Below are 115343 nucleotides of genomic sequence, written 5' to 3' on the forward strand. Positions count from 1 at the left end.
CGTAGGAGTCTGGGCCGTGTCTCAGTCCCAGTGTGGCTGATCATCCTCTCAGAACAGCTAGGGATCGTCGCCTTGGTGAGCCATTACCTCACCAACTAGCTAATCCCACCTAGGTTCATCCAATCGCGAAAGGCCCGAAGGTCCCCTCCTTTCCCCCGTAGGGCGTATGCGGTATTAGCAGTCGTTTCCAACTGTTATCCCCCTCGACTGGGCAGATCCCTAGGCATTACTCACCCGTCCGCCGCTCGCCGGCAAAGATAGTAAACTATCTTCCCGCTGCCGCTCGACTTGCATGTGTTAGGCCTGCCGCCAGCGTTCAATCTGAGCCATGATCAAACTCTTCAATTAAAGTTTTTTGAAACCCGAAGGTTTCGGCTCAATGAATTCTGATTGCTTTATCAACCGAAGTTAACAAAGTCTTTTTGTACATATTGCTATGAACATTCATCGTTGCATTGAGTTTAAATTTTTTGATTGCTCTTCCTAAGAAGAAGCAATTTCGAATAACTCAATACCTGTGAATGTCCACACAGATTACTTGATAAATTGTTAAAGAGCGTTGATGTTGATTTTTCAAACATCGCCGTAAGACGCTAGGTCGTTGGCTTGGGCTGCGTATTCTACAGACCCTGTTGTCAGCGTCAAGTGTTTTTTCAAACTTTCTTTTCGCTGTTGATTTGATGATGAAACCGAAGTTTTTATCCTTTCAAATCAACCTGACTTCCTAAGTGATTAACTTCAGATGCCACTTTGCTTTCGCGCTGTGCCGTGTCAGTGGTTGCGCATTATAGGGAGATTCTGAGGCAGTGCAAGGGCTTTTGTGTAAAAAGATCTGTTTTTTACGATCTTTTTGATAGTTACCCACTTACATACATGTTTTGCACCATTTACCCCCAAAGTTATCCACAACAGGTGCTTTATAACCTTAGACTCTTGCCAATCAGATATAAAAAAAGCAGCTATATAAGCTGCTTTTTATAATCACTATGCTGGTTTAGCTAAGCTAACTGGCTTATTAACTTAATTTGCCATGGCATTGTTTAAATTTCTGACCTGATCCGCAGGGACATGGATCATTACGTCCCACTTTCTCACCATCGCGTATAACCGTCTTAGGTTTTTCCGCTGTAGCTGTCGCTTCACCTTCGTCCAATGCTTGTGCCGTTGCATGTTGGTAATCACGTTTAATCTTAGCTTCTTCATCGCGACGGCGTTGTTCCATGTCATCTACATCAGATTGTGCTTGTACTTGCACTTTCGATAATACACTGATGACATCGTGCTTTAATGTTTCAAGCATCTGTTGAAACAACTCAAATGATTCACGCTTATATTCTTGCTTAGGATTTTTTTGTGCATACCCACGTAAATGGATACCTTGACGTAGATGATCCATCGCAGCCAAATGCTCTTTCCATAAACCATCTAAGGTTTGTAGCATTACAGCTTTTTCAAATTGACGTAATACTTGCGGGCCAACCATCTGCTCTTTAGCTTTAAAGGCTTCAGTCCATGATGTCACAATACGCTCACGTAATGTCTCTTCATGTAGATCGTCTTCTTTATCTAACCATTCTTGTATCGGAAGCTTTAAGGCAAACTCATTATGTAAACGTTGCTCTAAGCCTGGTACGTCCCATAACTCTTCTAAAGAATTCTGTGGGATATAAGTATCAATAACGCCAGAAATAACATCTTGTTCGATATTTTTGATGGTGTCTTCAATGCTTTCAGCATCCATTAACTCATTACGTTGCGAATAAACAACTTGGCGCTGATCATTTGCCACGTCATCATATTCAAGCAATTGCTTACGAATATCGAAGTTACGCGCTTCTACTTTGCGCTGTGCGTTTTCGATGGCACGAGATACCCATGGATGTTCGATAGCTTCGCCTTCTTCCATACCCAGCTTTTTCATCATGCCTGAAACACGATCTGAAGCGAAGATACGCATTAAGCTATCTTCCATCGATAGGTAGAAACGTGAAGAACCCGCATCACCTTGACGACCAGCACGACCACGTAGCTGATTATCGATACGACGCGATTCATGACGCTCGGTACCAAGAATGTGTAAACCGCCAGCCGCAAGCACTTCATCATGGCGTATTTGCCAATCTGCTTTAATTTTAGCTTTCTGTTCTGCTGTTGGATTATCTAACGCTTCTATCTCCATGTTCCAGTTGCCGCCTAATACGATATCCGTACCACGGCCAGCCATATTTGTTGCAATAGTTACTGCGCCTAAACTACCGGCTTGGGCAACAATTTCAGCTTCTTTTTCATGGAACTTAGCATTTAGCACACTGTGTGGAATTTTGGCTTTTTTCAATAATGTATTAAGCAGCTCTGATTGCTCAATAGAAACGGTACCCACTAGCACTGGCTGTCCGCGTTCACGACAACCTTTAATATCAGCAACAATAGCATCATACTTTTCTGCAGCTGTTAGATAAACTAAATCGGCCATGTCGTTACGAACCATTGGACGGTTAGTCGGTACTACAACGGTATCTAGGCCATAGATATGCTGAAACTCGAATGCTTCAGTGTCGGCAGTACCCGTCATACCGGCTAATTTATCATACTGACGGAAGTAGTTTTGAAAGGTAATTGACGCCAATGTTTGGTTTTCATTTTGAATATGAACCCCTTCTTTAGCTTCAACCGCTTGATGCAAACCTTCAGACCAACGACGTCCTGGCATTGTACGGCCAGTATGTTCATCTACAATAACAACATCATCGTCTTGGATAATATAATCAACATCGCGTTCAAATAAAGTATGTGCACGAAGTGCTGCATACACGTGATGCAGTAATGAAATATTTGCGGCTGAATAAAGTGAATCACCTTCAGCTAACATGCCTTGTTCAGTTAACAGTAGTTCAACTTTCTCTTGACCACGTTCTGTTAAATGAACTTGTTTACCTTTTTCATCGATTGTGAAGTCACCTTCACCGATATAGTCTTCGGTATCTTCTTTATCTTGACGTACAAGACTAGGAATTAACTTATTCACTTTAATGTACAGATCTGAGCTGTTTTCGGCTGCACCTGAAATGATCAGTGGCGTACGCGCTTCATCAATTAAGATTGAATCGACTTCATCGATCAATGCGTAGTTTAGTGGGCGTTGTACACGCTCTTGTGGAGAAAAGGCCATATTGTCGCGCAGATAATCGAAACCAAATTCGTTATTGGTGCCATAAGTTATATCTGCGTTATACGCCTGTTTCTTTTCTATTTGACCAATACCAGCAACGTTAACGCCAACCGTTAAGCCTAAAAACTCAAATAACGGACGATTGAATTCAGCATCACGACGGGCTAAGTAATCATTCACAGTAATAACGTGAACACCTTTGCCACTGAGACCATTCAAATATGCAGGTAATGTTGCAGTTAATGTTTTACCTTCACCGGTACGCATTTCAGCAATACGATTGCTGTCTAAAACCATACCGCCAAGTAATTGGACATCAAAAGGACGCATGTTAAACACACGTTTTGACGCTTCACGCACAACGGCAAATGCTTCTGCCATCAGACTTTCTAAGCTTTCACCTGAATCTAGACGCTGGCGAAACTCTGCGGTTTTTGCTTTTAGTTCTTCATCGGAGAGTTTTTCATAATCTGCTTCCAATGCGTTAATTTTAGTGACCACTTTACCCAAGTTCTTTAGGGTACGATCGTTTTTGCTTCCAAATACTTTTGTCAGTAATTTACCTAACATCTTAGTCACTTATCTCTTGTAGGTTTGGCTCTTCAGAGCGGATTAACCGTTAATATGATCAACTTGCTTTGCGATAGACATACTTTTGTGGATCTATTTGTTGTCCACCGCGAAGCACTTCGTAATGCACATGAGGGCCGGTTGAACGGCCTGTGCTTCCCATACTGGCGATTGTATCGCCTTTGGCAACGACGTCACCTACGTTTACTGACAGAGATTTATTGTGTCCATAGCGAGTTCGAAGACCATTACCATGATCTATTTCGATAAGCTCACCATATCCAAACATACTTCCTGACCACGTTATTACACCTGCGGCAGTTGCAACAACATCGGCCCCTTCTCGCCCAGCAAAATCAATACCTTTATGCATTGTTCTACGGCCATTAAAAGGGTCATTGCGTAAACCATAGGGCGAAGATAACCAACCTTTATCGATTGGCCGCCCTGATATATAACGCTCTTCATCTATATGGAGATTTGTTGACACTGTTTCAAGTAGTGACAACTGAAGATTATTACTATCAATTCTTGATGCCAGCGTATTCATATCATTAATAAGCTGACTTAATTCGATTCCTGTCCCTAATTCACTGTAACCGCCGATACCAACTTCTACATGGAAATCGAATTGATCGTCGAGTAAATTATTTTGGGCGACTTGCTGGCCTAATGCCTCAAGTCGGGTAATTTTGGCCTGCATTTTAGCAACATGAGTTACTAACGTAGACAGTTGAATTTCGGTTGCGTGTTTGAGCTCAATAACTTGCTGTTTTTGTTGCTCACGCAATTGTTGGTTTTCGTCCACTTTAGCTTGTTGATTAGCAAAGCGATCGGTACTGTATTGATAAATAGCAGTTCCGGTGACCATTATCATGATAGGTAGAAGAAACCATCGCTTACTGGGTTGCCAGCGCGTGACCCCATTTCGACCTTGAACAAATACTGTTACACTCATAGCCTAACTCAGCCATCTTATTATCATATGAAAAAGCCCCCTCAAGACCTCAGCAATTTATTACATTTATCAGGAAAACTTCCTGAACTCGCTGAGAAAGCAGAACTATTAAATAATCTGAATAATTATTTAAAACAGATTATCGATGGTCCTGCGGCAGAGCAGCTAAAAGTAGCCAATCTCCGCCAGGGTGTTCTTGTTGTTGAAACGTCATCCGCTGCCTGGGCCGCGAGAATTAATTTTCAAAAGCCTAAACTACTACGACAACTTCAGGCTGAAACATTACCCATGCTCACTGCTATTGAGGTTAAAGTCAACCCAGGATTAGCAATAGGAAATGTAAACTCCCAGGTGAATCACACTTATATCAGTAATGAAGCTGCGCAACACATCACTGCATTGGCTGATCATGTTGAAGGATCACTGGGTGAAAAACTAAAACGGCTGGCTGCATTGGCCAGCCGTAATAGGCGATAAAACGATTAAGCTAGTGCCGCTGAACCTGGCACAATGAAGCTGACAGGCACATCGGCTTCTTTGTCAAAGCTGACTAATTCCCATGCATCCTGCTGGGCAAGTAGCGCTCTAACGAGTTGATTATTTAATGCATGACCTGTTTTGTATGCTTTAAATTCACCGACAATGGCATGACCTGCTACATACAAATCACCAAAAGCGTCGAGAATTTTATGCTTAACGAACTCGTCTTCATAACGCAGACCATCAGGGTTGAGGACGCGGTATTCGTCAAGCACTACAGCGTTTTCCATGCTGCCACCTAAAGCTAGGTTATTCGCACGCAAATATTCAATGTCACGCATAAAGCCGAAGGTTCTAGCACGGCTGATATCTTTTACAAAAGCGGATGTAGAAAAGTCCATTACCATATGTTGTTGGCTTCGAGCAATTTCTGGATGAGTAAAGTCAATTTTAAAATCAACTCTAAACCCTTTAAAAGGTCTTAACTCAGCCCATTTATCACCGTCTTCCACTCGAATAGGTTTGGTAATTTTTAGGTATTTTTTCGGTGCCGCTTGTTCTTTAATGCCTGCGCTTTGAAGCAAAAATACAAACGGACTGGCACTGCCATCCATAATTGGGATTTCAGGGGCATCAACTTCGATAATCGCATTATCAATGCCTAAACCAGCAAGTGCTGCAAACAGATGTTCAATTGTAGATATACGAACACCAGTATCATTTACAAGCGCTGTACACATTGTCGTTTCACGCACTAATTCAGCCTTAGCAGGTATAGACACTGGAGGCGTAAGATCGGTACGTGTTAGTACAATCCCTGTATTTACTGGTGCGGGCATAATGCACAGAGTGACCTTGTTGCCAGAATGTAATCCGACACCAGTACTCTTCACCATTTTTTGAACAGTTCTTTGAAAAATCATTCATTTACCCGTAAATAACAATAAAAACAAAAGCTTAAAATAAATACCTAAAGCTATCATGTATAGCTGGTACGACATGCTACCATATCTTGCGCAATTCACAAAAAAAATGCAAATGACCCCAGAACAACCTCATTTCGTTATCAACTACGTAATCATCACACCTTTATTAATATTAATATTGTAAACAATATTAATATTAGCCTATCAAAACCGCTTTTAAACGGGTTGATAGTTATGCTAGTTAATCAGCTTGCTTACGTAAAAATGCTGGAATATCTAAATAATCTGCATCTGCACGTGGAGCTGGAACTGATTGTGGTACAGCATTACTCTTCGGCGAAGAATATGTTTGCGCAACAATAGGTTCGTCAACTGGCTCTGGGCGTGGCTCAATAACTACTGGCTCTGGGCGTGGTGCTGTTTTTTGCACTAACTGAATATCAGGCTTCTTTTCAATGCCAATACCCGTAGCAACTACCGTTACACGTAGCTCATCACTCATTTCAGGATCAATCACCGCACCGACTACTACTGTAGCATTTTCAGATGCATAAGCTTTAACATGGTTACCCACTGTTTCTAGCTCTTCAATTGTGATGTCCATACCAGCAGTAATGTTAACTAATACGCCACGGGCGCCAGCTAGATCAATATCTTCTAATAATGGACTTGCAACCGCTGCTTCTGCTGCTTCTTCTGCGCGGTCATCACCAGTAGCGACACCCGTACCCATCATGGCATTACCCATTTCAGACATAACGGTTTTCACGTCGGCGAAATCCACGTTAATTAAACCTGGACGAGTAATTAGTTCAGCAATACCCTGCACCGCACCAAGTAGCACGTTATTAGCTGCTGCGAATGCATCGAGTAATGATGTACCACGACCAAGCACTTTAAGTAGCTTTTCATTTGGAATGGTAATTAATGAATCCACATGTTTAGCTAACTCAGCGATCCCTATCTCAGCGTATGCCATACGCTTTTTGCCTTCAAATGGGAACGGCTTAGTCACAACGGCAACCGTTAAGATGCCTTCTTCGCGTGCGATTTCAGCAACGACTGGTGCAGCACCGGTACCGGTACCTCCGCCCATGCCCGCTGCGATAAAGATCATGTCAGATCCTTTAATTGCCGCACGAATATTTTCACGATCTTCTTCTGCCGCTTGACGGCCTACGTCTGGGTTTGCCCCAGCACCTAGACCTTTTGTAACATCACGTCCAAGTTGGATAGTTGAACCCGCACTTGATTTACGTAATGCCTGTGCATCTGTGTTTGTTACGATAAACTCAACACCTTCGATGCTGTGTTTTACCATATGTTCGACAGCGTTTCCGCCACCACCACCGACACCGATGACTTTAATCACCGCTTCGTCTGAATGTGAATCCATGATCTCAAACATTGTCTGATCCCGTTTGTCTGCGTTATTTAAAATTCACCCTTAAACCAGCTTTTTACCCGATTTAAAAAGCTAGTTACCCCTTGGCGTTCAGGACGTTCGAACTGACGTTCGATAAGCCTTCTTGCCCCATAGTGAAGCAACCCTATCCCTGTTGAGTAAATTGGTTGGTCCACGTATTCATATAATCCTTTAACAGGCAGTGGCGATGCGACTCGCACTGGCATACCGAATGTCGCTTCGGCAATGTCTACCACGCCTGTTATGGAGGATGTTCCGCCAGTTAGCACTATACCTGCGGCAATTTGATCTTCTAAGCCGCTATCTTGTAATTGCTTAAGTACTAACTCGAATAATTCTTGGTACCTTGGCTCAACAACTTCTGCCAGAGTATGACGTGACATGCTGCGCGAAGGTCTCCCACCGACAGATGGCACTTCAATACTGTCTTCACGGCTTACCATTGAGCTTCTTGCGCTGGCAAACTGCACTTTAATTTGTTCGGCATGGGTTAACGGTGTGCGAAATATTTTAGCAATATCACTGGTTACTTGATTACCTGCTACTGGCACAACCGCGCAATGGCGTAATGCGCCGTTGGTATAAACCGCAATATCGGTTGTTCCGCCACCGATATCGACAATACACACACCTAAATCTTTTTCATCATTGGTCAATACAGAGTCTGCCGATGCAATACCTGAGAAAACCAAGTCATCCACTTTTAAACCGCAACGTTCAACACTTTTTGTGATGTTTTTAGCCATGTCATTTGCACATGTCACAATATGAGCTTTCGCTTCCATCCGCATGCCAGACATACCTATTGGGCTTTTTATACCGTCTTGCACGTCAATTGAATATTCTTGTGGCAACACATGCAAAATTCGACGCTCGGTAGGTATTTTAACCGAACGCGCGGTATGAATGACGTTGTCGACATCTTCTTGAGTCACTTCTTCGTCGTTAATCGACACCATGCCGTTTTCATTCTGACACGCGATATGTTTACCTGAAATACTTAAATAAACAGAAGACACCTGGCAGTCAGCCATTAATTCAGCTTGATCTAATGCCCTTTGAACACTGCGTACGATTGAGTCGAGATCATTCACACCGCCTTTGTCCATGCCACGAGAAGGATGATTACCTAAACCAATAACACTAATTTCGCCATCCGGCAGTACTTCACCTATTATGACAGCGACCTTTGATGTTCCGATATCTAACCCTACGATAAGGTTTCTTTCCTGATTTTTGGTCATTTATTCTCAGTTCTCTTATTGGTCTCATCCCAGCCCACAGCAAAACCTGTGTCATAACGTAAATCAACTCTGGCGACGGGTCTTTCACTTTGCACTAGTGTCGGGTAGACATTAATAAAACGCTGTATTCGAGACATTTTATCCTCACGCCCTAGCTCTATTTGTATGCCGTTAGCCAATTCAGCTTGCCATGCATGGCGTGGGCTTAATCGCAGACTGGCTAATTTAAATCCATTAATCTGAAGTAAGTCATCTAATTGCCTAAAGCTTATAAGTACTTCTTCAGCCATATCATCAGGACCTGACAACTTAGGTAAATCAACTAGGTCCAATTCCGCCAAAGCATTAAACACTTCACCGTTAACATTTAGCCAAGCATCACCGTTCCAGTGCGCCACGGCTTGTTGCTCTTGCAAATTAACCTTAAATTTTGCAGGCCACTCGCGCCTAACAGACGCATGATAAACCCACGGTAGGCTTTCTAATGCCCGCTGTATATCTAATACGTCTGCGTTAAAAAAACTACTTTTCATCATTGATTGCAACGCCACCTGGATTTCTTCGTCCGAGGTATAATGGCGCTCGCCTTTAATGGCAATTGCTTCTATCGGAAGGGCATCAGCATCATTAAGTAACTCATGAAGCTTCATGCCACTCCATGTAATTGTTGCCAACACACTGAGCAAAAACATCAAACCAAAATACAAATACCAATTAACGTGTTTTAGTTTTTGTTTTAACTGGCGTCCTTTCTTGCTCCATGACACCGATAATCACTCCCGAAAACTGCTGATACGATCCTGCAACAAACCGGCCATTATATAGTGCTTAATGGCTGTATAAAAGCACGATTTTTCAACTGCATAGCTGTACAAAAACCGTTCAGTTTTATTTTAACATCATGCTGGCTTAAAACCCAGTTCACTGCTTGCTAACTCACGTGATAACGCACCAATATTACCCGCACCTTGAGTTAGTAATAAGTCTCCGTCTTGTAATACATCAGGTAATACACTTGCGAGTTGATCAGGCCCAGAGATAAATATCGGGTCAACCTGACCGCGCACGCGAATTGAACGACACAATGCTCGGCCATCAGCACCCGGTATCGGATTTTCGCCAGCAGCATAAACATCAAGTAACAGCAAACAATCGACTTGCGATAGAACCTCGACAAAGTCTTCGTATAGATCGCGAGTACGGCTATAACGATGTGGCTGGTAAGCCATCACTAATCGTTTATCAGGCCAACCTGCACGTGCCGCTTTAATGGTTGCAAGTACTTCGCTTGGGTGATGCCCATAATCATCCACTAACATGACCTTGCCATTTGGGGTCTCAAACTCACCTAAATGCTGGAATCTACGGCCAATACCTTCAAACTCTGCTAATGCTTTTACAATAGAAGCATCATCAATCTCATCTTCACTGGCCACTGCAATAGCAGCTAAAGAGTTAAGCACGTTGTGTGCTCCGGGTAAGTTCAACACGATATCTAAATCGGGTCTGTCTTTTCTGTGCGCAGTAAAACGAGATTGATGCCCTTGCTGAACAAAGTTACTCGCCCTGACATCGGCATCTTCACTAAAGCCATAAGTGACTATTTGACGTCCAACTCGCGGTAAAATCTCTTGAATAACCGGGTCATCAATACACATTACGGCAACACCGTAAAATGGTAAATTATGTAAAAAATCCACAAATGTGGTTTTAAGTACTTCAAAGTCGCCGCCATAAGTGTCCATATGATCAGCTTCAATATTGGTTACGACACTGACCATTGGCTGTAAATGTAAGAAGCTGGCATCACTTTCATCTGCTTCAGCAATCAAATATCGGCTTGTACCTAAACGTGCATTGGTACCTGCACTGTTTAATAGTCCGCCAATAACAAAAGTGGGATCGCGCTTAGCTTCACCATAAACACTGGCAATTAAACTGGTTGTGGTGGTTTTACCATGTGTACCAGCAATGGCTACACCATGACGATAACGCATCAGTTCAGCTAACATTTCTGCACGACGCACGATTGGCGTACGATTTTCCTGTGCGGCTAGAATTTCAGGATTCTGCTTATCAATAGCCGTTGAGACGACCACAACATCCACATCAACAACGTTGTTAGCCTGATGGCCAATAATAATTTTTGCTCCTAAACGCGCTAAGCGTTCGGTGACATTATTTACCGCAATGTCCGAGCCACTGATTTGATAGCCTTCATTGACTAACACTTCCGCAATACCACCCATGCCAGCACCACCTATGCCAACAAAATGAATTCGCTTGATCCGTCTCATTTCTGGGATCATGCTACGAAGCTGTGCGTACTTTTCTGTCTTTGTCATTTCAACCCTTTTTCGCTACCGCGGCGCATATAGCTGCAACTCTTTGAGTGGCATCTAACACGGCTACGCCCCGTGCTTTTAGCCCCATTTGGAGCAATACTTGTCTATTACTGGCAAATAGCTGCAATTTTTCAGCAAGCAATTTTGCATTCAATTCTGTTTGCGGTAATAAAAAACCCGCCTTTGCATCCACTAACACTGCTGCGTTTTTAGTTTGATGGTCATCTACAGCATGTGGATAGGGCACTAATATACTTGGTAATCCTACAGCGGCTAATTCAGATACCGTTAATGCACCTGAGCGGCACACTACCACATCAGCCCAGCGATATGCGGCTTCCATATCATCAATAAACTCGGCTACATTCACTTTATCAAGCTGGTTTAGTTGCTGATAAGCGGCTTTAACAGAATCTAGGTTATTTTTACCCACTTGGTGCCAAACAGTTATCGAATGCTGTGTCGCTAACTGAGCAACCGCATCAGGTAAGGTTTCATTAAGCGCCTTAGCACCTAGGCTTCCCCCAACAACAAGCACTTTTAATGCGTCTTCGCTAAGGGGTTTCTCTAGCCCACCGAGTAACACCAACTCTTGTCTGATGGGGTTACCCACCACTTCAACATTTTTAACATCGCTCGAAAACGTGTTGTTAAAAGCGCACAATACTTTGGTGGCAATTTTTGACAGTAATTTGTTCGTCAAACCTGGAATGGCATTTTGCTCATGCAGCACTACCGGAACGCCAGCCAACTTAGCTGCTATGCCACCAGGTCCACTGGCAAAACCGCCCATACCTAACACCACATTGGGCTTAAAATCGTCTATCACTGCTTTGGCTTGAATAATAGAGCGTATCACTTTAAACGGTGCAGCTAATTTACGCAGCAAGCCATTACCGCGCACGCCTTTAATATCGATAAACTCAATATCAAAACCATGTTGTGGCACTAAGCGTGCTTCCATACGGTCTGCAGTGCCTAACCATCGTACCTGCCAGCCGCTGGCGGCTAAATGCTTAGCCACGGCTAATGCAGGAAAAACATGACCGCCGGTACCACCTGCCATCACTAATAATCTTGGAGAGTGGCTATAAGCAACTGCACTATTATTGTTATTTGTATCTGTCACTATTTAGCCCTCCCTTGTACTGCTTGAATCAAACTGACACGCCTTTCATGATCAATCCTGACTAACAACATTACCGCAGCGGTCATTACCCACAAGCTACTACCACCATAACTAATAAAGGGTAATGTCAGCCCTTTTGTTGGCAACATGCCAATACTTGCGCCGACATTAACAACAGTTTGAAAGCAAATCCAAATACCCACGCCATATGCTACATAGCTTTCAAACGGTCGTTGCATTTGCAAACAAAGGTTACCCAATCTAATAGCGCGCAGTGCAATAAAAAACATTACTATTAGCACTGCAATAATGCCCATAAAGCCCAGTTCTTCACCAATGACCGCAAAAATAAAGTCGGTGTGCGCCTCAGGTAAGTAAGCTAACTTTTGAATACTATTACCTAAGCCTTGGCCAAACCAATCCCCCCGACCATAAGCCATTAACGATTGAGTTAACTGATAACCGCTGCCAAATGGGTCTTCCCACGGGTCCATAAACGAAGTCACCCGTCGCATTCGGTATGGCTCAAATAACACCAGTAACACAAAGGTGGCGATTCCGAGTAATATCAACACCATAAAGTCAGTTATTCGGGCTCCAGCCAAAAATAATAAACTGACGGTACAAACGAATAATACCACTACTGTGCCTAGGTCGGGTTGCAGTAGAATTAACACCGCAAACAACACATAAACACCAATAGGCTTATAAAAGCCTTTGCGGTTTTCCCTTAACTCACCATGTCGACGAACTAGGTAACCCGCCATATAAACAATAAAAACAAACTTTGCCAGTTCAGCGACTTGAATTCGCACAGGTCCAATGGCTAACCAACGCCTTGCACCATTAACCGATGTTCCCACCACCAATACGGCAAATAGCATAACTAACACGCCTATCATTAGCATGCCGCTATTTTTTTCCCAGTGACTCACCTCAACTTTCAACACCGCAAACGCAATGACAATGCAGCCAACAAGATAAAAAATATGCCGATATATAAAGTGAAACGGATTCCCCGTTAACTTCTCTGCCTCTGGCATAGAAGCTGACATTACCATGACAAAACCAAAACACATCAGGCCAATAATAGCCGCTAAAAATGTGCGATCGTAAAGCTCCACGCCAGCGCTATTATCATCAAGCAATGAAGGCCAAATTCCTTTCAGCCCTTGTTTGAACAAGCTTAATCGCTGCTCATTACTGGCCATCTAGTTGTTCCACACATTGCTTAAAATCGTCGCCACGCGCCATAAAGTTGCGATACATATCTAAACTGGCGCACGCAGGTGACAGCAATACAATATCACCTGAGAAAGCTATTTTTGCAGCGGTATCAACCGCTTCTTTCATGGTGTTTACGCTAATACTATTACTTTTGAGCTTAGCGATTTTCGCGCCGTCTTTACCAAGAGTAATGACCTTTGCCACATGCTCTAATGCTGGAATTAAGGGATTAAAATCAGCCCCTTTACCGTCACCACCTGCAATTAAAAACACCTCACCTAAATGGGTATTTAATCCTTGCAACGCTGCAACCGTTGCACCAACATTGGTGGCTTTAGAATCATTGATATATGTCACACCGTCTACAACCGCCACAAGCTCACAACGATGGCTTAGGCCCTTAAAGCTACTAGCAACTTGAATAGAAAAAGCTTTATCGACTGAGCAGGCATCAACCAATGCCATTGCTGCCAGTAAATTTGCGTGGTTATGCGACCCAATTAAGGTAACATCATTCAAATTCATGATCTCACTGTCACCGTGGAAGATTTTACCGTCGCTTAATCCCCATTCGTCCCCTTCAGGCACCCCTAAACCGAATGTATTTTGGTTCATGGGTTCAAAGGGAAAAGTCAGCTCATCATCACGGTTGTACATCACAAACTTACTTTGTGGGTACAGATTCAACTTAGCTTCCCGGTAGCTGGCAATGCTGCAATAACGATCCATATGATCTTCGCTAATATTTAAGCAAGTCGCTGCAATACAGTTTAACGAAAAGGTTGTTTCAAGCTGAAAGCTAGATAACTCCAATACATAGTATTCAACATCCAGAGCCAATAAATCTAATGCTGGAATACCAATATTACCGCCCATGGCGACTTTTTTTCCTGCTGCAACCAAGATGTCGTTCACCAGGGTTGTCACGGTAGACTTACCATTGGATCCTGTAATACCGATCACGCAAGGTTTTCTATCGGCAATGGCTCGGGCAAATAGCTCTACATCACCAATAACCTCAATACCCATGTCACGCGCAGCTCTAATCTCAGGTGTATCAATTGAGATACCAGGACTGATAATTAATTGACTTGCTTGAACTAAATATCGGCAATCAAAACCACCTGCCATCAATTCAACATCAGTAAACTCTTTTGCTAGCACATCTTCGCCTGGGGGGTGACGACGGCTATCCATTACCAAAGGTTTAATTCCCTGCGAAACTAAATAACGCACGACCGACAGCCCTGTGGCTCCAAGCCCTAACACTATGTGCGTATAATTGGATTGCATAATAATTTACCTTAACTTCAAGGTCGCAAGACCCAGTAACACAAGGAACAGTGAAATAATCCAAAAACGGACAATTACGCGCGGCTCTGGCCAGCCCTTTAATTCATAGTGGTGGTGTATAGGCGCCATACGGAAAATACGCTGCCCGCGAAGCTTGTAAGAGCCAACCTGTAAAATAACTGAAACGGTTTCCATCACAAATACGCCACCCATAATGACCAATAAAATCTCTTGGCGAACCAATACTGCAATAGTGCCTAAAGCAGCACCGAGTGCGAGTGAGCCTACATCGCCCATGAAAACTTGCGCAGGATAGGTGTTAAACCACAAAAAACCTAAACCAGCGCCAACAATTGCGGTACATACAATCACTAACTCACCAGCCTCTGGCAAATGAGGGATATGCAAATAGCTAGCAAACTGGGCATGACCTGACAGATAAGCAACCAGCGCAAATGCGCCTGCTACCATTACCGTAGGCATAATCGCTAAACCATCTAAACCATCGGTTAAATTAACCGCATTACTTGCACCAACAATGGTGAAGTAAGTTAAAAAGATAAACAGGATGCCAAGCTGTGGCATGACATCTTTAAAAAAGGGCACGACTAACTGAGTCTCTCCGGGTATTGTCGCTGAACTATATAAGTAAAAAGCGACAATTAACGCCGCTATAGACTGGGAAGCATATTTCCAGCGAGCGATAAGTCCTTTAGAGTTTTTCTTAACCACTTTTAAGTAGTCATCAAGAAAGCCTATCGCGCCAAAAGCACCTAACACAAACAACATCACCAACACGTATCGACTGGATAAGTCTCCCCAAAGTAATACGCTGATAAAAATACCCGCTAGGATCAGTAATCCGCCCATGGTTGGGGTGCCGCGTTTACTAAAGTGTGATTCAGGGCCGTCATTACGCACAACTTGGCCAATTTGCAATAACTGCAAACGCTCAATCAATTTTGGTCCCCACCACAAACTAAACACTAATGCGGTTAACAGCCCTAATATAGCTCTAAAAGTCACATAAGAAAAAACGTTAAACCCACTGTAAAACTGGGTTAAATACTCGGCCAGATAAACCAGCATCTACACTAACTCCCCGCGCCCAAAGGCATCTACTAATATATCGACCACACGTTCCATCGCTGCGCTTCGAGAACCTTTAACTAATATTGTCGCCTCACCTGGCAACTGATTTAATTGTGCTATTAACATCTGACCTAATTCACTGACATCTTGAAAATGTTGACTACCAAAAGCACGACTTGCGTGTGCAGATAAACTGCCACAACAATACATCGCGTCAATATTAGCCATTTTAGCCTGCTTGCCGAGCTGTTCGTGCAAAGGGGCAGCATTGTCGCCTAATTCGCCCAAATCTCCCAGCACTAAACAACGGTGATGTTGACGTTGTTGCAACCAGTTAATCGCAGCACTGACTGAACTAGGGTTGGCATTATAACTATCATCTACCACTAAAAAACGCCCCAATGCTTTTGGCATCATGCGCCCTTTTACTGGTTGCAATAAACTCAACCCTGAGGCCACCATCGATAAATCTAGCCCTAGAGCTAAACATATAGATGCAGAAGCCAGTGCATTGCTGACTTGATGGATACCCGCCAACGGCAATTGCACCTCAACCGCTTGCGAGGCATATTCGAGTGAAAAATGATAACAACCTTGGGCACTGGCAACTAATTTAGTAGCTCGCACATCAGCGGTAACATCTAACTCCCGAGAAAAGCGCAGCTGCTTAAACGCCGCAGTTTTAATTGCCATAAAATCAGCAAACTGATCATCGGCATTAATCACGGCAGTACCGTCTGGTAACAAATGATTAAATATTTCAGATTTAGCCTGTGCAATGCCTTCTATCGAGCCAAACCCCTCAAGGTGTGCACTGCCGATATTGTTGACTAAGGCAACTTGCGGCTCAACTAGGCTACTGGTGTAGTTAATCTCACCTTTATGGTTCGCACCTAATTCAAATACACCATACTGATCACCTGGTGATAATCGCAACAGGGTAAGTGGGACACCAATATCGTTGTTAAAATTACCTGCGGTGAATAACACCTGAAATTGCTGAGATAAAATGGTTGCGACCATTTCTTTAACGCTGGTTTTACCGTTTGAGCCGGTTAACGCCACGGCTATCGGTGCCACTTGCTGTCGCACTAACTGACCTAATTGGCCTAAAGCTTTGTGAGTATTACTGACGACAACTTGAGGGATATTCAGCGGCAACTCTCGTTCAACTAATAACGCTGTAGCGCCATTTTCTAAAGCCTTAGCTGCAAATTCATGGGCATCAAATCGTTCACCTTTGAGCGCGATAAATAGACTGTCATGATCAAATTTACGGCTATCAGTACTGACGGCCTTGATAGTGATATTCTCACCAATCAACTGACCATTTAAAGTCTGTGCTATTTGACTTAATGAAAGCGAAATCATATTGAAGCCTCCATTAACTGCATGGCCAATGCGCGTTCATCATAATTCAATCGTTTTCCTGCCACTTCTTGATAAGTTTCATGACCTTTGCCCGCCAATAAAATAATGTCATCCGGCTTCGCTTGCGCCACAACTTGCTTGATTGCGCTGATCCGGTCGATATTAGACAGTGCTTGTGCGGGTGAAGCTAACCCCGCTAATACATCGTCAATAATATTTTGAGGATTTTCACTACGCGCATTGTCGCTGGTAACCATAACGCGATCAGCAAATTGTTCTGCGGCCTGCGCCATTAAAGGACGCTTGCCTTTATCACGATCGCCACCACAGCCAAAAATACACCACAATTGGCCTGCACAATGAACGCGCAGTGCTTTTAAAGCTTGCTCGATAGCGTCTGGAGTATGGGCATAATCAACCACTAATGTTGCTTTACCATCACACGCAAAACGCTCCATTCGGCCTGCAACCGGTTTTATTTGCGGTAACACATTAAGTATGTCGGCCATTTCAATACCCTGTAACGATAAAGCTGAAATAGCGGCTAATACATTAGCAAGATTAAAATGCCCAAGTAGCGGTGAGATTAATTTTGCGCTCAATTTATCCTTGCCATTGGCTGAAGGATAAATCAATGTTGCATTAACACCCTGATCATTAAATACCGTGTCTTGGCAGTAAAAGTCTGCTTTGCTACTCGTTAAGCTAAAGGAGTAAAACTGCACTTTGCTAGCATTGCCGTTAAGTAAGTCAGCTGTGGATAATCCATCTTTTTGTAATTCACTTAACCATTGTTTACCCACGGCATCATCTAAATTAATCACCCCATTGGATAATGATGCAAATTGAAATAAGCGTTTTTTTGCTGCGGCATAGGCATCCATATCACCATGATAATCAAGATGATCGCGACTTAAATTGGTAAATACTGCGGTATTGAATGGCACCGCTTCAATCCGCCCTTGCACTAAACCGTGGCTTGATACTTCCATGGCACAAACGTTCGCGCCCTGCTGTTCAAATTGAGCTAATTGCTGCATCACGGTAATCGCATCAGCTGTGGTATTGCCACTGTCAACGAGCTCGCCCCATAATCCATTGCCAAGAGTCCCCATTACAGCCGCTTTTTGACCTAATAAAGTCACTATTTGCGCAATAATCTGGCTGACTGAGGTTTTACCATTCGTGCCAGTAATGCCTATTACTTTAAGCTTATTTGAGACACTGTAGTATTGAGCTGCTACAGCTGACAGCTGTCTTGTCAATTGGCAGAAATGAATAATAGGCACGCTATTAATCAACTCGACGTGTTCATGTCGAGCGGGATCGTCTGTGTGCGCAAGTACCGCTATTGCGCCGTTTTCAATCGCAGCGTTAATATACTTTCGCCCATCAACTTGATAACCAGGCAAGGCAACAAACACTTTACCCTCATCTATCTGACGACTATCTAGGGTTAAGCTATAAAAAGTTTCAGCCCCGGCATAATGAAACCAGGGCGCGAGTAAATCTTTGAGTAACATCATCCCGCGCTCCTTGGCGCAGCCGCAAGCTTTATCGCATCGCGTTCAGAAATAGGTTCGACATTGAGCATTTGCAGGGCACCGGACATTATCTTGGCAAAAGCAGGGCCGGCGACATCGCCGCCATAATACTTATCACCTTTAGGTTCATTTATGACCACAGATATAGCCAGTCTTGGGGTATGCACAGGCGCTACACCGGCAAATATTGCCACATAATCATCACCATAGCCTCCAGCTACCGCCTTACGACTGGTGCCTGTTTTACCCGCTATAGGATAACCATCAATATGGGCCTTAGTCGCTGTACCACCGGTTTCAGTCACGCCGACCAACATTTGCATGACATCTTTAGCAACTTGCTCAGATAATACTTGCTGGCCTTTAGGTGGCTCTTTCAACTTTAAAATAGATACCGGAAACAATACGCCGCCACTACCTAGGGTGGCATACATGCGGGCAAGTTGAAGCGGCGTGGCGGTAAAACCATAACCAAATGATAATGTCGCGCGTTCAAAATCAGACCAACGGCGGCGATCATGAATTAATCCTGCACTTTCACCCGTTAAGTTAATACCTGAATAATTGCCAAGTCCCATAGATTGATAAGTACCAAGCAATTGTTGAACTGGCATAGATAAGGCGAGTTTACTGATACCTACGTTAGATGATTTGACCAGTATTTTTGCCAGCGACATATCACCATAGTTGTTTGAATCACGTACCTGACGGCCACCAATCCGCATCCAACCTGGCGATGTTGAAATCAGATCATCAGACTTTACGGTTCCAGCCTCTAAAGCCGCCGCCACTACAAAGGGTTTAACGGTAGATCCAGGTTCAAAAGTATCTGTCAATGCGCGATTACGCATTCGGTGTGCTTGCAAATTATCACGAGCATTGGGGTTATATGATGGCGTATTGACCATAGCTAGCACTTCGCCAGTAAGCACATCAATCACCACCACAGAACCTGAAGTTGCTTGATAGGTTTCAGTAGCCCGCTTTAATTCTCGATATGCCAATTGTTGAATGCGTTGATCAATACTTAAGACGATGTCGTTAGAGTTTTCACCCTCTTGCACCATATCTAGACGTTCAACTACGCTACCGTCACGAGATTTACGTACTTTTTGCTTTGACGGTGTCCCTGTTAACCAGGTGTTATAGGTGTTTTCAATACCCTCAATGCCAACATCATCAATATTGGTGATACCAATTAACTGAGCAGCAATTTCTCCGGCGGGATAATAGCGACGTGATTCTGATTTTAGGTAGATACCGCCAATTTTTAATTGCTCAATATAATCAGCAACCGCAGGGGTAACTTGACGCTTTAGATAGACAAACCGTTTCTTTGGATCGCGCTTTACTTTCTCAACCAATTTATCCACAGGCTCTTGCAGTACATCGGCTAATGCTTGCCAACGGCGCATATCAACAAAGGCTTTTTGATCGTATGCATGTTTAGGGTCGGCCCATACCGCTCTGACAGGTACGCTGACGGCAAGCATGTCACCATGTCGGTCGGTAATTAAGCCTCTTTGTACCTGGTTACTGGTCGTTCGTAGCGTACGCATATCACTTTCGTGACGCAGTTTATCCGGTTCAATAATTTGAATGTAGGCTGCACGGGCAATCAAACTGACAAATAACAGCATGACAAATCCCACCACAACGTATAGACGCCATGGGATCAATTCAGGATTTTGTTTACGCTTTGCTTGTCTGGACATATTCCCTATGCTCACTGTGCCCGTATCACCACTTCTTCTTTGGGAAGTGGTCTAGACATGTTTAAGTCTTTTGTTGCAATGCGGGTAACACGGCTGTGTTCCGACTGCGACTGCTCTTCTAACAATAAATTTCGCCACTCAATATCAAGACGGTCTTGTTCTTGTAATAATTCGTCCCATTGCGATGTCAGCTTGCGACTCACATGGCTGGTATACACTACGGCTACGGCATTTATCATCACGATAATCGTCGCCAGCACCACCCATTTATGGTGCCATATATCCTGTAAAACGATACGGGGAAGATTGAGTGGAGGCTGGCTCAAAATCTTCTACCTTAATACGGCAAACGCTCGGCCACACGTAGCACTGAGCTACGCGAGCGAGGGTTTTGTTCAATCTCTTCATCCGATGGTTTTAATGCTTTACTCATTGGCTTCAATTTGCGCGACTTATTAATTTGATCTTCAGTGATAGGTAGACCATACGGCACACTTTCACCTTGACTGTGGCGACGAATAAAACGTTTCACCATGCGATCTTCTAATGAATGAAAGCTAATTACTGATAAGCGTCCTTCAGGCGCTAACACTTTTAAAGAACCTTCAAGTGCCTGGTCAATTTGCTCTAACTCACTATTGATATAAATACGAATTGCTTGAAACACACGTGTTGCAGGATGCTTGTTGCGTTCTTTATTTTTAGTGATACGTGCAATCAATTCAGCTAAATCTTTAGTACGTAAAAAGGGTTTTTCGTCCCTGTCAGCAGCAATGCAACGGGCAATGTGACGAGAATTTTTTTCTTCGCCATAGGTTTTAAATACCCACGCCATATCTTCAATTTCAGCACGGGCAATCCATTGTGCTGCTGTTTCGCCCTGGCTATTGTCCATGCGCATATCTAATGGACCGTCGCGTAAAAAACTAAAACCACGATCAGCATCATCAAGTTGTGGCGATGACACGCCTAAATCCAGTAGTACACCATTAATCTTGCCAACTAGCCCTAAGTCTTCAATGTAATCGGCCATCTGACCAAATCCACCGTGGACAATTTGAAAGCGAGGATCGTCAGCAAACGCTTTAGCAGCTTCAATTGCTTGCGGGTCTCGGTCAATGGCGATTAAACGTCCATTAGGACCTAAGTGACTCAGTACATGTCGTGAGTGTCCGCCACGGCCAAATGTGCCATCGATATAGATGCCATTAGGATCAATATTAAGACCCTCTACAGTCTCTTTTAATAACACGCTTAAGTGAGCAAACTCTTGACTCATTTGGGTCTTCTTTTCATCACATTACAGGGTAAATTGGCTCAACCTTGGATGGCTGGCCAAATTCTGGTTGCTGATCAGCTCATGGTTTTGCTCCATTTGCAGCTGCCAAGCCCCTTCTTCCCATAATTCAAATTTATTTAATAAGCCAACTAACATGGTTTTTTTATCCAAATTAGCAAAGCTTCTGAGTATTGGCGGCACAACAATGCGGCCATGGCTGTCTAGTTCACATTCTTGGGCATATCCCAATAATTTGCGTTTCAACGAGCGCTCTGTGGGGTCAATGTCAGAAAGTAGTAACAATTTAGTTTCCATGAGTTCCCACTCATGTAAGGGATAAATCAGCAAGCAAGGAGAGTTAATATCAACGGTCAATACAAGCATGCCATCGTGCGCATTACGTAACGCATCGCGGAATCTCGCTGGCATAGCGATCCGTCCTTTTGCGTCCATATTGATTGCACTTGCACCTCGAAACACCTTTAGAAAGTCCTTGTTGTTTTAATTTGATCCACAATGATCCACTTCTTCCCACAAATGCTAAGTTTAGGGATACAACACAAGTGTTGTCAAGGGATGTGAACATATATTAAATCCAGACGCCAAGCGGGTTAGCAGGGAATTTTTAGCTGGGGAATAAAAACAATAGATAAAGCGAATAATAACCACGAAAAATATGAGTTAATGAATAAAACCAGATACATATCGGCGGTTATTTCAGCAACTTTTATCTTACCTAATGTTAACAAATCAAACTATATCTTACGATTAATAGGTTAAATCACCTGTAAACGGTATGATTTACCCTTAACAACACGCCATATTAAATATTATTTTTAATTAAACTTAATCCATCTGGTGTAAATAAATCGCCATCAAGCATAAAAAGCATACAATTTATGTTGCTGATAATTGATGACAAGAGAACTGAGCAGACATTTGGTTAGTAGAATGTAATGCAGGCTGGATGATTTTTACTACAGCATTGCTAAAGCATTTTTTAGATCACTTGATAGAATAAATGAATATTTGATTAAAATATCGCCCACACAGGCCGATATAAGGTAAATAATAATGCAATCTTACGGTAACAGCGCCTAAAAGATGGCATTTAAATAAATGAAGTCAAAAGCCCTATTATTACTCACATGGGATGTCAGTGATCATACACGACAAGGAGGCAAACATGAGTTTAGACAGCATATATGCCATGCTTAGCAAACCCGTACAATTTATTACCCAGCGAAGACGCATTGTCGATCGTGTAAGTGCGTCGACTCCCTCGAGTGAGGTGGCACCTGATAGTTATGAGGAGCCACAGGCTGAGCTTCCCTCATCCAATAGCGAACGTGTACACAATACCCAAGCTAAGCAGAAATCGAAAGTAGAATATGAACTAGGCACTGGCGACTATATTACTGATGATGACGCGCCTTTAAATGAGCCTAAAAGTAAACATAAGACCAAGCATATAGATCTTGAAGTATAGCGGCGTCATTGACACCAATAAGGTTTACTGCAGACACTAAAAAGCTGTCTCAACCTTATATTCAATATCCAAATCTGTTACTGGATTAATTTACACCTCTTGCGTCCTGACTTGCTTGACCGCTTTAAGCCAACCTTGATATAGGGTTTCACGGGTAGCGTTATCCATTTGCGCACTAAAAATACGATCTGTTGCCAATATAGACTGTAATTCTTGCGTCGATTTCCATACCCCCACAGCAAGCCCGGCTAAAAATGCTGCTCCCATCGCGGTGGTTTCAGTCACCTTAGGTCTTAATACATTCACATCAGTTATATCTGCTTGAAACTGCATTAAAAAGTCATTGGCGACTGCGCCACCATCTACTCGAATTTGGGTGAGTGGCACACCAGAATCTTTACTCATGGCATCGAGCAAATCTCGCGACTGATAAGCAATTGACTCTAGTGCAGCACGAATAATATGACTACGATTAGCACCACGGGTTAATCCCACTATTGCCCCACGAGCATCAGCGTCCCAGTAAGGTGCGCCTAAACCAACAAATGCTGGCACCACATAAACCCCGTTGGTATCACTCACCTTATCGGCATAATATTGTGTATCGCAGGCATCTTGAATAAGGCCTAACTCATCACGTAGCCATTGAATAATCGCTCCGCCCATAAAAACCGACCCTTCTAACGCAAAACAAGCCTGGCCTTTATCACCAATAGCCACAGTGGTTAATAATCCGTGGCTCGACTCAACAGCTTTATCACCAGTGTTCATCAATAAAAAGCAGCCCGTGCCATAGGTATTTTTAACCATGCCTGGCTTTAGGCAAAGTTGGCCAAACAAAGCCGACTGTTGATCGCCAGCCATCCCCGCAATAGGAATCCCCTGGCCACCGGCTAATTCAGTGTGGCCATAAACTTCACAGGAGGATTTTACTTCAGGCAATAAACTGCGCGGTATTTGAAATAGATTTAATAGCTCTTCATCCCACTGCTGAGTATGAATATTATACAGCATAGTTCTGGAAGCATTAGTCGGTTCGGTGACATGGGCTTCGCCTTGGGTTAATTTCCATACCAACCAGGTATCAACAGTACCAAATAGTAAATCGCCTGCTTCAGCTTGCGCACGCGCTCCTGCAACATTATCTAAAATCCACTTAATTTTTGAAGCTGAAAAATAAGGGTCTAATACTAAACCGGTTTTCTGCCGAATAAGACTCTCTACCCCTTGCGCCTTTAATTGTTGGCAAATACTTTGGCTGCGCCGACACTGCCACACAATCGCATTATAAATAGGCTTTCCGGTGTGCTTATTCCATATAATAGTGGTTTCACGTTGATTGGTAATGCCGATAGCGGCAACCTCATGACGACTAATACCTGCGCGCGTTAACACTTCCACTAATGAAGAACTTTGTGACGACCAAATCTCCATTGGATCATGTTCCACCCAGCCTGCCTGTGGATAATGCTGACTAAATTCTCGCTGCGAAATAGCCACAATGTCGGCTTGATGATTAAACACAATCGCTCTAGAACTGGTGGTGCCTTGATCTAATGCAATAATGTATTTTTTAGCTTTCATGTGACGCTCTCTTATTCATTTACATTACTAATGAGTTATTAATCTCAGCTCAGGATGATAAACGCTGACCACGACTTACTGAGGATCATCACACTGATGTGCCTTGTAATACCAAACCGCTGCAATTCTTTGTTCTTCAAATAAATATACGCCGATACTGCATTTAGATACCCACTTACCCTCTTTTTGCCAGGAAACCTGCTCAACAGTACTGACAAAATCACCTGTGTCAATCGACTTAATTACTCGAGAGTGCGCTCGATTAGAGTCTGAGAAATACTCTTTCATTGATTTAACTAATTCGTCTCTTGTGGTTGTTTGATTATTAATTCCTGCACGTGTTACATCAAACCACAGCGCCTCTTTGGTCACCATTTTGCCCATTAATTCTGGATCACGTAAATTAAATGCCTCAACAAATTGGCTCACTAGTTGGCTTTTATCGTTAGCTTGAACAGAAAAGCTTGCGACTAAGGCTATTGCGACCATCATAAATTTAATCATTGCCATTTCCTTATTCACACAAAAAAGCCCCGCTATGCGAGGCTATTAAAAAGCGGCTCAAAAATGCGGATTACATTTTGTAGCTTAATTGAACTCCCGCAAGCCACACGTCACCGTTAGCTTCGCCATCAAAATTCACTAAAGCCAATCCAGCCAGATTTTGCTGTTCATTAATCGGCGCATCACCATACATACGAATATAGGTTACCGCAAAATCAACGGTAAGATTTTTGCTAGCTTGATAACCTGCTCCCATACTAAACCATAAACGGTCAGTATCTGGAATAGTTGTAGTACGATATTGATCTTCAACAGCAGTTTTATCTAATGCCAAGCCTGCACGAACTAACCAATCATTATTAAGCTGATAAGTACCACCAAGGGCATAACGCCAATTATCCTTGAAGTTTTCGTCTTTTACTAAGTCAGATTCAACGCCACTAACTGGCTTTTGCTCACCAGGGAAATATGCCACTAATTGATCAAATACACTCCATTGAGTCCAATTGACACTTGCATGCATCGCAAATTTCTCAGTAAGCTGGTTATAAGAAGCTAATTCAGCAAATGCAGGCGTCTCGATCGGAAGATAACCTTCAATTGATATATCCTGACCACCATCATAAAGCAAGCCAGACGCGTGACCATCTAACTCAAGTTCAACGCCGCTGTGATAAGCCAAACCTAAACGATGATCAGCGTTTATCTGCCAGCTAGCACCCAGTTTCCACCCCAAGGCTATATCATCACCTTCCATTGCTTTTAACGTCATACCAGAATCTGGTAAACGTGCAGCAACGGCTGCGGGCAATGCTGGATTAGATTTAATCGCACCCACCCAAGCAGGCGTAGTTGCGCTGATACTACCTTCTCCATAAACCACGCGTAGACCGCCACCGACTGAAAATTGCTCATTGATTTTATAAGCAATATTAGGATTAAACTCTACAGTGGTAATCGCTGTTTTATTACCAAAAATTGCCGCAGCATGTGTAGTATCGATTTCAGTAGCTAGTCCATAGTTTGAATTTACCGTTAATCCCCAGGTCCATTGATCAGTTAACTGGTTAGAATAATAGAAATTAGGCACTAGTGCGTCACCCGCTACATCATGCGCACTGGCTGGCACATGCATAGCTTGAGCGCCCAATAAAGGAGAGGTAATCGCAATGTCACCCGTCACATCAATATTAGGCATGACATAAATGCCACCTGCTGACAGTTGACGCCCGGTCAGATACGTTAACATTGCCGGATTACGTGATTGCGCAGACGCGTTATCGGCCATTGCCGCTTCACCTGCAAATGCACGTCCTAAGCCGGTTGATGAATATTCTGCTAACTGAAAACCTGCAGCTTGAGCTTGTGAAGTCGTGCCAAAGACAATAGCTGATATTGCCAAAGTGATTATTGTTTTTTTCATTATCATTCTCTTAGTTATTGTATTTAACCTCAGCTCAGGATAACAAATGTATATCAAACAGCTCTTTGCACCGCTAACTGTGTTGAATTTACTTGCAATAGGCTAGCTGTTGACGCGTTAGTTCGCCTTATTACCAGCGCAAAGCTCAAGTTTGAGAGTAAACATCTGAATTTATCTATTTAAATCCCGCTTATTCATCCCTTAACCCAAGTTGAGGTTATTTATATCTGCCTTTAACCCAAAATCACTTTTAGAGTAATTGCTCGGCATTTATACGGCGCAAGTTTACGGATCTAAAACGCCATTGCAACCGCAAGCGTACAAATGCTGGATCACAAAATGATTGATATTACTGATAACTTGCTCACAAGTTATTCAATAAACAAAAGGATATCAACGAAGTGTTGGCTGAATAGTTATAGTCAAATAACATGTAATTTAATTATTTATATATATCAATAACTAATAATAAAAAATTGGCTAATTCTAACGCACACGAGTTAGCTGAATTTAAAACAGAAATTCGCAAAGCATGAGTTAAAACAGAATGAGAAAGGTTGTAAATAATTGTAAAAATAACTTAATAAAAAGCCCCGCAATCTATGCGAGGCTTTTTTTATCACTTAACCGCTAACAAAGTTAGCGCGTTAATATTATAGGCTGTAGTACATTTCAAACTCTAATGGATGAGTAGTACGGGCTACACGCTCAGCTTCTGCAGTCTTCAAAGTGATATAAGACTGGATGAAATCTTCACTGAATACGCCACCTTTAGTTAAAAACTCATGGTCAGCTTTCAAGTTTTCAAGCGCGTTTTCTAAAGAAGTTGCAACTTGTGGGATCTCAGCAGCTTCTTCAGGCGGTAAGTCATACAAGTCTTTATCCATGGCATCGCCAGGGTGGATCTTGTTTTGTATACCATCAAGACCTGCCATTAATAATGCCGCAAAACCTAAATATGGGTTTGCATGTGGATCAGGGAAACGTGCTTCGATACGACGACCCTTAGGGCTTGGCACTACTGGAATACGAATAGATGCACTACGGTTACGCGCAGAGTAAGCTAACATAACAGGCGCTTCGAAATGTGGTACTAAACGCTTATAAGAGTTAGTGCTTGGGTTAGTGAATGCGTTCAATGCACGAGCGTGCTTGATAATACCACCAATGTAGTAAAGCGCTAATTCACTTAAACCAGCATACTTATCGCCAGCAAATAAGTTGACACCGTCTTTAGCTAAAGATTGGTGTACGTGCATACCGCTGCCATTGTCACCTACGATAGGCTTAGGCATAAAGGTCGCTGTTTTGCCATAAGCATGCGCCATGTTATGAACAACATACTTAAGAATTTGGATTTCATCCGCTTTCTTAGTCAAAGTGTTGAAACGTGTTGCAATTTCGTTTTGGCCCGCTGTCGCCACTTCATGGTGATGTGCTTCTACAACTTGACCCATTTCTTCAAGTACTAAACACATTGCAGAACGTAAGTCTTGTGAAGAATCAACTGGCGCAACTGGAAAATAACCACCTTTCACCATTGGACGGTGACCTGTGTTGCCATCAGCGTATTCTTTACCAGAGTTCCATGCCGCTTCTTTCGCATCAATCTTCACGAAACAACCTGACATATCAGTACCAAAACGAACGTCATCAAATAAGAAGAACTCAGGCTCAGGACCAATCAATACTGTATCAGCAATACCGGTAGAAATTAGATACGCTTCTGCTTTTTTAGCGATAGAGCGTGGGTCACGGTCGTAACCAGTCATAGTACCAGGTTCTAAAATGTCACAACGGATAAGTGCTGTTGTTTCTTCGGTGAAAGGGTCTAAAACAAAAGTAGTTGGATCAGGCATTAATACCATGTCTGATTCATTGATGCCTTTCCAGCCTGCGATTGAAGAACCGTCAAACATTTTACCGTCTTCAAAAAACTCTTCATTTACTTGATGAGATGGAATAGAAACGTGCTGTTCTTTACCTTTAGTATCGGTAAAGCGTAAGTCAACAAACTTAACTTCTAACTCTTTAAGTTGCTTTAATACTGATTCAACTGACATTCTCAAGCCTCCGGTAGGGTCAAGGGTATTCCCTTCTAATATTTAATATTACTGTTCACCAAGTTTTATTGACTCAGCAAACTAATGTAAAACAATGATGTCCACATGATGACGTTTACTTAGCTATTATCATGCCAGATATATAAGCATCTGATTTATATAAATTTGATATTTTTATATTTTCTCAAAAAACAAAGTCTGCACCAAATAGATCCATTCTACGCACCATAACAGTGCACAACACCAGAGTGGTGCACGCCAGTTTGATTATATAGAGACTGAAACCGAAAAAGTGCGTACAGATAACAATTTGCTGAACAAAATAGCGAAAACTGTGTTTTACATCTTTTGTAACCTAGCCTACGTTAAGGCGATGATAAAGTTTATATCACTAAATTAACGGCAAATTTATAGCACAATAAGACGAAAATATGAGGTGTTCAAAAAAAATCCTATCTACTGAGGCCTTGCTGGAGTAGAATGGCACGCTTTTTTATGGTGGCTATCATTAAATAGTTGCTGTAAATAATCCCTTTTTTTGTTTGATGGTATAGAGGTTTTATCCGTGCTAGAGAATTTACGTAACATCGCCATTATTGCACACGTCGACCATGGCAAAACGACCCTGGTAGACAAATTGCTTGCGCAGTCTGGTACCCTTGCTTCACGTGGAGAAGCGACTGAGCGTGTGATGGATTCTAACGATCTTGAAAAAGAACGTGGGATCACCATTCTGGCAAAAAACACTGCCATCAAATGGAACGACTACCGCATTAACATCGTAGACACGCCTGGTCACGCCGATTTCGGTGGTGAAGTAGAACGTGTTCTATCTATGGTTGATTCAGTATTATTGTTAGTTGACGCAGTTGATGGTCCAATGCCACAAACTCGCTTTGTGACTAAGAAAGCGTTTGCTCAAGGCCTAAAGCCAATCGTTGTGATTAACAAGATTGACCGTCCTGGCGCTCGTCCTGATTGGGTTATTGACCAAGTATTCGATTTATTCGACAACTTAGGTGCAACTGACGAACAGTTAGACTTCCCTATTGTTTATGCTTCAGCATTAAACGGTTTCGCGACCTTAGATCCAGATGTAGTTAGCGAAGACATGACACCACTTTTCCAAACCATCGTTGAGAAAGTTTCTTTCCCAGACGCTGATTCGGAAGGTGCATTCCAAATGCAAATTTCTCAAATCGATTACAACTCATACGTGGGTGTTATCGGTATTGGTCGTATTAAGCGTGGTAACGTAAAAACTAACCAACAAGTGACTATTATTGGTGCTGATGGTAAGAAACGTAACGGAAAAATGGGCCAGGTATTAGGTTACATGGGTCTAGACCGTACTGAAGTTGAAATTGCTAACGCTGGTGACATCGTGGCAATTACAGGTTTAGGTGAGCTTAAGATTTCTGACACTATTTGTGCAGTGACTGAAGTTGAAGCGTTACCGCCTCTAACAGTTGATGAACCAACACTAACGATGACGTTCCAGGTAAACACTTCTCCGTTCGCGGGTAAAGAAGGTAAGTATGTTACTTCTCGTAACATTCTTGAGCGTTTACAAACAGAACTTGTTCACAACGTAGCACTACGTGTTGAAGAAACTGACAGTCCAGATCGTTTCCGCGTATCAGGTCGTGGTGAATTACATTTATCAATCTTGATTGAAAACATGCGTCGTGAAGGCTACGAATTAGCGGTATCACGTCCAGAAGTAATTCTTAAAACTGTTGATGGCGAGCTACACGAACCATTCGAAACTGTGACTGTTGACGTTCAAGAAGAACATCAAGGTACCGTAATTGAAAAGTTAGGTGTGCGTAAAGCTGAAATGAAAGATATGCAGCTTGATGGTAAAGGTCGTGTACGTATCGACTTCATCATCCCAAGCCGTGGCTTAATTGGTTTCCAAACTGAGTTCTTAACTGCAACTTCAGGTACTGGTCTAATTTATCATTCATTTGATCACTACGCTCCGCACAAAGGTGGCGATATTGGTCAACGTGCTAACGGCGTATTGATTTCTAACGCAACAGGTAAAGCATTAACATTCGCACTATTCGGTTTACAAGACCGTGGTCGTCTGTTTATTAGCCACGCTGCTGAAGTGTATGAAGGCCAAGTTGTTGGTATCCATGCTCGCTCTAACGATTTGACGGTTAACTGTCTTAAAGGTAAGCAGCTAACCAACATGCGTGCATCAGGTACTGATGAAGCACAAGTGTTAACTACACCGATTAACTTAACGCTTGAACAAGCACTTGAGTTCATCGATGATGACGAATTAGTTGAAGTAACTCCTAAGAACATCCGTGTTCGTAAGAGATTCTTAACTGAGAACGAGCGTAAGCGTCATAACCGCAGTTAATTAAAATTAATGAGTGGCGCTATATTTACCACTTATTAGTATCAAAAAGCCCAGATTGTTCTGGGCTTTTTTGTGCCTGCTAATCTAAAAACTTACACATAAATAATTCATAACCAGAGCACAAAAATAACTAGATATACATTTAAAATAGATATAAATTCACTTAAAACATTTATGGAGTATCAGGAAATATGTTAAAACAAGTCGATGTAGCCCTAAAGGCAAATGTTTATTTTGATGGAAAAGTCATTAGCCGCACAGTATTTTTAGCCGATGGAAGCAGACAAACTCTAGGTGTTGTCTTACCTGGCGAATATACCTTTTCAACCTCTCAAGGTGAAATAATGCAAGTCACATCAGGTAACTTTGAAGTGTTATTGCCTGGTACGACCGAATGGATCAATTATTCAGCTGACACCCAGTTTGAATTAGCTGCTGGTGTGAGCTTTAGTATTAAAACCAGCGGTATTGCTGAATACTGTTGTAGCTACCTTTAAGTCGTCTTACTCTGCAGTTTAGTTACAAATAAACTTAGCCAGAACCAAACAGTTTTGGCTGTTTTTTTATCAAAAAACAGCTAGTCTAGTAAAATGCACACGTAAAAGGATTCTATTTATGCGCATTTTATTATTTAGCTTGCTACTCGTCAGTATCAGTAGCACAGCAGCGGTTTATCGCTGGGTCGATGAAAACGGAAAAGTTCACTATAGCGACGAAGCTAAGCCTAATGCAGAGCTTGTCGAAGTAAAAGAAAATACTCAAAACACTATCGTGCTAAATGATACCCCAATCATTGTGGATTCAACCTCGCAAAATGATGCTATTGAGCTCGTCTTAAGTATAGTATCCCCCACACATGATGAAACCATTCGCAGTAATGAGGGAAAATTTGATGTCATTGTCAGTGTTACCCCAACACTCCCCCGAGGTATCTTACTGGCACTTTTTATTGATGGCGAAGTTAAAGCTCAACCACAATCTTCATCCACTTTTAGCTTAATGGGCATTTACCGAGGGGAACATATCATTGTGGTGAAAGCATTGGATCAAAACGGCAAAGTCCTTGCATCTAGTTCTCCAAGAAAGATATTTCTTCACCAGGCAAGTGTGAGCAGATTGGCGAAACCAACGCCTTACTATGCTACAAAAATAAATTAAAACAGTAACATAAAACAAATTCTGCTTAAATTTATTTTTTATTTGCCTGCGTGAACTGAGTTGCAGATCGCACCATATTGGTGCAACATATTGGTGCAAGCTGCAACCCAATAATCAGGACGGCGAATGGACACTAATAATTTACTTAATCATCTAGTTACCGCAGTACTAGTGATCGACACCAAATTAAAGCCTTGTTTTGCCAATGCTGCTGCCGAGCAGCTATTGGCTGTCGCCAACCATAAATTACTCGAATTAAGCTTGCCTGATTTATATCAGTTTTTAGGCGTTGATGAACATATTTTGCGAGATGCTGTATCATCAAATCAGGGGATCACAGTTAACACTGCGGCATTAATTACCTTAGACGGTCAGCACCACACTGTAGACTTGACCTTAATTCCTATCGAGAATGAACAAAATCTCAGTATTTTAGAGCTACGACAAGTTGATCAACAACGTCGTATACACCAGCAGCTAAATATGGACGCGCAGCAACAAGCAGCGCAATATCTTGTGCGTAATCTTGCCCATGAAATTAAAAATCCATTAGGGGGATTACGCGGTGCAGCTCAACTGTTATCAAGAGAACTGCACTCACCGGAATTAAAAGAATTTACCACTTTAATCATCGAACAAGCCGATCGTCTGCGCAACCTAGTCGATAGGTTATTAGGCCCGCAGCGACCAACACAGCATACCGAACACAATATTCATCAAGTGGTACAAAAGGTATTAAAGCTGGTTGAAATGGCTTTACCCGCAAACATAAATCTAAAGCGTGACTACGACCCATCTATTCCTGATTTTCAGATGGATCCCGACCAACTTCAGCAGGCTGTGCTTAATATTGTCCAAAATGCCATTCAAGCATTAGAACATGCTGGCGGTGAAATCTTGATAAAGACCCGAACTCAACATCAAGTCACCCTCGGTACACAAAGGTATAAGTTAGTGTTAGTCCTGTCGATTATCGACAACGGCCCCGGCATACCCTCTGATCTTATAGACACCTTGTTTTACCCTATGGTGACAGGGCGTGAAGATGGCTCAGGCCTGGGTTTATCCATTGCACACAATATAGCAAGATTACATGGCGGACGTATTGACTGCGTATCAGCTCCAGGCCATACCGAATTTATAATTACCCTGCCATTACAAAAATTCTAGACCTTAGGCAGCACGAGGTAACAAGATGACAATAAGCGAACAAGTCTGGATTTTAGATGATGATAGCTCCATTCGTTGGGTGCTAGAAAAAGCCTTCTCAGGCGCAAAATTAACCTGCGCCAGTTTTGCTGCAGCCGAGTCACTATGGCAAGCATTAGAACTAGCTCAACCTCAAGTGATTGTGTCTGACATACGTATGCCAGGTACCGACGGCTTAACCCTGCTAGACCGTTTACAGCTTCATTACCCGCATATTCCCGTAATTATCATGACAGCTCACTCTGACCTAGACAGTGCCGTTAGCGCCTATCAAGCAGGCGCGTTTGAGTATTTACCTAAACCGTTTGATATTGACGAGGCCATTGCGCTAGTTGAACGGGCATTAACCCATGCAACCGAACAAACACCTGCAACTCCAGCAGTTGATACACAGGTAAAGACACCTGAAATTATCGGTGAAGCGCCCGCTATGCAAGAGGTGTTTCGTGCTATTGGCCGTTTATCTCGGTCCTCTATCAGCGTGTTAATTAATGGCCAATCAGGTACAGGTAAAGAGTTAGTCGCGGGTGCGCTTCATAAACACAGCCCACGCAAAGATAAACCTTTTATTGCCCTTAATATGGCCGCAATACCCAAAGACCTTATTGAGTCAGAGCTATTTGGCCATGAAAAAGGCGCATTTACTGGGGCTGCTAATGTGCGTCAAGGGCGGTTTGAACAAGCCAATGGTGGCACACTATTCTTAGATGAAATTGGCGATATGCCACTCGATGTCCAAACACGCTTATTACGGGTGCTATCAGATGGTCAATTCTATCGTGTTGGTGGCCATCAATCTGTGCAGGTTGATGTGCGTATTATTGCCGCAACTCACCAGAACCTTGAATTGTTGGTGCAAAAAGGCTCATTTCGCGAAGATTTATTTCATCGCTTGAATGTCATTAGAGTGCATTTACCTCCTCTGTCACAACGTCGTGAAGACATCTCTCAACTCGCTACTCACTTTCTCAGTACTGCGGCCAAAGAAATGGGCGTAGAACCCAAAATACTCACCAAAGAAACCGCCGCTAAACTATCGCAATTACCCTGGCCAGGGAACGTGCGTCAACTTGAAAACACTTGCCGATGGTTAACCGTAATGGCATCGGGACAAGAAATTCTGCCACAAGATTTACCACCTGAATTACTCAAGGATCCTGTGGCAACTAGCCAGCCAAATGCGGCACATACAGACTGGCAATCGGCGCTTAAAGACTGGATAAATGAACGACTCAGTGCCGGTGATAACGATTTACTCACCGAGATACAACCTGAATTTGAGCGGATATTACTTGAAACCGCCTTAAAACATACCCAAGGTCATAAACAAGATGCCGCTAAACGTTTAGGCTGGGGGCGCAATACGTTAACCCGTAAATTAAAAGAATTATCAATGGAATAAGTACTTTGCTATGCCTAAGTTGTTATGCCTAAGAGGCAAGGATTAGGCATAACCAAAAAAGATGCTAAACGGGATCCTGGTGAATAATCACTTCAGCATCTTCAAACGCATTTTTAATACGCAGTCCGGTCGCATCAGCTATTGAATGTGCTTCAAACAATGGTTGGTTACCATCTAATTCTAAATGCAATTGAATAAACCTGGTTTTACCTGACTGACGGGTACGTAGATCATGCAGTCCCTTGACTCTTTTATCTTCTAAAGCCAAAGCTTTAATCTGTTCACGAGTATCAGAATCTAGCTCTCTGTCTAACAAACTTTGTATTGAGCGATAGCCTAAATCAATGGCTTGTTGACCAATGAATATGGCAATCAATATCGCAAATAATCCATCCGCCCACCACCAACCATAATGTGCCAAAACTAGCGCTAGTAGCACGGCTGAGTTTAAAAATAAATCAGACTTATAGTGCAAAGCATCTGCTTCAACTACTGTACTGTTGGTTTTTTCCAACGCTCTTTTTTGCAACAATACCAAGGCCAAGGTCATAATAATGGCAATGATAGACACAATGACCCCTAAAGTGGCATGGGTAACCGTTACAGGGTTAATCAACTTTTCACCGCCGTAGAGCAACAATACACAAGCCGAGCCTAAAATAAACCCCGCTTGTGCTAGTGAAGCTAACGGCTCAGCTTTACCATGACCATAACGGTGATCTTTATCCGCAGGCACAATCGCATAACGCACGGCAATAAAATTGACTATTGACGCCAAAGCATCGGCAAAAGAGTCAGTTAACGATGCCAGCATACTTGCCGAACCGGAATACAACCACGCTACAAGCTTAATGACTATCAAGCAAAGGGCTGTTGCTACCGCTGCACGGCTAGCCAGTTTTACCCAAAAATCATATTCTGAAGTTTCACTCATAAAAGATCTATCGACTCTTTATACTGATAATCTACCAACCCTTACTATAGCAAGTTGATTACTTAATTAGGATAAAGTTTACTAAACAATCGACTCACCTTATGCAAAGTGTGACCTTTCTCAATCTTGTAAAAGTCACAAGCTTAACTAAACAAAAAAAACCATTACTCTGAAGTAATGGCTTTTATCTATGTCAGCCTATATAAACTAGATTAATGGCGTGATTTGTGGCCTTTGCCTGAGTTAAATTTATCTTGAAACTTTTGTTGCTGTTCAGGTGTTAATAATTGATAAATTTCATTTTGTATTTTCATATGGGTTAACATTTTTTGTAACTGCATTTGTTGTTTTGCTTCAACCATTTCAGTGGCTTTAACTTCATCAAAACCAGCGGTAGTGATTAACGCTAACATATCTGCTTTGTGCGCTGCACGTTGCTCTTTTGTTGGGCGCTCTGGACGGTTAGCTTTATATTTGTCAAATATCACTTTAACTTGCACTTTTTGTGCATCTGTTAAATCTAGTTTGCGCAACATTTTGTGCATGCCACCTTTATGGCCATGATGTCTGTCGGCTTTAACGCTAGGTTGCTCAGTTTTTGCTGCACTGCTAATGGTTTCTTCTGCATATAACTGACCAGCCAATAATGCTGAGCTTGCCACTAAAGCAACTAAACTCATGTTGAAGATTGATGATGTTTTCATTGGTAAATTCCTCGGTATAAAAAAGGGGTTACTTTCTGCCTCAGCAGATTTGATACTCAGTTTACCCAATGCAATGTCAATCAGGGTTAAGACGGCGTAAAGCTATGTAAAGAATGTTTCCTATCGACTTTTACACCAGAAATAGATGATCTAGTTGGCATATTGGATGATAAACACCACAGTAATGCGAGCTAGTTAACGTAATTTAAACTTGATCATTACAGTCATTAGATAAGGGCATAAAATCTAACTATTAGTGCTTTAGTGGAATAAATTATGAATCGATTATTTAGCCAGTTGCTGTTACTGCTTTATATACTGATATTAGCGCCAAGTGCCATTGCCAGTACCCCATCAACATCAGCAGATGACTCACTATGGTATAGCCAAAACAATGATCACCCCGTCGTTAAGCTGCATTTTTTCTGGTCAGAAACCTGCCCACACTGTCGCAAAGCTCACCCTTTAATTGACGCATTAGGCGAGCGATTTGATTGGATAACGGTTGAAGATTACTTAATCAGTGAAACTGGCAATGTCGATAAACTTATCGCAATGGGCAAACGGACAGGGGTAGAACCTAAATCTGTGCCCTACTTTGCTGTATGTGGTGAAGCCATTGTTGGCTACAACAGCCATCAGGTCACTGGCCAATATATTATTGAGCGTTTAGTCGACTGTTACCAAAAACAAGGTGGCAAAGCTAATATTGGCGACACACTTGATGACTTTCTAACCTTAGATAACACACCATCCGAGCCCTTATTTGCTACATGTGGAGATACCAGTAATGTTGAAGATAACGCTAGCACTTGTGGCATGGACAGTAGCTTCGCAACCGAAGGCACCTCAGTCAGCACCAACACCTCAAAGCCACATGTCCAACCCGTGGATATTCCCTTAATTGGTGCAGTGCATCCTGAACAAATGTCATTACCCCTATTAACTGTGGTATTGGCAGGTGTTGATGCCTTTAATCCGTGCGCATTTTTCGTGTTGTTATTCTTACTCAGCATCATGGTCAATGCTGGCAGCAAAAAACGCATGTTACTGGTGGGCGGTATATTTGTATTTTTCTCTGGGTTTATCTATTTCATCTTTATGAGTGCCTGGTTAAATTTATTCCAACTACTTGGCGGCGGTGATGGCGGCATTATTATTACCTGTGCGGGAGTATTGGCTTTGATTGCTGCTGGGGTCAATATCAAGGACTACTTCTACGGCCGTGGCGATGTCAGCCTATCAATGTCGGTAGAAAATAGAGGGACGCTTATTAAGCGTATGGGTAAATTGTCTAAAACCAGTTCATTACCGACCATGATTATCGGCTCATCAGTATTGGCTATTTTGGCGAATGCTTACGAGTTATTGTGCACTGCGGGTTTTCCAATGATTTACACTTCAGTGCTGTCCATTTCTAACCTGGATGTCATGGAGCGTTATCTTTATTTGATCGCTTACAACGTGGTTTACGTCATCCCTTTAGCCACTATAGTGATTGTGTTTTCAATGACTCTGGGTAAACGAAAACTGACCGAAAAAGAAGGCGAAAAGTTAAAGCTAATGTCTGGGGTTATGATGCTAGGCTTGGGTAGCATGCTAGTGATTAATCCCATGTCATTGCAAAATCCAGTGCTATCAATTGGGCTGATTGTGGGGTCAATCATATTGACCTTCATTATCGTCAAACTGACTTCAGCAAAAAAAGATAAGTCTGCTGGCTAGCAGTAAAGCACCAACGAATGTAAAACTGTGCAATGATGATTTCATCTCAGCTCGCCATAGGCTAAAGTGTTTGAATGCATATTGAGGGCTGAAATGAATCGAATTTTACTTGTTGACGATGATGTCGGATTATCAGAATTATTAACCCAGTTATTAGAAATGGAAGGCTTTGCTGTCAACCAGGCTTATGATGGTCAAGAAGGGTTAACTAAAGCATTGCAAACTGATTTTGATCTGATTCTATTGGATGTGATGCTACCGCAACTTGGGGGCTTTGAAGTATTAAAAGGCATCCGCAAACGTAAGCAAACTCCAGTATTGATGTTAACCGCCCGTGGCGATGAAATCGATCGTGTGATTGGCCTAGAGATTGGCGCCGATGATTACCTGCCAAAACCGTTTAACGACCGAGAATTAATCGCCCGTATTCGGGCCATATTGCGTCGTGCGACCAATGCTGAACAAGAGCTGCTAACTAGTGATGCTTTGAAAATTGGTGACTTGCGCCTAGATCCTAAGCGCCAAGAAGTTTATTGCAATGAACAATTAATGGTTCTGACATCAACCGAATTTAGCTTACTGCTTAACTTAGTTGCCAATTCAGGTGAGTTAGTTACCAAAGACTCGTTAAGTGAAAGTGTATTGGGTAAAAAACTGATGCCCTTTGATCGCAGTTTAGACATGCACTTATCCAATTTGCGTAAGAAGTTACCCGAGCGCAAAGATGGCCGAGCGAGGGTAAAAACCCTGCGAGGCAAGGGCTATATTTGGATCCCCTAATGAGTTCAACTAACCCATTAAATCGCTTATTCTTTAAATTGTTGATTGGCTTTTGGCTGTGCAGCTCTTTAACCATTGCATTAGTGTTAATTCTGCCAATTATTATGCAAAGTCAGGACCGCGCACCGATTGAAAAGCATTTACAGCAAGTGCTACAAACGGTCGCTAAAGACATTCAACAATCCCCCGATATTCTCACTACAGATAAGCTATATAAATTACAACGCCAACATTCAAGACACGACAAACCGCTACGTGTGTATCTTGTAAACGACGACGGTCAAGTTATTAATAGCCGTAAAGTCCCCCGCTCATTACGACAGTTTCTATTAATGGCAGAAGACGCCAAGCAGCCAATTAGTCATCAGTTTAGAAATGAGCTTATTTTTGGCCCTTTAACCTTCAGCGTTAACCAGCAAACCTTCCAAGTGTATGGTCGAGTACCCGCTAACCATCCTAGACCCTGGTTCTTTTACTTTTCAGAGAACAAACTACTCACAGCCTCTATTGCCATTCTATTCTCAGGCTTATTATGTGGTTTACTCGCTTGGCATCTTGGTAAACCCCTGAATAGTCTAAAACGCAGCGCCAATGCAATCGCGAAAGGCGATTTATCGCACCGAGTCGACAAAACCACCGTCAGCAGAAGTGATGAAATGGGCCAGCTTGCAATGACGTTCAACAGTATGGCCGACTCAATTGAAGCTATGGTGACTAACCAGCAACGGTTAATGGGAGATATTTCCCACGAACTTCGCACACCGCTAACACGCTTAAAACTGTCCTTGGCGCTGGCACGTAAAAAAGGCCAAGACAGCACAGAGTTAACCCGCATAGAATATGAAGCTAACCAATTAGATGACTTAATCGGTGAGTTACTGACGTTATCTCGAGTAACACTAAATGCCAGCGAAATCCGCATCAACACCGAATTAACTGAAACCCTTAGTCAAGTATTAGACGACGCCGAGTTTGAAGCAGAGCAACAACAGAAAATACTCGAAATAGATATCGATGAGCAATTAGCTTTTGAGCACTATCCAAAACCCTTGTGCCGTGCAATTGAAAACGTACTGCGAAATGCTATCCGTTATGCCACTCAACACGTGCATATCGGCGCCATCGAAGAGGGTGAAAATATTGTCATTCAGATTAAAGACGATGGTAAGGGTATTGATGAGCAAGAGCTAGAAGCGATATTCAGGCCGTTTTACCGTCCGGATAATGCCAGAGATCGCAATAGTGGTGGATGGGGACTCGGCCTAGCGATAACTCAAGCCGCTATTAAAGTCCATAAAGGCAGTATTGAGGCGAAAAATGCTCAGCCAAGTGGTTTATTGATAAAGATCACCTTGCCTCAGCGCCATTAAAAAGTCACCTCTTGAGGTGTAATTGCAGCCAAAGGCTCACTTAAATATTATCCCTATAAGTAACATGGACGGTAAAAATCACTAAACCAGAGTACAAGGTATTGATTATCAGGTTAACTTCAACAGTTATAAGGAGAGCCAATAATGGTTAGCTCATTTATTCATTCAAATTCGGGTGAGTTAACTGGCGTGAGTTAATAATGAAGCTTTCAACTACTTCAGCTATAATGCACCGTTATTTTTTTCAGGTAGGTCACCATGTTCCATATCGCACTTTATGAGCCAGAAATCGCCCCAAACACGGGTAATATTATTCGTTTATGTGCCAATAATGGTACGCAACTTCATCTTATTGAACCTCTAGGTTTCGACTTAGAAGAGAAAAAGCTACGTCGCGCAGGCTTAGATTACTCCGACCTAACCCGAGTCACCCGCCATAAAAATTACCCAGACTTTTTAGTCGCTATGGCAGGTAAACGTATTATGGCGTGCACCACTAAAGGCAGTCGCCCACACACTCAAATTGCTTTTGCCGAAGATGATGTTTTATTATTTGGCCCAGAAACTCGCGGCTTACCCATGGACATTATTAATGCGACGCCATTAGAGCAGCGTTTGCGCATTCCTATGACTGCCAATAGCCGCAGCTTAAACCTTTCTAACTCTGTCGCGATTATTAGCTATGAAGCCTGGCGACAGCTCGATTTTGCAGGCGCAGAATGAAGCAATCCAGTTCAAACGAAACTCAAGAGCAAGCATTAACCATTGCCAAGTCGACCCAGAAAGAAGGTCAAACTAAAGCGCAAACTAAGCTTATTGCTAGCGGTATTGAAAAAGGCATTACTGAATATAAAAAACAGCATAAAGCCAAAGCAAGACAGAGTGATAAAGCGCGCAAGCAGCAAGTTAAATCTAAGCAAAAAATACAACACGGTGAACCTGAGTTTGAATTAGAGTTTACTGAATCAACCCAAATGACACCTATGGTATGGGCATTAGCCTGTGCATTAGGCTTAAGTTGGCTAGGCTTTGCGTTGTACTTTTTTAGCTAGGCAAAGCTTTACTAGCTAATCTATTGATTAAGCTATTTATTAAGCCTGTCTGGGTATCGGTTATATGGCGTAGCAAGCTTAAATAAATATTATTTCATTTATTGCCCAGACTTTTACCTACCTATAGGCATCAGGCTTACCCCCCGAACCACTTGATAACTGTCGCTATCATCATCTAAAAAGTGGGCACTTTGTTGCCATAGCCAGTGGGTTTTACCGTTAGCTTGCTGTGCATCAAAGGAAAGCCGTATTAAAGCTGGACGCTGTTTAATTTCACCCTTTCCTAGAAAAGTATATCCATCACCTTGCTGGTATAAGGTAAATAGTTGGCTAATGTCTGCATTAATACCATCAGAATAAATCAGCTCGATCTCATTGCCTCGCACACGAAACCACCAGGTTTCACTATTACTGAACCGTGCACCCTGGCTAATACTAATATACATATTACTGTTATCGGCAGAACACAGCACTGAGGTAGTCACCTGTTTTGATAGGCCGTTTGGATTTGCTGCGCTGCCTTGCCACTGACCACTTATTAACGGGCAAAGTTGCCCAAGCTGCACTTTATTGGCCAAAGCAGGCGCACAATGCAGCGTAATAATGCCAAATAGGATCCAGATTATCGATTTAAAACAGTTCAATATCATCTTATTTAAGGTCGGTTGATTAATTGTTGAAAGTAAAGCGCGAGTGCATATTTCACTGATTGCCATATTTGACCCGTTTTTAGCACCTAATGCTTGGGATACATTTATTTAATCGCCCCCAAGATAATCAGCTCAAAATATACACCCGATAAAACAAAAGACCCACTCAATCGTGGGTCTTTTTTAGTTTGGCTATTAATTACAGCTCAATTCACCACCCCAAACTATTGACCAAAACCACTGTCTTTTATATCAACCTTGGTCACGTCGCCATACTGAGCGGCAATATCGGCAATTTTTTCAGCATTTCCAATCAACACATACTGCAAATTTTGTTGAGGGAAATACTGCTTAACTAAACGCTGGGTGTCAGCAATGGTTAACCCATCAACTTTAGCTTGAAATTGATTAATGAAATTATCATCAAAGCCATATAAATACATCTCTGACATTAAGCCCGCTAGCTGACTTGCGGTTTCAAACTTAGGCGGAAACTGCCCTTTAACATAAGCTTTAGCTGAATCTAATGTCGCTTGGTCGATACCTTTTTCCCACAATCTTGCATAGGTTTTTAAGGCTAAATCAATGGCTTCTTTGGTAGTTTCAGCTTTAGTAAAGGTACTAATTTGAAATACTCCAGCCTTTGAAAACGGCACAAAACCAGAGCGCGCACCGTAGGTTAAGCCAGCATTAACTCTAAGCTCATCATTTAACCATGAGGTAAAACGACCGCCTAAAATGGTATTCACTACCGTTAAGCCAACGTAATCAGGGTTATCGTAACTTATGCCCATGCCACCAAACACAAAAGTGGTTTCAATTGCATCAGGCTTATCCACCAGCAACACGCGGCTAGCGCCCATTACAGGTAAAGCTTGAGCTAAATCGGCTTGCACTGCGACTTCAGTATTTTGCCATTGCCCCAAAGCTTGCTCTAACTTGGCTTGCATCTGCTGCGGGTCAAAATCACCCACAACACTGATTGCTACGTTATTAGGTTGATAGAAACCCTGATGAAACGCTCGTAGCTGCTCAATAGATAATTCAGCAATAGACTCGCTGTTACCTGAACTTGGGTTAGCATAAGGATGGTTAGCAAACACTAGCTTATTAAAGTAACGGCCAATCACAGCACGCGGGCTTTCCTTTTGTTGCGACAACCCCACAATTTCACGTTGCTGTAATTTAGCAAATTCTGCTGTATCAAAGTCAGGAGATAACAATACATTGCTAAAAATAGGCAGTACCTTATCCAGATCTTTACTCATAAAGCTGGCATCAATATAGCTGCCCTCTTGATCTGCGCCGGTATTCAAACTGGCACCCATAAAATCGAGTGTTTGTTCAATATCGGCTTTTGACTGACCCGCCGCACCTAGCATTAAACCTTGGGCTGTCATGCTGGCTAGCCCTGAAGTCGTGTCATTCACTGCACCGGCTCGCACCACAGCATTGATTGTGATTAATGGCACTTCTTTTTGTACCATCAAATTCACTTTAAGGCCGTTAGATAAACTCACCGTTTGATACTGAGGTAAGCTAAAGCTGCCTGTTTCGACTACATTGGCCACAGTACTGTTACTTGTAGTAGCGCAACCCGCTAATGATAATGCACTGACAATAGCCAGGGCCGACAACGACATTTTAATTGTTTGTTTCATAGGTCTCATTTGTCGCTCTCCTCTGTAGCCGCCAACACACCGACGGTACGATTAGCGCGAATTAAATAGGTTTGCGCCACACGCTTGATATCTTCTGGGGTCACTGTGTTATAACGCTCTGGCGCATCAAATAATTTTTCAAAGCGGCCAAAATACATCTCGTAGGTTCCTAGCGTGTTGGCTTTACCGTTAATGGTTTCCATATCACGATAAAAATTGATTAATTTAATATTTTTAACCTTTTCTAACTCTCCAGCTGTGACACCTTGGGTTGCGATTAAGTTAATTTGCTCTAGTAAGGCAAGCTCAAGGGTACTGGCTTCAACGCCTGTGTTAGCAACACCTAAGATGTAAAACAAGTTAGGGTCGAACGACATTGGCATGTACGTGTCTGCCGATGTCGCCAGTTGCTTGTCTACCAAACCTTGGTAAAAACGCGAGCTATTACCTTGACTTAAGATTGAGCTGAGTAAATCAAGCGCATAATAGTCAGCATGACTGGTGGCAGGAATATGGTAAGCCAACATCACATTTGGAGTACTTACCGATTCTTTCTTAACAAAAACACGACGCTCACCTTGCTGTAATGGCTCGACGGTGCGAACGGCTTTAGGCGGTGCTTGTGCCGGAATAGGTGCAAAATACTTATTTGCTAATCGCTTAACTTCAGCCAGCTTTACATCACCGGCAATAACCACAACGGCGTTGTTTGGCGCGTAATAGGTTTTATGGTATTGCTGCAAGTCTTCTAACGTCCATGCGGCAATGTCAGACTCATAACCAATAACCGACCAGCTATAAGGATGGGCTGAAAATGCCACACCTTTTAACGCTTCTTGTATGGTGCGCCAGTTAGAGTTTTCAAGCCCTGTTGTGCGCTCTGACTGCACCACGCCACGCTCACTCTCAACCATTTCAGGGTTGATATCTAAATTAGCGATACGGTCGGCTTCCAAATCAAACATGGTTTCAATGGCATTGGCGGGGAACCAGTCGGTATACACTGTCATGTCTTCAGTGGTGTAAGCATTATTTGCCCCACCAGCAGCTTCCATAGTGCGGTCAAACATTTTCGGACCAAACTTTTTTGAACCATTAAACATCATGTGTTCAAAAAAGTGCGAAATACCGGTAATACCAGGTACCTCATTGCGCGAGCCAACTTTCCAAAATAAGTACATATTGGCATTGGGTATAGAGCTATCCTCTAATACCATAATTTTCATACCGTTATCTAAGGTAAAACTGTCAATATCTTTGGCGGTAGTGGCATCAGCACTTGATGTGCCTAAAATGCCTGCCAATAACATTAACGCGGTTAACGTCCGTTTCATATTTCGCTCCTTTGAGCTATTTTAACTAGAGTGTTTAACTTAAGTTTGTTTGCAAGAATGACATTCTAGAAGTGGCTTAAAACTTGTCGCCATGACTAAACAACAAAACCGGATACTGGCAATTGCACTTTAATAGCGTATCTTGGTCATGCTGTATAACAATTAGGTATTGAATTTACCTTTATTTTGCAGAATTGTTAATTTTTTTGACCCAACAATATAGTAACAATTGTATCTATTTATTTGCAGCCATTAATCGGCTCGCCAAGCACAGTAGTTTATTTAAGCGGATTCTGGCAAATGAAACATTACCACGTCATTCTCGATCACTTCGAGTTGCCATTGATACTGTTTAGCAATCCATTCAAAGGTCGACAGACTATAAAAATTAATATGAGTTGGATCAAACTTGTAATGCCAGTCTATGAACCCTGCAATACCTTTTACGCGCTTAGTCATAATAGCCAGCTTGCCTGAAGGGTTTAGTAAGCCTTGTAGTTGCTTAAATATTGCTTGGGGGTTAGCAATATGTTCCAGCACTTCGGTCATGGTGACAAAGTCATATTGCTGCTGTAGTAGGTCATGGTTAGGGAAATAAAATAAATCATAATTACTCACCTCAACCCCCTGCTGCGCTGCCATTTGGCTAAGCACAGCACCTTCTCCACAGCCAAAGTCTAAGCCCTTGGCGTTGGGGTTAACCCGAGCGAGTAATGGCGTTAAGGTACGAGATAGAAAGCGTTGATAACCCGCATCGGCAAAGTCATTATGGTGACAATCATAGTGGGCTTTTTCTGCGGCTTTATCTAAATAAAATGACGCAGGTACAGTAACCAATTCACATTGCTTGCATTGAAAGTAGCTACGGTCTTTATCTTGGTGAAAAAACACCACTTCAGTGTGGTGACATAATGGGCAGCGTTCTGGCGCAACAACGGTATTAACAGCTAAATCTACTGACATTAAAGACACTCTATTGGCTCAACACTTAAGCTACTTTTCTTCACTAATTTGTTTTTCTTTAGCAGCAGCTTCTTGTGCTTGTTTTAAATATTTATTCTCTCGCTCAGCACGATCATCAAACTGCACTTTAGCCTTTTCACGTTGCTCATTCTGCCACTCGCCTGACTCTTGACGTGATAACACATCTTGTTCGCGTTCAGCGGTTGCTTGCGCTGCAACACGCGCCTTGTCTAATTGCGATTGCGCTAACTTTTCAGAATCAATGCGGCCTTGTTCAGCTTGTTTTTCTAATGACATTTTTTTGCGCGGTTTTTCAGGATCGATTGGCGTAATGACATCATTTGCAAACGCGCTAGAGGTCAAGATAAATACCAAACACAGTCCTAATAATAAATACTTCATTTTACTTCCTTGTCATTTAATTGATAACGGGCTTTGATGTTTTCAGGCATGGCGCTCAATCTATGTTGCACCATAGCATCAAAAACGGCAAACAAAGGCTCTGTGTCTAAGGTTTTATCTAGCGCCGACAATAATAAAGCCGTAGCCTCTAAGGTAGATAAACTATCTGGGCGTTTTGCTTTGCGAATAATATAATTTGATGCGTGTTCAACATCTAAATGGATAGCGGGGTAGTGTTGCAGCCATGGATTAGACTGGAGTATTTTATAAGCTTTACGCCAAGTGCCATCTAGTAAAATAATGATGCTGTCGGCCTGAGCACCCGATTGCGACACAGTTTGACTATTGTCACTTGGATACACCACATATATCGGCTTGGAGGCTTGGGCTAGGTAAGCCTGTAAATCAATAAAATCTTCTGCGGTTTCACCCACAAACACCCGCATGTTCGGCATAACTAAACGTATTAACCGAACGGTATTTTTAGCATGATTAACTTCACTTTCATGCTGCATCACTATGACATTTGTGCGCGCCAGAAATGGGCTAACCGCATGGCACACACAAGCTGTTTGTGGGTAATCACAGACGGCGCAATAAGTTCTTTTCATCTTAAATCAAACCTGTTGCTTGAATACAGGAAACCATATAACATCATATTTTTAAAATACTTTTACCATATCAAGGATGAATAAATGACTAAGACAAGTTTGTCTTTAGCACTAATGCTGGCATTGATCAGTTCGAACTCGTTCGCAGAAACCGCTGACGCTTTTCAACATGAAGTAGAGTTAGGCTTTCTAGACTCTAGTGAAAACTCTGATGGCTTACTCAATCTCAATTATAGTTATTATTTTGAGCCCGTTAACCAAGCTAACGTTCCTTACGCACTGGCGCCTTTTCTCAATCAATATTCTACCATTGCAGCTCGCTATGCCGTAACCGATTACCAAGATTTATATAATATGGCGGGTGAATATGTCTTTGACTCTAAATTTTTCATTGGTGGGGACTATACTAGAAACACTACTGAAGGCATTACGCTATTTAACTCTGATGATAGCTCAAATTTTTACGGTGTTAATCTAGGCTACTACTTTACCAAGCAGTCAAAATTAACCTTGGCATACTCATGGAACTCTGAAGATGTAGCTGAACAGTATGATGGTAGATACTATAGCGATAAAAATAAAAACGACGTTATCAAGCTTGATTACCAGCATTATCTGCCTTTTGAGTCGATCTCAGGGTTGATGTTGAATGGCTTTATACTAAATTCATCAATTAAAAATAACAGCGATTACACTCTCGTTTTAGAGCCAGATGACCACATCTCATCACGCACCTCTCACAGCGAAAATTCAGTAACGGTACTCGGTGTTAACGCTGATTGGTATATCACTGACTCTTGGTCTGTGGGCGGACTTTATACTTATTTTAATAGTGATTATGATTTTGATGGGATAAATATTATTACTACGCCTGATACCGTCGTTAATGATAATTATAGTTTCAGTGACTCAAACTCAAATGATACATATTCGATAAATACCCGCTACTTCTGGCGTTTCTCAAATATTTTCTCTGCTAAAGCATCTCTTGAGCAGACTTTTGTAGATTCTGATTCTCAGACCTCATTTGGTATCGCCATTAACGCTCGATTCTAAAACCTAATGACCTAGATCCAAAAAGCCCATTACTTTACTAATGGGCTTTTTTTGGTTCATGAGCATTCAGTACATATGCCTATTCAATTAAGCATGCTGCTCTTGGTGCCAATGATTAAAACGTTTCATGCCCATCATCAGCAATAACACACTGCACAATCCCCCCATTAATAAGGCTATTGCATAGGGCGCTGGAATATCAGTTAATTGAATAAGGGCGGTTAATATCGCTGCGCCGCTCATTTGAATACAACCTAGCATGGCCGTTGCTGTACCCGCACGCTCACCAAAGCCTGCCAATGCCATGCTAGTAGCTGGGCCAAGTAACGCCGCAAAGCCTACACATAACAACATCATGGGTAACATAAACCCAAAACCTGCCGCTAAGCCAGTTTGTGGGCCCACTAACTGCATCACCACTTCAATAGCCGCGGCTGCAACCATAAAGTTAAGTGCTACAACCACACCAGCACGATTACCGATGCGCTTCACTAATATCGGCGCAGCAAAACAAGCAGCAACATTCACCACGGCATTAAGTCCAAATAAGGCACTGAACGTTAGCTCAGAAATACCTAAACGACCAATTAACCACACTGGGGCATAAGACACATAACAAAGAATAGAAGCCATTGCGACCATACAAGCCGAGGCATAAAACATGAAATGACCATCACTTAACACCGGCTTATAGCGTCCCCAACGGTATAATTTCCCTGAGGTATCAGTGTTAAGCGGTCGAGTTTCAGGAAATTTAAAGCCAACAATAAACAACACGACAATGGCGTATAACGCCATAAAAATAAAGGTCGAACGCCAACCAAACTGCAGCGCCAATAATCCACCTAATGTAGGCGCAAGTGCGGGCACCACACAAATAGCGCCATTAAGGTAACTGTAAATCGAGCCACTTTCTTTATTGCTGTAGCAATCACGCACCGCACTAAACACCACAATAGACGTTGAACACGCGGCTAGCCCCTGAAATACCCTTGCAAGTTGCAATAACTCAAACTCAACCGCATAAGCCCCCAGAAAGCTACTGACGCCATAAAGCACAATACCAAAAATCGCAATCGGTCTGCGGCCAAAACGATCAGCAAGCGGGCCAATCAGAATTTGTCCAACACCCATAGCAAATAAAAACAGCACTAACGTGGATTGCACCTGGCTGTCTGACACACCGTACTCTAATGCCATGGTTGGCATAGAAGGCAAATAAATATCAATCGCTAAAGGGCTTAGCAGCACCATCAACATTAATAACGGTAATAGATTACGTTGCATCAAATTTCTCACTCGATTTATAGATTAACCACAGACTTGTATGTGTCTCACCTCAATCGTTATTTCTTATTGAGGTTAATCAGTAATATTAGCGCATTAGTGGTATGACAAGAAATGATATAAAATCCATAATGAATTTCCACAAAGGAATAACTGCTGTGAATTTAGACAACCTTGCCCGCATTGACTTAAACCTGCTGGTTACGTTACAAGTATTATTAGAGGAACAAAGTGTGACCCGTGCCGCTAATCGGTTGCACTTAAGCCAGTCAGCGTTAAGTAAAAGCTTAAACCGATTACGTGACACCTTAGACGACCCATTATTTCAACGCACCGCCCACGGTTTAAAACCAACTGCCCATGCACTGGCATTAGGCAAAGTGTTACCACAAGCTTTACAAAACTTGTATCAGTTAACCTTACCACCTAGTTTCGAGCCTGCCACCAGCCAACGTCACTTTGCTTTTTCTATGGTTGAAAGCGCTTATGAAACATTAATTCCTTACTTTATCGGTTCACTGCTTCAGCAGGCGCCTCAATTAAAGCTAGACACTTACGGCTGGACAGAAAAATCGATTTACGACTTACAACACGGCCAAATAGACTTTGGCATTGCGGGTCGTGATATACATCCCCAATCACAGTTTAAAGTGGATGATCTTGCTGATGGCCTGCAATACCAAACCTTGTTTAGCGATAGGCAAGTCTGCTTAGTGCGTAAAGATCACCCTATTTTATCTGTATTACAACAGGGGAAATGGCATCAAGAGGCGTACCTTGCCATGAGTCATGTACAAGTTCGCTGTGAAGGTAACGACTGGTGGGCATTAGATTACTTTCTAGCCAACAGTAATTATCATCGCCGAATATCCACAACGGTACCTGACTTTTATGGTGCGGCCAGTATTTGCGCCCATACCGATTTGATTTTCACTTTACCTTCCAGTTTTGCGCACCATGCACAAAACCTGTATCCATTAGTACAAATACCTCTACCCTTTGAGTTTATGCCGATGACCTATGTTTTACTTTGGCACGAACGTAATAATCAAGACCCTGGACATGAATGGGTGAGACAAATGATTGTTAATAGTATTCCCCAGGATCTCAAAGCATCACTCCATACTGAATAAACAAAAACCATCAATAATAAAAATCCCAGAAAACAATCATGTCACGTTGCACTGAGAACATTAACTCACTTTAACGTGACATATTATGTCAAAAAGCGGCACACTAGCCTTTCAGTCTTAATTATTATTTATATAGGCTAATCATATTCAGGAGCCACTATGCAATTTAATCAATCATTTCGCGCGACCAATTTGAAAAACAACTTAACCGCAATGAACCCACTTTTGGCATTAGTAGCCTTTATTGGTCTGTCATTAATTGCCATGGTATTGCTGCCATTTATTTTGTTATTTTTATTGCTGAGCTTCATTACTTTTCAGCTACTGGGCCGTAAAGTTATTATCCCAAAAATGAAGCGTGCTTTTGAACAATCTCAGCGCCAACAAGGTCACACATACGGAAGCGATGCTGATATTCAACGCGAACCTACTGCACCTTATGCTGATATGTTTTCGCCCGCGGGGAAACATCAAAACAAGCCAAACCAAGGTGGACGTACGTTTGAGCATCAAGCAGACTAATCTAATATTGAATCAAATGAGGATTTAATAATCCTCCCCCGATGTCACTCCCCCCTTTAGTGACATAGGGGAGTTAACACATCATTAAGCTACACCACAATCAAGACTATATTTACAGCGAACACAGAACTGTAATATTAATGCCATATGCTGCTTTTATTCATGCCATTTATGTGAGTATTAGCCCTTGAAAATATCCACTCTATCTTTAGGCGCATCAGCGCTATTACTGCTGCTGGCAGCGTTGCTAGCAACAACCGTTTTATGGAGCAATCAACAACGACAAGTCAGTGAACAACTGAATCAAGACTTACAAAAAATCCAGCATAGTTTCCAATATGGCATCAGTCGTAATATCGATAAATACTTACAAACAGGTCAAACGAATTACCTTGAACAAGCGCGTAATGACATTACTAAAATTAATGCAGACATTACTCAGTTACACCAAGTTCATCCTTACCTAAACAGTGCTTCTTTAACCACATTGATGACGCAATTAATTAGTGATTTAGACACTAAGTATCGCGCAGCGGGTAAGCTAGCAGGCAACCCAAGACAACTATTGGCATTTTCTGAATCAGAAATGCTCGACTACAGTCGTAACTTAAGCCGCTACGCCCAATCAGCTTCGCAAGACATTCACGACCTCAATATCGCACAGCAATATCTCGCGCTTAGTGTTGAGTTACCCAGCTTAGTGTATACATTGTCTCAGCAAACCCAGGCGATATTAATCGATAAAGATAGCGGCGTAGCTAACAACCTAAATTTTTCTATCAATGCCCTAAACCTGTGGCACGATAAATTAGATAAGCTGCCTTTGTTGGGCATTTACCAGACCGAAGAAACGGATGAATTTGCCTTAGGTGATGATGAGCCTACCCAAATTGAAACAGGCGAAACGCCACGGGCAGAGTTACTCAGTCTGACACAGCGCTACGGTAAAGAGGTGGCGAATACTGAGCAGATGTTGACAGAAAATCAGCGTGTACAAGCCGCATTAATCAAAGCTACCAACCAGGTAGAGTATCAGCTGGTCGCATTAGCAAGCACCCAGCAGGCAACTGACCAGCAATTAAAAGTCAATTTACAATGGCTGCTTTATAGCATGGTAACCTTGCTGGCACTCTTTTCAATCGGTTATTTCATTTTGCAGCAGCGCCGCGTTGTTGCGCCATTAAAACAGTTGAACCGTGCTTTCTCATTATTAAGTGAATCGAATCAAAGGGAACCGCTTGCGGTGAATAGCCAATGTGAAACCGGGCAAATCGCCGCACACTTTAACCAGTTATTACAAAGGTTTGAGCAAGAAGATAATAAACAAAAGCACAATATGGCTAAGGTGTCACAATCGTTAAGTGATTTAGTGGCAAGAATTGGTTCATTATCAAACAGCACTCAACAAACCCAAACAGTGGTACAACAAGCACAAGGTCAAACCGCTGATTTAATTGAACTGGCTAATCAAGTCAATCAGTCCTCTACCGCATTAACAGCCACTGCCCAGCAAACCATGACCGACATGCAGGCTAGTCAACTAGAAGCGCAGGAAGTCCTTACCGCCACTAACCATACATTACACACAGTCACTCAATGTAACCATTCACTATCACAACTCAGTACCTCTGTGAGTGATGCTGCTAAAATTGTTGATGTGATTGGTAACATTGCCGAACAAACCAACTTATTGGCATTAAATGCAGCTATTGAGGCAGCAAGAGCTGGCGAACAGGGACGAGGATTTGCGGTTGTCGCTGATGAGGTGCGTAACCTGTCACAACGCACTCAGGTATCGCTAAAAGAAATAATGGAAATTCTCACCCAACTTACCCAGTCAAATAGTGCACTCAGTAGCAGTGTCAGTGATATAAGCATAGCATCAGCGCAACAAAAAAACCGCGCACAAAGCTTACTTGCCGTTGCCCAGCAAGTTCAACAACAGGCCAATGTTATGCTCAACAGTGCCAGCCAAGGCAGCGATTTTGCCAAACAGCAGGTGCATCATCTTGATGAGTTTGTTATCGCCATGGACAACTTAATGCAACGTGCCAAGCATGCATTTGAACAAAGTGAAACCATTGCATCACAAGTGAATAATAGTGTCGATAATATTGAGCAAAGCCTAGGAATTAATAGTTAGAGTTAAAGGGAAAGGATCATCAGACTGATCTAATCCTGTTACTGATGTAACAGGATTAGCGATTCGCATCGTTAAACATTAAAAATACATCGATAAAATGAAGAGGTCTCGTGTTATGCGATACCTCTTTATAAAGCACATGCGCCAAACATTATGCGTTGAAAACGCGTTAATTTACCTTCAATTCAGGTAAAGATGCATTCAATTAGCTAAATTCAACACGTTTAACCTATTTTATAACAAACTTGTCATCTGTTTAGAAAACAAGGCGCATTAACACGTCAACAGCTTGCCTATTGCACGTTAATCTAACGCTATTAGCAAGAAAAAGGGCTATTTGTTAAGTGTTTACTATCACGAGCTTAGATTAAGCATATGTTTTGCTTGTTGCAGGGCAGCCAACTCACCTTCACTAGGCTGAAGCGCGGTCACGCAGTGGTTGTCAATAACACTGTCAATTTGCATTAATAGCGACTGCCACAAAGGCGCTACTACTTGCCGCTGAATATCATTACCATGCAATTTTGCCTGTTGTAATAAGTAAGCTGATTGCACCACATCGACTCGACCTAACATACCGTCAGCCAAAGCAACGCTGAGCTCAATCATTGCGGTAACATTATGGCCATATTTAATCACATCATGTAAGTAGCGCTCGGCTTGTTCTAGTTCGGCTTTAGTGGCGTGTTCATGGTGAAGAATTGTCGTAGCGCAATGTAACATGGCATCTAACTGGCCTTGGCTGGCCGCTTCTTGCATCCATATTTGACTTTGCTCAAGCTGCACATCGATATTATCGCCAACATTTAAAGCCAATTTTTCGGCTAATAGTAACGCTAAATGATACTGCGCCTGAGGATAGCCAGACTCTGCCGCTTTGCTCATCCAAACATATGCCTTTTGGTATTCACCCGCTTCATAAAACAACACCCCAAGATTAGACATAGCTTCAACATTATCAGCTTCAGCCGCTTGGGTTAGCAATAATTTAGCCTGTTCAACATCAGCACCAAACACCTCACTGCCCACCAGATAAAAGTAACCCAGTAATGCTTGAGCATCGGCAATGCAATGCCTAGCGGCTTGAGCAATAAGTAACTCGCCTTGTTTTGTGTACTGGGCTTTTTTTGCTGGGTCAAAATCAGCATAACCATGTAGCAAGCTGACACCGTGTTCATATAATGCCGCATGCTCAAAAGGTGCTGCCTGGGCAAACCAATAAGCCGCCTGAGCAAAAAGTCGCTGCATCTCATCCTGATTAAACTGTGGATTATGTGTTTCACCGGGAGCAACAGCTTGAGTGCCTGTTTGATCTTGAGCCATTAGTGCTTGAGCTTTTAGCGACATTGCCACTAAATACTGAGCATGATGGTCATTGTGCATCATGGCGCGATAGCATACATCTCTGCCCGCCAATGAATCAAAAGGCACAAATTGATAAGCAGGCGCTGACGCTTGGTGCACTAACGGATAAAGCTGCTTGATCACGTCAATAATGTGCTTAATTGATTTTTCAGCCAAGGACACTAACTGATGTTGGGTAAGATGATATTTTTTCTGGATGAGCACCACGATTACCGTCAGCACGCAATTTATGCATGGTACGAATAGCAGTAACGTCAATAAGGCGAGCTTGGTTTAATTGCTCAATGCGATCGTATAGATTAGGCCCAATAAACTCTAGCTGATGCTGTTTAGCAACTAGGCTGGCAAGTTTGTGAGTAAAGCTGCGGATATAAACCAGCGCTTGAGTGGGAATGTCACGAACATAACTCTTTGCGCTGGCATAATCTTCACCAAGTTCAATGGAGAATTGGCTAACTAACTCAGTATCAGTTATCAATAGACTCTCCTATCAACTCAGTAAATTAGGTCTAATAAATTACACTTCTGTGTGGTTATCATCATCGGTTGAGGCGTCATCTATAGGAGCATCAATTTTACGATTAACCATATAGAGACGGAACAATGCCACGTTAATAAATAACCCAAAAAAAGCGAACACAGTGTCGGTAATTAATTGCAGTGGAAAACCAACTTGTGCAGCCATTTGTGAAAGCGTACCACTGATTAATATGAGTGGCAGATACAACATTAATATCGCAATGGTTTTAACCGTAATCGGCCCGGTAAATATAAAGCTAGCTTTAATGGCTTCCAGTGGCGTTAAACGCTCAACAATAACCATAAAGTTCACATAAGCTAAGCGCGAAAATAAATAAAAACTAATCCCAAAGCCCACTATGCCAAATGGACCAAAGGCAGCAAATAGCATCACTGGGGTTAAAATAGCTAAACCAGAAAACACTCCCGCAAGTAATAAAGGCGGCACAAATTGAATGCTTTGTTTAAATACCATAGCGGTTGAAACATCGTGGCCACGTGAGCGCACCTCTAGGTATACCGTAATTGCTGCTATCAATATAGAAAACAGTAACAGCAACACCATCATGGCTGCGGCGTGAATACTACCAAACTCTGGCGTTTCAGCCTGGGCTTGCATCAACATCTCATTACCCAGCCAAAGCTGGATCATCACTTGTATCAGTAATAACGGAAAGGTTATTGCGGCAAGTTGGCTAATATGATTACGAAAAAAATTATAGGCTTCAGTCAAAATCGCTGAAAGTGACATAAGTGAGATCCCAAAAATCGGCTTAAGATGATTATGGCGCTAAGGATACCCAAAATTGATCGAGTTTGCACAAAACAAAATCTTCATATGTCGTATAGAGGCAAAAAAAGTTAACATAATGCCAATATCAGCACTATTTTTACCAAAGGATCAACTTTATGAACCGTTCTATTATTGCCTGTTCAGTATTATCAGCCGTATTACTCTCTGCTCCAGTAAATGCTGGTTGGTTAGACAATGTCACCAAAAAAGAAGTTGTCCCCGTAGCAACCCAAGCTGCTGCAGTAACTGGGTTAGCGGATAACGCCTTAGTGGGCAATGTTATGTCCCAACTTGGCTTAACTGAGCAACAAGCTGCTGGCGGCTTAGGCTCGATACTTAATTTAGCCCAGTCAAACCTAGGCAATAACGATTTCAGCACCTTAAGTAACAGCATTCCCGGCATAGACTCATTATTAGGTGCAGTACCGGCCATGGGTGGTGATTCAGGTATGTCAGGCTTATTGTCAAAAGCAGGTAACCTAGGTTCATCATTCCAGGGCGCTGCAGTTGTTTATGACTCTTTTGAAAAACTGGGTATTTCAAAAGAATATATTGCGCCTATGGTCGACATTGCTAAGCAATATTTACAGCAACAATCAGGTGAAGGCACAGTTGATTTGCTTATGAAAGGTTTAGGGTCGCTGCTATAAAACATTAGCCAAACCTTGTCAGCTAATTGATCTGCTCATTTACAAATATAAACATAAATTAATGCCGAGCACTGTGCTCGGCATTGTTGTCTTTGCTAGGATGTATGTTGATTAAGATGCGTCTTTGTTAGAAAGAGGCCAAATAAAGAGGAACAACGATGATTGCCAAACTCAAACAATTTATTCAAGCCCGCTCCCAGGCAGACAGCCCTGAAGATAAAACCCGTCAATTGCACCTGGCGGCAGCCACACTGTTACTCGAAGTGGTCTATGCAGATGAAACCTTGGATGACAATGAAGCAGCACTGTTACCTAGCATGCTTGCTAACGCATTGAATATCACTGCCGAGCAAACAAAAGAGCTAATTGAAGAAGCGAGCTTAATCAGAGGTAACGCAACCTCGTTATTTGAATTTACCGCTGAAGTGAATCAAGCGTTCAGCCTTGATGAAAAGCAGCAATTACTGCTGGCAATGTGGCAATTAGCTTATGCCGATGGTGAACTATCGCAACATGAAGACCAAATTATTCGCCGCTGTGCTGATTTACTTCATCTCAAGCACAGCGAACTGATCCAAATGCGTAATATCGCTATATCCCAAAGCTAGCTCAGCTTATTCCGGCAAGTGAGCCGGAGCCTGTATGGACTTACTTTGCAAGTGTGTTTTTTGCCACCACATGAATGGGGCTATAACAACGACCAACAAAACTGCATACAGCATGTTGTCAGCAAGGGCGATTCCAATACCGACACAAAATAGGCAGCTAGCAGCAACTAAAGGCAGATAACGCTTACTCAATAGTTTAACCGCTGAGAGCATCGCCAATAAATAGATGATCACAAATACTCCATTGCTCCAGGCAATCAGTTTTTCTAAATCCTGATTAGAATAAAAGGTCAGCACAATCACTAATGCCATAGTGCCCAGAATGGCAAACAAGGCCCTAAACGGAACACCATGGGGATTTAGCACCACAAAGTATTTAGGTAAAATACCTTCTTTGCTAAAGCTCCACAGTAATCTTGCAGCGCTTCCAGCATAAACATTCACCGTTGCTAAACCACTGGCTATGCCTAAAACACCGATTATTTGAGCACCATAACCGTGTAAAAAGCTGTCACTCAGTAGGTAGTCAAACGCGCTTATCATCGCTACGCCATTTTTATCCGACGGCACCATTAACAATAAAAATGTACAGGCTAAGTAAATAACACCCACTAACACTGTACCCATTAAAATGGCAGGTAACATGTCCTTATCTGGGCGGCGAAAGTCGCTAGCAAGATGGGTCATGGCTTCAATACCTAAAAAGCTCCAAAAACCTATGCCCATTGCCAACATGACTGTACTCACCTGTGGATGGCTAGTTTGGTTAAAAGACTCAAGTTGCTCTGAGTTGAGGCCACTTGCGCCAAATAATATTGCCACCACAGCCACAATCGCCACAGTTAATCCAAACTGTAGCTTGGCTGACACCTGAATACCGCGAATATTTAGGCCTAACAACATCAACACCACAAATAGTTCGGCGACTAATTGCCAGCCATTGTGCAGCGGCACTAATGCGTTCATAAATTGAAAGGTCATTAAAATTGCCGCAGGCGCACCAATAGGAATAACGAGTAGAAAAATAAGCCCAATGGTTCTGCCAGCAGTTCGGCCAAATGCTTTCTCAACAAAATAAGCTGGCCCAGCTGCGTGGGGGAAACGGCTCGTCAATAATCCAAAGACTAACGCTACCGGAATAATGGCTAAGGTCAGAATTAACCAGCCTAATAAAGCCCCTGATTCCGCCACTGCTATCGTCATTTGCGGTAATATAAACACCCCTGTACCCAGCAAAGTGGTGGCCATTAAGCCTGCGCCTTGCCAACGTCCTATGGTTCCTGTGATTTGATTCATTTGTTATTCTACTGGGCTTATTTTAGGTTATTATAGTGTCACATCGGTTTTCATTCTGTCGGCGATATAACGCAAACTGCTCGATTAAACCCACAAAATGACGGTTAAAGATAAAAATACTAACAAAATGACGGATCAGTTGTGGATAAATTTGATAAAGCCATTATAAATGAGTTACGCCAAGATGCGCGTCAAAGTATTTCGACTATTGCAGATAGAGTCAATTTATCTCGAAGTGCTGTGACCGAAAGGATTAAAAAACTGGAAAACACCGGCGTGATCCGCGGCTACCAGGTGCTTTTAAGCGAATCGCAAAAACAAGGGGTATCAGCTTACTTTGAAATCCAGCATAAATGCCCGAGGTGCGCAGATGTGGTTCATGTATTTCACAGTATCCCTGAGGTCATTACCTGCCAGGGCATTACCGGTGACATGGATTTATTAGTCTATGTGCATGCGGACTCAATGAAGCGCTTACATGAAATTCGTGAATTTATTGATGCACAAACTGACATTATTAAAATCAAAACCCACGTGGTAATGAGTGAATGGATAAATAATCTCAATTCGGATTAAGCTAAATAAGCGTTCTCATAATCGGGTTCAATCAAGCAAGGGGTAAGTACTAATTTATAAATAAAAAAACCAGCAACCTAATGAAAAGTTGCTGGTACTGTTTTATGACAAGATTTGATTCTAAATATATGAAAAATTTGACTCTACAAATCGATTTACACTAGTTGCTTACCAATCTCTAAGCCCTTACCGCGTAACTCTTCTAACTTCTCAGCTAAACCTGACATATCCATTTTAATAATACCGGCTTTATTCACTAGGGCAGCAAGCCAGGCAGTAAAGATTTCTTCCTCACGTTCATCATCCCAATGCATATAAATTTTTTGAGATAAATACATTAAAATCGCTAATTTTGACGCAGGTTCAGCCTCGATAGGATTACGTTGAAACTCTATACCTGCCACTAAGCTAGGAGTAAATTTCCAGTTTTTGGCCAATAGCGCGCCAACTGAAGGAGAATTAAAACCTAACAATGTGGTTTCAAGCTCTTGCGCATCGCCACCTTGATCAACCGCAACACGAATTTGTGCTGCCAAGTCTGGTTCAATGGTGGCGACTAATAACTCACCGATACGGTGTAAAATTCCGCAGGTAAATGCTTCATCTGCGGGCACGTTACAACGCTTGGCTAATTCCTGACTGTATAGTGCTACTTCAAAGGTCTGGCCCCAAAAGTCAGCTAAATCAATACCGTCTACCTTAGGAATTGCACCAACAACTGCAGAGGCAATGACTAAGGTTCGTAAAGTTTGCATTCCTAAGCGTATAACCGCTTCATCAATCGAACCCACTTCTCGACTGCGGCCAAAATGGGCAGAATTAGCTAAACGAAGTACCCGCGCGCTGATTAAGGTATCTTGAGCTACTTTTGATGAAATACTTTTTACTGAACTATTTTCATTATTAACCGCTTCGAGTAATTCACTGATCGCTTTAGGTAAACGAGGAAGTTCATCAACTCTTTTTAATAGCGCCGCAGTCTGCATATATGTTCTCCTGATGATTCACCCATATCCTCTTTTGATAAGGGATGAGTTCACTTAATTGGTCAGTAATGTTTAGCCAATTAACCGACTCACTATGGTAGGTGAGATTATTGTGTTTTTATCCTGTTATAACCAAGTTGTAACCGTCATAAGCAAGAGCTAGTGTGACTCCGATTGCATTAGCAATTGCATTAGCAATTGCATTAGCAATTGCATTATCAATCGCCTAAGCAATTTAAGAATCAGTCTATCGCCAACATCAAGCTATCCTGTTTATGTTTGATTTTTCTTGTTTAACAGTTTGACATTGTTTAAGTATCTGGCTTTATATAAATCATATATCTAACATTAGCACAACAAAAAATTTACTTGTGGGGTTTTAGTAAATATTTTCACTGATATTTTTCAGCGCCATGTTAAAAATGAAGACTAAATCTTAGATATCCCTATGACGAACGGTTACACTTAAAATAGACTCTTTTTTGCAGGTATTTGTTAATATGCAATCTCAGGCCAGTGCCGATTTAAATCTTTTGTGGGGCCAATTAATTTTTGAAGAACTTAGCCGTTTAGGGGTTAAGCACGTATGCATGGCGCCAGGTTCACGATCTACACCTTTAACATTAGCCGCAGCATCACAAACCAGCATTAGTCGCCATATTCATTTTGACGAACGCGGATTAGGCTTTATGGCACTGGGGTTAGCCAAAGCAAGCTGCGCTGCAGTGGCGATCATTACCACCTCTGGTACAGCCGTTGCCAATTTATATCCTGCAATAATAGAAGCATGGTTAACCCATGTACCATTAATTATATTATCAGGCGATCGCCCGCCAGAATTAATTGACTGTGGCGCCAATCAAGCGATTACTCAGCCGGGTATTTTTGGCCATTATGCGACCCAAGTAAATCTACCTACGCCAGATTTAGCTTTACCAGCAAGTGCACTGTTAACCACTATAAATCAAGCGATTAGCCAAACTAGCCAACCAGTACACATTAATTGTATGTACCGTGAGCCGTTTTACCCTAATGAACTTAGCCCCCTAACCAAGCAAGCTAAAAATGCGCCGATTGTTATTCAACAATATCTAAAACCTCTTTGTCAGTGGTTAAGCCATCAACATCCATATAGTTATTATCATCCAACAATGGGAGCACAGCTGCCCAGCGAAGATGGCTTAAAACGCTTTGCCCATGGTAAGGGCGTTATCGTGGTTGGTACCTTGTCACCTGAAGATAATCCGCAACAAATTGTCGAAATAGCTCAAAAACTGGCCTGGCCGATAGTAACCGATGCCCAATCTCAGCTAAGACAGCATTCAGGGGTTATTGGTAATGTCGATCAACTGCTGCTTTGCCCTAGAACCAGCAAGCTATTAGAACAAGCTGATCGTGTCTTGGTGTTTGGTGGACGCTTTATTTCCAAGCGCTTAATCAGTTACTTGGCAAATCAACCTTGGCATAGTCATTGGCAAGTGTTACCTCGCTCAAATCGTTTAGACCCTAGCCATCAAAGCAAACAGATTTGGCAAACCAGTGTGAGTGCATTTTGTAAATTAGCCTGGCCACGATCATCAAGTGCCAACTGGGCGCTGGAACTCATTAACCATAATGAAGCCCTAGCTGAATTATTTATCCAACACATTGACCAAACTCAATTTGGTGAGGCACAAGTTATTCGCTGGATTGCCCAACAACAAACTGCCGATAATATTTTATTTATTGGCAATAGCCTACCGATCCGTTTATATGATATGTATGCCCCAATAGGCCCAGCTTTGCCTAAGATATACACCAATCGCGGCGCCTCTGGTATTGATGGGCTGATAGCCACCAGCGCAGGGATTGCTATCGGTCACAAATCCCCTATGGTTATGATAATAGGCGACATTTCTTGCTTACATGATTTGAACTCTTTGGCGTTATTGAAGCAAATCACCTCGGCGTATGTGTTAGTGGTATTAAATAATGACGGTGGTAATATTTTTAATTTATTACCTGTTCCAACCGAACAACTCAGAGATGAATTTTATCGCTTATCACATGGATTAGAGTTTGGTTATGGCGCAGCAATGTTTGGCTTAGCTTACCGTCAAGCCGATGATTTAGAGTCGTTTACCCAAGCCTATAACGAAGCTATGGACTTTAATTGCGCCAGCGTGATTGAAGTTAATGTCAGCCATGATCAAGCGAGTAATCAAATCGCTCAAATTAGCCAATGGGTTAAACAGCATTAATGACTTGGATTAATCGATACGGCAACCCTAAATTAGCTGCCATGGTGTTTCTACATGGCTTTATGGGAGCAAAAGAAGACTGGCAACCTTTGATGGCCAAGATGAGCCAGTATTACCATTGCATTTGTATCGATTTACCTGGCCATGGCGGCAATCAATATCGTTTACCGACCCCAGGATTATTAGAAGCTGCTGAACATATTTTTAAGGCAGTAACCCAATTAGGCTATCAAGATTTTCACTTAGTTGGTTATTCGCTAGGTGGGCGCATAGCCCTACATATCGCCAAACAACAGCCACAAGCATTACTGAGTTTAGTGCTAGAATCTGCCCATCCCGGTTTGCAAAATGAACTAGATAAACAACAAAGAATACTAAGCGATAAACGCTGGGCAGATAGGCTTATCGCCCTTCCTTTGAAACAATTTCTGAGTTTATGGTATCAACAAGCGGTATTCTCAGGTTTAACCTCAGAGCAGCGCCAATGGCTAATCAGTAAGCGCCAATCGAACAATCCACATCATCTTCATGCATGCTACCAAGCAACCTCATTAGGTTGGCAGCAAGACTGTCGAGACGTGTTGCAACAACTCAAGTGTCCTAGCTACTTTATTACTGGCGAGCAGGATAAAAAATTTCTGCAAATAACCAGTAATTGGCTAGAACAACTGCAACAAAGTGCCCAAGCAAACATACCCACCTCTAGCGTAGAACAAACACTTATATCACAGCCTCATGTGAGCATAATTGCAGGAGTGGGTCACAATATTCATTCAATACAACCGCAAATGTTCGCTGACAGGTTATTATTGTTACTTCGCGATGATCCACAAAAATAAGAGTGCCCTATGACTAAGATCGCATCGTTTGAATTGTATCAATTTCAAATTGATTTAACCGTACCTTTACCTGTTGCTAAACAACGCATTGATCATCGAATTGGTATTATTGTTAACGTGACACTGGACGATAACCAACAATATTTTGCCGAAATATCTCCCCTTGCAGGTATTGATATTGAAGGTTTACCATTGACTGGATTTAGCCATGAAACCCTCGCGCAAGTTAGCACTGAACTGATCCAGCTTCAATCTCAGTTAATAGGGCAAGAGATCACTGAACTCGCCCTGGCTGCAGAGAGAAGTTTATTGCCTTCTGTGCAATTTGGTTTAAGTGTATTAGCGGCCAAATGCCTGCAACAGTTCCCCGTTAGAGTCATTACCCAAGCAAATATCCCTTTGCTGTACCAAGGTTTATCCACAACGGTAATTGATCAAAAACTGGCTGATTTAAGCCATATACACAGTGTAAAAATCAAAGTGGCACAAACCGACATGGACAGTGAAATTGCTTTTGTTCATCAGGTTTTAGCACGTAAACCCAGTTTAACGCTACGTCTTGATGCTAATCGCGGTTTTACCCTCAATCAGGCGGTCGATTTTTTAGCCTGTTTACCTAAAAAACAAATCGAATACGTTGAAGAGCCTTGCCAGCAACCCAGTGATAACCTGAAAATGTATCAGCAACTCGGCATAAAATATGCGTTAGATGAGTTTTTATTAACCGCAGATTTAGACTTCGATAAATTATTGCAACAGCAACCAGGCATAGGGGCGTTTATTTTAAAACCTATGTTGTTAGGCTCACTCAGTAAGATGCAAGAGATTGTCAGCCTGGCCGATCACCAAGGTGTGCGTTGTATTTTAAGCTCAAGCCTTGAGTCTGATGTCGGTATTGCTGATTTAGCCCTTATTAGCCAGGCACTCACCCCTGATAATCCACCAGGGCTTGACACCTTAAGTGCATTTAGCCAGCGTTTGTTAGATGAAAATGGCCAATTAAAGCTTAATAAGCTCAAACTGATTAAAGGCTAGTCAGCGATATGATGTTATCTCCAGTTCAACAAGCTGCGCTGCGATCCGCTGATAATAATGCAGTGTTACTTGAAGGAGCCTCGATAACTTACGCAAACTGGGCGGCGCAAATTTCTGTGCTGTCAGCTAACTTGCTACAACAGGGGGTAATGCCTGGTACTATTATTGCGACCATTATCCCAACACCAGTTAACGCCAATAAAACCCCAAATCACGACTTAGCCCAACAAACCTTTGCCATCATGACACTTTATTGGGCATGTGTTGAAATTGGCGCCATATTTTTTCCCATTAACGGCCGCTTTTCTGTTAGCCAAATCGATCAACTACTTGGCCGTTTTCAGATCCATTTTATTTGGCAACATAGCGAAATAGTATCGCTTGAGCGCCATCCAGCGTTAATTGATTTAACTCAAAACGTAACGACTGATCATCAACTCGACAATAGTCAGCCTGTTTATGCTGTGCAAAAAGTAAACCCGCACAAGCCGGTTAATATCATTTTGACATCGGGCTCTAGCGGCACACCAAAAGCGGCTGTACATGGATTAATCAATCACATTGCCAGTGCTCAGGGCTCAAGCCGTTATATTCCGCTGCATAATAACGACCGTTGGTTACTGTCATTACCCTTGTTTCACATTGGTGGTCTGGCAATAGTTAATCGCTGTGCCCTCGCTGGTGCATGTATTGTGATTAAATCAAACTACATCACATTGGCGCAGCAACTTGAAGATGAAGCAGTTACCCACGTATCTATGGTGTCAACACAAGCGCTGCAAATTCTGCAGCAAGCGCCACAGGCGTTAAGCGGATTAAAAGCCTTATTACTTGGTGGCGGGGTTATCGAAGCTACATTGATAGCATCATTAGCACAGAAAAAAGTGAACACTTATACCAGCTATGGCATGACAGAAATGAGTTCGCAAATCACCACTGCCAAAGCTAATTTACAGCAACATCATGGTCGTGCATTACCTAATAGACAGTTAAAATTGGTTGATGGGGTTATTTGGGTAAAGGGTGAGTGTTTGTTTCAAGGCTATCTAGAGATAAATCAACAGCAACAATACCAGCTGCATTTACCTGTCGATGAACAAGGCTGGTTTTGCACACAGGATCGCGGCCAATTAAATGAAAAAAGCCAACTGATATTATTAGGTCGAGTCGATAACATGTTTATCTGTGGTGGCGAGAATATCCAACCAGAAGAAATTGAATCAGTGTTACTGCAACATCCTTTAGTGGTTAACGCTATAGTCTTTGGTGAACCTGATGCTAAGTTCGGTTTACTCCCAGCTGCGATCATCGACTATGCCACAGCAGACTTACCGATTGATATTGAAAAACAATTGGCTGACTGGGTCGGTAAGAAGCTGGCAAGTTTTAAACGGCCGAGGCATTGGTATATTTGGCCTAATATTGCCGCAATAGGTTTAAAGTTGAATAGAAAACAAGTCATAGCAGCAATTAAGCCGTAGTAGCTTCTCATTCATTTTAAAGAGGTCGCTGCCTAAGTTAACAATAACGATTCCCTAAACAGAGCTTAATATGAAAAAAATAATTGTTCTCTTACTGATATGTATGGCCATTTATCAATTATCTTTAACTGGCAGTAACTCAGCGGTATCAGTTAAAACTCCAGCACAAAGCACTACTCATATTGGCACAGTTAGTGTGAATGAGTCAGCTAGCGTTAGTGCAACACAAGACGTAATTGCAAACGCCTATGAAAATAAGCGCAATAATGTACAAGTCAAAGGGGCTGGTAAAGTAATCAAGTTATTAGCTGACGACAACCAGGGCTCGCGTCATCAAAAATTTATTTTACAGTTATCATCAGGTCAAACGTTACTCATTGCACATAACATAGACTTAGCGCCGCGGATAAATACAATATCGATTGGCGATCAAATTGTATTTCATGGCCAATACGAATGGAATGATAAAGGTGGTGTAGTTCATTGGACTCACAAGGATCCAAATGGTCGTCATATTGGTGGTTGGTTGCAGCATAACGGCCAGACTTATCAATAGGCCTTCAATCGCCGACTGTAAATAAGTGTCTCTCCAAAAAACTCTTCACTGCCAATATCTCGGCTGTTTTGTTCAATCGCTAATAAAAGATTTATTTTTGTCAAAAAGGCTATTGACTGCTTTTTTGCTATCCCCTCTGTAGCTCGTTAATAATGATAAAATCTTGTTGACTATTGCATATTTACCCACATCTTTACACTTCTTTAATTGATGAATTAAACGATATTAATTATCATTCGCATAAATTAAACGCAATACTAAATAGTCGTGACTTTTTCACGATCAAAACTGAGAACGTTATTTATGAAAGTGGTATCAGCTTTAAAATGGTTTCATAACTGGGTAGGATTTTTTATTAGCATTACTATGCTCATAGTCTTAACCACAGGGGTCTATCTTGGCAGCATGGATATGCTTAATCGCCTAGACAATAAAGGCCAGCAATTTGTGCCGCTAAACACAGCAGAAAAAGCACAGGTAACCCAAACTGTGTTTGAGCGTTATCCTGAAATGAGTACGGTACGTTTTCCAACCGAACACTCACCTTTTATTGAAGCTGCGACCCGTGGAAAAAGCATTGCGTTAGATAATAATCTAAATGAAATCTCCATCCATGAATCTAAACATGTGCCTTTTTATAGTACAATTTTTTGGTTACACAGAAATTTTTTACTCGATGATGTGGGCAAATATATCAACGCATGGGCTGCAATCATTGGCGGTGTGATTACCTTAATTGGGATTTACTTATGGTGGCGGGTACGCAGTGGATTTAGGTTTAAACACAGTGTGCCAAAAGATACGCGCTCAAGCAGCTTAGTGAAAAGCCATATTCAACTAGGATTATTTATTTCACTACCGTTATTTATTTTGTGTATAAGTGGATTTTTGATCACTTACAAAGGCTTATGGACGGATTATTTACAACACCAGCAAGCATCCAATGTGTCTTATCCGCAAAGCCAGAAAAACGACTGGTACAGCCAACTGGATACCGCTCAGAAGCTGTGGCCAGATTCACTGTTAGTCGCGGTAAGTAAACCAAGGCAACCAGAGGCGCAAGACGCTACAGAACAAGATTTAGAATACAGCATACGTTTTGATAGCCGCAATAGTGTCTGGTTAAGACAAGCAGATAACATTACGATGAATTACCAACGAGGTGAAATTCAGTCCGCATTAAAGCACAGTGACCGACCGATTGCAGGTCAAATAGCCAGCTTTGTGAGACCGCTCCATGATGCACTGAATATGCCTTTTAGCTATGTACTATTCATTACTTTCGTATCTGTAATTGGTACATTTATTTTATTGTTTAGTGTAGTAACGTTTTATCGACGGACATTTAAATCTAAAGCCTGATATAACAAAAAACGCGCCCTATAGGCGCGTTTTAAATCAAAATAATCAGAGATTAAGCGTAAGAGTGATCACCATGTTGATGGTCAGTCACGTCACGCACACCCTTAAGTTCACCAGGGAAAAGGTCAAGTAATTGCTTCTCGATACCATCTTTTAAAGTAATATCTACTTGTGAGCAACCATTACAACCACCGCCAAATTGTAATACGGCGACATCTTCAGCAGAAATTTCAACCAACATAATGTTGCCGCCATGGCTAGCAAGCTGTGGGTTTATTTCCGACTGAATAACATATTCAATACGTTCTTTTAATGGTGCGTCGTCAGACACTTTACGCATTTTGGCATTTGGTGCTTTTAAAGTTAACTGCGAACCCATTTGATCAGTAATATAATCAATGGTGGCCTCTTGAAGAAAAGGCACACTTTTCTCATCAACCATAGCCTTAAACCCGTTGAACGGTAATTCCATATCATCATCTTCTACCGCATCTGGTGGGCAATATGACACACCACATTCTGCTTGTGCGGTACCAGGGCTGATAACGAATACACGAATATGCGTGCCTTCGGTTTGATCTGCTAATAATTTTACAAAATGAGCCTGAGCTGCTTCGGAAATGGAGATCATAAAACTTACTCCGTCAGGTAATACCTGAGTAAATTAGTGAGAATTAGCACCATGATACTCTGTGTTGCATTCTCTTTGTAGCCCTCTTCATCGTTTGATCATTAAAAAATACAATAAATCATCTGCATTAATGGGTAATAATAGATGTCTAGTATCAAAGTTACGCTAGGGGTTGTTGAACTTTTGTGGTCAAAGTTTGTTCCAACTAAACCGTTTGCTCTTTATATTAACCTGCGACGCAAGGTGTTATGCCTAGCATTCTAAGCGAATATATTGATCGATTTAGCCGCGTAACTCTGGCGCCTCGGCACGCGCTAAACACCATGTTTGACTAGCTATGTGGTGTTGTTTTAGTAATGCGGCTATCTCATTAATCGTCGTTCCGGTTGTGACCACGTCATCAACCAGCGCCACATGTTGGTAGCAAGATTGCTTAGGTACTAATTCTGATGCTAAGTCAGGTTCCAGTGATGCCATCAAAGCAAAGGCTTGGTGGCAGTTGTCACGTCTTTGTTTTCCGTTCAGTCCCGCTTGTGGCTGCGTATCTTGAAGTCGAAAAATAAACTGATCATCTAACGGCAGGTCAAGCATCGTACTAAGTTGTTTGGCAATTAACCACGCCTGGTTAAAGCCCCGTTGACGTAAACGATTTGAGTGTAATGGCACAGGAATAATCACTTGGGGTAACTCAATTAAACCGTGTTTAACAAGTTGTTGAATGCGGTATGCCAGCTGTTGTGCCAGTACCTGTAAAGCGGCTATTTGGCGCTGGTATTTTATCGCACTCACCAGTTGGCCTAAACCTTGATGATAACTGCAAGGCGCAATCACTTTAATCGGCAAACTTGCCATACACTGACCGCAATACTCTTGTAATTGCACTAACGGTTTAGCACACCCCAAACACACTTCGGTTTGATATAAACCGCTCACTAAACAATGCTGACATACCCCAGTGAGTACTTGACCGTCAAATAACTTCGCATAGCCTTGCTGCTCAATCCTTTGCTGGCACAGTAAACAGCGGTTAGGTAAACTGCGACGAATATAACGACTAAAATGGGTTAATAACCTAACGCCTTTAGCATGTAAGGCGGTTAATGGGATAACAGCAGACTGACTTTGGAGTTTAATCTTAGGTTGATGATTGTATAGCTGCGTGCATCCTTGCTTATTAAGTGAGTTCACTATTCATTCCTTTAAATAGAGGTTAAAAAATTGCCAAACCCCAAACTGTATATCAATACCCTAGGTAATGGCCAAGATATCGTGTTACTTCACGGTTGGGGCGTCAATAGTGCGGTGTTTGAACCCTTAAAACAGGCCCTGTCTGAGTATAGAGTGCATTATGTCGACTTGCCCGGTTTTGGCGACAGTGACCCTATTGAGGGCGATATTGATGACTGGGCTGCAGCGCTAGCAACACAATTACCCGATAATGCAATTTGGTTAGGCTGGTCATTAGGCGGGTTAGTTGCCACTCAAGTAGCATTAACATTTCCAACTAAAATAAAAGCCTTAATTACAGTCGCATCGTCCCCTTGTTTTATGGCGCGGCCCGATGAAAAACCGCAACCCTGGCCAGGCATTGCGCCGCAGGTATTATCTCAGTTTTCACAGCAGTTACATAAAAACCTGCCTAAAACCATTGAGCGCTTTTTAGCTATTCAAGCCATGGGCAGTGAAACAGCAAAAGCAGATATTCAAATGATAAAACATCTGGTGCTGGCTAAGCCCTTACCCTGTGAGGACAGTTTGCTGCAGGGGTTAACTATGCTGGCAGAGGTCGACTTGCGCCCTCAATTAAACGCTATCAAACAACCTTGGTTGAGGATATGGGGCAAATCAGATAGTTTAGTGCCGAAAAGTGGGCTTAAAATGCTAGTAAAAACTAAAAATATCGATGACATTATCCTAGCCAAAGCATCCCATGCGCCTTTTATCTCACATTCAAGCCTGTTTATTGAACACCTTTGTGACTGGATTAAAGGTATTAACAGCTAGTACTTTAACATCGCTTAAATATTGGCTATAATTTAACCGCCATAAAAACAAATTAACTTCAGATATAGATTATCCCGAGCGGAGGTTATTGAGTATGTTGATTAATTCCCATTACCCGCAAGTTTCGATAGTAACCTCTAATGTTGCGACGGATTCTGCACGGGTGGATAATCAACAAAAGCCGCCCATTATCCCACCGCAGCAACCGACAAAGAATCATCCTGAGCGTGCTTACAATCAACAAAATGAACGCACTCAAGCGCACAATATTGTTGAACAAAAACAGCAACAGCAGCGTTCAGCAAACCAAAGAGAAGCCATTGTTCAACAATTAGTTGCACCTAAAAGCTTACAGGGACAACCGCTAAATATAGTGGCAAACAACACGCCAACCATACAGCGTAAAGATATTCGTATTAAACAATCGCTCCAAGCTGAACAAAGCACAACGCAAAGCAGTAAGTCTTCGGTACGTAATGATGAAATGCCTAAGCAAAGCTCAGCGTATTATCAGCAAGTAAGGCAACATGTTAGCCAATATTATGGCCAAAACAACATGCCGACCAATCTTACGAGTATCCCTGATACGGTATAAGACGCCCTCTGACGTCTTATACCTACTATCGTCTTAACCTATCTCACGCCTAGACACTTTCACGGCATGGCAACTAACTCGACTGAATAACTAGCTCGACTGAATAACTAGCGCGACTGCTGCTCTGTTTGAGTTTGTTTCGGCAAAGTAAACCAATGATTGTTATAGGCAGCACTGCCCCACAATGCAATTCCGAGTGCACTTTCGGCTTGTTCGGTATCTAGTTCACGTGACGTTAGTGTTTCTGCACCAAAATCATATACAAAGCTTTTAGCAGCTTGTTCTGGCTGTAATATAGTCACTTGATTGCCTTCCATTAAGGCGAAGTTTTTATCATATTGCATCATGGCTCGACCCGGCCAATCTGCCGCTTGTTGGGTTAAATCACGTCCTAACATAGGGTAACTGTCTGAAATCCCCATCATAGACAATAACGTCGGCGCCATGTCAATTTGGCTAACCACTCTAGGGTCACGTATGGCTTCAATCCCACCACCTAAAATCAGTCCTGGGATACGAAAACGTGAAATAGGCACTAAGTTAGCGCCGCCGACACGACTATCGTGATCAGCTACCACAAGAAATAAAGTGTCTTTCCAATAGTCTGCTTTTTGGGCTTTTTTGAAAAACTCGCCCACTGCGTAATCCGCATACTTCACGGCATTGTGCATGGTATATTGCGGTTGTTCATACAGTTCAATCCGGTTATCAGGGAACTCATATGGGTCATGATTACTAGAACTAAACACTAAACTAAAGAATGGCTTACCTTGCTCATGCATAGCGGTAAACTCGTCATGGGCTCTAAACAACAAGTCCTCATCTGACACGCCCCAAGATGCGACAAATGCAGGGTTTTTGTAGTCATTTTGATCGATGATTTGACTAAAGCCATTGCCCAGGAAAAAGCTGCGCATATTATCAAAATGACTTTCGCCACCATAAATAAATTGGGTTGAATAACCGTTACGCTTTAATAATTCTGCAATGGTAAAAAAGTTAGTTTGGCTTTTACCCAACTTAACTACCGCACGAGCGGGCGTTGGAGTAAAACCTGTGGTAATGGCTTCAATTCCCCGTACTGAGCGGGTTCCTGTGGCGTAAAGGTTTTCAAAAAACCACCCTTGTGAGGATAACTCATCAATATTAGGTGTCAGCGGTAACCCGCCTAAACTGCCAACAAATCGAGCGCCTAAACTTTCTTGCAAAATAATCACTAGGTTTTTAGGCTTACCCTGATAAGTTGCCTGGTTAAAGGTCAAACTTGGCAAGTCAGTTGACGTAAATGCTTGTGCTGAACGACCACTTTGACGGCGAATAATATCGATAACCTTTTGATCATCTAACTTGCCGTATACCTTTGAGGCCTCTTCTTCATTACTCATTTGTTTAATGGCGAAAGTGAGTGAGTAACCCGAGTTCAATACTAATGAGTTAACTAAAGGATCATCTGAAAACGCGACTAAAGAAGGGTTTAATGGTCGATGACCTAAAGAAGAACGCGCTCCTAAAATAGTGACACAAATAACCAAAATGGCCATCACAGGGCGCCAATACCACCGCGGTGAACGCACATTTCGGGTAAAATAGTCAGACAAGCGCCAGCCTGCATATAATGTTGCTGTAGACACTACAAAAGCGAATATCAGTTCAGCCTTTCGACCGGCCCACAACATCGACAGCACTTCTTTAGGGTAAATAAGGTATTCAACATATAAACGATTCGGTCTGAAGCCGTATTCTTGAATAAATGACGGCGTCGATATTTCTAAGAACACGATTAACCACAAGCCAAGAGTTAGCCAGACTTTTAAAATCAGTGCCCACAAGCGCCCTATTGCATGATTTCCTGCAAATAATGCAGTACCAAGCGCTGCAATACCGAACAACCAGCACAATGTTGCAAAATCAACCCTTATGCCCTGAAATATAATATCTGACCATCCTTGAGCGTCATTGACTCGTTCAAGTTGCCACAGTGATAAGCCAATACGGCTCAATGTAGTCACAGCTAAAATGATCAGCGCAAACACCAAAATAGCGCTATAGATATTATGTGGCTTGGGGTAACGAGATGATCTGATGTAGTCGACATTCGACTTGAGGGAAAATAACCCCATTAATGACTCCAATATATTATTCTGTTATTTTTAGGATACTTTATGTCTATGGCACGATACTTTGTGTCATAACAGCAATCGGTTTTAACACCGGCAATCAGCGACGTGCACGTTAACAGAATACTAACATGTGTCAAATAATGATTAATGCGATATTGTTCAATGATTACAGTCAGCTTATAAAATAAAACTCATTGTTTATGATTATTTCGATTCAAATTTGACGCTCAATATAAATATTAGTTCACTGTAAACTAATAAAATTCACATTTACTTAACCCATTGTCTCTTGTCAGCCACTAATATCGCCCATCACTGGCAATGCAAAGGTAAATGCGATTCGATTTGTATCAACGAGGCCAAACGAAAAAGCGTATTGATTCACCTGGGCTATATTATCCACAATAGCTAAACCCAGCCCATGCCTATTTTGGTGTTGACGTGACTTTTCGGTTTGAAACAAAGGGAGCGTCAAACGGTCTAAATCATCATCACTGATACTATTAAGTAACTCATTTTCAATGGTGATCACTATCATCGCTGATTTGTTGCCCTGAACAGGTTGTTTTTGCTTAATAAGACGAATATCAACCTTTGACTGCTGCGGGCTGTAAAACAGTGCATTATCAATCAAGTTATACAGTACAGTATGAAGCGAAAACGCATCTGTTTGGCACATGACTCCATTTAACTCACTGATGACGTTGACTCTGGCTAACGATCCGCTTCGCAAAGCATTTAACTCAGCGACGATTTTTTGAATAAAAGCTTTAACATCAATCAAAGTTTGGCTTAATTGCAACCCTTCGGAAGACGCCTTTTGCAGTAATAATAAATTATTGACTATATCTTTCATTTTTAAGCTTATGCTGAGTACATCTTGCTTGTAGCTCACGCCTATTCGTTCGTCATCGGGATAACGTATATAGATTTCACTTAAACTAATTAGCTCACTGATCGGGGTTTTAAGCTCGTGGGCAATATCGGCGGTGATCCGTTTTTCATTCTGCAGATGTTTGTGATTGATTCTTAGAAATTTATTGAGTTCATTTTTTATCGGTTCAATTTCGATAAACGCTTTAAAATGGGCAGGAAGTTTTAATTCAGCTTGCTGGAAGTCGATATCTTTGAGCGCCTGGTTTAGATCATTCAATGGCTGCAAACCCCGGTGAATCAAGTTCACCACAGCCCAGCGCATGAACAAAATAACCAGCAACAAACCAATTGCCAAACTGGAATCTATAATAATCAGAATATGATTTAACTCTTCTTCTGACAGCGCCACAGTTAATACCATGGGAGCGATATTTTCAGTGATGACACTTTGATATTTATCAGGCACCTGTGGTTCAAAAACAGACACCATTGCTCTTCCTGAACGCCCATCTGGCAAGGTCACATCGAAAAACTGACGACCATTAATAGCCAAATCGGCTTTTATTAGATTTGCTTGAGCAAAATGCGCTAAAGATTCAGACCGTTCGAACACAACGCCATTTTGCCACAGCTGAAAATACTCCCCTTTAGCAGGTAAAGTAAACTCAGGCATAAACTCCCCCGCAAAATCAAACTCGACTCCTGCCGGCGACACTTTAATTAAGGTTTTAAGGTAGTTCGACTTGGTGGTTAATGCATTATCAAATTCGGTATCAATCCAGTTATCAATAATGATATCAACGGCTAAAAATACCAATACCACAATAATTAATACCGCCCATGTCATCCTATTAACTAGGTTATTAGCTAATGATGTCATTAATCTTCACCCACAAAATAACCAAAACCGCGTTTGTTTTTTATCGGTAACGTCGCTCCCACTAGATTTGCTTTTTTACGCACGGCCGACAAATGGGCTTCGATAGTATTTTTAGATAAATGGTTAAATGAACCGACAACGGCTTCACTTATTTGTTCAGGATTAAGCACTTGATTAGGGTTGTTAAATAAATACTCGATAATTTTGTATTCATTTTTAGTTAACTCTATGATTGTCTGCTTATAAATTAATACCTTTTGATTATCATCAAGCAGTAACTCACCCAATCGTATATTTTTCGAATGTGAGGTTAGATCTCCGCGGCGGCCCAAGGTAACCAAACGAGCTTGAAGTTCGTCAAATGAAAAAGGTTTGGTGAGGTAATCATCAGCCCCAGCGAGTAAACCGGCGACGCGATCTTCAGTTAATGATTTTGCCGATAAGATAATCACCTTGGCTTGGTTGCCCAGTTTACGAATACTTTTAAGTAAACTAATACCATCCACATTGGGCAACATTAAGTCTAAAATAATAAAGTCATAATGATTTGTCAGCGCCATACTGAGGCCTTCAGAACCATCACCAGTTTCATCAACCGTATAACCCAAATGATCCAGTCCTACTCTGATCCCCCGACGAAGCGCTTCAGAATCTTCAATTAGCAACACTTTCATCTATCTTCCTGCTTATTCCATTAACGCATTTATAGGTATACCACTGGACATCTCAAGCGCCAGCATTCTGTCGATTCATATATCTACATTGCTTAAATCACTTTGCAGCCATGACTGATATCAAGTTGACTATTTCTTAAATGGGTCTCTACGCCATATAAACCCAATAGAGTATGAAAAAGATTGGCATGTGAGTGTTCACCTTTACTGGCCTGTTCAACAATGCATTTCCGGTCAAGCATTTTTGCTTCTGTATAGCTTTCAGGCAACCACATCAGCCAAGGCACATGAGTTTGTTGGCTTGGGGCTATCGCGTAAGGTGTACCATGCAGATAAAGACCATTTTCACCTAATGACTCACCGTGATCAGAGACATACAACATGGCAACCTGATATTCAGACTCATACTGCTTTAATACACTAACAACCTGAGACAAAATATAATCGGTGTAATGTATCGTATTGTCATACACATTAACGATTTCTTCATCGGTACAGTTTTCAATATCACTGCGATTACAAGCGGGCGTAAACACCTCCATCTCTTTCGGGTAACGCTTCCAATATGTCGGGCCATGGCTACCAATAGTGTGCAAAGCAATAAATTGATTTTGCAAAGTAGACCCTAGGTCATTTACCGCGCTTGCTTTGATATGAGCTGACAGTTGTTCAACTAAAACCGCATCAAAACAGGTTAGACCATCGCAAAGCGGATTATTATCACTTATGGCGACCTCTTTCTTAGTAATGCGACTAGCAACCTCTTTGTCACCACCATCACTTTCAAACCAAGTCACTTCAATGCCCGCTTGCTGTAATACCTCTAACACATTATCTTGGGCATTAGCCTGATTTCGCTTAAAATTATCCCGATTCATATCAGACATCATACAAGGTAATGAATGCGCGGTTGCCGTGCCACATGAAGATACATTAGCAACACTGATCATATCCAGCGACTGAGTAAAAGGATTGGTGTTTCGAGAGTAGCCATAATAAGCCATATTTTCCGCCCTAGCTGTTTCGCCTACTACCAGCACAAATAGGGTTGGCTTTTGGTTTTTCTTGGCATCTAAGTGGGCATCTGTGCCACGCGCCTTGTAAACTAATGGCTCTGTTAAATAGGTATTATTGATGTACTTAACGGTATTAAAAATGTGTGCTGGGTTAATCATTTTATTTAAGTAATGATTATTACGCCCTACAGAAGCGTAATCCTTGTAAAAAAATAACGCTACAACACCAACAAGTGCTAAGCCAATAACAACTAATCCAATACGTTGCAAGACACCTTTTAAGATACTGTCGGCCCGAATAACCCGAGTTCGTAACAATAATAATGATGGAAAAATACCCAAAGTGCTGACAAATAACACCGAGGGTAAACTCACATAAGACCAAGCCTCACCAGTATTAGTCTCAAAGATATTTTCAATCATGCCATAGTCAAACATGACATTATAAAACAACATAGCGAACATGGTCGTGGCTGACGACACTAATAACAATGTCACAAAAGGCTTAAACACATACTTAATAGAAATAGAAAACATGCTGAAAATAATTAAGAATAGTCCGGTTAACAGCACAGCAGGAGACAGCTTAAACAGCAGATGGCCTTCTGTTGATAATTCATAAATACGTTGATTAATTGGGTAATTTAACACAACAGCAAAATAAACTGACAATAGAATAATAACGCTAGTGACATGTAATTGAGGAGAGCCAATACGTAAAAATAGTTTAGAAAGTGTCGACATGCTTTACCTATTATGATGATTTAATATTCTTAATTACCTAAATGTATCATCCACAACCAAACTTAAGAATGGCTTAAGAAATACTGAATGTTCACTTGCCCAGTGAAACTTCAGTTTATAACAGGCATAAAAACAAAAAAAGCGCTTACTAATAAGCGCTTTCTGAATGATATATACAAGCAAAATTACTTTTTCATTTTAGCCAAAGCATCCGCGAACGCATTACCCATAGCGGCATTAGCCGGCACTTTAACTTTTGGCGGTGTAACATTTCTACCAGCATGCGCAGGTTTTTGGCCTTTATTATGAGCAGGTTTACCCTTGCCAGGCTGACCCATAAATTGTGGCTTGCCGTCTGTATTAGCCGGTTGCGGTATTTCATCAAGGCGCATGCTTAAGCTGACTCGGCGGCGCTCAATATCCACTTCCATCACTTTGACTTTAACCACGTCACCCGCTTTCACTATGGTATGCGGATCACTGACAAACTTGTCGGTTAGCGACGATATATGCACTAAACCATCCTGATGAACACCCACATCAACAAAGGCACCAAAATTAGTCACATTAGTCACAACGCCTTCAAGGATCATGTCCACTTTTAAATCGTTAAGCGCTTCAACACCGTCTTTAAAGTTGGCTGTTTTAAACTCACCACGTGGATCTCGCCCGGGTTTATCTAACTCAGCCAAAATATCGGTAATGGTCGGTAAACCAAATGATTCAGTGACAAACAGCTCAGCTTTCACGCCCTTTAATAACTCGCCATTACCAATCAATTGGGCAACATCATGTTTCGACGCGGCGGCAATAGACTCCACAATTGAATACGCTTCGGGATGCACTGCTGAACCATCAAGTGGATTATCACCATTGCGAATGCGTAAAAATCCTGCGGCTTGCTCATAAGCTTTCGGCCCTAAACGCGCCACTTTCAATAATTGCTTACGGTTAGTGAATTGGCCATGTTCATCACGGTAATCAACCACGTTTTTCGCTAAGGTTTTATTCAGCCCAGCCACTTGTGCCAATAACGGCGCAGAGGCCATATTTAAATCAACACCCACACTGTTCACACAGTCTTCAACCACAGCTTCAAGCGATTGCGATAACTGGCTTTGGCTAACATCATGTTGATATTGCCCTACACCAATGGCTTTAGGTTCAATTTTAACTAGCTCGGCTAATGGGTCTTGTAAACGACGCGCAATTGACACCGCGCCTCGAATCGACACATCTAAATCGGGAAATTCATTGGCGGCAAATTCGGAAGCCGAGTAAATAGAAGCACCCGCTTCACTGACCATGACTTTAGTTAGAGTTGGACGGCTTTCTTTTACCGCCGCAATTAACTCACCTGCCAGCTTGTCGGTTTCACGCGAGCCAGTGCCATTACCTATCGCGATAATGTCCACTTTATGCATACCAACCAGATTGGATAATGTCTTTATTGATTTGTCCCACAGATTTTGTGGCGCATGCGGGAAAACCGTTGTATGGGCAACTAACTTGCCGGTGTTATCAACAATAGCAACCTTCACACCGGTACGAATACCAGGGTCTAGCCCCATAGTCGCTTTTGCGCCCGCAGGCGAAGCCATAAGCAAATCACCCAAGTTGCGGGCAAAGACTTTAATCGCTTCTTCTTCGGCGCTTTCACGCATTTTAGTAATAAATTCAGTTTCCATTTGTAACGCAATTTTAATGCGCCACGTCGAGGTAACAACGGTTTTTAACCATTGATCGACACTTGAATCTGTGAGTTTAAGCTTGAAATGGTCGGCAATAATTACTTCACAATAACTGCCTTGTTTGGCTTCAGTATCAGGGTCGGCATTCATGCTTAAACTTAAAATACCTTCATTGCGGCCACGAAGCATAGCTAAGGCGCGATGTGATGGCACTTTAGTGATTCTTTCACTTTGTTCAAAGTAATCGCGGAACTTAGCGCCTTCTTTTTCTTTGCCTTTAACCACTTTGCTTTCAAACACAGCCTGTTGGGCTAAATGGTTACGAATTTTAAGGACCAGATCAGCATCTTCGGCAAAGCGTTCCATCAAAATAAAACGTGCGCCATCCAGCACAGCTTTTGCATCTGCAAAACCGGCTTCAGAGTTAATAAATTCGGCGGCTTTAGCGTCAGCATCTGCGCTGCGATCGGCAAGCAATATATCGACCAATGGCTCAATGCCAGCTTCAATGGCTATTTGCCCTTTAGTACGACGCTTAGGTTTATAAGGCAAATATAAATCTTCAAGGCGAGTTTTGCTGTCGGCTTCATCGATTGCATACTTTAACGCTGGAGTTAACTTACCCTGTGCATCGATGCTAGACAAAATTACCTGACGTCGGTCGCTCATCTCGGTTAGATACCCTAAACGGGAGTAAAGCTGCCGTAACTGAGTATCATCTAACCCGCCGGTAGCTTCTTTACGGTAACGAGCAATAAAGGGCACTGTGGCACCATCATTAAGCAAGGCGATAGTGGCATCGACTTGTTGTTGGCGAACATTCAATTCTTGGGCAATTATTTGGGCAATATTATGCATAGCAGATGTTTATAGGCTTAAATTTTAAAATTGCCACACCATACCACAAACCGCATAAAATTAGATATTGAACATGATTTTTACTTTACGAAACCGTAGAAATTGATCACAACAATTGTCAGGAAAATTAAAATTCATCCACAAGTGTAAAATGTACAACTATACTGATTACTTAGAGATACCAGAATTTAATTGGTGGCATAGTGACTGAATCGATAGATATTTTTCCATGGAATGAAAATTTTTGCACAGGATTAGCAAAAATCGATGAACAGCATAAAAAATTAGTCATCATTTTAAATCGCCTGGCGAATCAGGCGGTATTTGGTACCTCAGTGATAGATATGAATGCCGTATTCCAAGAGCTAATTAATTACACTGTTTACCACTTTAAAACTGAAGAAGATATCTGGCATCAATACTTGCCCAACCATCAACTTAGTACAAACCACAAATTAGGCCATGATGATTTTGTTCAGCAGGTCATTACCCTGCAAACTCAACTCACTACAACGCCATCTGATGCTTTACTCGAGCAAATGATATCTTTTCTCACCCAATGGTTAGCATCCCATATTTTAGAAAGTGACCGCTACATGGCAATCCTAGTCATGATGCTGCAACAGGGAGTACCTTTAAAAGAGGCTAAAGCCCATTCACAACAGCAAATGCAGGGGTCAACTCGACGCCTTATCAATGTCATTTTGTCCAGCTATGCTAATTTATCAACTAACACCTTGCACCTGATGCGTAAAACAAGACTGAACCATGACATTCAGCAACAGTTGGTTAATAGCGAAAAACGCTTTGAAGAAGCAATGTACTATGCTCAGGTTGGCTACTGGGATTTAGTCGATTTACAATCACCGTTGCATTGGTCTGATCAAATGTATAGCTTATTTGGGTTATCAAAAGATCAACAACCTTGTTTAGCAATGCTTTTTCAGTTGATCCCCGTTAAATATCATCACACTTTAATTGAGTCGATAACGTCCTGTTATAACACGGGCATTGAACATCACATTCAATACCCTATTACTCGCCCCTGTGATGGCACAACTCGATGGATAGAATGCCGTGGTAAACGTATCGCAAGTCCTGATGGTAAATCACATACAATATCGGGGTTTTCCCAAGACATTACAGCATTTAAAAACGCAGAGATAAAGCTGATCGAGCAGCAGCAACAATTGCAATTTATTAATGACAATTCGCCTTTTTATATTGCCAGATGCAACAAACAGCAAGAGTTTATTTATGCGACACAATCTTATGCAGCCTTGTTTGGCCTAAAACCTGATGACATTGTGGGTCAGCCGGTGAAAAGCATCTTTGGGGAAATAATTTACCAAGAAATTAGTCAACATATTGATAAGGTGCTGTCAGGGGTTTCTGTGACCTATGACTTATGCTTGTTTACACAGGAATTATTAGTTCAGTACGTCCCCGAGTTTGATCAACAACAGCAAGTGGTCGGTTACATCACAGGCATATCTGATATTACTGAGCGTAAACAGTTGGAACAAAAACTTCGTTTAGCGGCCAAGGTATTCGAGTCGAATGAAGGAATTTTCATTACCGATACTAATCGAGCAATTTTACAAGTAAACAAGGCCTTTAGCACGATTACTGGCTATCCAGAAGAAGAGCTAATAGGCAAGCAACCTAACTTATTTAATGCTGCGCTGTACGATGACAATTTTCATAATGAGATTTGGAATAAGGTTGTTGAAACCGATAATTGGGAGGGTGAGATATGGCATAACCATAAAAATGGCTCTACCTTTCCAGCTTATTTATTTATCGATGCTGTCCGCAATGAGAATCAATGTATTACAAATTACGTTATCACTATCAATGACATGACTATACGTAAAAATAATGAACAAAAAATTCAACAGTTAGCCTTTTACGACCCACTGACTGAACTACCCAATCGGCGCCTATTACTGGATAGATTAAATCGAGTGATTATTTCCAATAAACGACTCCATAAAAATAATGCAGTACTGTTTTTAGACATCGACCATTTTAAAATGCTTAATGACACCCACGGTCATGATGTAGGTGATCTATTGCTCACATTAATTGCTACCAGATTAAGTGACTGCATACGAAAAGAAGATACCCTGGCCAGAATAGGCGGTGATGAATTTGTCATTATATTAGAAGGGCTTGATGAAGAAGATATTATTGCGGCATCAAAAACAACCACTATTTGCACCACTATTTTGACCAGAATGAATGACGTATTTCAGCTCAACGACATTCACTATAATTGCACTACCAGCATTGGTGTGGTGTTGTTTAAGGATCACTTAACCACCACTTCAGAAGTGATGAAGCAAGCTGACATTGCCATGTACCAAGCTAAGCTAGCGGGTAGAAATACAGTGCGTTTTTTTGACCCCAAAATGCAAGAAGCAATTAGTAAGCGTGCAGCATTAGAAGCTGAACTGCACCAGGCGGTAACACAACACCAATTCAAACTTTTCTATCAACTACAAGTAAACCAAAATCAGCAACCTGTGGGTGTAGAAGCATTAATACGCTGGCAACATCCAACTAAAGGCATTGTTGGCCCCGTAGAATTTATTCCCTACGCCGAAGAATCTGGATTAATTTTACCAATAGGCCAATGGGTATTAGAAACCGCTTGTGCACAGCTAAAACAATGGCAACAACAATGTGATACTAAGCATTTAACCATTGCCGTGAATGTCAGTTCCAAGCAATTCCGTCAAAAAAACTTTGTCGATACTGTAATTAAAATGATTAACCATTACGACATTGATGTGACTAAACTAAAGATGGAATTAACCGAGTCACTATTACTCGATGATATCGACAATACCATCATTCAAATGAATGCCTTAGGCAGACTGGGGATCCTGTTTTCATTAGACGACTTCGGTACAGGTTACTCATCTTTACAGTATTTAAAGAAGCTACCCTTGTCACAATTAAAAATTGATAGGTCATTTGTTGATGACTTATTAACCGATCAAAGCGACCAATCAATTGTGAAAACCATCATCTCCATGGCTGACAGCTTAGGATTTTCAGTCATTGCAGAAGGGGTTGAAACCATCGAACAAAAACGCTATTTGCTCGATATAGGATGCTCTCATTTTCAAGGTTATCTGTTCAGTAAACCTATGCCCATTCGCGAAATTGAACAACTAATCAGTAATATACAGGAATGTGATTTAGTCTTGTCATAAATTCGCTTAGCCTAACCATTAAAGTAAACCGTTAGGCTAGGCTAATAATAAACTTACGACTTACCCCCAATCATTTTCGATACTATGCCTTTGTCATGTCCAGCTTCAGCAAACACAATACCGGCTAAGTGAAGCACAATGAACGGGATGAAGTACCACAAGGCTAATTTATGCACAGTTTCGGCTAATTCCTCAATCGACTCAGGGCCAAATTTAAGTAATAAACCCGTTATCATCGAAGCGCTCACCCCAAGATAAAATAACCAATAAACCCATGCTTGCATTTTTTGTTGCATGCTTGCCAACGGATTAAAGGGCGATAAATAATGCAAGCCACATTTTGCCATATAAATAAAGCGTGCCGATAAGAACACCCCAACGGCATACCCAAAGTAAATATGCCACTGGAACATTTCACCGCGGATCATCTTGGCAATACTCACCGCTTGCTTACTATCAATAGTCATTGAAATTTTGGCTAAGCCCTGCTGAATAATCGCCGCCATATGATTTTTTTCCATCCAACCCAAGCGCAAAAATATTGTCAGCAACATCACCAGCATAGCAAAAGCTAAGCCCCAATGGATTAATCGGTGAACCAGCGGAAACTCATGTGATGTTTTCATAATTAACCTCGAAGTAGTACAAGTAAGTCTAAACACTGATGATTAAATATCAGTGAGCGATAATATTTAACTATTGTGATAACCGAAACTTAAGTAACGCTTATGAAATTGGTATAAGTTCATTAAACCGCAAAATAATATTATGATGTGAGACACACCCAGCATATTTATCTATTAGGCCTGTTGATCTTTGCTGGTTGAATTTTGTTCGAGTTAAAAACGTTTGTATCTGCCCAATAAGTGAGTGCATTTTTATCACTAGGCTTAAAAGGATTGTATTTTTGCCAACACCTCAACGACAAAGCTGGCTGAGCAATAGCCATCACACCCACCTCAGATTAGTATATTTACTGCTCAAAATAGGGTTAACCTTTTTTGCCACTGATTTGTTTGGCCTATCGTCGCCGCCGAGAATGATTTATCTGTTGTTCACAGTGGAAGCTATTTATGTTGGTTTAAGCGTATTTTTCAAAAAATATTACCTGCATAATACCTTATTGATATTTGCATCACTCATAATAGACTCACTATTACTGGCCGCCTGGTTATACCTTACTGGCGGCGCAACCAACGCTTTTATCTCATTGTTATTATTACCTATTGCCGTAGCCACCGTGGCATTACCGCAATGGGCGCCCTGGATATTAACCTTGTTGTCTACCGCCAGTTATAGCTTGATGATTTTTGTCATGCCAGAGCACAACATGGGCAACCACACCATGGATATGCGTTCACACTTTTTGGGCATGTGGTTTAACTTTTTAATATCAGCATTAATTGTGACCACCAGCATTGCCTTTATCGCCCGTAAAATTCGTCAAAAAGAAGCAGAACTGGGCATTTTACGAGAGGCTCAATTACGCCAAGAAAAGTTATTAGCACTAGGTACTGCGTCGGCACAAATGGCTCACCAACTTGCGACTCCATTAGCCAGTTTGCGCTTATTAGTCGATGAACTGCACGAAGGTGAGTCCATGTTCCATATTCTGCCCGATATTGAACATGCTTTAGGCCGCTGTGAATTAACCTTAACGGATTTACGCACCGCAACTCAGTCAATACGAGACAATCAACAATCCCATATTGCCCTAACGTCACTATTAGAAATATTAACCCAACAAGTATTGTTATTAATGCCTGAAGTGACCTTAACCACTAAAGTGAATATCGACACAAATACGATAATCAATATGGATACCAGCCTTTTACCCGCTTTAATGTCATTAATTGACAATGCAGCCAGAGCCAGTAAAGAAAATAACGCTGATTACCAAGTCGAGTTATCTGTGTCAATCGACAACCAACAATGTCACTTAAACATTCGCGATTTCGGCGCAGGTATTTCTACCGACTTAATAGCCCAAATAGGTCAAAACATCATTCGCGACGCAAAAGGAATGGGGGTGGCTTTATTACTCAGTCACGCAAGCTTAGAAAAACTGGGCGGAAGTTTAACCTTGCACCATCATCCACAGGGCGGCACATTGGCACAGGTACGCTTACCCATAGCACCAAGTTTAGCGATAACGCCAGATTTGTTGCAGGCAGAAACCCATGCATAAATTGCTGATTATTGAAGATGACACAACGCTGGCTAACATTCTTCATCGGCGTATGACACAGCACGGCTTTGAATGCGTCGTAGCCCATGACGCTAGCCAAGGCTTATTATTGGCGAGGCTACATTTACCTAGCCATATTCTGCTCGACATGAAACTTGAGCACAGCAATAGCCTTAACTTAGTCAATCCTTTACGCCAGTTATTACCTAAATCGACGATCGTGTTTCTTACCGGATATGCCAGTATTGCCACCGCTGTTGAGGCGATCCGTTTAGGCGCTGACAACTATTTATCTAAACCGGTAGACACCCAAACATTATTAAAAGCCCTTGCTAAACAACAGTATGAAATTGACCAAAATCCCATAGTAGACCAGCCCATTAGCCCCAAACGTTTAGAGTGGGAACACATTCAGCAAGTGCTGAACGCTAATAATGGTAATGTGTCGCAAACAGCAAGGCAATTAGGCATGCATAGGCGCACATTACAGCGAAAACTGCTAAAAAAACCAGTAAATCAGTAACTTAAGTTAAAACCCAATAAAAAGTAGCAAAAAAAATACCCACTTTCATTCTTGGCAGAGATGCGAAAGTGGGTCGTCATCGACAAAGTGTGGTACTCAACCAAACGATTGAAATGATTAAGTATTAAAAGCGATATTCTCCCGCTAACCATGCTTGTATACCCAGCCCTGGCATACGCTCACCCGGTAAAATTTCACTTGCCATAACCTGGTTATATCCCGCCAAATGGTCTTGATATTCAATATCAAAAACATTATTGACGCCGGCTTTTATTAACCAAGACTGAGCTTCATATCCCATTAGCATATTCACCACCGCATAACCTGACGTGCGCTGTTCTAATTGGCTTTGGGACACTTTATTTTGTGCCGCTACCGCTAAGGTTTCTAATCTTGCAAACCAGGAATGTGATTCGTAGTTTAATCCGACATTAATATTGGCTGGGGCAATACGATATAAATTATCGTCAATATCGCGACGTTCACCCGCAACATAACTGGCTACCATATCGATTGAAAAAAGTGAGTTAAACGCATACGCAGCGTTGATATCCATTCCCATTAAATCTGCATCGACATTGGCAAACTGCATAGGCTGATTATCACCCACCATAGCTCCTGCCATTATCACTGTAGAACTGGTTGCGCTTACACCTTGTATATAATCATCAATACTATGGTAAAAAATACGCGGAAGAATAGATAAACCTTCACAGCGATACTCACTACCCAGTTCAATTTGATAAGCGGTTTCAAGGTCTAAATCGATTTGTCCTACGTAGGTTTTACCATCAGCTAAACCACCGGTAGACTGCATAGGTACCCACAAATACCGTTGCTGATAAGAGGCGCTAGATTGCTTGCGAGCCAGCCCTACAATCCAAGACAGCTCATTATTGACTTCATATCTTGCATCCACCACTGCATCAAAGCCGGTTTGCGATTGGTTTTTATCGGCTTGATTAAACTGCGTCATCAGCATATTAATAGCGGGCATATTGGCTGCCATTGAATGATGTACGTCACCCGCATTCGCTTGATATTGTTTAACACGCGCACCAAGACTAACTTGCCAATGGTTGATTTTCTGGTCCCACTGGGCAAAAGCACTGTAGCGATTATCTTCTACATCATTAAAGTTATCGACACTGAACATAGCCTGGGTAGGATTAGTAATCACAGAGTCATGGTTGGCCATTTGTACATCCACACCTAGCTGCCAATTATCTTTACTTAATGCTACTGCACCATCAAAACTGGTCGAATCAGCATTGTTATAACGCGCGCCCATGGTTGGCATTAACTTACGTTGACTAAAGTTGTCCATTCCATGACGCGCATCAGAATAGGCTAAGTGCCAATCAAGTTGCCAGTCGGCTAGTTGCTGTAAACCTTCAACATTAACCCGATCTGTGCGAATAAAACCAATATCCATGGGTAATGCTGGCGTGCCCGCATCGGTTGTTTCAAGATGTTGATAACCCACACCAATAAACGCGTCCTGGCCGGCAGAGTCACTTAAATTAAACTTGTATTGGCCACCCAACATTTGTTTTTTATAATCAGTGGGGTGAATACGCTTGCCGCTAGCTGTTTTAACATCTTCATTGCCATTTAATGCATCAGCATAAACCAATAAAGCATGGTCTTTATTCGCCAAATTAGCTTTTGCCCCTAAGTAACCACGTTGCCCATTATCTTGATACTGGCCGGCAGCTTTACCATTAACCACATCAAACTCGGCGCTAGACTCTACAACGTTAACTGTGCCGCCCATGGTATCAATACCACTAGCAACAGGCGCGATACCCCGATACAAATCTACCCGTTCAGTCATAATCAAGCTGGCATAACTTAAGGGGGTATCCATAGCATTAGGACCTGCTCCAGCCAATTTAGCACCATTAATTTGAGTGTTAACTCTGTCCCCAGACAAACCCCGGTATTGCACAATTCCCGTTAACGGACCATTGCCATTAATTGACGCTCCGGGTAACACCTTAAATAAATCGCCTACATCAATTTTGGCGGCTAATGCCTTGTCTGAAGCAGAAGCAACAGCGTAATTATCACTATGCTGAATGGTGATAATTTCCATTTCATCAGCAAAAGATTGACCGTTAAAGAGCCCAGACAAAACTGCAGCGGTTAATATTGAAAACTTTACATTCATGTTGTTGTTTTTGTAGATAAGTTGTAGTGCAATTGTGCCTGCGACAATAGGGGGAGACAAAAGCTAAAGCGGAAACTGCGACAAGGTGTCGCAGCCTAGAGTCTATTTATCAAACTTTGCGATAAGAAGGCGAGAAAATAATGTTTTTCAAATGAGCTTATTCAGCTTGTCGATAAAATATCTTATTAATATACCAGCACTTATCACCATCAGGTGTACTGACTATCGCTTCATCATCAACTTCTTTTTTTAACAAGGCACGTGCCATAGGTGAATCTATCGAAATGTAATTTTTGCGGCCAAAAATTTCATCATAACCGACCACCCGCAGTGTCAGTTGTTGGCCGTCATCGTTTTCAATCTCTACCCAAGCACCAAAAAAGACTTTGCCTTCTTGCTCAGGGGAATAGTCGACAACTTTAAGGTTTTCAATCGCTTTACGTAAATACCTTACTCGCCAATCAATTTCACGCAGACGTTTCTTATTGTACTGATAATCAGCATTTTCACTTCTATCGCCCAAGCTAGCGGCCCAAGCCACTTTTTTAGTGATTTCAGGTCGCTCTTCACGCCACAAAAAATGCAGTTCTTGCTGGAGTTTTTCAAACCCTTCGCGGGTCACAATCGCCGTTCTCATAATAATTTTATAATCACAGTTAGAGGATAAAAAATTCAATAGCGCAATATATCACGATTAGCTCAATGTAGCGGAATAGCACATAAAACTAATTACAAAGTAGAATGCCAACAGTAAAACCCATTCTATTTAGTGGATTGACATTTATAAAAAGTCTAAGTTTTTTATTAATTTATAAGTTTCATTTTATTTTTAACCTCATTTGCTTTATGGTTTGCGCCGCTAGGAAAGCACACTTCACAAACATGATGTTTTGGAAGAAAAATGTAGAGGATTAAACATCTTGTATGCTCAGTCTATCTCCCCCCCCGAACTTGCTTGAATTACCTAGCGAAAAATAATCAAATAAAGGAATGATTGATGAAAAATGTTACTGCTCTAGCGTTATTATTAGGTTTTCTAGGCTTACCTGCTGTAGCTGCACAAGATGCTGCGTTTCAACACGAAGCGGGCTTAAGCTATAACGCTAACTCTGAAGAATTTGGTGACGGTATTTGGAATGCAAAATATCGCTACTATGTTAGCCCTGTTGACCAAGCAAACGGCCCTTATGCACTTAACGGCTTTTTAGCGCAAAAATCTAACGTTGGCGCTAACTATTCTATGTTTGACGCTGCCGATGTGGACACTTTAGGTTTTGATGGTACTTATGTGTTTGATTCAAAATGGTTCGTTGGTGGTCAATTCCAACGTGTAGAATTTGGCAATAATAGTGGCAGTGTTTACAAACTGGATGGGGGTTATTTTTTCAATGATAGCTCAAAAGTAGCCGCTTTTTATATTGATGGCAGTGATGACTTTGAATCACAGTACGGTGCTGAAGTGCGTAGCTTTATTGATTTTGAAACAACAACCGGTATCGACCTAGGTGCATCTTGGACTCACACAGATGCTGATGACTTAATCAATATCAATGCAGATTGGTATGTGACTAAAGCCTGGTCTGTGGGTTTAGGTTATGCGGATGTTGGCTCTGATGATGCTTTTATGGTTAAAACCGCATACTGGTTACGCATGTCAGATGCATTCTCTGCTACATTTGATTTATCAAAAAATCTTGATTCTGATGCTGATGGTTATAATGTAGGTTTGGGTGTTGTGGGCCGCTTCTAACTCACCTTAAATCATACTTTATGAATACCTAAAATTGAGTCTCTTTATGAGGCTCTTTTTTTATGTGCCATTTTATCAACTATACTTAACCTTCTATTTGTACACATAAAGGGAATTATATGTACTCAATGCTAAAAGACTTATTTGATAAATATCGACCTAAACCGCTATTTACACTTGTCATTATGTTGCCTATATCAATGTGTTTTAATGTCGGTTTCGTCTACAGTAATAACCTACTGACGAGCGTGCTAACGAACATTGCTCTACCTAATCGCGCCCTACCAAGTAGTGTTCTACCCAATAATGACCTGCCTATAACAGGCGACTGGCTTTATCAATCAGCCAACCAAATGGCATTGCTGCACATTAATCCTGATACCAGTTATAGCCACGTTTTTATCAACCTCGACTCACCAAATAGCAGCTTCCACCACTGGGGACGTATCAAGCAACAGGCTGATGCACTGCAGTTTATTCCCAGTGAGCTGGTATTTTATCGACAACAATCGTTAGTCGCGCAGCCTGCAGAATTGCCAGAAATAACCAAAACCGACTTGCTCACTCACGACCTTGTAACCCAACCGATCCATTACTCACTGTCCGCAGCAAATACCCTACTCACTTTATCCTCTGAGTCTGGTGATGTGGATATTCTCGGTCAGCAATACCAAGCACTTGAGCGCCATCACACCTTTGGATATTGGCCTGAGAAACTGGCGGTTGATATCAGCTATTGTGTGATTTTTACTAACGGCTATTACGCCCAAGTTTACAGCAGTTCAGATCAAGCTATTAACGCTGAGTTTGTGTGGGGAAGATTATTTTAAACATAAGCATTTAATACAATTTGCATACCTAGCTTACAAAGCCTTGTTAATTATCTACAAAATGGGATTTGTTACAATTTTCACACTTTAATTGATATTAATTAAAAACCAATAAAATCAATAGCATTTAATAACAAATAGTTATAAAAATGCGACTTCAAGCTAAAGTTACTTTCAAGACACTATTAGCTAAGCGGTAAACTGGTTATATTAACTAAAAATGCTGAAGGTAAAAGGGACATTTTCATGGGCCAAGAAACATCTAAAATTCTCGTTGTTGATGACGATATGCGACTGCGTTCGTTGTTAGAACGTTATTTAATGGAGCAAGGCTACCAAGTACGCAGCGCTGCCAATGCAGAGCAAATGAATAGACTGCTTGAGCGTGAAAACTTTCACTTACTCGTATTAGATTTAATGTTACCTGGTGAAGATGGCTTATCTATTTGTCGCCGTTTGCGTCAGCAAGAAAACCCGATCCCGATTGTGATGCTTACCGCAAAAGGCGATGAAGTCGATCGCATTATTGGCCTAGAACTAGGCGCCGATGATTACTTACCTAAACCATTTAATCCCCGTGAATTACTTGCCCGCATTAAAGCGGTAATGCGCCGACAAATTACTGATGTACCCGGCGCCCCTGCACAGCAAGAAGAAATGATTGAGTTTGGTGAGTTTTCACTGAATTTAGCCACCCGCGAAATGTTCCATGGTGATGAAAGTATTGCACTCACTAGTGGCGAATTTGCGGTATTAAAAGTATTGGTTTCCCACCCTCGTGAGCCACTATCGCGCGACAAACTCATGAATTTAGCCCGTGGACGGGATTATTCTGCCCTAGAGCGTTCGATTGATGTGCAAGTATCGCGTTTACGCCGATTAATAGAGAAAGATGCAGCCAACCCACGTTATATTCAAACGGTATGGGGTTTAGGCTATGTGTTTGTGCCTGACGGTTCGGCGCGTAAGTAAACCGTGCCAGAACCTGCCAAATTAGTCTTAAAGTGGTGGCAACGCCTCTTACCTCGTAACGCCTTTAGTCAAACCGTGGTATTGATTGGTAGCTTGCTGCTGATCAATCAACTGGTGTCTTACTGGTCAGTTGCTGTGTACTTTATTAAACCCAGTTATGAGCAAATTAACCAGCTTATTGCTAGGCAAATCAATATTCTATTTGTTGATGGTGTTGACGTTGGTCGTGAACATCTCTCCATGGTTGACGCACTTAATGCTAAAGTTCGTCACGATGGCATGACAGTTTACAATCTAAAGCAAGCCCGTGAAGCAGGTTTAGACAATGCCGCTTACTATGGTTTTTTATCTGAGCAAATGTCAGGCTATTTAGGCGGTGAAGCAGAAGTGCGCTTTTCTCAAGGCGAGACGTTAAATGTTTGGATCCGCCCACCGCAAGCGCCTAAATTGTGGATAAAAGTGCCGCTGACTAGCATTAACGAATCTGACTTATCGCCACTGACATTATATTTGCTGGTTATCGGAGCACTCAGTGTCGCTGGCGGTTGGCTGTTTGCTCGCAAACAAAATAAACCCTTAAAACGATTACAAAAGGCCGCTTTTGCGGTATCAAAAGGCCAATTCCCCGACCCTTTACCCTTAAGTGGTTCAACGGAAATCGTTGAAGTGACCCATGCGTTTAATCAAATGGCGCACAGCATGAAACAACTAGAACAAGACCGCGCCCTACTGATGGCCGGAATATCTCACGATTTGCGTACTCCTTTAACCAGGATTCGCCTTGCATCAGAAATGATGGTAGAAGATGACCAATATTTAAAAGACGGCATTGTCGGTGATATAGAAGACATGGACGCCATCATCACCCAATTTATTGCTTATATCCGCAATGATGAAGATGTTGAACGTGAATTGTTTCAAGTTAATCAGTTAATTCAAGAGATAAGTCAGCAAGAAAGTCATCGTTCCGGTGTACTAGAAACAAACTTAAGCGAATGTCCGGAAATTCTTATTCACCCCGTAGCGATTAAGCGGGTACTGAGTAACCTGGTAGAAAATGCCTTTAGATACGGTAATGGCTGGGTAAAAATATCATCCTTCCAACAAGGTGCATTTATCGGTTTTTCGGTAGAGGATGATGGCCCTGGTATTGATGAAGCGACAGCAGAAACACTTTTCCAGCCTTTCACCCAAGGTGACAGTGCGCGTGGTAGCGTGGGGTCAGGGCTGGGTTTGGCCATTATTAAGCGTATTATCGACCGCCATAACGGTAAAGTGAGTTTGGCAAATCGAGCTGATGGTGGATTAATTGCCCGGGTTTTATTACCCAAAACATGATCAAAAGCTAACACTTACTTACCGCTTAATCCCTCTTTTTTATAATGATATTTACCCTCAAGATGTTATCATTTGGTAACACATTGCGTTTACATTGAAAAAGGTTATCCAAAATATGAAATTGATAGTGTCAGTACTCAGTAGTTTACTATTGGCCAATATCAGTACCTCTGTTATGGCTGAAGAAAAGGCCTTGCCATTAGCCGCGTCGGTTATTGTCGGTCTTGAATCATATCCAGACTCAGAATATAGCTCAATGTCGCGCGGTGGTGGGTTTTCAATCATTTGGGATGATCGCCGTTACAATAATGGGTTCAAGCTAGATGAAAACTATATTCGCGCACGGGCAACCTATTACTACGAAAAAGACTCTGAAAAGTACGATGACGACCGCTATCGTAACTCTATGGATGCTAAGCTCCATTATTATCGTCCTTTTACCAGTTTTGGTGATCAGCAGCAATATATCGTCAGTGCCCACGCCCGAGTTGAAGGCCATTACAATAGCCAGCAACTAGAAGAGTTTGAAATATTAGCCATTGCTGGTTTAGGCTTAAATCGTCGTTTTACTGACGTTAATCATTACGATCTTGGCTTTGTACTCGGTGCGGGTTATAGCGAAGAAGAAAAAGATGATGATTGGCCTCGCCAAGAACTTGGCCACGGTGTTGATGTACTTGGCCGCTCTGGTCTAGGTTACTTTGTTGAATGGAACAATGCGTATACCTTTGCCAACAGTGGCGTACAAATAACTGCGTCCTACAGCCATTTCTCTGGTGAGTGGGCGTATGATGACAATCAATTTTATAAAGTAGATCACTTAAAATTTGGCGTTATTGTGCCGTTAGGCAACCAGAACAATTTACTGCATTTCGCAACCGAATATGTCAGCCGTGATTATGAGTTAGATTTAATAGGTTTTGATGATGTGTTGTACCGTGTTGGCGCGGAATATATTCACTACTTCTAAGCCTGCATGGTACTGTTTGTAACCATAAAAAAAGCACGCCAATCAAAGCAATGATGGCATGCTTTTTTAGTTCATCATCACGTCAAAGTGATGAAAGGGAAACTTATAGGGCAGCTAATACTGCTTCAGCAGTACTGACTTCAAATGACTTAGCCGCTTCAACGTTTAATACGCTAACCACGCCTTTATCAATTACCATGGCATAACGTTGTGAACGAACACCACCAAAACCTGCGGTATCCATTTCTAAACCTAACGCTTTAGTAAAGCTAGCATCACCGTCTGCAAGCATCATTAATTCTGATGCATTTTGCGCTTCGCCCCAAGCTTTCATCACGAATGCATCGTTAACTGATACACACGCAATTAAATCAACACCTTTGGCTTTAAGCTGATCCGCTAATACCACAAAACCCGGTAAATGTGCTTCTGAACACGTTGGCGTAAATGCACCTGGTACGGCAAATAAAACCACTTTTTTATCGGCGAATAGTTCAGTAACGTTATGGTTTACCATGCCGTCTTTAGTTAATTGACCTAATGTACCCGCTGGTAAAGTTTGTCCTTGAGTGATCATGTTTGTTCCTTAACGATAAGTGAAGTTGCAGCGGCATCATAGAAAGCCACTGTATAAAAATAAGGTTCGATGATTGTGACTGAACATTATGACAGTTTATTGCAATAGCTCATTGCAAACGCGCATTTTGATCAGCCATGCAGTCTAACAAATAACTTCATTGTACGTCTGTAGAGATAAATTAGTCCAAACTAATTTATTCGGCTACTACGTTATCCGCGCTGTCTATTGTGTTGCGTTTGGCCATGACATACTGACGACTAAGCCTTTAGGTTGGTTGGCTGCCAAATTAAGTTCACCGCCATGTAGACTAATAATGTGCTGGCAAATCGATAATCCCAAACCAGCACCTTGGGAGTCATTTTCATCCACCCGATAAAATCGCTCTTTTGCTCGTGCGATTTGCGTCTCACTCATTCCCTTACCTGAATCAGCAAACTTTAAGATAATCTTGTTATCTTGCTCAATGGCTTGAATACTGATAATCGACTCTTTAGGACTATACTTACAGGCATTTTCTATCAAATTTTTACACACTAACTCCATATAAAACTCATCAACCGTGGCAATAATAGAAGGACAAATATCAATCTGCCATTCGTAGTCGGCGATAATAGTAATAAGCTGGTTTATCGATGCCTCAATGATGTCACTCACTCTACACTGTTGTAAATTAAGCGCCTCAATAGCATCGACTCTGGACAACAACAATAACTGTTCAACCATATGGCTCATGCGGTCAACACCTTGCTCAATCGCACTTAAGTGAAGTTGCGCCTGTTGTGGTTCAGTGACTAATTGTTCAACAGTGTCACCATATAAATCCCTTAAACCATTGTGGTGCAGCTTCACAATAGCTAATGGGGTTTTGAGCTCGTGGGCGGCATCAGCACTAAAACGCCTTTCCCGCTGCATTGCCTGTGATATACGGTGGATATAATCGTTTAAAGCCCGCTGCACCGGAATTAATTCAGTAGGCAGAGCAATATTGATGGGCGATAAATCCTGTGGCGCGCGCGTCAGTAAATTAGCTTCGAGGGTTTTGACTGGTTTAAATAAGTAATAAGTAATCAATAGAAACACCAACAACACGACTGGCATCACAAGGAACGGCACGGTCCAGGTATTCGACATCATCTTAGCTAACAACTCTTCGCGAACATCCTCACTTTGTGCAGTAACAATCCATATCCTATGTGTTTTGGAAAAATAGCTAAACACGTGCCACAAGGCATTATCAATGTTGCGTAACTCATACCCCTGAGCCAAACGACTTAGTGATTTCTCACCGGAGCTATCTGAATAAACTAATAACTCCCCTGACTCGCTCAACAGTTGAAAAGACATTTTGTTTTCATACATCAAGTTGGCTGTGGTCGACTGCTCTGCAAAGGTTTCAATATCGGTTTGTTGCACATGCAGTTTTATAGGCTGTTGAATAAGTTGTTTAATTTTTACGTCGGTAAACTCACTCACATAAAACAATTCCAGCACTTTGGCTGTTTGCAGCATTTGCGCATCAAATAACTCTTCTATTTGTCTACTAGCATCATCTCGGCTGAGTAAATTAGTGATAGCCACGGTAATGATAATAGCCGTTACCATAGCAACGCCCATTAGCATGCGCAGCGAGTACAGCGAGCTTAAACCCCGATTCGATTTTACCGACATTAAACAACCTCAACTAAGGTATAACCAATACCGCGCACTGTTTTGATGAGTTCGTTAGCCATTTTCTTACGTAAATGATGAATATGCACTTCGATAGAGTTACTGCCAACCTCATCCCAGCCATAGGTTAATTGTTCAAGTTGAGAGCGCGTTAACACTCGCCCTGCGGACTGAGCAAACTCAAGTAATAATTGATATTCTCGTCGCGAAAGATGAACGAGTTCACCACGAAAATGCACTTCACATTTAGAAAAGTCGATACTTAATGCACCATACTCAAATTGATTATGGTCTAGGCCATGCTGTCGCCTCACAATAGCGCGCAACCTTGCCGCTAACTCTCTCACGTCAAAAGGTTTACTTAGGTAATCATCGGCCCCCATATCTAAACAGGCCAGGCGCATATCAAAATCGGTATTAGCGGTCAGCACAATAGTAGGAATAGACACCCCGTTTTTGCGCCAACGCTTAAGTAAATCAGCGCCATCACCGTCTGGTAAGCCTAAATCAAGAATAATCACGCTAAAGTCTTCATAATCCACTGCCGTTAAGGCTTGTTGATATGTTGAGAGATGATCCACTTGCATACCAAGCTTAGATAAACTTAAGCACACTCCCTGCGCTAATAATGCATTGTCTTCAACCAGTAGCACCCGCATGACCTTGTCCTTTTTGATTCACTCAATTATCTAAATACTGTAAATTTCACTGACTGTTGTTCTAAAAATAACTCAGCATTCGCGCCCTGTAACATCGCCATGGTGGCTAACATTCCGGCGGTGACACAATTAGGCCCTAGTACAGTGACAGAGCGGGGCGCATTAACGACTGGATAGCCCGTTGTTGGGCTAATAATATGCCCATAACGTTTGCCATTCACTTCAATAAAACGGCGCGTGTCACCACTGGTGGCAAGCGCTCCCTGGTTAATACTAAGCACCGCTGCGGCATTATCTAAGGCGTTAGGGTTTTCGATACCAACTTGCCAAGGGGAGTGTGATTTCTCAACTAAACAATGAATATCGCCGCCAAAATTTACTAATACCGAAATATCTGGCCACTGAGCCGCTAATAAATGAGCCACTTTATCAACCGCATATTCTTTACCAATACCGCCAAAATCAAGGTTCATTGCCGCTGGCATCTGAATATTAGCTTGATCAAAATAGACCTTAGCAAAATTAACATTTGCTTTAGCCTGAGTAATGGTCGCGTCATCCGGTATCGAAGACTGCCCATCAAAGCGCCATAAGCGCATTAATGGCCCTGCACTGATGTCAAAATCACCATCACTTAATTGGTAGCATTGCTGGGCAAACGTTAGCAATTGTAGGGTTTCTGTATCGATAGGGGTAGCTGAACCTTGGGCATTATTTATCTGCCATAGGGGGTTATGACTTAAAAAACGGCTATATTTTTGCTCTATGCGAATGGCTTCCTTGTGGGCAATATCCAACATAGCTTGGGCTATATCGGCGTTATCTGTTGCCATTAATAGCTCACAAGGGCTTGCCATAGCGCGAAAACACCCTAAAAAGCCCCAACTGCGACTCTGTAAAGTCGCTGAAGGGGTTTGATTGGCATCATAAGTCTGATTAGCACTCAAATTGGCACCGCTCATTAGCGCATTGTCCACAAACACATTATGTGTTCATCTTAAAACGAATAACTCACTTGTGCCACAATCGCTTTCACCGCAGGGAATTGTTCAAATTGATTCAACTGCCCAATTAACTCAGTGCCATTATTTTCTGGGTTTTGTTGGTAGTACTCTAAACGGTAGCTTAATTCATGTCCGCCAGATAACCGTTGGCCAAACTTTAATCCCACCGTATACGCGGTCATATCACCAATACGATAATCTGCGCTGGCAAATTCAGGTAATGGCTCATCCGCCAACAAAAATGGCTGATAAAAGTTTGCTGCTTGTTGTTGGTAGTAACGTAGGTGTATCTGAGCATAAATACTCGGGCTCAAATAATAACGATAATGGGTTTCCAAGGTATGTGATGAAATATCCCAATCATCGGTACTGTAGCGATAAGAAAAATCAACTACACCAGAATCTAACGCGCCTTTGGTCATTAAAAACACACTGTGTTTTAAGCGATCTTCAGGGCGATTCTCATATAGGTACGCCTGTGTGGTACCGCTGTTATCCACTTGAGATAACACCTTGTATGGGTCGCTCATGTAACCCGACACATTCGAAATACCATAGTTAGCTTGCATTAACCAAAAGCGATTAATGTTTTGGGTTACCCCAAGCATTAGGTCAATCGTTTGCTTGTCATCGGTACCCGATTGACGCGTGTCATCAAATGCCGCTTGAAACGCGGCTTCAGTATCATATTTAGATCTCAGTGCCATTTCAGATAACGCCACAGGTCTGCCACCTACAGCATCAATAGTATCTTGGGTAAACGCCCCTGATAACGCCACTATTGTGTTGTTTTTATTAAAGCTACGCTCAAGACCCGCATTTAAACCTAACGATAAATAGTCAAATTCGGTTGAGCCATTTAAGCCCACGTTTAAGGTCCAATCTGGATTAAGTACTTCCATCCAGTTCGCGCTTAATTGCACGCGCGTATCGTGGAAAGTGTCATCAAGCGGCGTTTCACCAGGGGTAACGGTATATTCACCATTACCAGAAGGGCGAGTAAAGGTTTGGCTACTGTCCTGCGCCACCGCACCTGACGCCGATGCACCCGTTAAACTGTCTACTACCAGCTTCATGTCCAATAATGAGCTATCGCCAAACGATTTCTGCACATTGCCGATCACTTCAGCGGCTTGCACTCTATCTTGCTCGCCGTAATACATAATGGCGGCATCTACTTTCCAATCGTCTGATTTTACGGTGTCATTAAGGTCTGTCGCTTGAGCACTAGGGTTAATTAAGCTGCAACTCGCCATGGCTATGGCGCCAGCTATATTGCGTTTTTGAGTTAATTGCATCCGCAACCTCCGCCCGCTAATGAGCGACCACCACTGGTGCCTTCTTTACTAAAATAAATATGATCATCTAAGGCCATATCAAGCTTTTCACTGTCTAGAGCCATATCAGCTCTTGCAAGTTGATCTTTTTCCCAGGGCTCAACACCTAAGGTTGAGCAAGCCGATAAACCGGTTAAAATAACAATAGCGAGTCCAGCTTTAATATTGAATCGAATCAAATTGTTTTTCATAAACTACTCCACCAACAACTGTTGAATTTCTTGCTCATACAGGGCTTTTTTATCATCATAAAAACCCACATGCTTTTGCACTAATTCGCCCTGGCGATTGAACAAAAAGCTGCTCGGCATGCCTTGTAAATCAAATGATCTCGCCACATCGCCTTCGGGGTTATAACGCACAGGAAAACTCGCGGGTAACTTTGTTAAAAACTGCGCAGCAAGCTCAGGTTCAACGTCCAAATTAATCGCCACTACAGCTAAACCTTTGGCGGCATATTTGGCGTGCATCTCGTTCATCCAAGGGAAAGATTTGCGGCAAGGTCCACACCAGGACGACCAAAAGTCGACATACACCACTTTGCCCGCAAACTCTGACAGGTTAACGGTTTCACCCTTAACATTTTGCACAGCATAATTTAATGCGGGCGCAGCAATGCTTGAATGTGCAAACGCCATCACCCACAAAGCGCTAAAGCATAAGCACAATGCATTGATGGTTTTTCGAAAAGACAGTAACGAAATGTGATTATGGATAGCTGGCATGATTAATCCTTATAAACCCTATACTGGCAATCTATCGGGCCAATCTTAAGGCTTTCTTAAGGAAAATTGATAAATGTTTATTTTGTAAAATCAGTCAGTAGCATAAAGTGATATGCCAGCATCATTATGCTTAATTCGGGCGAATTAAGCAGATAAATATCATTCAGTTTGCAAGGTTAGCAACAGGCATAAGCAATGATATAATGCCGTCATTAGCGACATTTTATAAAAGGTTCACATCATGGCACGCACTGCTAGCGCATTACACATTTTGGTCAAACACAAAGAGTTGGCCGATGACATTATGGCTAAACTTAAAAAAGGCGCTAAATTTGATGTGCTTGCAAAGCAACACTCTAGCTGTCCATCGGGTAAAAAAGGCGGCAGTTTAGGTGAATTTAAACAAGGCCAAATGGTACCGCCGTTTGATAAGGTCTGTTTTAGTGGCGAGCTCATCACGCCGCATTTAGTTAAAACAAAGTTTGGTTGGCATGTGGTAAAAGTGCTTTACCGGACCTAAGAGTGAACATAAGAGTTCGCGTATGAGTAAGCGACCATGATTTACTGATTGCTGCGCTAAAACAGATCAGGGCTAACTAAGTGTTGCGTTAAAGCTTGTCGGCCATGTTAAACAAATCAACCTAGTAGTGCTTCGCCCACAGCAGATTCAGACCGCAGGTTCCCTTTCGTATTTACAAACTCCGTTTGGATTAACAAATGTCACGCTGGCAGGGATGTATAGGATATACGCATGTCGCGATCACATGGATGTGAAATAGCCACCTTATGTGCAAGCACTTCTGTGACGCGCTGCAAGTACGTCCCTGTAAGCTCAACGATGGCATCCCTGCCATCGACGGTCACAGCCGTGCTTACACCTAATATTCCATTTCTTCGATTTAACTTCATTGGGAATTTAGTGGGGTCAGGGTAAACATTCCTATTCACTAGACGCATTATTTTAGTAGGGCTGGTAAACCTTTTCAAAAAAACCTCCTAAGCCACTTTCATATAAAAATGTTTTAAGCCCAATGGTGCCTCGAAAACCTATCCCCAAAACGCTAACTAACCGTCGTTTTAATTCTAAACGGCTGATAAAAATACAGATATCGTATTGCCACATAGGCCACTACCACGGTTGCGATGACTAGTTCTAACTGCGCTAATCGGCGTACTTGATCAATATAATCCACTGCTATATTGGTCGTTTCCATCCAGGTGACCATTTTGAATAATGCGGTAGAGCCTATCACCATAGGGAAAGTAAACGCTGCGTAGCCGGGGCTAAATGGCAGGGTAAGTAATTTAATAAATGCCAGGTAGATAACGCTGGTCATCAACACTGCAATGCCAAATAGTAAGGCGATAATGATAGGTGATGGCGTAGCCGATACGGTTAAATATCCTGCTAATGACAAACTGGCGGGGGCGGCTAACACGGCCAAAGTTGGTTTGGCCGCATCGGGCACTTCATGGCTAAACATCAAACGATAAATCATCAGCGGTAACATCACAGCATACGTCGCCATGCCAAAGATTAAGGCGATATGGGCAATTAAGGCTAATTGTGGCGTACCCGAAAATGACACGTCAGCAACGATAATCCCTACGGGCGGTATAAACCAACTGGGCACCATGTGATGGAGTTCGAATGCTTTCGCTCTGTGATATAAAAAGCTTATTAAAAATACGATATGTAAGCCAACGGCAAATAACCATAACGCATCGCCTGCGAGTAAATAGAACTGCCCTACCGAGTTAGACACCACCATAGTCGCCATGGCAAATGTGGGGACCACACTACCAATCACGGGATGGGCTAAATCCTCTTTTAAGGTATCGGACAAGACGACAAACTTCATCGCTAACAGCAGAAGTAACACGCTGGCAATCGCCGCGCCTATCAGTTGACCATAACCATTTAAATTGGCGAAGTTTTCCCAACACCAGCCTAAACTGGCAATCCCCAAAGCTAAGCCGGCCATAGGCGTTGGCGCTGCAATTAATTTACCTTTAGCCATATTTATCATGCTGACCTCTTACTGTTTCAATTAACGCACGAATGTGTTTCTTAATGAGATGTTACCCTTGCTAATTGTTTATATATATCCAATTATTAATGACGTGCGTTAAGAAATACTGAACGATATACTTGAGTATAAAAACGAATTAACACTAGGTTCATCAATGTCGGCGTTGATGATAACGATAAACGCGAGGATGGTATCACTATGGCCATGCACATATCTTTGAAGCAGCTCAATGTATTTCATGCTATTACGCAACACAAAACTTTAACGGCTGCAGCAGAACAACTTTGCTTGTCTAAAGCCGCTATTAGCATGGCGTTGGCAGAACTTGAAAAACAACTGTCTCATCCATTATTTGATCGGGTAAACAATCGGCTTATTCTTAATCAAGAAGGGCAGCAGCTTTTACCCTTGGCAGATGAATTACTTATTCGCGCCCTGCAGATCACGCATCTTTTTAGCGATAATCCAGCCTTGTACGGCAAGCTCAGGCTGGGCAGTAGCGATACCATAGGCAATCATATTAGCCCGTATTTACTTAGCCAATTTCGGCAACAACATCAGCATTTATCGCAAAGTTTATTTATTTCAAACTCTGCCACTATTTGTCAAAAGTTAGTTGATTTTGAGCTGGATATTGCCCTTATCGAAAGTCAAACCCATCATCCAGATTTGATTTCAATCCCTTTCAGTCACGATGAAATGTGCATTATTAGCGCAATCGATCATCCGCTAACTAAGCAAAAAACGCTGACAATAACGGACTTAGAACATAGCGATTGGGTGTTAAGGGAGCCGGGCTCAGGCTCACGCGAAGTTTTTATTAATACTCTGGCACCGAAACTTAGCCATTGGCAGCTCGCCTTCGAGATCAACACTACTGAGGCATTGATTAGCAGTGTTTCAGCAGGGCTGGGATTAGGCTGTTTATCCACGTTGGCGGCACAATATGCCATAAAAAGTGGTCGAGTTAGCCAACTGATTCCGCCTATTAGCATGCCACGCCGCTTTTGGTTTTTAATCCATAAAGACAAATATCAAAACCCACTGCTTAAAAGCTTTATGGCTTTTTGTCAGCAATGGCAAGCTACAGGACCAAACTAAACCCCATAAAAAAACCGCTCAATGAGCGGTTTTTATTGCAGAGTAAGTTAATCAGTATTTACTTACTATCATGACCATGGTGACGGTCATTGTGTGCTGGCTTGGCGACATCTTGCATATAGATAGCACGATTAGCTTCAATCACTTTATCTGACGGTAGTGGCACAATCTCGAATGCCGAGTCAAATTCTGTCATCACTTTAGCTAAGGTTTCTAAGAAAGACGCATCACCTTTAATGTTAGCCGCTTTACTTGCAAGCAAGTCTTTAACCGTTGTTTGCTTAAGGTTCAGCTTAACGATGTCAGATTGATTGATAGTCAAAGTCGCTGTTGCTGTGTCTTTTACTTTATCAATTTTAGCGTTGCTTAAGTTACCGTTCGAAAGCTCAACCACGTAGATTTCTTTGGTATCTGGAAGGACTAAGTTAACTTCAAAGGCATATTCTTGCGCTTTAATTGAATCCACTTTAATCGCTAAGTAATCCAGTAACGACCCGACTGGCATTTCAGCAATAATATCTGCTGATGCTGATTTAAGCGCACCTGCTTGACGACCAATACGCAGCTCCTGTGCCCCTGAAAGGTACACGTTTCTCCAACCTGCGCCTTCCGATTGATAACCTAACTGTTCATAAGTATCAGCCAGTAGCGAACGCGCATCGTTGTTACTTGGGTTACTGACAACCACTTTGTTTAATGCTGTTGCCACAAAGTTATATTCACCCTTGGCAAAATCGGCTTTAGCATGCTTCAGCACGGCTTTTTCACCTCCCATGTATTCAACAAACTTAGCCGCTTCCGCTTTTGTTGGTAATGGATTTAGATTAGCAGGGTTCATGTCAAAGTAACCCAGGTACATGTTATATACGGCGCGTGCATTGTGCGAGTAAGTCCCGTGGTAACCATTGGTGTGCCATGCATCTTTAATTGATTGCGGTAATACTTTTTGGATTTCCCAACCAATATCTTGCAATACCACGCCATTATTAGCCAAACGTAAAGACTGGTTATGAACAAAACCATAGTTATCACGCTGAAGTTTTAAGAAATCATTAATATCATTGTTGCTCCACACTGGTGAGCTGTGCGCCGAGAATAAAAACTCTGCTTCACCGCCCCATTCTTGGATCATGTTATTGATTTCTTTCGACCACTTAAGCGCATCACGTACTTTAGCGCCGCGTAAGGTATACACATTGTGCATGCCTTTGTAGGTCACTTCCGCTGCCCAAATCGTCTTCATGCTGGGGATATAAGCAACGGCTTCTGATACGGCTTCAGTGCCTGATGCATCCATAAACCCCACTTCTAAGCCGTCAATCACTACCGTTTCGAATTTACCCTTTAAGTTTGTTTCGTGGTGTGGCAGCACATAGGTGATCTCGCCTTTAGCAATACCGTTTGATAAGGCGGCATCAACAATAGTGGTTTCTGATGGCACCATAGTCGCACCGTATTGATAAGACGTGCGGCGAGACATGGCATTACCCGCTAGTACGTTTTCATCAACCATCTCTTTGGTGATATTGGCTGAACCGTACACTTTTACGTTAGGAAACATATCTTGTATTCCACGAGAACCCCCAAAGTGATCCGCATGTGAGTGCGAATAAACCATAGCGACAACAGGATCATTATTACCAAAAGGCAAGTTTTTAAGGGCGAAGGCTAACGAGGCTTTGGCTGATTCGCGTGTGGTTAGCGGGTCAAATACAATCCAACCATTATCGGTACGCACTAAGCTCATGTTGGCTAAGTCAGTACCACGAATTTGGAAAATGTTATCGTTCACCTGATACAAGCCATAGGCTTCATTATTCATCTGCGCCTGACGATAAAGCGATGGATTAATGGTATCTGGTGTTTTATCACCGATAAATTCATAGGCATCGGCTAATAGTGCCGCGGTTGCTGCATCAAGCGGGGCAATCAAGTTGGCACGGCCTTCTTGAAACGATTTAGTATCGTCAAACTTTAACCCCTTAGCAAACTCAGTATTGTATGCTTTGGTCGCCTGAGTTGCGGGCTTACCTTGATACATAAATGAGGTTGTTAATGCATGTTCATCCTGGCCAGCAGCGTGGTCATGTGCCACAGCTGAATAGCTAAAAGACAAGCTTGAAATAACGATTGAAGCAATAACTGACTTGTTCATAATTAATCATCCATATTGAGGTTGCGACTTGATGCCAAGCGAATAATCAAAGCGCTCGCTGACTTAATTACGTTCATCATAAACTGTTAACAATTTAGATAAACAAAGGTAACTATGGTTGATTATTAAGTTATACTTATGAATTAACGCCCGCAGCCATGGTGAAAACTTATGTCAAACAAGATTGATTTGAATCTCTATAGAGTGTTTTCGCAGGTATACCATCACCAATCGATCACCCTAGCGGCTGAACAGCTTGGCGTGACTCAAGCGGCGGTCAGTGGCTCGATTAAACGGTTATCAAAGTTATGCGGCCAAGACTTATTTATTCGTAATGGGCGCGGTATTATCGCCACCCTATACGCACATCAACTGATGGAGCAACTACTGCCTTCACTTGAAGTGTTAGAAGGGTTAGTTGAAGATACTAAGGTATTTGATAGCAAAAGTTCTCGTCAGCAATTCACTGTTTTAGCCTTCGAATCCATCACAGATCAATTGCTACCGCATACTTTGCATTTGCAAAAGCTAGGCAATCCGTTAATCACCTTTAAAGATCAAAATACCAATGAAACACAAATCAATGAGGCACTATTTTCCCAACAAGCCGATCTCGCCATTGATATTACTGATAGCCGCGATAACACCTTAATTTACCAACCCCTAGCCACGGATGAAATTGTATTAATTTGCCGCCATAATCATCCACGCATTAATGGCAGTGTCAGTGCTGAGCAATTTTTTTCTGAGCAACACATTAAGCTCAATCTCACCCGCGCAAATACCTCGATTGTTGATTTTTATGCGGAGAATAATCTGTCTACCCGAAAAGTGGTGGCTGAGTGCAACTCGTTACTCTCGTTAATTTCTTTGGTCGCTCAAAGTGATTGTATTGGCGCCTGTAGCAAATCATTAGCCCATAAATACCAGCAGGCTTTTAATATTCAAATTATTGACATGCCGGTTAACATTAAGCCGGTACAATTATCGTTAATTTGGCATAGACGACAGCGTAATAATCCTGCGCATAAATGGTTGCGCGACACCATCACTGAAATATACCGGCATCATATTGGTCTAACGCAATGATGTTTAATCAATGGGCGACAAACAGCTCACCTCACTGTTGAATAACAACAAAAAAGCCTCGCATTGCGAGGCTAATTTATTTCACCTTAACTCGAGTTAAAAGTGACGGTGAAGTTATTTAGTCAGACTACTTTTTGGTTTCAGGATAAAGGGTGTTCCACCACTCTGGTTCACCTTTAAGCTGTAAGTCAAACCATGCCATTGTAGTGTCCCACCAATCAAAACGTATATTACGCGCATTAATGTGGTGGTCTTGACCGGCAAACTCGACTAATTCTACGTCTTTGTTTAATAACTTAAGCGCGGTATACATGTAATGACTTTCGCCAACAGGGACGTTGGTATCGGCATCACCATGGATCAGTAATAGCGGCGTGGTAATTTTATCAGCATTATACAGCGGGCTTTGGTCTACGTATAACTCACGGTTATTCCATGGGAAACTACCTCGACTCGCCACACCAGAGTAACCATAACCCCACCAGCCATGTCCCCAGTATGAAGATAGGTTACTGATCCCAGCGTGAGACATAGACGCGGCAAAAATATCCGTTTGGGTAGCTAAATACATGGTCATAAAGCCACCATAGGACGCACCCATATTACCCACTTTTTTAGGGTCAACGGCTGTATAAGCCTGCAAGAACGCTTGAGTTCCCTCAATTATATCGTCCGCACTGTGTTTACCCCAGGCATTAACATGACGGCCACTGAATGCTTGCCCATAACCCGTTGTGCCATTAGGCTGTAATACGTACACCAAATAGCCTTGTGCCGCCCATAAATTAAATGGCCAACGTCCAGTAAAGTGGCGACCAACAGGTGATGTGCCGCCGTAGTAATAAACCAATGCCGGATACTTTTTATTGGCATCATAATCAACAGGTAAGTACACTCGCCCATCAATCAATTGACCTTGTTTATTGGTAAAGTCAAAATCTTCAATTTGGCCTAAACGTGTGGTGGCATAACTGGTGACTTTGCTATCAAACAGCATCACTTTGCGGTTTGATTTGATATTCATCACGTATGCTTGTTGCGGCACAGTTGCCGATGTTCCGGCATAAACAATGGTAGGCAAAGCTTGATCGGTAGCAATACCAAAGCTGTTAACCATTTCAACGCCGGTGTCGATTTTACTGAACTTGTTTTGGCTTTTATCAAAGAAGTATAATGGGGTAAAATCACCCTCTATCACTGATAAAATCAAGTCTCTACCCGCAACTGCTGTCATGCTGCTAATAGCAGGATCAAACTCTTTGCTTAGGGCTGTGATTTGTTCGTTTTTAGTTTCGCGCCAATATAATTGACCGTCATAGTCATTAACTTCCATAGCAGGATCTTGCTTACCTAGGCCATCCATAAAATTAGGACCGGCCAAAATAAACATGCCATTTTCGCCGTACAAAGCACTGCCAAAGGTGCGGTATTCGCCAATTAGAATCTCAGTTAAGGTGGCAATATCCAACTCAACTAATTGCGACAAACCATGGGCGGGTTGAGCATAGTCGACCACAGAACGGGTCAATAACAGCTTACCTAAGCGAATATCGCTATCGAGTAAGTCGCTGCTTTGCTTAGATTCGGTAAGTTGTCTAATTGCGCCTGATGCCACATCTAACTGATAAATCTGACTGTTATTACGCCAATAGCTCCAGCGATCTTCCAGTGCTTGATAGCGCTTTGAGGTGGCTTTTTCGTCGGCTTTAAAGGTTTTTTGCCAGCTAAATAACAAGGTATCGCCATACCACTGTAAACCAGAAACATCTTCAATTTTATCAGCCGCCACTTTTAGTGATAAATCGGCGATATCTAACAACACAATTTGCTGCCCAGTCACATAAGCTAACTGCTTGCTATCGGATGAAAATGCGCCGCTTTGCGGCGAGCTGTCCTGCCAACGGTAAAGCACTTGGTTGCTAGCAACGTCACGTAGCTCGGTAACCGAAATAGCTTTGTCGCCCTCACTAGGGGAATATTCAACCGTTGATTGCAGTAGGTATTTACCATTAGGCGATAGCTGCATACTGCTAATCGTTTTGGCATCAAACAACTGCTGCGCTGACACGCGCTGGGTGTCTTGTTTTACAAAACTCAGTACATCAACCTCACTGTTACCCTGCCAATCTAAACTGAAAGGCACATCAGCTTGCTGACCATCAGCCAACACAATGAGTTGATAATCACCATTGGCTAACACCAGCGGCACTACATCTGCGGATTTTACGAGCTGCCCATTTAAATACACTTGCGGGTTTTCAAGCCCTTTTATCTTTAGTGTACCCTGGGTAAATCGCTGGGTTGATAGTGGGAGTTGATAAGCTAACCAGCCCTCGCCTTCCGCTTTTTCTACCGCTGACTGCCAGGTTAATGGCTGATTGAAAACTAAAATAGGCTTAGTGGCATCGGGTTGGGTTAACTTTGCAACAAGGTTGGCACGTAACGCATCGGCATGAGCACTTTTCGATAACGGCGCCGCACTTTTTTGGTTAACGGGCCCTAGGCGCTGAATATGGTTAAGGTCGATCTCGGCGCCATGCACCATGCCCGCAACTGCTAAGGCTAAACTGGTCAACACCAGTGTAAAAGCTTTCATGAGGAGTCCTTGTTGTCATTATTATATTGATGTTTTCATCTGTTTTATGGTCCGTAGTTTGACAAAAACAGCTTAGAAATGCACCTGATTTTAGTGTTCGAGGAAGAATTGAATTACAACATTTATAAAGCCATCGGGTTATAGCTTGGCTTTATGCGAGTAGCACATATAAAAATGCCCTCAAATTACTGAGGGCATTAAATCAAAAAAATACCAAGCGACTGAACTATTTGGCCATTTTGCGGCCATATATCAATAAATAGATCGCTGGAATAACGAACAAAGACAACAGCGGTGCAGTCACCATACCACCTACCATAGGCGCGGCGATTTTCTGCATCACTTCATTACCGGTGCCGCTACCCCACATAATGGGCAGCAAACCAAAAAAGATAGTGGCTACCGTCATCGCTTTAGGGCGAATACGCATTACCGCACCATGAATTAACGCTTCGGTTAAGTCAGAGCGGTGATTGTATTGCCCTGCGGCTTGGCGATCTTTAATACTGTTATTCAAATACACTTGCATCACGACCCCAAACTCAGCCGCGACCCCAGCAAGGGCTATCATGCCGACCGATACCGCAACCGAGAAGTTAAAGTCGAGCAAGTACAATAGCCATGCGCTACCCACCAATGAGAATGGTAGGCTTAACATGATCACCGACGCTTGAATGAATGAGCTAAATGTCATCATCAACAATATGAAAATCACAATTAACATCAGTGGAATAACCAATTTCATTTTCGCCTCAACTCGCTGCATATACTCATATTGGCCAGCGAAGCTGTAACTGTAACGAGGCGGCAAAGTGATTTGTTCATCCAACGCGGTACGCGCCATTTTGATGTATTCGCCAATGGAGATGTCCTGTAAATCGACAAACACCCAACTGATTAACCGGCCATTTTCACTGGCTAACATAGGCGCGCCATCACTAATGGTAATGCTGGCTAAATTACCCAAAGGCACATATTTACCCGTTTTGGTAAGTACTGGTAAGTCTTTGAGTTTTTCTATGTTGTCACGTAGCTCACGTGGGTAGCGAATGATAATAGGATAGCGCTCTTGCCCTTGTATCGACTGGCCAACTTGCATGCCACCAATGGCCATTTGCACCACATCTTGAATATCTTTTAAGGTCATACCGTAACGGGCTGCATTTTTAAGATCGGGTTCGATATCAATATAACGGCCACCACTGGTGCGCTGCGCAAAAGCAGAAGTGGTACCTGGCAACTTGCTCACTACAGCTTCAATTTCGGTGCCTATTCGTTGTAGCTCATTAATGTCTGCCCCGGATATTTTTATTCCCACGGGGGTTCTTACTCCAGTGGATAACATATCAATACGGGTTTTAATCGGCTGCACCCACGCATTGGTAATACCGGGCACTTTTACGGTTTTTTGCAGTTCACTAATAATGCCTTCCAGTGTCATGCCTTCACGCCAAGTATCACGTGGGTTAAGCATAATCGTGGTTTCAAGCATGGTTAGCGGTGCAGGATCGGTCGCTGTAATAGCGCGGCCAACTTTACCAAATACCCTTTTCACTTCAGGAATGGTTTTAATCAGGCGATCGGTTTGCTGCAATATTTCCGCCGCCTTGCCTGAACTGACACTCGGTAAGGTGGTAGGCATATACAATAAATCGCCTTCTTCGAGTGACGGCATAAACTCGCTGCCCATTTTAGTCATAGGGTATATCGCACTGCCAAGTGCCATAATAGCGACTAATATAGTCATTTTAGGAAAGCGCAGTACCACGCGTAACAGCGGTTCATACATGGCAATTAATATGCGACTTAGCGGGTTTTTCTTTTCTGCGGGAATTTTTCCGCGTACAAGATAACCCATTAATACCGGAATTAAGGTAATAGCCAAAATAGCCGATGCCGCCATAGCAAAGGTTTTAGTAAAGGCTAACGGATGAAATAATCGCCCTTCTTGAGCTTCAAGCGCGAACACAGGCACAAAGCTTAAGGTAATAATCAATAAGCTAAAAAACAGTGCCGGCCCGACTTCAACCGACGATTGTCGCACTAACTCCCAATGGGCTTCACCCGTTGGCGTTTCGCCATCATGTTGGTCGCGGTAATGCTCAAGGTGTTTATGGAGGTTTTCTACCATCACAATAGCAGCGTCCACCACAGCACCAATCGCAATCGCAATCCCGCCTAAACTCATAATATTGGCATTGACACCAATTATGTTCATCACAATAAAACTGACTAAAATTGAAATCGGTAATGAAATGATCGCCACTAAGGTTGAACGGGCATGCAGTAAGAAAATAAGGCAGATAAAACCAACCACCAGCATTTCTTCTAGTACTTTACGCTTGAGGTTATCAACCGAGTTTAAAATGAGTTCCGAGCGATCATAGGTAATCACCAGCTCAACACCATCGGGTAAACCATTCTCAATTTCGGCTAATTTTGTTTTAACGTTGTTGATGGTTGCTAGGGCATTTTCACCGTAACGCATCACCACAATGCCACCAACGACTTCGCCTTGACCATCAAGCTCGGCAATACCTCTTCGAGCCGCAGGGCCTGTACGCAGTTGCGCCACATCTTTCATCAATACAGGCGTGCCCGACTCAGCCACAATACCTAAAGGGATTTCGGCAAAGTCTTCTAAGGTTTGGCGATAACCCGACGAGCTGATCATGTACTCAGCTTCGGCCATTTCAATTACCGAGCCACCGGTAGAACTGTTCGAGTTATCCAGCGCATTTCTGACCGTCATCAAGTCAATTTGATACAGCGCCAGTTTGTGCGGGTCGACAATAATTTGATACGCCTGCTCCATGCCGCCAATGGTGGCGATCTCTGACACACCTTCAACGCTTTGCAATTCTAATTTTAAAAACCAGTCCTGCAGTGATCGAAGCTGAGCTAAATCATGCTTACCTTTACGGTCAACAAGGGCGTATTGAAATACCCAGCCCACGCCAGATGCGTCAGGCCCTAATGAAGGGGTGACGTTAGGGGGCAATTGCCCCTGGGTTTGCGATAAATATTCTAAAACCCGTGATCTAGCCCAATAGATGTCTGTGCCATCTTCAAAAATAATGTACACATAGGAATCGCCAAACATCGAGAAGCCACGCACGGTTTTCGCGCCAGGCACGGCTAGCATCGCCGTCGACAATGGGTAGGTAATTTGGTCTTCAACTAACTGCGGTGTTTGGCCTGGATATGAGGTTTTTACAATCACCTGCACATCAGATAAATCAGGTAAAGCGTCTAAAGGCGTCATCCGCATGGCTTGATAGCCAATTAATGCGATAACCACGGTCATTAACAACACCATGGCTCGCTGCTTAATCGACGCACTAATTATTTTTTCTAACATAGTGAGCTCCGATTAATGATTTGCGTGTGGATCAGGTGCAGCACTATTGCTGCCACTTAATCGCTGTAAACTACCTTGAATACTGGCTTCAGAATCAAGCAAGAATTGCCCCGACACAATCACTTTATCGCCCGCCTTTAAGCCTTCGGTGATTTCAGCTTTACCCTGGGCAATCATGCCAACTTTAACGGGTACAGAAGCAAATTGGTTATCACTGCGTTGCACCACAACACGGTTTTCACGCCCGGTAAGAATTAACGCCTCGGTTGGAATGGCTAATACTCCCCGGTTTGGACCACCAAACAGTTTTACATCCACTAAGGTGCCTGGTTTTAATTGCTGATTCGGGTTATCTAAGCGAATTCTCACCCGCATTGCCCGTGTCACTGGGTCTAACTCTGGGTAAATGTAATCTATGCTGGATTCAATATCAAAAAGGCCTTGGGCCGCAGACGTCACCTCAACTGGCCGACCTTGTTGCAACCAGCTTTGTTCATTTTCAAATACGTCGGCAATCACCCACACGCTGCTTAAATCAACGATTTCAAACAAGGTATCGCCCGGTTGCACGTACATGCCATGACGCACTGTAAGCCGGCTAATGAGTCCATCTTGCTCGGCATAAAATGGCACGCGATACAGGGTGTCACCGGTGCGCTCTAATTGCTGAATCGACGCCGAACTCACCCCTAATAACTCAAGGCGTAGGCGAGCTTTTTTCAACAATAACGCACCACGGTTTTTATCCTGCTTAAGGTAATCTCTGGCTTGCATGTAATCATCTTGAGCATTTATCAGCTCAGGTGAATACAGCTCATACAATAATTGGCCTTTTTTTACTTGCTGGCCAACCGTATGCACCTTAAGGGTTTCTATCCAGCCGGTCACTCGGGTATGTACATGGCCAATCATATTTTCATTGTATTCTACCGTACCTATGGTTTTAACTAGCTTCCACAGGGTGCCCTCGGTAACGGTTTCACTGCGCATGCCTAACGCCTGCTGCATGCCTCCAGAAACGCCAACAACCACTTCCTCACCCACTTCACCTAGGGTGACTTTTTCTAAATTCATGCCACAAATTGGACAGGTACCAGGAGCATCAGACACCACATGCGGGTGCATGGGACAAACATATTTGATGTTCGCGTCATTAGCGCTGTTTTTAGTCGGTAGTAGTGCCGGCTGTGGTTGATTAAAAACCTTGTCAGCGGCAGTGTTAGTGCTATTTACAGCATCCATTGGCTGTGCGGCATGATCATGCCCCGCATGTTCATCCTCGGAAGCAAATGTCACTGATGACATCAGCAAGCTTGTGGTTAGCATTAAAACAAACGTAAATACGCTTTTACAGGGGGATATTTTCATATAGACCTCGAACGATTTAACACACGTATGTGTTAAAACTCGTTTAAAAAGAAACAGTAAAATTTGCTGCTAACATGGGCGATATAGCATAAATGCGCAGCTAAGATGTTTACGTTAGACGATAGGAGGTCTAAAAGCTGGCGGGAAGTCGATAGAGAAACTGTTTACAGCCACTGCGATAGGGGCTGGATTAGCAGGAGCATTAGCAATAGCTAACTGAATATCACTTAAGTCAGCGGTAAAGGTAATGGTTAAGCAGTGATTACAATCGATACTGCAACCGCCTACACCATTACAACAGCTGTTGTTATCTGCTTGCTGCGATTTCTGATTAGGCTGCATATTGCCATGACAATCTGTCATAGCGGAGACATGCTGCATTGAGGTCAGAGGCACATTATTATCTGAACCATCACTCAATGTTTGACTCACCATATGGGATTGTTGATGATCCATCGGCACCATAGAACTACCATTAGCTAACAAACCTTGTCCGACAAGTGCGAACAAAGTGAAAGTCATTAACCAGTAGTTTTTCAGTGTTTTTTGCATCGCACTCAAAATCCAATATGCCGGACTGAATAAATCTTGCAGCATCTTACGATGGCGATTATTCAATATAGGCTCATAAAATATCAACTAATAGAGTTGACCGTGTACACCATAAAATGCTTTCAATCTAAAACAACTTTGGTCGTTAGCTCAGCTAACAAACAAGTCGATAAGGGCAATAGCATAACGCTAAATTCATGCTGATGATAACTTTTTTATTGTTGTCATTGTGTGACAAATGCCTAATTTAGCAATAACTATAACAATTTTATCGCAGCGGGCTTTGACCGAGTACCACGCTTGCGGCGGTATTTTCCTTTTCGAAGTAAATCAATGCACCAATAACACCCGGTAACGGTTAACCACAAACTGAAAAAGGCCATCAACATCATAGGCAGATTATTAAAACTACCTTCATTAAAATAATCCATAAAATGCAGCATAAAAAAGATATCGGCTAACTTTTTATGCTGATCACTGTGGCCGACTATTCGCCCAGATTGCGCCTCAACATACACTTGAGTATCGATGTCGTCAGTAAAGTTGACCTGCCATGTGGGGTTTTGTTGTTTTGGAAAATCGCTAATCGGTGGGGTGAGTAATTTGAGTTCGGCTACCTTGCCCTCACCTGTATATGACGCTTGCGCTAACCTTGTTACCAGCTCTTCATCAAGAGTGACCACCTCACCGCTATAGGCATCGACCAAGGTGTATTCATGATAAGAATGCGCATACAAGCCTTGCTGATGGCTAAGTAAATAATAGGGCTTAGCCAATAAAAATACCGTATCTAACGCCACGCTATCACTATGTTGTTCAAGTACGGCTTTAGGCTCAATCAACTGAATCGCATCGAGCTGATTGGGCACAATATCCTGACTAAAATAGGTTAGCCCTGCCGCTTTGGTGTGATCCATCAAATTAAAATACAGGCCACTGGCTAACCATAGCACAAACTGAATCCCGACAATGACCGACGCCCATTTGTGCAACTTTCTAACCCAACGCATTAGGCAACTCCCACGCGTTGAACGCGGCTTTTTTTACGGCGTGTAAACTGGCCTTTGAACACCCTGAAATACACTAACACCATGCCAGTCAGTGCCCCACCACTGGCTAGCAAGGCGACCCAAAACAGCAGCATATTATCGATATCTTCACCGCTGCTGTAGTCCATAATATGAAACCTAAACATCCAATCAAACCAACGCCAAAACTCATGGCGCTTGCCCACCAAGATGCCCGTTTGTGCCGAAACATAAAGCGAAGGGGCACCAAAATCATTAAAGTTGACTCGCCATGCGGGTAAATGGCGCGGGCTTAACTCAAAAGGAGGGTTGTCGGTAATCAGCGTCACCTCAGCAACATCGCCCTTACCCGTGTAAAAGTATTGCGCTACTGATATAGCCACTGACTCTGATAACGGCGTTAACACTTGGCCGCTATTA

General features: G+C 42.3%; 96 protein-coding genes, 1 rRNA gene and 1 pseudogene (2 of these 98 only partly in view). 38 read left to right on the forward strand and 60 right to left on the reverse strand.

Annotated features, from left to right (window positions below; genetic code table 11):
* From ACRWP9_RS00810 to ACRWP9_RS00820, 3 genes are all read right to left on the reverse strand, one after another.
* Positions 1-348: ribosomal RNA gene (locus ACRWP9_RS00810) — 16S ribosomal RNA — on the reverse strand (it extends 1197 nt beyond the left edge of the window).
* A 667-nt stretch (positions 349-1015) separates the two neighbouring features.
* Positions 1016-3739, reverse strand: coding sequence for a preprotein translocase subunit SecA (gene secA / locus ACRWP9_RS00815; RefSeq protein WP_434928881.1), 2724 nt, complete (start codon positions 3737-3739; stop codon positions 1016-1018).
* A 58-nt stretch (positions 3740-3797) separates the two neighbouring features.
* Positions 3798-4697 carry a M23 family metallopeptidase gene (locus ACRWP9_RS00820; RefSeq protein WP_434927440.1) on the reverse strand — a complete coding sequence of 300 codons (900 nt, stop codon included), beginning with the start codon at positions 4695-4697 and terminating at the stop codon, positions 3798-3800.
* A 27-nt stretch (positions 4698-4724) separates the two neighbouring features.
* On the opposite strand from ACRWP9_RS00820, the gene ACRWP9_RS00825 reads away from it, so the two are divergent.
* Entirely contained in the window at positions 4725-5174 is a 450-nt protein-coding gene (locus ACRWP9_RS00825; RefSeq protein WP_434927441.1) for a DUF721 domain-containing protein, read from the forward strand.
* Between the two features lie 5 nt (positions 5175-5179).
* On the opposite strand, the gene lpxC is transcribed toward ACRWP9_RS00825, so the two are convergent.
* The 15 genes from lpxC to mraZ all read right to left on the reverse strand — a co-directional run bounded on the left by lpxC (position 5180) and on the right by mraZ (position 22248).
* Complete coding sequence (lpxC, locus tag ACRWP9_RS00830) at positions 5180-6100, reverse strand: UDP-3-O-acyl-N-acetylglucosamine deacetylase (RefSeq protein WP_434927442.1); 921 nt, start codon at positions 6098-6100, stop codon at positions 5180-5182.
* A 244-nt stretch (positions 6101-6344) separates the two neighbouring features.
* A complete protein-coding gene (gene ftsZ / locus ACRWP9_RS00835) occupies positions 6345-7511 on the reverse strand; it encodes a cell division protein FtsZ (protein WP_434927443.1) in 1167 nt (388 codons plus the stop codon).
* Between the two features lie 26 nt (positions 7512-7537).
* Positions 7538-8773 (reverse strand): cell division protein FtsA, encoded by a 1236-nt coding sequence (gene ftsA / locus ACRWP9_RS00840; RefSeq protein ID WP_226412745.1) that lies wholly within the window; start codon positions 8771-8773, stop codon positions 7538-7540.
* Positions 8770-9540 carry a cell division protein FtsQ/DivIB gene (locus ACRWP9_RS00845; RefSeq protein ID WP_434927444.1) on the reverse strand — a complete coding sequence of 257 codons (771 nt, stop codon included), beginning with the start codon at positions 9538-9540 and terminating at the stop codon, positions 8770-8772. Before ACRWP9_RS00845 ends, ftsA begins: the two co-directional genes overlap by 4 nt.
* A gap of 132 nt (positions 9541-9672) precedes the next feature.
* Positions 9673-11118 (reverse strand): UDP-N-acetylmuramate--L-alanine ligase, encoded by a 1446-nt coding sequence (gene murC, locus ACRWP9_RS00850; protein ID WP_434927445.1) that lies wholly within the window; start codon positions 11116-11118, stop codon positions 9673-9675.
* Position 11119: 1 nt separating this feature from the next.
* A complete protein-coding gene (gene murG, locus ACRWP9_RS00855) occupies positions 11120-12184 on the reverse strand; it encodes an undecaprenyldiphospho-muramoylpentapeptide beta-N-acetylglucosaminyltransferase (RefSeq protein WP_434928882.1) in 1065 nt (354 codons plus the stop codon).
* A 62-nt stretch (positions 12185-12246) separates the two neighbouring features.
* Positions 12247-13458, reverse strand: a complete 1212-nt coding sequence (gene ftsW / locus ACRWP9_RS00860) for a cell division protein FtsW (RefSeq protein WP_434927446.1) — start codon at positions 13456-13458, stop codon at positions 12247-12249.
* Positions 13448-14767, reverse strand: a complete 1320-nt coding sequence (murD, locus tag ACRWP9_RS00865; RefSeq protein ID WP_434927447.1) for a UDP-N-acetylmuramoyl-L-alanine--D-glutamate ligase — start codon at positions 14765-14767, stop codon at positions 13448-13450. Before murD ends, ftsW begins: the two co-directional genes overlap by 11 nt.
* 6 nt (positions 14768-14773) lie before the next feature.
* Positions 14774-15856 (reverse strand): phospho-N-acetylmuramoyl-pentapeptide-transferase, encoded by a 1083-nt coding sequence (mraY, locus tag ACRWP9_RS00870; RefSeq protein ID WP_226412735.1) that lies wholly within the window; start codon positions 15854-15856, stop codon positions 14774-14776.
* Positions 15857-17230, reverse strand: a complete 1374-nt coding sequence (locus ACRWP9_RS00875; protein WP_434927448.1) for a UDP-N-acetylmuramoyl-tripeptide--D-alanyl-D-alanine ligase — start codon at positions 17228-17230, stop codon at positions 15857-15859.
* The gene (gene murE / locus ACRWP9_RS00880) at positions 17227-18756 is read right to left on the reverse strand and encodes a UDP-N-acetylmuramoyl-L-alanyl-D-glutamate--2,6-diaminopimelate ligase (protein ID WP_434927449.1); all 1530 of its coding nucleotides are present in this window, start codon (positions 18754-18756) and stop codon (positions 17227-17229) included. The genes ACRWP9_RS00875 and murE overlap by 4 nt, the downstream gene beginning before the upstream one ends.
* A complete protein-coding gene (locus ACRWP9_RS00885; RefSeq protein WP_434927450.1) occupies positions 18753-20489 on the reverse strand; it encodes a penicillin-binding transpeptidase domain-containing protein in 1737 nt (578 codons plus the stop codon). The genes murE and ACRWP9_RS00885 overlap by 4 nt, the downstream gene beginning before the upstream one ends.
* Positions 20490-20500: 11 nt before the next feature.
* Positions 20501-20815, reverse strand: a complete 315-nt coding sequence (ftsL, locus tag ACRWP9_RS00890) for a cell division protein FtsL (protein WP_434927451.1) — start codon at positions 20813-20815, stop codon at positions 20501-20503.
* Positions 20816-20826: 11 nt separating this feature from the next.
* A complete protein-coding gene (gene rsmH / locus ACRWP9_RS00895; protein WP_434927452.1) occupies positions 20827-21768 on the reverse strand; it encodes a 16S rRNA (cytosine(1402)-N(4))-methyltransferase RsmH in 942 nt (313 codons plus the stop codon).
* A gap of 21 nt (positions 21769-21789) precedes the next feature.
* A complete protein-coding gene (gene mraZ, locus ACRWP9_RS00900) occupies positions 21790-22248 on the reverse strand; it encodes a division/cell wall cluster transcriptional repressor MraZ (RefSeq protein WP_434927453.1) in 459 nt (152 codons plus the stop codon).
* A gap of 706 nt (positions 22249-22954) precedes the next feature.
* On the opposite strand from mraZ, the gene ACRWP9_RS00905 reads away from it, so the two are divergent.
* Positions 22955-23257 carry a hypothetical protein gene (locus ACRWP9_RS00905; RefSeq protein ID WP_434927454.1) on the forward strand — a complete coding sequence of 101 codons (303 nt, stop codon included), beginning with the start codon at positions 22955-22957 and terminating at the stop codon, positions 23255-23257.
* 90 nt (positions 23258-23347) lie between these two features.
* Here ACRWP9_RS00905 and glpK read toward each other — a convergent pair whose 3' ends face one another.
* The 4 genes from glpK to glnA all read right to left on the reverse strand — a co-directional run bounded on the left by glpK (position 23348) and on the right by glnA (position 28831).
* Complete coding sequence (gene glpK, locus ACRWP9_RS00910; RefSeq protein ID WP_434927455.1) at positions 23348-24841, reverse strand: glycerol kinase GlpK; 1494 nt, start codon at positions 24839-24841, stop codon at positions 23348-23350.
* Between the two features lie 75 nt (positions 24842-24916).
* A complete protein-coding gene (locus ACRWP9_RS00915) occupies positions 24917-25345 on the reverse strand; it encodes a nuclear transport factor 2 family protein (protein ID WP_434927456.1) in 429 nt (142 codons plus the stop codon).
* A 70-nt stretch (positions 25346-25415) separates the two neighbouring features.
* The gene (locus ACRWP9_RS00920; RefSeq protein ID WP_434927457.1) at positions 25416-26768 is read right to left on the reverse strand and encodes an outer membrane protein transport protein; all 1353 of its coding nucleotides are present in this window, start codon (positions 26766-26768) and stop codon (positions 25416-25418) included.
* A gap of 653 nt (positions 26769-27421) precedes the next feature.
* On the reverse strand, positions 27422-28831 hold the full coding sequence (gene glnA / locus ACRWP9_RS00925; protein WP_434927458.1) for a glutamate--ammonia ligase: 1410 nt from the start codon (positions 28829-28831) through the stop codon (positions 27422-27424).
* Between the two features lie 565 nt (positions 28832-29396).
* Between glnA and typA the strand changes: the two genes are divergently transcribed.
* The 5 genes from typA to glnG all read left to right on the forward strand — a co-directional run bounded on the left by typA (position 29397) and on the right by glnG (position 34977).
* Positions 29397-31208, forward strand: coding sequence for a translational GTPase TypA (gene typA, locus ACRWP9_RS00930; protein WP_434927459.1), 1812 nt, complete (start codon positions 29397-29399; stop codon positions 31206-31208).
* 191 nt (positions 31209-31399) lie between these two features.
* Entirely contained in the window at positions 31400-31705 is a 306-nt protein-coding gene (locus tag ACRWP9_RS00935; protein WP_434927460.1) for a pyrimidine/purine nucleoside phosphorylase, read from the forward strand.
* A 118-nt stretch (positions 31706-31823) separates the two neighbouring features.
* Positions 31824-32366, forward strand: coding sequence for a DUF4124 domain-containing protein (locus ACRWP9_RS00940; RefSeq protein ID WP_434927461.1), 543 nt, complete (start codon positions 31824-31826; stop codon positions 32364-32366).
* Positions 32367-32492: 126 nt separating this feature from the next.
* On the forward strand, positions 32493-33536 hold the full coding sequence (glnL, locus tag ACRWP9_RS00945) for a nitrogen regulation protein NR(II) (RefSeq protein ID WP_226412701.1): 1044 nt from the start codon (positions 32493-32495) through the stop codon (positions 33534-33536).
* 25 nt (positions 33537-33561) lie between these two features.
* Positions 33562-34977 (forward strand): nitrogen regulation protein NR(I), encoded by a 1416-nt coding sequence (gene glnG / locus ACRWP9_RS00950; protein ID WP_434927462.1) that lies wholly within the window; start codon positions 33562-33564, stop codon positions 34975-34977.
* Between the two features lie 64 nt (positions 34978-35041).
* Here glnG and fieF read toward each other — a convergent pair whose 3' ends face one another.
* Complete coding sequence (gene fieF, locus ACRWP9_RS00955; RefSeq protein WP_226412697.1) at positions 35042-35911, reverse strand: cation efflux pump FieF; 870 nt, start codon at positions 35909-35911, stop codon at positions 35042-35044.
* Positions 35912-36123: 212 nt separating this feature from the next.
* Positions 36124-36615, reverse strand: a complete 492-nt coding sequence (locus tag ACRWP9_RS00960; protein WP_434927463.1) for a Spy/CpxP family protein refolding chaperone — start codon at positions 36613-36615, stop codon at positions 36124-36126.
* A gap of 276 nt (positions 36616-36891) precedes the next feature.
* Between ACRWP9_RS00960 and ACRWP9_RS00965 the strand changes: the two genes are divergently transcribed.
* The 5 genes from ACRWP9_RS00965 (at position 36892) to ACRWP9_RS00985 (ending at position 41542) form a co-directional block, all read left to right on the forward strand.
* A complete protein-coding gene (locus ACRWP9_RS00965; protein ID WP_434927464.1) occupies positions 36892-38340 on the forward strand; it encodes a cytochrome C biosynthesis protein in 1449 nt (482 codons plus the stop codon).
* A gap of 93 nt (positions 38341-38433) precedes the next feature.
* The gene (locus ACRWP9_RS00970; RefSeq protein WP_434927465.1) at positions 38434-39120 is read left to right on the forward strand and encodes a response regulator; all 687 of its coding nucleotides are present in this window, start codon (positions 38434-38436) and stop codon (positions 39118-39120) included.
* Positions 39120-40490 (forward strand): ATP-binding protein, encoded by a 1371-nt coding sequence (locus tag ACRWP9_RS00975; protein WP_434927466.1) that lies wholly within the window; start codon positions 39120-39122, stop codon positions 40488-40490. The genes ACRWP9_RS00970 and ACRWP9_RS00975 overlap by 1 nt, the downstream gene beginning before the upstream one ends.
* Positions 40491-40748: 258 nt before the next feature.
* Positions 40749-41213: a tRNA (uridine(34)/cytosine(34)/5-carboxymethylaminomethyluridine(34)-2'-O)-methyltransferase TrmL gene (gene trmL / locus ACRWP9_RS00980; protein WP_434927467.1), complete on the forward strand. Its 465-nt coding sequence runs from the start codon at positions 40749-40751 to the stop codon at positions 41211-41213.
* Positions 41210-41542 (forward strand): DUF2956 domain-containing protein, encoded by a 333-nt coding sequence (locus ACRWP9_RS00985; RefSeq protein ID WP_434927468.1) that lies wholly within the window; start codon positions 41210-41212, stop codon positions 41540-41542. The genes trmL and ACRWP9_RS00985 overlap by 4 nt, the downstream gene beginning before the upstream one ends.
* Positions 41543-41655: 113 nt before the next feature.
* Here the strand turns inward: ACRWP9_RS00985 and ACRWP9_RS00990 are convergent, their stop codons facing one another.
* The 6 genes from ACRWP9_RS00990 to ACRWP9_RS01015 form a co-directional block, all read right to left on the reverse strand.
* The gene (locus tag ACRWP9_RS00990) at positions 41656-42258 is read right to left on the reverse strand and encodes a hypothetical protein (protein WP_434927469.1); all 603 of its coding nucleotides are present in this window, start codon (positions 42256-42258) and stop codon (positions 41656-41658) included.
* A 158-nt stretch (positions 42259-42416) separates the two neighbouring features.
* Positions 42417-43853: a M16 family metallopeptidase gene (locus ACRWP9_RS00995; protein WP_434927470.1), complete on the reverse strand. Its 1437-nt coding sequence runs from the start codon at positions 43851-43853 to the stop codon at positions 42417-42419.
* A gap of 5 nt (positions 43854-43858) precedes the next feature.
* A complete protein-coding gene (locus ACRWP9_RS01000) occupies positions 43859-45187 on the reverse strand; it encodes a M16 family metallopeptidase (RefSeq protein WP_434927471.1) in 1329 nt (442 codons plus the stop codon).
* A gap of 282 nt (positions 45188-45469) precedes the next feature.
* The gene (locus tag ACRWP9_RS01005; protein WP_434927472.1) at positions 45470-46150 is read right to left on the reverse strand and encodes a methyltransferase domain-containing protein; all 681 of its coding nucleotides are present in this window, start codon (positions 46148-46150) and stop codon (positions 45470-45472) included.
* Between the two features lie 30 nt (positions 46151-46180).
* Complete coding sequence (locus tag ACRWP9_RS01010) at positions 46181-46552, reverse strand: hypothetical protein (protein WP_434927473.1); 372 nt, start codon at positions 46550-46552, stop codon at positions 46181-46183.
* The gene (locus tag ACRWP9_RS01015; protein ID WP_434927474.1) at positions 46549-47163 is read right to left on the reverse strand and encodes a tRNA-uridine aminocarboxypropyltransferase; all 615 of its coding nucleotides are present in this window, start codon (positions 47161-47163) and stop codon (positions 46549-46551) included. The genes ACRWP9_RS01010 and ACRWP9_RS01015 overlap by 4 nt, the downstream gene beginning before the upstream one ends.
* Positions 47164-47247: 84 nt before the next feature.
* Here ACRWP9_RS01015 and ACRWP9_RS01020 point away from each other — a divergent pair, with 84 nt between their 5' ends.
* Entirely contained in the window at positions 47248-48219 is a 972-nt protein-coding gene (locus ACRWP9_RS01020) for a putative porin (protein WP_434927475.1), read from the forward strand.
* Between the two features lie 87 nt (positions 48220-48306).
* Here the strand turns inward: ACRWP9_RS01020 and ACRWP9_RS01025 are convergent, their stop codons facing one another.
* Positions 48307-49506, reverse strand: a complete 1200-nt coding sequence (locus ACRWP9_RS01025) for a multidrug effflux MFS transporter (RefSeq protein ID WP_434927476.1) — start codon at positions 49504-49506, stop codon at positions 48307-48309.
* Positions 49507-49664: 158 nt separating this feature from the next.
* On the opposite strand from ACRWP9_RS01025, the gene ACRWP9_RS01030 reads away from it, so the two are divergent.
* From ACRWP9_RS01030 to ACRWP9_RS01040, 3 genes are all read left to right on the forward strand, one after another.
* On the forward strand, positions 49665-50639 hold the full coding sequence (locus ACRWP9_RS01030) for a LysR family transcriptional regulator (protein WP_434927477.1): 975 nt from the start codon (positions 49665-49667) through the stop codon (positions 50637-50639).
* Between the two features lie 159 nt (positions 50640-50798).
* A complete protein-coding gene (locus ACRWP9_RS01035; protein WP_434927478.1) occupies positions 50799-51161 on the forward strand; it encodes a hypothetical protein in 363 nt (120 codons plus the stop codon).
* A gap of 187 nt (positions 51162-51348) precedes the next feature.
* Positions 51349-53304 carry a methyl-accepting chemotaxis protein gene (locus tag ACRWP9_RS01040; RefSeq protein ID WP_434927479.1) on the forward strand — a complete coding sequence of 652 codons (1956 nt, stop codon included), beginning with the start codon at positions 51349-51351 and terminating at the stop codon, positions 53302-53304.
* 354 nt (positions 53305-53658) lie between these two features.
* Here the strand turns inward: ACRWP9_RS01040 and ACRWP9_RS01045 are convergent.
* Together ACRWP9_RS01045 and ACRWP9_RS01050 are read right to left on the reverse strand one after the other, a co-directional pair.
* Positions 53659-55147, reverse strand: a pseudogene (locus tag ACRWP9_RS01045) (DUF4145 domain-containing protein).
* A 39-nt stretch (positions 55148-55186) separates the two neighbouring features.
* Entirely contained in the window at positions 55187-55939 is a 753-nt protein-coding gene (locus tag ACRWP9_RS01050) for a hypothetical protein (protein ID WP_434927480.1), read from the reverse strand.
* 158 nt (positions 55940-56097) lie between these two features.
* Between ACRWP9_RS01050 and ACRWP9_RS01055 the strand changes: the two genes are divergently transcribed.
* Together ACRWP9_RS01055 and ACRWP9_RS01060 are read left to right on the forward strand one after the other, a co-directional pair.
* Positions 56098-56631 (forward strand): DUF2780 domain-containing protein, encoded by a 534-nt coding sequence (locus tag ACRWP9_RS01055; protein WP_434927481.1) that lies wholly within the window; start codon positions 56098-56100, stop codon positions 56629-56631.
* Between the two features lie 158 nt (positions 56632-56789).
* The gene (locus ACRWP9_RS01060; RefSeq protein ID WP_434927482.1) at positions 56790-57239 is read left to right on the forward strand and encodes a TerB family tellurite resistance protein; all 450 of its coding nucleotides are present in this window, start codon (positions 56790-56792) and stop codon (positions 57237-57239) included.
* A gap of 6 nt (positions 57240-57245) precedes the next feature.
* Here the strand turns inward: ACRWP9_RS01060 and yjeH are convergent, their stop codons facing one another.
* Positions 57246-58535 carry an L-methionine/branched-chain amino acid transporter gene (yjeH, locus tag ACRWP9_RS01065; RefSeq protein ID WP_434927483.1) on the reverse strand — a complete coding sequence of 430 codons (1290 nt, stop codon included), beginning with the start codon at positions 58533-58535 and terminating at the stop codon, positions 57246-57248.
* 141 nt (positions 58536-58676) lie between these two features.
* Between yjeH and ACRWP9_RS01070 the strand changes: the two genes are divergently transcribed.
* Complete coding sequence (locus ACRWP9_RS01070) at positions 58677-59111, forward strand: Lrp/AsnC family transcriptional regulator (protein WP_226412653.1); 435 nt, start codon at positions 58677-58679, stop codon at positions 59109-59111.
* A gap of 155 nt (positions 59112-59266) precedes the next feature.
* Here ACRWP9_RS01070 and ACRWP9_RS01075 read toward each other — a convergent pair whose 3' ends face one another.
* Positions 59267-60097: an HDOD domain-containing protein gene (locus ACRWP9_RS01075; RefSeq protein WP_434927484.1), complete on the reverse strand. Its 831-nt coding sequence runs from the start codon at positions 60095-60097 to the stop codon at positions 59267-59269.
* A 500-nt stretch (positions 60098-60597) separates the two neighbouring features.
* Here ACRWP9_RS01075 and menD point away from each other — a divergent pair, with 500 nt between their 5' ends.
* The 6 genes from menD (at position 60598) to ACRWP9_RS01105 (ending at position 67610) form a co-directional block, all read left to right on the forward strand.
* Positions 60598-62337 (forward strand): 2-succinyl-5-enolpyruvyl-6-hydroxy-3-cyclohexene-1-carboxylic-acid synthase, encoded by a 1740-nt coding sequence (gene menD, locus ACRWP9_RS01080; RefSeq protein ID WP_434927485.1) that lies wholly within the window; start codon positions 60598-60600, stop codon positions 62335-62337.
* Positions 62337-63176, forward strand: coding sequence for a 2-succinyl-6-hydroxy-2,4-cyclohexadiene-1-carboxylate synthase (gene menH, locus ACRWP9_RS01085; RefSeq protein WP_434927486.1), 840 nt, complete (start codon positions 62337-62339; stop codon positions 63174-63176). The genes menD and menH overlap by 1 nt, the downstream gene beginning before the upstream one ends.
* A 9-nt stretch (positions 63177-63185) precedes the next feature.
* Entirely contained in the window at positions 63186-64211 is a 1026-nt protein-coding gene (gene menC / locus ACRWP9_RS01090) for an o-succinylbenzoate synthase (RefSeq protein WP_434927487.1), read from the forward strand.
* Positions 64212-64219: 8 nt separating this feature from the next.
* A complete protein-coding gene (gene menE / locus ACRWP9_RS01095; RefSeq protein WP_434927488.1) occupies positions 64220-65692 on the forward strand; it encodes an o-succinylbenzoate--CoA ligase in 1473 nt (490 codons plus the stop codon).
* A gap of 70 nt (positions 65693-65762) precedes the next feature.
* Complete coding sequence (locus ACRWP9_RS01100; RefSeq protein ID WP_434927489.1) at positions 65763-66248, forward strand: DUF3465 domain-containing protein; 486 nt, start codon at positions 65763-65765, stop codon at positions 66246-66248.
* A gap of 303 nt (positions 66249-66551) precedes the next feature.
* Positions 66552-67610 carry a PepSY-associated TM helix domain-containing protein gene (locus ACRWP9_RS01105; RefSeq protein WP_434927490.1) on the forward strand — a complete coding sequence of 353 codons (1059 nt, stop codon included), beginning with the start codon at positions 66552-66554 and terminating at the stop codon, positions 67608-67610.
* 52 nt (positions 67611-67662) lie between these two features.
* Here the strand turns inward: ACRWP9_RS01105 and nfuA are convergent, their stop codons facing one another.
* Complete coding sequence (gene nfuA / locus ACRWP9_RS01110; protein WP_434927491.1) at positions 67663-68241, reverse strand: Fe-S biogenesis protein NfuA; 579 nt, start codon at positions 68239-68241, stop codon at positions 67663-67665.
* A 282-nt stretch (positions 68242-68523) separates the two neighbouring features.
* The gene (locus ACRWP9_RS01115; protein WP_434927492.1) at positions 68524-69429 is read right to left on the reverse strand and encodes a ComF family protein; all 906 of its coding nucleotides are present in this window, start codon (positions 69427-69429) and stop codon (positions 68524-68526) included.
* Positions 69430-69459: 30 nt separating this feature from the next.
* Here ACRWP9_RS01115 and bioH point away from each other — a divergent pair, with 30 nt between their 5' ends.
* The gene (gene bioH / locus ACRWP9_RS01120) at positions 69460-70245 is read left to right on the forward strand and encodes a pimeloyl-ACP methyl ester esterase BioH (RefSeq protein ID WP_434927493.1); all 786 of its coding nucleotides are present in this window, start codon (positions 69460-69462) and stop codon (positions 70243-70245) included.
* Between the two features lie 94 nt (positions 70246-70339).
* Positions 70340-70840 carry a hypothetical protein gene (locus ACRWP9_RS01125; protein WP_434927494.1) on the forward strand — a complete coding sequence of 167 codons (501 nt, stop codon included), beginning with the start codon at positions 70340-70342 and terminating at the stop codon, positions 70838-70840.
* A gap of 107 nt (positions 70841-70947) precedes the next feature.
* Here the strand turns inward: ACRWP9_RS01125 and ACRWP9_RS01130 are convergent, their stop codons facing one another.
* The 5 genes from ACRWP9_RS01130 to ACRWP9_RS01150 form a co-directional block, all read right to left on the reverse strand.
* Entirely contained in the window at positions 70948-72960 is a 2013-nt protein-coding gene (locus tag ACRWP9_RS01130; RefSeq protein ID WP_434927495.1) for an LTA synthase family protein, read from the reverse strand.
* A gap of 292 nt (positions 72961-73252) precedes the next feature.
* Positions 73253-74716 carry a sensor histidine kinase gene (locus ACRWP9_RS01135; protein ID WP_434927496.1) on the reverse strand — a complete coding sequence of 488 codons (1464 nt, stop codon included), beginning with the start codon at positions 74714-74716 and terminating at the stop codon, positions 73253-73255.
* Positions 74716-75390, reverse strand: a complete 675-nt coding sequence (locus tag ACRWP9_RS01140; RefSeq protein ID WP_226412625.1) for a response regulator transcription factor — start codon at positions 75388-75390, stop codon at positions 74716-74718. Before ACRWP9_RS01140 ends, ACRWP9_RS01135 begins: the two co-directional genes overlap by 1 nt.
* Before the next feature lie 92 nt (positions 75391-75482).
* Positions 75483-77150: a phosphoethanolamine transferase gene (locus ACRWP9_RS01145; RefSeq protein ID WP_434927497.1), complete on the reverse strand. Its 1668-nt coding sequence runs from the start codon at positions 77148-77150 to the stop codon at positions 75483-75485.
* A 185-nt stretch (positions 77151-77335) separates the two neighbouring features.
* On the reverse strand, positions 77336-79699 hold the full coding sequence (locus tag ACRWP9_RS01150; RefSeq protein ID WP_434927498.1) for a Tex family protein: 2364 nt from the start codon (positions 79697-79699) through the stop codon (positions 77336-77338).
* A 203-nt stretch (positions 79700-79902) separates the two neighbouring features.
* Here ACRWP9_RS01150 and ACRWP9_RS01155 point away from each other — a divergent pair, with 203 nt between their 5' ends.
* Positions 79903-82923, forward strand: coding sequence for a bacteriohemerythrin (locus ACRWP9_RS01155; protein WP_434927499.1), 3021 nt, complete (start codon positions 79903-79905; stop codon positions 82921-82923).
* Between the two features lie 53 nt (positions 82924-82976).
* Here the strand turns inward: ACRWP9_RS01155 and ACRWP9_RS01160 are convergent, their stop codons facing one another.
* Positions 82977-83549, reverse strand: a complete 573-nt coding sequence (locus ACRWP9_RS01160) for a cytochrome b/b6 domain-containing protein (RefSeq protein ID WP_434927500.1) — start codon at positions 83547-83549, stop codon at positions 82977-82979.
* 281 nt (positions 83550-83830) lie between these two features.
* On the opposite strand from ACRWP9_RS01160, the gene ACRWP9_RS01165 reads away from it, so the two are divergent.
* Complete coding sequence (locus ACRWP9_RS01165) at positions 83831-85111, forward strand: sensor histidine kinase (RefSeq protein WP_434927501.1); 1281 nt, start codon at positions 83831-83833, stop codon at positions 85109-85111.
* Complete coding sequence (locus ACRWP9_RS01170; RefSeq protein WP_434927502.1) at positions 85104-85634, forward strand: response regulator transcription factor; 531 nt, start codon at positions 85104-85106, stop codon at positions 85632-85634. Before ACRWP9_RS01165 ends, ACRWP9_RS01170 begins: the two co-directional genes overlap by 8 nt.
* A gap of 124 nt (positions 85635-85758) precedes the next feature.
* On the opposite strand, the gene ACRWP9_RS01175 is transcribed toward ACRWP9_RS01170, so the two are convergent.
* Together ACRWP9_RS01175 and greB are read right to left on the reverse strand one after the other, a co-directional pair.
* Positions 85759-87807, reverse strand: a complete 2049-nt coding sequence (locus ACRWP9_RS01175) for a TonB-dependent receptor plug domain-containing protein (protein WP_434927503.1) — start codon at positions 87805-87807, stop codon at positions 85759-85761.
* 157 nt (positions 87808-87964) lie between these two features.
* Positions 87965-88444, reverse strand: coding sequence for a transcription elongation factor GreB (greB, locus tag ACRWP9_RS01180; protein ID WP_235087476.1), 480 nt, complete (start codon positions 88442-88444; stop codon positions 87965-87967).
* Positions 88445-88804: 360 nt separating this feature from the next.
* Here greB and ACRWP9_RS01185 point away from each other — a divergent pair, with 360 nt between their 5' ends.
* The 5 genes from ACRWP9_RS01185 to ACRWP9_RS01205 all read left to right on the forward strand — a co-directional run bounded on the left by ACRWP9_RS01185 (position 88805) and on the right by ACRWP9_RS01205 (position 93667).
* Positions 88805-89557: a putative porin gene (locus tag ACRWP9_RS01185; protein ID WP_434927504.1), complete on the forward strand. Its 753-nt coding sequence runs from the start codon at positions 88805-88807 to the stop codon at positions 89555-89557.
* A gap of 119 nt (positions 89558-89676) precedes the next feature.
* Positions 89677-90387, forward strand: coding sequence for a hypothetical protein (locus ACRWP9_RS01190; RefSeq protein ID WP_434927505.1), 711 nt, complete (start codon positions 89677-89679; stop codon positions 90385-90387).
* A gap of 246 nt (positions 90388-90633) precedes the next feature.
* The gene (gene ompR / locus ACRWP9_RS01195; RefSeq protein ID WP_434927506.1) at positions 90634-91359 is read left to right on the forward strand and encodes an osmolarity response regulator transcription factor OmpR; all 726 of its coding nucleotides are present in this window, start codon (positions 90634-90636) and stop codon (positions 91357-91359) included.
* A 3-nt stretch (positions 91360-91362) separates the two neighbouring features.
* Complete coding sequence (gene envZ / locus ACRWP9_RS01200) at positions 91363-92697, forward strand: two-component system sensor histidine kinase EnvZ (protein WP_434927507.1); 1335 nt, start codon at positions 91363-91365, stop codon at positions 92695-92697.
* 115 nt (positions 92698-92812) lie between these two features.
* On the forward strand, positions 92813-93667 hold the full coding sequence (locus ACRWP9_RS01205; protein WP_434927508.1) for a hypothetical protein: 855 nt from the start codon (positions 92813-92815) through the stop codon (positions 93665-93667).
* Between the two features lie 103 nt (positions 93668-93770).
* Here ACRWP9_RS01205 and ACRWP9_RS01210 read toward each other — a convergent pair whose 3' ends face one another.
* The 7 genes from ACRWP9_RS01210 to ACRWP9_RS01240 form a co-directional block, all read right to left on the reverse strand.
* A complete protein-coding gene (locus ACRWP9_RS01210; protein ID WP_226412597.1) occupies positions 93771-94244 on the reverse strand; it encodes a peroxiredoxin in 474 nt (157 codons plus the stop codon).
* A gap of 225 nt (positions 94245-94469) precedes the next feature.
* Positions 94470-95915 (reverse strand): ATP-binding protein, encoded by a 1446-nt coding sequence (locus tag ACRWP9_RS01215; RefSeq protein ID WP_434927509.1) that lies wholly within the window; start codon positions 95913-95915, stop codon positions 94470-94472.
* Positions 95915-96574, reverse strand: a complete 660-nt coding sequence (locus ACRWP9_RS01220) for a response regulator transcription factor (RefSeq protein WP_434927510.1) — start codon at positions 96572-96574, stop codon at positions 95915-95917. The genes ACRWP9_RS01215 and ACRWP9_RS01220 overlap by 1 nt, the downstream gene beginning before the upstream one ends.
* Positions 96575-96600: 26 nt before the next feature.
* Positions 96601-97431, reverse strand: coding sequence for an FAD:protein FMN transferase (locus ACRWP9_RS01225; protein ID WP_434928884.1), 831 nt, complete (start codon positions 97429-97431; stop codon positions 96601-96603).
* Between the two features lie 140 nt (positions 97432-97571).
* On the reverse strand, positions 97572-98876 hold the full coding sequence (locus ACRWP9_RS01230) for a DUF3570 domain-containing protein (protein ID WP_434927511.1): 1305 nt from the start codon (positions 98874-98876) through the stop codon (positions 97572-97574).
* Entirely contained in the window at positions 98867-99106 is a 240-nt protein-coding gene (locus tag ACRWP9_RS01235; protein WP_226412590.1) for a DUF4266 domain-containing protein, read from the reverse strand. Before ACRWP9_RS01235 ends, ACRWP9_RS01230 begins: the two co-directional genes overlap by 10 nt.
* Before the next feature lie 3 nt (positions 99107-99109).
* On the reverse strand, positions 99110-99553 hold the full coding sequence (locus tag ACRWP9_RS01240) for a TlpA family protein disulfide reductase (RefSeq protein WP_434928885.1): 444 nt from the start codon (positions 99551-99553) through the stop codon (positions 99110-99112).
* 328 nt (positions 99554-99881) lie between these two features.
* Here ACRWP9_RS01240 and ppiC point away from each other — a divergent pair, with 328 nt between their 5' ends.
* Entirely contained in the window at positions 99882-100160 is a 279-nt protein-coding gene (ppiC, locus tag ACRWP9_RS01245) for a peptidylprolyl isomerase PpiC (protein ID WP_226412588.1), read from the forward strand.
* A 541-nt stretch (positions 100161-100701) separates the two neighbouring features.
* Here ppiC and ACRWP9_RS01250 read toward each other — a convergent pair.
* Positions 100702-101670: a TDT family transporter gene (locus ACRWP9_RS01250; RefSeq protein WP_434927512.1), complete on the reverse strand. Its 969-nt coding sequence runs from the start codon at positions 101668-101670 to the stop codon at positions 100702-100704.
* A 207-nt stretch (positions 101671-101877) separates the two neighbouring features.
* Between ACRWP9_RS01250 and ACRWP9_RS01255 the strand changes: the two genes are divergently transcribed.
* Positions 101878-102774, forward strand: a complete 897-nt coding sequence (locus tag ACRWP9_RS01255; protein ID WP_434928887.1) for a LysR substrate-binding domain-containing protein — start codon at positions 101878-101880, stop codon at positions 102772-102774.
* Positions 102775-102832: 58 nt separating this feature from the next.
* Here the strand turns inward: ACRWP9_RS01255 and ACRWP9_RS01260 are convergent, their stop codons facing one another.
* Positions 102833-104929: an alkyl/aryl-sulfatase gene (locus ACRWP9_RS01260; protein ID WP_434927513.1), complete on the reverse strand. Its 2097-nt coding sequence runs from the start codon at positions 104927-104929 to the stop codon at positions 102833-102835.
* Between the two features lie 171 nt (positions 104930-105100).
* Here ACRWP9_RS01260 and ACRWP9_RS01265 point away from each other — a divergent pair, with 171 nt between their 5' ends.
* Positions 105101-106018, forward strand: a complete 918-nt coding sequence (locus ACRWP9_RS01265) for a LysR family transcriptional regulator (protein ID WP_434927514.1) — start codon at positions 105101-105103, stop codon at positions 106016-106018.
* Positions 106019-106145: 127 nt separating this feature from the next.
* Here ACRWP9_RS01265 and ACRWP9_RS01270 read toward each other — a convergent pair whose 3' ends face one another.
* The 6 genes from ACRWP9_RS01270 to ACRWP9_RS01295 form a co-directional block, all read right to left on the reverse strand.
* The gene (locus ACRWP9_RS01270) at positions 106146-108614 is read right to left on the reverse strand and encodes an alpha/beta hydrolase family protein (protein ID WP_434927515.1); all 2469 of its coding nucleotides are present in this window, start codon (positions 108612-108614) and stop codon (positions 106146-106148) included.
* A gap of 226 nt (positions 108615-108840) precedes the next feature.
* On the reverse strand, positions 108841-111975 hold the full coding sequence (locus ACRWP9_RS01275) for an efflux RND transporter permease subunit (RefSeq protein ID WP_434927516.1): 3135 nt from the start codon (positions 111973-111975) through the stop codon (positions 108841-108843).
* A gap of 12 nt (positions 111976-111987) precedes the next feature.
* Positions 111988-113343, reverse strand: coding sequence for an efflux RND transporter periplasmic adaptor subunit (locus ACRWP9_RS01280; RefSeq protein WP_434927517.1), 1356 nt, complete (start codon positions 113341-113343; stop codon positions 111988-111990).
* 114 nt (positions 113344-113457) lie between these two features.
* A complete protein-coding gene (locus ACRWP9_RS01285; RefSeq protein ID WP_434927518.1) occupies positions 113458-113961 on the reverse strand; it encodes a hypothetical protein in 504 nt (167 codons plus the stop codon).
* 191 nt (positions 113962-114152) lie between these two features.
* Positions 114153-114905 carry a PepSY domain-containing protein gene (locus ACRWP9_RS01290; RefSeq protein ID WP_434927519.1) on the reverse strand — a complete coding sequence of 251 codons (753 nt, stop codon included), beginning with the start codon at positions 114903-114905 and terminating at the stop codon, positions 114153-114155.
* A protein-coding gene (locus ACRWP9_RS01295; RefSeq protein ID WP_434927520.1) for a PepSY domain-containing protein crosses the window boundary here: on the reverse strand, positions 114905-115343 show its 3' portion. It continues 302 nt past the right edge of the window; 439 of the gene's 741 nt are visible here — the last part of the coding sequence; its start codon lies beyond the right edge, outside the window — the gene reads right to left on this strand; its stop codon occupies positions 114905-114907. The genes ACRWP9_RS01290 and ACRWP9_RS01295 overlap by 1 nt, the downstream gene beginning before the upstream one ends.

The organism is Shewanella sp. HL-SH2 (assembly GCF_051164935.1).
GTDB lineage: Bacteria > Pseudomonadota > Gammaproteobacteria > Enterobacterales > Shewanellaceae > Shewanella > Shewanella glacialimarina.

Coding starts and splice junctions, on each gene's coding strand:
- ACRWP9_RS01130 (WP_434927495.1), bottom strand. CDS start 72,960: ATGGGGTTATTTTCCCTCAAGTCGAATGTCGACTACATCAGATCATCT.
- glnA (WP_434927458.1), bottom strand. CDS start 28,831: ATGTCAGTTGAATCAGTATTAAAGCAACTTAAAGAGTTAGAAGTTAAG.
- murE (WP_434927449.1), bottom strand. CDS start 18,756: ATGATGTTACTCAAAGATTTACTCGCGCCCTGGTTTCATTATGCCGGG.
- ACRWP9_RS01190 (WP_434927505.1), top strand. CDS start 89,677: ATGTACTCAATGCTAAAAGACTTATTTGATAAATATCGACCTAAACCG.
- menE (WP_434927488.1), top strand. CDS start 64,220: ATGATGTTATCTCCAGTTCAACAAGCTGCGCTGCGATCCGCTGATAAT.
- greB (WP_235087476.1), bottom strand. CDS start 88,444: ATGAGAACGGCGATTGTGACCCGCGAAGGGTTTGAAAAACTCCAGCAA.
- ACRWP9_RS00935 (WP_434927460.1), top strand. CDS start 31,400: ATGTTAAAACAAGTCGATGTAGCCCTAAAGGCAAATGTTTATTTTGAT.
- ACRWP9_RS01015 (WP_434927474.1), bottom strand. CDS start 47,163: ATGAAAAGAACTTATTGCGCCGTCTGTGATTACCCACAAACAGCTTGT.
- ACRWP9_RS01135 (WP_434927496.1), bottom strand. CDS start 74,716: ATGACATCATTAGCTAATAACCTAGTTAATAGGATGACATGGGCGGTA.
- ppiC (WP_226412588.1), top strand. CDS start 99,882: ATGGCACGCACTGCTAGCGCATTACACATTTTGGTCAAACACAAAGAG.
- mraY (WP_226412735.1), bottom strand. CDS start 15,856: ATGCTGGTTTATCTGGCCGAGTATTTAACCCAGTTTTACAGTGGGTTT.
- glnG (WP_434927462.1), top strand. CDS start 33,562: ATGACAATAAGCGAACAAGTCTGGATTTTAGATGATGATAGCTCCATT.
- ACRWP9_RS00975 (WP_434927466.1), top strand. CDS start 39,120: ATGAGTTCAACTAACCCATTAAATCGCTTATTCTTTAAATTGTTGATT.
- ACRWP9_RS01215 (WP_434927509.1), bottom strand. CDS start 95,915: ATGTCGGTAAAATCGAATCGGGGTTTAAGCTCGCTGTACTCGCTGCGC.
- trmL (WP_434927467.1), top strand. CDS start 40,749: ATGTTCCATATCGCACTTTATGAGCCAGAAATCGCCCCAAACACGGGT.
- ACRWP9_RS01010 (WP_434927473.1), bottom strand. CDS start 46,552: ATGAAGTATTTATTATTAGGACTGTGTTTGGTATTTATCTTGACCTCT.
- glnL (WP_226412701.1), top strand. CDS start 32,493: ATGGACACTAATAATTTACTTAATCATCTAGTTACCGCAGTACTAGTG.
- ACRWP9_RS01235 (WP_226412590.1), bottom strand. CDS start 99,106: ATGAAAAACAATTTGATTCGATTCAATATTAAAGCTGGACTCGCTATT.
- menC (WP_434927487.1), top strand. CDS start 63,186: ATGACTAAGATCGCATCGTTTGAATTGTATCAATTTCAAATTGATTTA.
- ACRWP9_RS01255 (WP_434928887.1), top strand. CDS start 101,878: ATGCACATATCTTTGAAGCAGCTCAATGTATTTCATGCTATTACGCAA.
- ACRWP9_RS01280 (WP_434927517.1), bottom strand. CDS start 113,343: ATGAAAATATCCCCCTGTAAAAGCGTATTTACGTTTGTTTTAATGCTA.
- ACRWP9_RS01125 (WP_434927494.1), top strand. CDS start 70,340: ATGTTGATTAATTCCCATTACCCGCAAGTTTCGATAGTAACCTCTAAT.
- murC (WP_434927445.1), bottom strand. CDS start 11,118: ATGACAAAGACAGAAAAGTACGCACAGCTTCGTAGCATGATCCCAGAA.
- ACRWP9_RS01060 (WP_434927482.1), top strand. CDS start 56,790: ATGATTGCCAAACTCAAACAATTTATTCAAGCCCGCTCCCAGGCAGAC.
- ACRWP9_RS00990 (WP_434927469.1), bottom strand. CDS start 42,258: ATGGCAATCAGTGAAATATGCACTCGCGCTTTACTTTCAACAATTAAT.
- murG (WP_434928882.1), bottom strand. CDS start 12,184: ATGGCAGGTGGTACCGGCGGTCATGTTTTTCCTGCATTAGCCGTGGCT.
- ftsZ (WP_434927443.1), bottom strand. CDS start 7,511: ATGTTTGAGATCATGGATTCACATTCAGACGAAGCGGTGATTAAAGTC.
- ompR (WP_434927506.1), top strand. CDS start 90,634: ATGGGCCAAGAAACATCTAAAATTCTCGTTGTTGATGACGATATGCGA.
- menH (WP_434927486.1), top strand. CDS start 62,337: ATGACTTGGATTAATCGATACGGCAACCCTAAATTAGCTGCCATGGTG.
- ACRWP9_RS00820 (WP_434927440.1), bottom strand. CDS start 4,697: ATGAGTGTAACAGTATTTGTTCAAGGTCGAAATGGGGTCACGCGCTGG.
- ACRWP9_RS01260 (WP_434927513.1), bottom strand. CDS start 104,929: ATGAACAAGTCAGTTATTGCTTCAATCGTTATTTCAAGCTTGTCTTTT.
- menD (WP_434927485.1), top strand. CDS start 60,598: ATGCAATCTCAGGCCAGTGCCGATTTAAATCTTTTGTGGGGCCAATTA.
- ACRWP9_RS00960 (WP_434927463.1), bottom strand. CDS start 36,615: ATGAAAACATCATCAATCTTCAACATGAGTTTAGTTGCTTTAGTGGCA.
- ACRWP9_RS01205 (WP_434927508.1), top strand. CDS start 92,813: ATGAAATTGATAGTGTCAGTACTCAGTAGTTTACTATTGGCCAATATC.
- ACRWP9_RS00965 (WP_434927464.1), top strand. CDS start 36,892: ATGAATCGATTATTTAGCCAGTTGCTGTTACTGCTTTATATACTGATA.
- nfuA (WP_434927491.1), bottom strand. CDS start 68,241: ATGATCTCCATTTCCGAAGCAGCTCAGGCTCATTTTGTAAAATTATTA.
- ftsW (WP_434927446.1), bottom strand. CDS start 13,458: ATGGCCAGTAATGAGCAGCGATTAAGCTTGTTCAAACAAGGGCTGAAA.
- ACRWP9_RS01075 (WP_434927484.1), bottom strand. CDS start 60,097: ATGCAGACTGCGGCGCTATTAAAAAGAGTTGATGAACTTCCTCGTTTA.
- rsmH (WP_434927452.1), bottom strand. CDS start 21,768: ATGAGTCAAGAGTTTGCTCACTTAAGCGTGTTATTAAAAGAGACTGTA.
- ftsA (WP_226412745.1), bottom strand. CDS start 8,773: ATGACCAAAAATCAGGAAAGAAACCTTATCGTAGGGTTAGATATCGGA.
- lpxC (WP_434927442.1), bottom strand. CDS start 6,100: ATGATTTTTCAAAGAACTGTTCAAAAAATGGTGAAGAGTACTGGTGTC.
- secA (WP_434928881.1), bottom strand. CDS start 3,739: ATGTTAGGTAAATTACTGACAAAAGTATTTGGAAGCAAAAACGATCGT.
- ACRWP9_RS00995 (WP_434927470.1), bottom strand. CDS start 43,853: ATGAAACAAACAATTAAAATGTCGTTGTCGGCCCTGGCTATTGTCAGT.
- ACRWP9_RS00970 (WP_434927465.1), top strand. CDS start 38,434: ATGAATCGAATTTTACTTGTTGACGATGATGTCGGATTATCAGAATTA.
- yjeH (WP_434927483.1), bottom strand. CDS start 58,535: ATGAATCAAATCACAGGAACCATAGGACGTTGGCAAGGCGCAGGCTTA.
- ACRWP9_RS01170 (WP_434927502.1), top strand. CDS start 85,104: ATGCATAAATTGCTGATTATTGAAGATGACACAACGCTGGCTAACATT.
- ACRWP9_RS01220 (WP_434927510.1), bottom strand. CDS start 96,574: ATGCGGGTGCTACTGGTTGAAGACAATGCATTATTAGCGCAGGGAGTG.
- ACRWP9_RS01145 (WP_434927497.1), bottom strand. CDS start 77,150: ATGTCGACACTTTCTAAACTATTTTTACGTATTGGCTCTCCTCAATTA.
- ACRWP9_RS00940 (WP_434927461.1), top strand. CDS start 31,824: ATGCGCATTTTATTATTTAGCTTGCTACTCGTCAGTATCAGTAGCACA.
- ACRWP9_RS01265 (WP_434927514.1), top strand. CDS start 105,101: ATGTCAAACAAGATTGATTTGAATCTCTATAGAGTGTTTTCGCAGGTA.
- ACRWP9_RS01005 (WP_434927472.1), bottom strand. CDS start 46,150: ATGTCAGTAGATTTAGCTGTTAATACCGTTGTTGCGCCAGAACGCTGC.
- ACRWP9_RS01035 (WP_434927478.1), top strand. CDS start 50,799: ATGCAATTTAATCAATCATTTCGCGCGACCAATTTGAAAAACAACTTA.
- ACRWP9_RS01055 (WP_434927481.1), top strand. CDS start 56,098: ATGAACCGTTCTATTATTGCCTGTTCAGTATTATCAGCCGTATTACTC.
- ACRWP9_RS01025 (WP_434927476.1), bottom strand. CDS start 49,506: ATGCAACGTAATCTATTACCGTTATTAATGTTGATGGTGCTGCTAAGC.
- ACRWP9_RS01020 (WP_434927475.1), top strand. CDS start 47,248: ATGACTAAGACAAGTTTGTCTTTAGCACTAATGCTGGCATTGATCAGT.
- ACRWP9_RS00885 (WP_434927450.1), bottom strand. CDS start 20,489: ATGTCCAGACAAGCAAAGCGTAAACAAAATCCTGAATTGATCCCATGG.
- ACRWP9_RS00905 (WP_434927454.1), top strand. CDS start 22,955: ATGAGTTTAGACAGCATATATGCCATGCTTAGCAAACCCGTACAATTT.
- ACRWP9_RS01240 (WP_434928885.1), bottom strand. CDS start 99,553: ATGGCGTTTGCACATTCAAGCATTGCTGCGCCCGCATTAAATTATGCT.
- ACRWP9_RS01100 (WP_434927489.1), top strand. CDS start 65,763: ATGAAAAAAATAATTGTTCTCTTACTGATATGTATGGCCATTTATCAA.
- ACRWP9_RS01230 (WP_434927511.1), bottom strand. CDS start 98,876: ATGCAATTAACTCAAAAACGCAATATAGCTGGCGCCATAGCCATGGCG.
- ACRWP9_RS01000 (WP_434927471.1), bottom strand. CDS start 45,187: ATGAAACGGACGTTAACCGCGTTAATGTTATTGGCAGGCATTTTAGGC.
- murD (WP_434927447.1), bottom strand. CDS start 14,767: ATGCAATCCAATTATACGCACATAGTGTTAGGGCTTGGAGCCACAGGG.
- ACRWP9_RS00920 (WP_434927457.1), bottom strand. CDS start 26,768: ATGAAAAAAACAATAATCACTTTGGCAATATCAGCTATTGTCTTTGGC.
- ACRWP9_RS00825 (WP_434927441.1), top strand. CDS start 4,725: ATGAAAAAGCCCCCTCAAGACCTCAGCAATTTATTACATTTATCAGGA.
- ACRWP9_RS01290 (WP_434927519.1), bottom strand. CDS start 114,905: ATGCGTTGGGTTAGAAAGTTGCACAAATGGGCGTCGGTCATTGTCGGG.
- ACRWP9_RS01150 (WP_434927498.1), bottom strand. CDS start 79,699: ATGCATAATATTGCCCAAATAATTGCCCAAGAATTGAATGTTCGCCAA.
- ACRWP9_RS00875 (WP_434927448.1), bottom strand. CDS start 17,230: ATGATTTCGCTTTCATTAAGTCAAATAGCACAGACTTTAAATGGTCAG.
- ACRWP9_RS01275 (WP_434927516.1), bottom strand. CDS start 111,975: ATGTTAGAAAAAATAATTAGTGCGTCGATTAAGCAGCGAGCCATGGTG.
- ACRWP9_RS01185 (WP_434927504.1), top strand. CDS start 88,805: ATGAAAAATGTTACTGCTCTAGCGTTATTATTAGGTTTTCTAGGCTTA.
- ACRWP9_RS01270 (WP_434927515.1), bottom strand. CDS start 108,614: ATGAAAGCTTTTACACTGGTGTTGACCAGTTTAGCCTTAGCAGTTGCG.
- ACRWP9_RS00915 (WP_434927456.1), bottom strand. CDS start 25,345: ATGATTAAATTTATGATGGTCGCAATAGCCTTAGTCGCAAGCTTTTCT.
- ACRWP9_RS01250 (WP_434927512.1), bottom strand. CDS start 101,670: ATGATAAATATGGCTAAAGGTAAATTAATTGCAGCGCCAACGCCTATG.
- glpK (WP_434927455.1), bottom strand. CDS start 24,841: ATGAAAGCTAAAAAATACATTATTGCATTAGATCAAGGCACCACCAGT.
- ACRWP9_RS01160 (WP_434927500.1), bottom strand. CDS start 83,549: ATGAAAACATCACATGAGTTTCCGCTGGTTCACCGATTAATCCATTGG.
- ACRWP9_RS01175 (WP_434927503.1), bottom strand. CDS start 87,807: ATGAATGTAAAGTTTTCAATATTAACCGCTGCAGTTTTGTCTGGGCTC.
- fieF (WP_226412697.1), bottom strand. CDS start 35,911: ATGAGTGAAACTTCAGAATATGATTTTTGGGTAAAACTGGCTAGCCGT.
- ACRWP9_RS01050 (WP_434927480.1), bottom strand. CDS start 55,939: ATGTCACTTTCAGCGATTTTGACTGAAGCCTATAATTTTTTTCGTAAT.
- ACRWP9_RS01225 (WP_434928884.1), bottom strand. CDS start 97,431: ATGGCAAGCCCTTGTGAGCTATTAATGGCAACAGATAACGCCGATATA.
- ACRWP9_RS00985 (WP_434927468.1), top strand. CDS start 41,210: ATGAAGCAATCCAGTTCAAACGAAACTCAAGAGCAAGCATTAACCATT.
- ACRWP9_RS01105 (WP_434927490.1), top strand. CDS start 66,552: ATGAAAGTGGTATCAGCTTTAAAATGGTTTCATAACTGGGTAGGATTT.
- ACRWP9_RS01140 (WP_226412625.1), bottom strand. CDS start 75,390: ATGAAAGTGTTGCTAATTGAAGATTCTGAAGCGCTTCGTCGGGGGATC.
- ACRWP9_RS01210 (WP_226412597.1), bottom strand. CDS start 94,244: ATGATCACTCAAGGACAAACTTTACCAGCGGGTACATTAGGTCAATTA.